The following is a 115343-nucleotide window of genomic DNA, read 5'->3' on the forward strand; positions in this document are numbered from 1 at the left end:
GAAAGAGCTACGCCTGCGCCATCTGGAGCCCAACCGCAATCTGGTTGTCACCGTTGAACGTGATTTGCAGGCGCTGAACAAAGCGACATTTGGTATCGATTACGAAAAAGCCCTGACCACCCGGGATGTTGAACCGACGGTCGGTTTTGCCAGCCGTGGCTCGCTGCTGCCGGGCAAGGTGGTGGAAGGTCTGCCGGTAATGGCGCTCAACGTCAACAATGTTGACGTGAATTTCTACCGCGTGAAGCCTGAATCCCTGGCCTCCTTTGTCAGCCAGTGGGAGTACCGTAACTCCCTGACCAACTGGGAGTCCGATAATCTGCTCAAAATGGCGGACCTGGTGTATACCGGCCGGTTTGACCTCAATCCGGCACGCAACACCCGTGAAAAACTGCTGTTGCCGCTGCGGGATATTAAGCCGCTCCAGCAGTCAGGCGTGTACATTGCGGTCATGAATCAGGCCGGGCACTATAACTACAGCAATGCCGCGACGCTCTTTACCTTAAGTGATATTGGGTTGTCCGCTCACAGTTATCATAACCGTCTGGATATTTTCACCCAGAGCCTGGAAGATGGCGCGGCGCAATCCGGCGTTACCGTCACCCTGTTGAATGATAAAGGGCAGACGCTTGCCGAAGCGAACAGCGATGCTGACGGCCACGCAAAGCTTGAGACTGACAAAGAAGCCGCGCTGATTCTGGCCAGCAAAGACGGACAGACCACGCTGCTTGACCTCAAGCTTCCGGCCCTCGATCTGGCGGAGTTTGATATCGCAGGTAGCCCAGGCTACAGCAAGCAATTCTTTATGTTTGGCCCGCGCGATCTCTATCGCCCTGGCGAAACGGTGATCCTCAATGGTTTGCTGCGTGACAGCGACGGTAAACCGCTTCCTGCCCAGCCGGTTAAACTCGACGTACTGCGCCCGGACGGACAGGTGGCACGCACGGTTGTCGTCCAGCCTGAGAACGGCCTCTATCGCTTCAATTATTCCCTGGACGGCGGGGCGCAGACCGGTATGTGGCATATCCGCGCCAATACCGGTGATAACCAACAGCGCCTGTGGGATTTCCACGTTGAAGATTTTATGCCGGAGCGTATGGCGCTTAATCTGACGGGACAAAAAGCGCCGGTTTCCACCGAGGATAACGTCGACTTTAACATTGCGGGTTATTACCTGTATGGCGCACCTGCCAACGGAAATTCCCTGCAAGGCCAGCTTTTCCTGCGACCGCTGCGCGAAGCCGTCGCTGCACTGCCGGGCTTCCAGTTCGGTGATATCGCCGAAGAGAACCTGAGCCGCAGCCTGGATGAAGTTCAGCTAACCCTTGATGAACAGGGGCGCGGACAGGTCTCGACAGAAAGCCAGTGGAAAGAGGCGCATTCACCGCTGCAGCTGATCCTGCAGGCCAGCCTTCTGGAATCGGGCGGTCGCCCGGTGACGCGCCGTGCTGAGCAGGCCATCTGGCCGGCGGCCGAGCTGCCGGGTATCCGTCCTCAGTTTGCCAGTAAGGCCGTTTATGACTACCGCACTGACACCACCGTCAACCAGCCGATCGTGGATGAAAACGGCAATGCCAGCTTTGATATCGTCTATGCCGATGCCAGCGGGGCAAAAAAGGCGGTTTCCGGGTTACAGGTTCGCCTGATCCGTGAGCGCCGTGACTACTACTGGAACTGGTCAGAGAGCGATGGCTGGCAGTCACAGTTTGATCAGAAAGACCTGGTGGAGGGCGAGCAGGAGCTGACCCTCAAGGCCGATGAAACCGGTAAAGTGACCTTCCCGGTGGAGTGGGGCTCGTACCGTCTGGAGGTCAAAGCGCCGGACGATATGGTCAGCAGCGTGCGCTTCTGGGCCGGCTACAGCTGGCAGGATAATAGCGACGGCACCGGTGCCGCTCGCCCTGACCGTGTGACCATGAAACTGGACAAGCCTTCCTATCAGCCGGGAGATACCATCCAGCTGCATATCGCTGCTCCGGCGGCGGGTAAAGGCTATGCGATGATCGAGTCCAGCGAAGGGCCGCTGTGGTGGAAAGAGATCGACGTACCGGCCAACGGACTCGATCTCTCAATCCCGGTGGATAAGGCCTGGAAACGTCACGATCTCTATCTCAGCACGCTGGTGGTACGCCCTGGCGATAAATCCAAATCAGCGACGCCGAAACGTGCCGTCGGGTTACTGCATCTGCCGATGGGCGATGAGAATCGCCGCCTGAATGTCGCGCTGGAAAATCCGCAGAAAATGCGGCCAAACCAGACGCTGTCCGTGAAGGTGAAGGCCAGCGTCAAAGAAGGCGCCGTTCCGCAGAAAGTGAATGTGCTGATCTCGGCAGTGGACAGCGGCGTGTTGAACATCACCGATTACGTTACCCCGGATCCGTGGGAAGCGTTCTTCGGTCAGAAGCGCTACGGCGCGGATATCTACGATATTTATGGTCAGGTCATTGAAGGGCAGGGCCGCATGGCTGCACTGCGCTTTGGTGGTGACGGCGATGAGCTTAAGCGCGGCGGTAAACCACCGGTGAACCACGTGACTATCATTGCCCAGCAGGCGCAGCCGATCGAGCTCGATGCTAACGGTGAAGGGACCGTGACGCTGCCCATTGGAGACTTCAATGGCGAGCTGCGTCTGATGGCGCAGGCCTGGACGGAAGATGATTTCGGCAGCAGCGAAGGTAAAGTGATTGTCGCCGCCCCAATCATTACCGAACTGAACACGCCGCGCTTCCTGGCAAGTGGCGATACCTCACGCCTGACGCTGGATGTGACCAACCTGACGGACCAGCCGCAAACGCTGAACGTTGCTTTTACCGCTACCGGCAAGCTGTCGCTTGAGGGCGCACAGCCGCAGCCCGTGAAGTTACCGCCGGGCGCGCGCAGCACCCTGTTTATACCGGTACGTGCGCTGGATGGCTACGGTGATGGTGAAGTGACCGCTCAGGTGACCGGCCTGAAGCTGCCGGGCGAGACTTTCGCTGCACAACAGAAGAGCTGGAAAATCGGCGTTCGTCCGGCATTCCCGGCGCAGACCGTTAACACCGGTGCCATGCTGAATCCCGGTGAGTCGTGGAGTGCACCGGCGCAGCACCTTAATGGCTTCTCTCCTGCCACGCTACAGGGACAATTGCTGCTGAGCGGGAAACCGCCTCTGAATCTGGCGCGCTATATTCGTGAGCTGCAGGCATATCCGTATGGCTGTCTGGAGCAAACCACCAGTGGTCTGTTCCCGTCGCTCTACACCAACGCGGCGCAGTTGACCGCGCTTGGCATCAAAGGGGATACGGATGACAAGCGCCGTGCGGCCATTGATATCGGGATCTCCCGTCTGCTGCAGATGCAGCGTGATGACGGAGGTTTCGCGCTTTGGGATAAAAACGGTCCGGAGGAGTACTGGCTCACCGCCTATGTCACTGACTTCCTGGTTCGCGCAGGCGAGCAGGGCTACAGCGTGCCTGCTGAGGCGGTTAACAACGCCAACAGCCGCTTGCTGCGTTACCTGCAGGACCCGGGCATGATGTCCATCCGCTATAGCGATGATACCCAGGCCAGTAAATTTGCGGTGCAGGCCTATGCCGCGCTGGTGCTGGCTCGTCAGCAAAAAGCCCCGCTTGGTGCGTTGCGTGAAATCTGGGAACGTCACGGACAGGCCGCTTCCGGGCTGCCGCTGATGCAGCTGGGGATGGCGCTTAAATTGATGGGTGACGCACCGCGCAGCCAGCAGGCGCTGGGTCTGGCCATCAAAACGCCGCGTAACGACAGCAAAAACTGGATGGCCGATTATGGCAGTGCGCTTCGTGATAATGCGCTGATGCTCTCTCTGCTTGAGGAGTACAAGCTTCTGCCGGATGCGCAAAATACGCTGCTGAACGCCTTGTCGGAACAAGCTTTCAGCCAGCGCTGGCTCTCGACCCAGGAGAGTAACGCCCTGTTCCTGGCCGGACGCTCGCTGCAAACTTTGTCCGGTGCATGGCAGGCGCAAACGTCTCTGGCGGATACCGCATCAGGCGGTGATAAAGCCCTGGTACAGAACGTGAACGGCGACCAGCTTGGCGCGCTGCAGGTGACCAATACCGGTAGCACACCGCTGTGGGTACGACTTGATAGCACCGGTTATCCGGCATCTGCACCTCAGCCATCGTCTAACGTGCTGCAGATTGAGCGCCATATTCTGGCAACCGACGGCAGCACAAAGTCGCTCACGTCACTGAAGAGCGGCGAGCTGGTGCTGGTATGGCTTGAAGTGAAGGCCAGCCAGAACGTGCCGGATGCGCTGGTTGTCGATCTCCTCCCGGCGGGACTGGAACTGGAAAACCAGAACCTGGCGAGCAGCAGCGCCAGCCTGCAGGACAGCGGCAGCGAAGTGCAGAACCTGCTCAGTCAGATGCAGCAGGCGGATATTCAGCATATGGAATTCCGCGACGATCGCTTTGTGGCGGCGGTGCCGGTTAACGAAGGGCAGCCGGTCACGCTGGTTTATCTGGCGCGCGCCGTGACGCCGGGAACCTATGAGGTGCCGGTCCCGATGGTGGAGTCTATGTATGTTCCGCAGTGGCGGGCAACAGGTGCGGCCAGTGGCCCGCTGATTGTTGTACCGTAATATGCGGCTTGTACGTCTGATACGCTCCCGCTGGCTGTGGCTGGCGGGAGCGCTTCTCGTTTTATGGGGGCTGATCCTGGCCGCTGATCGCCTGTGGCCGTTGCCTCTGAAAGAGGTCAACCCCGCACGGGTGGTGGTGGACGAAAAAGGCACACCGCTTTGGCGTTTTGCCGACAGCGAAGGGATCTGGCGCTATCCGGTCACTCTCGAAGAGGTTTCTCCCCGCTATCTTGAAGCCTTGATCCAGTATGAAGATCGCTGGTTCTGGGACCATCCAGGCGTGAATCCGTTCTCTGTGCTGCGCGCCGCCTGGCAGGATCTTACCTCCGGGAGGGTTGTCTCAGGCGGCAGCACGCTCACTATGCAGGTGGCGCGCCTGCTGGATCCGCATCCGCGCACTTTTGGTGGCAAAATTCGTCAGCTCTGGCGAGCCATGCAGCTTGAGTGGCACCTCTCTAAGCGCGACATCCTCACGCTTTATCTTAACCGCGCCCCGTTTGGCGGTACGCTGCAGGGGATTGGTGCGGCAAGCTGGACCTATCTCGGCAAACCGCCTTCGCAACTCAGCTATTCCGAAGCGGCGCTGCTCGCCGTATTGCCGCAGGCGCCAAGCCGGTTGCGTCCTGACCGCTGGCCGGAACGTGCAGAAGCGGCACGCAACAAAGTGCTCGATCGGATGGTGACGCAGGGCGTCTGGTCGGCAAGCCAGGTTAAGGAGTCCCGTGAAGAAGCGGTATGGCTGGCGCCCCGGCAAATGCCGCAGCTGGCACCGCTCTTTTCGCGCATGATGCTCAGCAAAAGTCGCGATACTAAAATTGTGACTACCCTGGATGCGTCCTTGCAGCGGCAGCTTGAAGAACTGGCGATGAACTGGAAATCCCGCCTGCCGGCACGCAGTTCGCTGGCAATGATCGTCGTCGATCACACGGATATGAAAGTGCGTGGCTGGGTGGGATCGGTCGACATTAACGATGACACCCGGTTTAGCCATGTGGATATGGTGAATGCGATCCGATCGCCGGGATCGGTGCTCAAGCCCTTTATCTACGGTATGGCACTGGACGACGGTTTGATCCACCCGGCATCGCTGCTCCAGGATGTTCCAAGAAAAACGGGGGATTATCGCCCGGGTAATTTCGACAGTGGATTCCATGGGCCGGTGAGTATGAGTGAAGCGCTGGTACGTTCCCTTAATCTGCCCGCCGTGCAGGTGCTCGAGGCATACGGACCAAAACGTTTTGCTGCGATGTTGAGTAATGCAGGTTTGCCGCTGATTTTACCTGCTGGCGCACAGCCGAATTTATCGCTGATCCTGGGCGGGGCAGGGGCGCGGTTGGCCGATATCACCGCGGCCTATAGCGCGTTCGCCCGACACGGTAAAGCGGGCCGGCTGCGCTTACAGCCAGGCGATCCCTTGTCAGAGCGGCCGTTGTTATCCCAGGGGGCGGCGTGGATCATTCGCCGTATTCTGGCCAATGAGGCGCAGCCGCTGCCGGACAATGCGCTGCCGCAGGTGGTACCTCTGGCATGGAAAACGGGAACCAGCTATGGCTACCGTGACGCATGGGCGGTAGGGCTGAATGCCCGTTACGTTATTGGGATCTGGACCGGACGACCGGACGGCACGCCTGTGGCGGGTCAGTTTGGGTTTGCGAGCGCGGTACCTCTGCTTAACCAGGTGAATAATGTACTGCAGTCTGGTTCAACGCTCGATCAGGCGCGTCTGCCACGCGACCCGCGCCCTGACGGTGTGGGACGCGGCGTCATCTGTTGGCCGGGCGGCCAGTCGCTGCCGGAAGGGAGCGAAAATTGCCGTCGTCGCCTGGCGACCTGGCTGCTGGACGGCAGCGAGCCGCCGACATTGCTCCTACCGGAACAGGAAGGTATTCGCGGGATCCATTTCCCGGTCTGGCTGGATAAAGAGGGCAAACGCGTGGCGGCAGACTGCCCGGATGCGATCGAGAAAGTTCTGGATGTCTGGCCGCTGCCGCTGGAACCCTGGCTGCCTGCAGCCGAGCGGCGCTCAGCACGGATCCCTTCGCCATCGGCTACCTGTCCGCCCTTGTCGCAGGACTCACCTGCACCGCTGATGTTGACTGGTGTGCGTGAAGGCGCGGTTATCAAGCGCCTGCCGGGGGAATCCCGCGTCTCGTTACCGCTACAGGCTACCGGCAATAGCGGTGAACGCTGGTGGTTTTTGAATGGCGAACCGCTGGCGGTGAAGAGCCGGGTTTACACCTTGCAGCTTGATAAATCAGGCGATTATCAGGTGCTGGTGATGGATGAAGCGGGGCAGGTGGCAACGGTGAATTTCACGCTGCAGTAGCGTTAAACGTCTCTTCTGCTGTGAGCTGTTGCTAATCTTCGTCTCATTTTAAAAAAATGTTACCTGAATCCATAGGCAATGGCGCTATTGCTCATTATAATCCGCGCCACACCATACTCAGGTATGAAAAACAACAGAACATTTACAGAGGTTATCATGGCTATTGAACGTACTTTTTCCATCATCAAACCGAACGCGGTGGCAAAAAACGTTATTGGCAGCATCTTTGCTCGCTTTGAATCAGCAGGGTTCAAAATCGTTGGCACCAAAATGCTGCACCTGACCGTTGAGCAGGCTCGCGGTTTCTACGCTGAGCACGAAGGTCGTCCATTCTTCGACGGCCTGGTTGAGTTCATGACTTCTGGCCCGATCGTTGTATCCGTACTGGAAGGCGAAAACGCAGTACAGCGTCACCGTGACCTGCTGGGTGCGACCAACCCGGATAACGCACTGGCTGGTACCCTGCGCGCTGACTATGCAGACAGCTTCACCGAGAACGGCACCCACGGTTCCGATTCTGTTGAATCTGCCGCTCGTGAAATCGCGTTCTTCTTCGCTGAAGGCGAAGTGTGTCCACGTACCCGTTAATTTAACGGTTTCGTTTACACATTATTTTCGTAAATGCCGCGTGCAGACGTGGCATCCCTGCGCCAGACTTTGTACAATGCAACGCCCCGGACGAGCAGACTGCTTTCCGGGGCGTTTCTTTTCAACCCTCCATGGGCCATAACGTGTAACAACGAGGCCGGAAAAAATTATGTCTGAATTAGTGAATACCTCCGAAGTCGCCATTCCTGCGGTTCCAAATAAAAATGGAAAAATTAACCTGCTGGATCTGAACCGTCAGCAGATGCGCGAGTTCTTTAAAGAGATGGGCGAGAAGCCGTTTCGTGCCGATCAGGTCATGAAATGGATGTACCACTATTGCAGCGACAACTTTGATGACATGACTGACATCAACAAAGTGCTGCGCAATAAGCTCAAAGAAGTGGCTGAAATCCGTGCACCAGAAGTGGTGGAGGAGCAGCGCTCTGCCGATGGCACCATCAAATGGGCGATTGCCGTTGGCGATCAGCGCGTTGAAACCGTCTACATCCCGGAAGAAGACCGCGCCACGCTGTGCGTCTCCTCTCAGGTGGGCTGTGCGCTGGAGTGCAAGTTCTGCTCAACCGCTCAGCAGGGATTCAACCGTAACCTGCGCGTGTCTGAAATTATCGGCCAGGTGTGGCGTGCGGCGAAAATCGTCGGTGCGGCGAAAGTGACCGGGACCCGTCCAATCACCAACGTAGTGATGATGGGCATGGGCGAGCCACTGCTGAACCTGACCAACGTCGTTCCGGCGATGGAAATCATGCTGGATGACTTCGGCTTCGGTCTGTCCAAGCGTCGCGTAACGCTGTCGACGTCAGGCGTAGTGCCTGCACTGGACAAGCTGGGCGACATGATTGACGTTGCGCTGGCGATCTCCCTGCATGCACCGAACGACGAAATCCGTGACGAAATTGTACCCATCAACAAAAAGTACAATATCGAAACTTTCCTCGCCGCCGTGCGTCGCTACCTGGAGAAATCCAACGCGAACCAGGGCCGCGTGACGATCGAGTATGTCATGCTCGATCACGTAAACGACGGTACCGAGCATGCGCATCAGCTGGCTGAACTGTTGAAAGATACGCCGTGCAAAATCAACCTGATTCCATGGAACCCGTTCCCGGGCGCGCCTTATGGCCGTAGCTCGAACAGCCGTATCGACCGTTTCTCCAAGGTGCTGATGGAGTATGGTTTCACCACTATCGTGCGTAAAACCCGTGGTGATGATATCGATGCTGCATGCGGACAGCTGGCAGGTGATGTGATTGACCGTACCAAACGTACCCTGCGTAAACGCATGCAGGGCGAGACGATTGCGGTCAAAGCTGTTTGATTCTTATGCACTCACGGCGCATTATTTGCGCCGTGAAGCATAATCTTACTGAATAATCAGTCAGATTCGTGATGACTGATCAATAATTACGGTGCGTTTCATCCGACTTTCGGGCAGTATGTAACGACGTAACAACAGTTTATCCTGACGGGCAGGGCTGTGCTGTCATCTCCGGGCTGACAGTCTTATACTGTCTGTTCAAGGTTAACTGATCAGAACTTTCGCGGTGCGGGTGGCATTGTGACTTACCGGCACCTGAACCCTTTTTTTTCACGTACCAGTAGTTGTAGCGAATGAATACTGAAGCCACTCACGACCAACATGAAGCACTCTCCACTGGCGTTCGTCTTCGCAACGCCCGTGAACAACTCGGACTCAGCCAGCAAGCCGTTGCAGAACGCTTATGTCTGAAGGTTTCCACGGTTCGCGATATTGAAGAAGATAAGGCTCCGGCCGATCTGGCTTCAACATTTCTGCGTGGTTACATCCGCTCTTATGCAAAACTGGTGCATATCCCTGAAGAAGAATTACTGCCAATGATGGAGAAGCAGGCACCGGTCCGCGCAGCAAAAGTTGCGCCGATGCAGACCTTCTCCCTGGGAAAACGTCGTAAAAAACGTGATGGCTGGCTGATGAGCTTTACCTGGCTGGTGCTGTTTGTGGTGATCGGCCTGACGGGCGCATGGTGGTGGCAAAACCACAAGGCGCAGCAGGAAGAGATCACCACCATGGCCGATCAATCCTCCGCCGAGCTCAATCAGTCCGGAAATGACAACGCTCAGAGCGTGCCGCTGAATACCGACGGTGCTGCCACCTCCAGCGAGCCGCAGACTGCCGCGACCGATGCGCCTGCAACCGATGCCGGGCAGGCACCCGCCGCAACGGCTAATACCCCTGCGCCTCAGGCTCAGGATCCAAACGCGGTGGTTGCCCCTTCTCAGGCAAACGTGGATACCGCGACCAACGCGCCAGCGGCCACTCAGCCTGCGGACAACGGTGCTGCGTCACTGCCAACCAACCCGGCCGGAACGGCTGCGCCGGCGGCGGACCCAAATGCGCTGGTGATGAACTTCTCTGCTGACTGCTGGCTGGAAGTGACCGATGCAACAGGTAAAAAACTGTTCAGCGGTCTGCAGCGTAAAGATGGCACGTTAAACCTAACCGGCCAGGCACCGTATAAACTTAAAATCGGCGCTCCGGCAGCAGTACAGATCCAGTATCAAGGAAAACCTGTCGACCTGAGCCGCTTTATCAGAACTAACCAGGTTGCGCGTCTTACCGTTAATGCCGAACAATCAGCAGCACAGTAACAGACGGGCAACGCGGGAGATTTTTCATGCATAACCAGGCTCCGATTCAACGTAGAAAATCGAAACGGATTTACGTTGGTAATGTGCCAATCGGCGATGGGGCTCCTATCGCCGTCCAGTCGATGACCAACACGCGCACCACAGACGTGGAAGCGACGGTCAATCAGATCAAAGCGTTAGAGCGTGTAGGCGCGGACATTGTTCGCGTCTCCGTGCCGACAATGGATGCCGCTGAGGCGTTCAAACTGATCAAACAGCAGGTCAGCGTTCCGCTGGTTGCTGATATCCACTTCGATTACCGCATTGCGCTGAAAGTTGCTGAATATGGCGTCGACTGCCTGCGTATTAACCCGGGCAACATCGGTAACGAAGAGCGTATCCGCATGGTGGTGGATTGCGCCCGCGATAAAAATATTCCTATCCGTATCGGCGTCAACGCCGGTTCCCTGGAAAAAGATCTGCAGGAAAAATACGGTGAGCCAACGCCGCAGGCGCTGCTTGAATCCGCGATGCGTCACGTTGATCATCTTGATCGTCTGAACTTCGATCAGTTCAAAGTCAGCGTAAAAGCCTCAGATGTGTTCCTGGCAGTAGAGTCTTATCGCCTGCTGGCAAAACAGATCGATCAGCCTTTGCACCTCGGGATTACGGAAGCCGGTGGCCTTCGTAGCGGTTCCGTTAAATCGGCGATCGGTCTGGGACTGCTGCTCTCGGAAGGGATCGGTGACACCCTGCGCGTTTCGCTGGCGGCCGATCCGGTAGAAGAGATCAAAGTCGGTTTCGATATCCTCAAATCACTGCGTATCCGCGCACGTGGGATCAACTTCATTGCCTGCCCAACCTGTTCACGTCAGGAGTTTGACGTGATTGGCACGGTGAATGCGCTTGAGCAACGTCTGGAAGATATCATCACCCCGATGGACGTCTCCATCATCGGGTGCGTGGTGAACGGTCCGGGTGAAGCCCTGGTGTCAACGCTCGGCGTCACCGGCGGTAACAAGAAAAGTGGTCTCTATGAAGATGGCGTGCGTAAAGATCGTCTGGATAATAGTGACATGATCGACCAGCTTGAAGCCCGCATCCGTGCCAAAGCAACAATGATGGATGAAGCGCAGCGCATCAGCATTCAGCAGGTTGAAAAATAACGTGATGGGAAGCGTGGCGCTTCCCATGTATGATTGAACCCATTCTTTGGGTTCTTTTTTGTATATAGAAAGAGAATAAACGTGGCAAAAAACATTCAAGCCATCCGCGGCATGAACGATTATCTGCCTTGCGAAACCGCCATCTGGCAGCGCATTGAAGGCACACTCAAACAGGTGCTCGGCAGCTACGGTTACAGCGAAATCCGTTTGCCGATTGTAGAGCAGACCCCGTTATTCAAACGCGCGATCGGCGAAGTGACCGACGTGGTTGAAAAAGAGATGTACACCTTTGAGGACCGCAACGGCGACAGCCTGACACTGCGTCCGGAAGGTACGGCGGGCTGCGTACGCGCCGGCATCGAACATGGTCTCCTGTACAATCAGGAGCAGCGCCTGTGGTATATCGGCCCGATGTTCCGCCACGAACGTCCACAGAAAGGTCGTTATCGCCAGTTCAACCAGCTGGGTGTGGAAGTCTTTGGCCTGCAGGGCCCGGACATTGACGCCGAACTGATTATGTTGACTGCCCGCTGGTGGCGTGCGCTCGGCATTGCTGAGCATGTCTCACTGGAACTGAACTCCATCGGTTCTCTGGAAGCACGCGCGAACTACCGTGACGCACTGGTTGCGTTCCTGGAGCAGCACAAAGAGAAGCTGGACGAAGACTGCAAACGTCGTATGTACAGCAACCCACTGCGCGTGCTTGATTCCAAAAACCCTGACGTACAGGCGCTGTTGAACGATGCACCTGCATTGGGCGACTACCTGGACGAAGCGTCACGTGAGCACTTTGCGGGTCTGTGCAAACTGCTGGAAGCCGCGGGCATTGCTTATACCGTGAACCAGCGTCTGGTGCGCGGTCTGGACTACTACAACCGCACCGTGTTCGAGTGGGTGACATCCAGCCTCGGTTCCCAGGGCACCGTGTGTGCCGGCGGTCGTTATGACGGTCTGGTTGAGCAGCTTGGTGGTCGTCCAGCCCCTGGCGTTGGCTTCGCCATGGGTCTTGAGCGACTTGTTTTGCTGGTTCAGGCAGTTAATCCGGAATTTAAAGCAGATTCCGTTGTCGATATATACCTGGTAGCCTCAGGCGCGGAAACGCAGCCTGCGGCAATGCAGCTTGCGGAACGTGTGCGTGATGCACTGCCGGACGTGAAGCTGATGACCAACCATGGCGGCGGCAACTTCAAAAAACAGTTTGCTCGTGCCGATAAATGGGGCGCAAGTATTGCACTGGTGCTGGGCGAGTCCGAAGTGGCTAACGGCGAAGTGGTTGTGAAAGACCTGCGCTCTGGTGAGCAGACAACGGTAACGCAGGACGGCGTTGCGGCGCACTTGCGCACTCTATTGGGCTAAGGAGAAGGACTGCGTGGAAATTTACGAGAACGAACACGATCAGGTCGACGCGATTAAACGCTTCTTTGTCGAAAACGACAAGGCGCTGGTTGTTGGGGTTATTTTAGGTGTCGGTGCGCTGGTAGGCTGGCGTTACTGGAACAGTCATCAGGCGGACTCCGCGCGTGACGCGTCGCTGTCGTATGAAAATACCGTTAGCGCAATCCGTGCCGATCAGCCGCAAACGCTGACGGCGGCAGAGAAATTTGCCGCTGACAACAAAAACACCTACGGTGCGCTGGCCGCACTGGAAGTGGCGCAGCAGTACGTTGATAAGAACGAACTGGATAAAGCCGCTAGCCTGCTGTCACAAGGGCTAACCGCCGCCAGTGATGAAAATCTGAAAGCGGTAATCAATCTGCGCCTGGCTCGTATTCAGGTTCAGCAGAAAAAAGCTGACGATGCGCTGAAAACGCTCGATACCATCAAAGGCGAAGGTTTTGCTGCCATTGTTGCCGATCTGCGCGGTGAAGCACTGCTGAGCAAAGGTGACAAAGCGGGCGCGCGTAAAGCGTGGCAAGCTGGCGTAGAGAGCAAAGCTTCACCTGCGCTGAGCGAAATGATGCAGATGAAAATAAATAATTTGTCCGTCTGAGAGGGACCCGATGCAATTGCGTAAATTACTTCTGCCAGGACTGCTTTCTGTTACGTTATTGAGTGGCTGTTCACTGTTCAGTGGCGAAGAAGACGTTGTGAAAATGTCCCCACTGCCGACTGTTGAAAACCAGTTTACCCCGTCCACCGCGTGGAGCACCTCCGTGGGCGATGGTATTGGTGATTTTTATTCCAACCTGCACCCGGCTTTTGCCGACAGCGTTATCTATGCGGCTGACCGCAAAGGTACCGTGAAGGCGGTTAATGCCGATGACGGGAAAGAAGTGTGGTCGGTTAACCTGGCGGAAAAAGACGGCTGGTTCTCTCGTAAACCGGCACTGCTTTCTGGCGGTCTGACCGTTGCCGGTGGGCATGTGTACGTGGGTAGCGAAAAAGCCCAGGTCTATGCTCTCAACACCAGCGATGGTTCTGTTGCATGGCAAACCTCCGTGGCCGGTGAGTCTCTGTCTCGTCCGGTCGTGAGCGACGGCATGGTACTGATCCACACCAGCAACGGCCAGCTGCAGGCGCTGAACGAAGCCGATGGTCTGGTGAAATGGACCGTGAACCTGGATATGCCTTCCTTGTCCCTGCGCGGTGAATCTGCGCCGGCTACCGCCTTTGGTGCTGCCATTGTTGGCGGTGACAACGGTCGTGTAAGCGCGGTACTGATGCAGCAAGGCCAGATGATCTGGCAGCAGCGTATTTCCCAGGCGACAGGCTCAACGGAAATCGATCGTCTGAGCGATGTCGACACGACCCCGGTTATCGTAGACGGTGTGGTTTACGCACTGGCCTATAACGGTAACCTGACCGCGCTGGATCTGCGCAGCGGCCAGGTCATGTGGAAACGTGAACTGGGCTCGGTAAATGATTTCGTGGTTGATGGCAACCGTATCTATATGGTCGATCAGAACGACCGTCTGCTGGCGCTCAGCACCGAAGGTGGTGTTACGCTGTGGACGCAAAGCGATCTGCTGCACCGTCTGCTGACCGCACCAGCACTGTATAACGGTAGCCTGGTGGTGGGTGATAGCGAAGGGTATATGCACTGGATTGACCCGGACAACGGTCGTTTTGTTGCTCAGCAAAAAGTCGACAGCTCAGGTTTCCTGACGGAACCGGTCGTGGCTGACGGCAAACTGCTGATTCAGGCAAAAGACGGCACGCTGTACGCGATCACGCGTTAATTACCCAGCGGTTGTAGTATACTAAACGGCTCCTGTTCACTCAGGAGCCGTTTTGACATTTTTAAAAACGCCGCAAATGCGACGTTTATTTGAATTTTATGAGGCTTCAAACATGGTACCTGTGGTCGCGCTTGTCGGGCGCCCTAACGTTGGAAAATCCACTCTTTTTAACCGTTTAACACGCACCCGTGATGCGCTGGTTGCGGATTTCCCGGGGCTGACGCGTGACCGTAAGTACGGTCGTGCAGAAGTAGAAGGACGCGAGTTCATCTGTATTGATACCGGTGGTATTGACGGGACAGAAGATGGTGTTGAAACCCGTATGGCGGAACAGTCGCTGCTGGCGATTGAAGAAGCTGACGTGGTTCTGTTTATGGTGGACGCTCGCGCAGGCCTGATGCCGGCGGACTCCGCTATTGCGAAACATCTGCGCTCGCGTGAAAAACCCACTTTCCTGGTGGCGAACAAAACTGACGGTATTGATGCAGACCAGGCGGTTGCGGATTTCTGGTCCTTAGGTCTGGGCGAAATCTACCCGATCGCGGCATCTCATGGCCGTGGCGTGACCAGCCTGCTGGAAACCGTTCTGCTGCCGTGGGTTGATGAAGTTAACCCGCCGGAAGAGATCGATGAAGATGCCGAATATTGGGCGCAGTTCGAAGACGGCGAAGCGGGCGAGGAAGAGCCTGAAGACGACTTCAACCCGCAGGATCTGCCGATCAAACTGGCTATCGTGGGCCGTCCAAACGTAGGTAAGTCTACACTTACTAACCGTATCCTCGGCGAAGAGCGTGTGGTCGTTTACGACATGCCGGGCACCACCCGCGACAGTATTTATATCCCGATGCAGCGCGATGAGCGTGAGTATGTGCTCATTGATACCGCAGGCGTACGTAAGCGCGGGAAAATCACCGATGTGGTGGAAAAATTCTCCGTTATCAAAACCCTGCAGGCGATTGAAGATGCCAACGTGGTCATGCTGGTCATCGATGCGCGTGAAGGTATCTCCGATCAGGACCTTTCTCTGCTCGGCTTCATTCTGAATAGTGGGCGCTCACTCGTTATCGTGGTCAACAAATGGGATGGCCTGAGTAATGAGGTGAGAGAGCAGGTGAAAGAGACGCTCGACTTCCGTCTGGGCTTTATCGACTTTGCTCGTGTGCACTTTATCTCTGCGTTACACGGCAGCGGTGTAGGTAATCTGTTTGAGTCCGTGCGTGAAGCGTACGACAGCTCCACCCGTCGTCAGAGCACCGCCATGCTGACCCGTATCATGAACATGGCAGCAGAAGACCATCAGCCGCCGCTGGTGCGTGGTCGTCGCGTGAAGCTGAAATATGCTCACGCCGGTGGTTATAACCCACCAATCGTGGTGATTCACGGCAACCAGGTTAAAGACCTGCCGGATTCCTACAAGCGCTATCTGATGAACTACTTCCGTAAATCACTGGACGTAATGGGCACGCCAATCCGCATCCAGTTCAAGGAAGGGGAGAACCCGTTCGCCAACAAGCGCAATACCCTGACGCCAAACCAGATGCGTAAGCGTAAGCGTTTGATTAAGCACATTAAGAAAAGCAAATAAGCTTTGCCGTTCTTTCTGAAGCCCGCGTTAATCGCGGGCTTTTTTTCGCCCGCTCATACCGCCAGTCCACTCTGTGTGATGTCAATCACTATTCACTTTTAACCAAGTTTAAATCTAAGAAAGTAGACAATCATCGAATTTTCATCTTAAAGTCCAGGGTCCGGTACTAGACAAAACTAGCGACTGGTTATCAAATGGTTAACTAACTTTTCGCCGCATGTAAAAAATCGGTCAGATACGTAACTGGCCGGCGTACATGCTGGTGTTTACAAGCACGACACATACCTTCCTGGGAGAATTATGCAATCCTCTGTTAATCAAAAAGAAAGCCGAACGTTCTTCGGCCACCCTTATCCGCTCGGTTCGCTGTTCTTTACCGAGATGTGGGAACGTTTCTCGTTTTACGGCATTCGCCCATTATTGATCCTGTTTATGGCCGCCACCGTGTATGACGGCGGGATGGGGCTGGCACGTGAAAACGCGTCGGCAATTGTGGGCATCTTTGCCGGCACCATGTACCTGGCCGCACTGCCGGGTGGCTGGCTGGCGGATAACTGGCTCGGCCAGCAGAAAGCCGTCTGGTACGGATCTATCCTGATTGCGCTCGGCCACCTGTCGATTGCGCTTTCGGCCATCATGGGCGATAACCTGTTCTTTATCGGCCTGATGTTCATCGTGCTCGGTTCTGGTCTGTTTAAGACCTGTATCTCGGTCATGGTGGGGACGCTGTACAAAAAAGGCGATGCGCGTCGTGACGGTGGTTTCTCGCTGTTCTACATGGGCATCAACATGGGCTCGTTTATCGCGCCGTTGATTTCCGGCTGGCTGATTAAATCTCACGGCTGGCACTGGGGCTTCGGCATTGGTGGCATCGGGATGCTGGTTGCCCTGATCATCTTCCGCGTGTTTGCCGTTCCGGCAATGAAACGCTATGACAGCGAAGTGGGGCTGGACTCGACCTGGAACAGCCCGGTGGTGAAAAGAAACGGCGTGGGCGCATGGTTGCTGGCGCTGGCTGTGGGTGTGGCGGTTATCGTTACGCTGATCGCGCAGGGTGTGATTGTGATTAACCCGGTTGCGGTAGCCAGCGTGCTGGTTTACGTGATTGCGGCGTCCGTTGCCCTCTACTTTATCTACCTGTTCCTTTTTGCGGGCCTGAATCGTAAAGAGCGTGCCAGACTTCTGGTCTGTTTTATTCTGCTGGTCTCCGCCGCGTTCTTCTGGTCCGCCTTCGAGCAGAAGCCAACGTCATTCAACCTCTTTGCCAACGACTACACTAACCGCATGATCGGTGATTTCGAAATCCCGGCAGTATGGTTCCAGTCGATTAACGCCCTGTTCATCATCCTGCTGGCACCGGTATTCAGCTGGGCCTGGCCGAAACTTGCCAGCATGAACATTCGTCCGAGCAGTATCACCAAGTTTGTTATTGGTATTTTGTGTGCCGCCGCAGGCTTTGGTCTGATGATGCTGGCTGCGCAGAACGTACTGAATAACGGTGGCGCGGGCGTGTCGCCATTCTGGCTGGTGGGGAGCATTTTGATGCTGACGCTGGGGGAACTGTGCCTGAGCCCGATTGGTCTGGCGACCATGACGCTGCTGGCACCGGAAAGAATGCGTGGGCAGATGATGGGCCTGTGGTTCTGCGCAAGTGCGCTGGGCAACCTGGCGGCAGGTCTGATTGGCGGTCACGTGAAGGCCGACCAGCTGGATATGCTGCCGGATCTCTTCGCACGTTGCTCCATCGCGCTGCTGATTTGTGCCGCGGTGCTGATCGTCCTCATTGTTCCGGTACGTCGCATGCTGGAAAATGCGCAGACTAAACCGGCCACTAACGCCTGATAACGCCTTGCTCGTCAATACCGGGGCAGGCGTTTGCCCCGGTAATTTACTCGACGAGGTAGAAGATGCTGTTAGGGTTTGTTGGGCTTGGCGCGGTGGTGGAAACCGCTTATTTACCCGCACTACACAATCTGTATGGCGATTCACTGCACTGCCTGGGTTTTGATGTTCAGCCTGGCAGGTACCCTGAAGGCGTAACGCGCTGCGCCTCTCTCACCGAACTTCTCTCGCATCCTCTTGATACCCTGTTTATTACCACGGTTTCTCTGCAGCATCTTGAGGTGCTGGAGTACGCCCTGGCGTCTCCTGTGGCGCGGATCGTGGTTGAAAAACCCATCGTCGCCACGCTCTCGCAGCTCGAAAAACTGAACAGACTGCTGGCGTTGCCCGGTGCGGCGTCCCGTGTGCTCGCACTTGACCACTGGATGGCGCGCCTCGCAACGGTTCAGCTTGGGCTGATCGGGACTTTTGCTGATATCGCCAGAATTGACGGTTTTTTGCAGGAACCGAGCGGGTTTAACGCAAAAGGAGAACCTGTCGCGCTTAACTTCGCGACGGGTGAAGTGGACACTCGCACGCTTCGCCATCCTGACGGCGTTATCCTGGACATCGGCACGCATGTGCTGGCGATGCTGCGTGAAACGGTGCGTTATCTGGGGGGCGGGGATGATATGACGCTGCAGGTGGTGGCCGCTACTGACCGGCTTGGGCGTGAGATCAAACAGGGCGATCTCACCACGGCAGAGGGCAGCGCTCATCTTCGCGGGCAGCTTAGTGGCATTCCGGTGGAGATTTGGCTCAACAAATATGCGGGACCGTCAGGCGGGCAAAAAGGGTTACGGCTGTATCTGCATGACGGGCGCGTCATAAGCCACGATCGTCTCGGAGCAGAAGATGTGCTCGTGCTGACGGACGGCGATCGGGTTCAGCGCTGGCATATTCCAGGAACGATTTATATGCACTGCCTGGCAGAGCGCATTCTGGGGCAGAAAAGTCTGTTCGAATGTGACCCGGAAGAAGTGAGCCGGACGACACGCCGTCGAATGGCGGAAGTAGAACTGCTGCTGACCTTACACCAACAGCTGCGTGGCCCCCACTGAGTGCTGCGTGTTAATATCAACGTATTACAGAATGCCCAGCAAAGGAGTCATCATGTCGATTACCTGCCCGGATTGCCACGCAGAGCTTGAAGTGCAAAATGGCGTCGCCCACTGTGAGCACTGCGATAAGGATATCGCGCTCGAAGCCCGCTGCCCGGAGTGTCATCAGCCACTCCAGGTCTTAAAAGCCTGCGGTGCGGTGGATTATTTCTGCCAGAACGGCCACGGCCTGATTTCGAAAAAGCGCGTGGAGTTTGTCCCGGCTGAAGCTTAATCACACACGCAGCCTTCGCCTTTCTGCCACAGCTCGACCAGCGACTCAGGGGCTTCCTGCTCAGGCACCAGCACAATCATATCGGTGTACTGGGCCTGATTATGCTGAGTCCAGATTATCTGGATGCGAAAATAACGCTGATCGCCACTCCCCGGCGAGGTGGGTTCACCCGGCGGCTGGCCGCGTGGAAATGCCTGCTCCAGGATGTTTACCACGCGCTGACGCTGGGCCTCATTGAGTGACGAAAGCGTAATGGTGCGTTGGCCGCTTAGCTTAGGGATAAAAGCGACGCCGCCTTCCCGGGCCAGCTCAACGACGGCGTCATCTGTGAGTTCCGGAACCTGCATTTACAGCACTCCCACCTGTTCCCAGGCTTGTTTTATCGCAGCTGCCACGTCACCACCGGACCGTTTCTCGCCGTGGGCAACCGTCAGTTTTGCGAAGGCCTCAAAATCGGCATCTTGCGCCAGGTGACGGTCGCAAACTGTGTCGTACCAGGCATATCCCGCTTTTTCCCAGGCATGACCCCCAATCGCCTTCGCGGCCAGATAAAACGCCCGGTTGGGAATACCTGAATTCAGGTGTACGCCGCCGTTGTCTTCGCGCGTTTTGATAAAGTCTTTCATGTGCCCAGGCTGCGGGTCTTTACCGAGCAGAGGATCGTCATAGGCGGTGCCGGGCGCTGACATGGAGCGCAGCCCTTTGCCGTTAATACCGTCTGCCAGAAGCCCCTCACCAATCAGCCAGTCGGCTTCATCGGCGGTCTGTTTGAGATGGTACTGTTTGACCAGCGAGCCAAACACATCTGACAATGATTCATTCAGTGCGCCAGACTGCTCAAAATAGATAAGCCCGGCTTCGGTCTCGGTGACACCGTGGCTTAGCTCGTGGGCCACGACGTCAATGGCAATGGTAAAGCGGTTAAATATTTCGCCGTCGCCATCACCAAAGACCATCTGCTGACCATTCCAGAAGGCGTTCTGATATTCCCGGCCATAGTGCACGGTACCGGTCAGGATCAGGCCTTTATTATCAAGCGAATCGCGCTGATACATTTTCCAGAAGAAATCATGGGTGACCCCCAAATAATTGTAGGCTTCATCAACGACCACATCGCCATTTGACGGCTGGCCCTCATAACGCACCTGGGTACCCGGCAGCTCCTGCGTCTGTCTGGCGTCGTAAATATCACGCTCCAGTTGACCGGCTTTATTGACGTGCGGCGCGGCGGGTTTGCCCGGCATATGCGCCATGAGCGTTTGCACATGCGTTAACGTCTGACGGGCGCAGCGCTGCTGCGGCTCAGAACCACTTTCGATAATGCGACGAAGAATATAGGGGGGAATGACGCTGTGAAGATAAGACATGCTGCTCTCCTTAGTTCGGGCAAGGCCAGATAAAAGGGAATAGCAGCAGTATAGTTTGTAACCGACGAAGAATTATCCGGTTTTTCGCTGGCGTGTTTTTTTCACCGGTTTAATCTCTTTCACTTCGCTCTCAACCCAGCCGTCTGACAGACGGGTGGTGAGAACATCTCCGGCTTTCACCTGCTTCGTTTGCTTCAGCACTTTACCGTCGGTGGCGGTCGTTACGCTATAGCCTCGTGCCAGCGTCGAGAGCGGGCTGACCGCCTCGAGGTGGGTCACCACGTTGCCAAAGCGTTCACGTGCGGTGCTAAGACGTGCGCGGATAGTGTCTGCCAGTCGATACTCAAGCTGTTGGATACGCGTTTGCGCGCGATAAATCTTCGGCTGTGGGTTCTGCTGGTTCAGGCGCTGAGTAATACGCTGCTGGCGCGAGACCGCGCGCTTGAGCTGAATATCCAGTGCGACGTTCATTCGCTGACGCAGACGCTCCAGCACGGTTTGCTGACGGGCCAGCCGCAATTGCGGGTGCTGCTGTTGCAGGCGATGATGAAGCTGGGTAAACCGGCGCGTCCGATTGGCCAGGAAATAGTCCATCGCCATTTCCAGACGTTGCTGACCATTCTGCAGCTGACGCAGCAGCTCCAGCTGATTGCGGCTCACCACTTCCGCGGCTGCGGAGGGCGTTGGCGCGCGTAAATCCGCCACAAAATCAGCTATCGTTACGTCCGTTTCGTGGCCGACGGCGCTGACGACCGGGATCTGGCTTGCGAAAATGGCCCGTGCCACACGTTCGTCGTTAAAGCTCCACAGGTCTTCCAGCGAACCGCCGCCACGCCCGACAATCAGCACGTCGCATTCCTGACGTGCGTTTGCAAGTTCAATGGCGCGGACAATCTGACCCGGTGCGTCATCACCCTGAACAGCGGTCGGGTAGATGATAACGGGCAGGGACGGGTCGCGGCGTTTGAGGACATGAAGAATATCGTGCAGTGCCGCCCCGGTTTTTGACGTAATCACCCCAACGCAGTGGGCAGGTGAGGGGAGCGGTTTTTTGAACTGCTGATCGAACAGACCCTCTTGCGAGAGTTTGTCTTTTAGCTGCTCGTACTTCTGCTGCAACACACCTTCGCCCGCAGGCTGCATACTTTCGACGATGATTTGGTAATCGCCGCGCGGCTCATACAGGGTGATATTGGCGCGAACCAGAACCTGCTGACCATGCTGAGGGCGAAACGTCACGCGGCGGTTGCTGTTGCGGAACATTGCACAGCGCACCTGAGCGGTGTCGTCTTTTAACGTGAAGTACCAGTGACCAGATGAAGGCTGCGTGAAGTTAGAGATTTCACCGCTGATCCAGACCTGCCCCATTTCCTGCTCAAGCAGCAAACGAACCGTCTGATTAAGGCGGCTGACAGTAAAAATTGAGGGGGATTGAGTGGATAACATGTGAGCGGGATCAAATTCTAAATCAGCAAGTTATTCAGTCGATAGTAACCTGCTGAGAGGGGAGTGCAAGGTTTTTTTATAAAAAAGTGTGGATGCAATCGGTTACGCTCTGTATAATGCCACGGCAATATTTAACCACCCACCAGGTCAGAGATATTGCCCATGCTACGTATCGCTAAAGAAGCACTGACGTTTGACGACGTCCTCCTCGTTCCCGCTCATTCCACCGTTCTGCCGAATACTGCCGATCTCAGCACGCAGTTGACGAAAACGATTCGCCTGAACATTCCTATGCTCTCTGCGGCAATGGACACCGTGACTGAAGCGCGCCTGGCTATCGCCCTGGCACAGGAAGGTGGCATCGGCTTTATTCATAAAAACATGTCTATCGAGCGTCAGGCTGAAGAAGTTCGCCGCGTGAAGAAACATGAATCCGGCATCGTGTCTGACCCACAGACCGTTCTGCCAACCACCACCCTGCACGAAGTGAAAGCCCTGACCGAACGTAACGGTTTCGCCGGTTACCCGGTTGTCACCGAAGATAACGAACTGGTGGGCATCATCACCGGCCGTGACGTGCGTTTCGTGACTGACCTGAACCAGCCTGTCAGCGTATACATGACCCCGAAAGAGCGTCTGGTAACCGTCCGTGAAGGCGAAACCCGTGACGTCGTGCTGGCTAAAATGCACGAGAAGCGCGTTGAGAAAGCACTGGTTGTGGACGCGAACTTCCACCTGCTGGGCATGATCACCGTTAAAGATTTCCAGAAAGCAGAACGTAAACCTAACGCCTGTAAAGACGAGCATGGCCGTCTGCGCGTAGGTGCTGCCGTTGGCGCGGGTGCAGGTAACGAAGAGCGTGTTGACGCGCTGGTGGCTGCGGGTGTTGACGTACTGCTGATTGACTCCTCTCACGGCCACTCCGAAGGCGTTCTGCAACGTATTCGTGAAACCCGTGCGAAATACCCAGACCTGCAGATCATCGGCGGTAACGTTGCAACGGGCGCAGGCGCTCGCGCACTGGCTGAAGCAGGCTGCAGCGCGGTGAAAGTCGGTATCGGTCCTGGCTCTATTTGTACCACCCGTATCGTGACTGGCGTAGGCGTTCCGCAGATCACCGCGGTATCCGACGCGGTTGAAGCGCTGGAAGGCACCGGTATTCCGGTTATCGCTGACGGCGGTATCCGCTTCTCTGGCGACATCGCGAAAGCGATCGCTGCAGGTGCTGCAGCCGTCATGGTTGGCTCCATGCTGGCCGGTACTGAAGAATCCCCGGGCGAAATTGAACTCTACCAGGGCCGTTCTTACAAATCATACCGTGGTATGGGCTCCCTGGGCGCGATGTCCAAAGGCTCTTCCGACCGTTACTTCCAGAGCGATAACGCCGCTGACAAACTGGTACCGGAAGGTATCGAAGGCCGCGTTGCCTATAAAGGCCGCCTGAAAGAGATCATTCACCAGCAGATGGGCGGCCTGCGCTCCTGTATGGGTCTGACCGGCTGTGGTACCATCGACCTGCTGCGTACTAAAGCGGAATTCGTACGCATCAGCGGTGCGGGTATCCAGGAGAGCCACGTTCACGACGTGACGATCACCAAAGAGTCCCCGAACTACCGTCTGGGCTCCTGATAAATTTCCGCGCCCGGCTCATGCCGGGCGCTCTGTATTTGTTTCACTTGCCTCGGAATTAGCGTCAATGACGGAAAACATTCATAAACATCGCATTCTCATCCTGGACTTTGGTTCTCAGTACACTCAACTGGTGGCGCGTCGCGTGCGTGAACTGGGCGTTTACTGTGAACTGTGGGCATGGGATGTCACGGAAGCACAGATTCGCGAATTCAATCCAAGCGGCATCATCCTGTCCGGCGGCCCGGAAAGCACCACCGAAGAGAACAGCCCACGCGCACCGCAGTACGTGTTTGAAGCGGGCGTGCCGGTATTCGGCGTTTGCTACGGTATGCAGACCATGGCCATGCAGTTGGGCGGCCACGTAGAAGGGTCTAACGAGCGTGAGTTTGGCTACGCGCAGGTTGAAGTCGTCACCGACAGCGCGCTGGTTCGCGGTATCGAAGATTCCCTGACCGCAGACGGCAAACCGCTGCTGGACGTGTGGATGAGCCACGGCGACAAAGTCACCGCCATCCCGTCTGACTTTGTGACCGTTGCCAGCACCGATAACTGCCCGTTTGCGATTATGGCGAACGAAGAAAAACGCTTCTACGGTGTGCAGTTCCACCCGGAAGTGACCCACACCCGTCAGGGTATGCGCATGCTGGAACGCTTCGTGCGTGATATCTGCCAGTGTGAAGCACTGTGGACGCCAGCAAAAATAATCGACGACGCCGTTGAGCGTATCCGCCAGCAGGTTGGCAATGACAAAGTGATCCTCGGCCTGTCCGGCGGTGTTGACTCCTCTGTCACCGCGATGCTGCTGCACCGCGCAATCGGCAAAAACCTGACCTGTGTATTCGTGGACAACGGTCTGCTGCGTCTGAACGAAGCGCAGCAGGTTATGGATATGTTCGGCGACCACTTCGGTCTGAACATCATTCACGTGGAAGGCGAGAAGCGCTTCCTCGACGCGCTGGCCGGCGAGAACGATCCGGAAGCGAAACGTAAAATCATCGGTCGCGTCTTCGTTGAAGTGTTCGATGAAGAAGCGCTGAAGCTGGAAGACGTTAAATGGCTGGCGCAGGGCACCATTTACCCTGACGTGATTGAATCTGCGGCTTCCGCAACCGGTAAAGCACACGTCATCAAATCTCACCACAACGTGGGCGGCCTGCCGAAAGAGATGAAGATGGGCCTGGTTGAACCGCTGCGTGAGCTGTTCAAAGATGAAGTACGTAAGATCGGCCTGGAACTGGGTCTGCCGTACGACATGCTCTACCGTCACCCGTTCCCGGGTCCAGGTCTGGGCGTGCGTGTGCTGGGCGAAGTGAAGAAAGAGTACTGCGACCTGCTGCGTCGCGCGGACGCTATCTTCATTGAAGAGCTGCACAAAGCTGACCTGTACAACAAAGTGAGCCAGGCGTTCACCGTGTTCCTGCCGGTGCGCTCTGTCGGCGTGATGGGCGATGGCCGTAAGTACGACTGGGTTGTTTCCCTGCGTGCGGTAGAAACCATCGACTTCATGACCGCGCACTGGGCGCACCTGCCGTACGACTTCCTGGGCCGCGTCTCTAACCGCATTATCAACGAAGTGAACGGTATCTCCCGCGTGGTGTATGACATCAGCGGTAAGCCACCGGCTACGATTGAGTGGGAATGATTTTCCCCTGATATCACCCCAAACCCTCTGCTTGCGCAGGGGGTTTTTTTATTCTCCGTTACTTCCCTTCGCCCAGCCGATATGCCAGCGCTACCACCAGCGACTGTACGAGGCACAGCGTCGCCGACTGCGAGCGAAACGCGTCAACCTGCGCCTCTTTCACCACAAAACAGAGATCGCTGAAGGTGGCCAGCGGGCTTATCTGGCTGTCGGTGATCACAATCTGCCGTGCGCCGACGCTGGCGGCGGTTTCGCTGACCATCACCGTCTCTTCCGCATACGGCGAGAAGCTGATCGATACCACGATGTCCTGCGCCTTGATGCGGTTGATCTGCTCACGCAGCATCCCCCCCATTCCGTCGAGCAGAATAGGGCGGCACTCCAGGTGGCTCAGGGCGTAGGTCAGATAGGCGGCGACGCTAAACGAGCGGCGTAACCCGGCGATATAGATTGTGTCGGCTTCGGCCAGCAACTGCACGGCGCGCTCCAGCATCTCCGGCTCGGCGCGGGCGGCCAGCTGCTGGAGGGCCTGCGCATTTGAACGGGCGAACTCCTGAAGGATATCGAGCGGGGTTTCCGGGACGGCCTGACTTTCCATTTCGCGAAACAGCCGGGCGCGGTCACTGTAGCTGGCGGTCTCTTCCACCAGGTTCATGCGAAACAGCTGTTTCATCTCGTTGAAACCGGTGAAGTCAAAAGCATTGGCAAAACGGATCAGCGTTGACGGCGGCACATCGGCACGCTCGGCAATGACGGCGACCGTATCAAAGGCCACGCTGTTGGTATTATCCAGCACATAGCGGGAGACCTGCTGCAGCCTCTTGCTCAGGCTATCGTAGCGATCGCGGATTTGCTGCTGCAGCTCATTCAGGCTGGTTGCTGTGGTCATTTTACCCCCTATGCATAGTTTTATGATTCTAAACGCAAAACCGCGTCTTTTAAATGCCGGCCGTCCATCTGGCCTCAAAAATGAAACAGAAGCTTCACGCTTTTCAACGCATGAAATGCCTTAATAGCGCAGGCTGCACCGGCGATGGTGGCTGTTAACATAAAAATCCATCCTTGATCACAATAATCATCATTTATTTTATTTCAACTTAAAATGGAATATTTGTTTCATATATAGTGTTCAGGTAACAGTCACGTATCAACAGCGAGAGGTTAAGGATGGAGACGGTAGCGAATTTTATTCACGGCGAGTGTGTCACCGGTTCAGGCCAGCGCGTTCAGGCAATCTTCAACCCGGCCACCGGAGAGCAGATCCGCCAGGTGGTGATGAGTACGGCACAGGAAACCGAACAGGCGATTGCCGCAGCACAGCAGGCTTTTCCTGGCTGGGCGCGTCATTCTCCACTTAAACGCGCACGCGTGATGTTCCGCTTCAAAGCGCTGCTGGAAGAGAACATGGAGCGCCTGGCCCGCATCATCAGCGAAGAGCATGGCAAAGTCTTCTCCGACGCGGTGGGCGAGCTGACCCGCGGCCTGGAAGTGGTGGAGTTTGCCTGCGGCATCCCGCATCTGCAAAAAGGTGAGCACTCCGCTAACGTCGGCACCGGTGTCGACAGCCACTCGTTGATGCAGCCGCTCGGCGTATGTGCCGGGATCACGCCGTTTAATTTCCCGGCAATGGTGCCGATGTGGATGTTCCCGATTGCGCTGGCCACCGGCAACACATTCGTGCTGAAGCCGTCGGAAAAAGATCCCTCTCTGGCGCTCGCGCTGGCAAAACTGCTGAAAGACGCCGGCCTGCCAGACGGCGTGTTTAACGTGGTGCAGGGCGATAAAGAGTCGGTTGACGTGCTGCTGACTGACCCACGCGTGCAGGCTGTGAGCTTTGTCGGTTCAACGCCGATCGCCCAATACATTTACGAGACCGCCTCCGCCCACGGTAAACGCTGTCAGGCGCTGGGCGGGGCAAAAAACCACTGCATCTTAATGCCGGATGCCGATATGGATATGGCGACGAACGCGATTATGGGCGCTGCCTTCGGCGCGGCGGGAGAACGTTGCATGGCACTGTCGGTGGTGCTGGCGGTGGGGGATAACACCGCTGATGAACTCTGTTCCCGGCTGGAAAAACAGATTGCCGCGCTGCGCGTCGGGCCGGGTCTGGACCAGACGCCCGAGAACGAAATGGGGCCGCTTATCTCCTCGGCACACCGTAACAAAGTGCTGGGCTATATCGACAGCGGGGAAACTCAGGGAGCCCGCCTGCGCGTGGATGGCCGTGGGTTCAGCGTGAAAGGCCACGAGCAGGGCTATTTTGTCGGACCAACGCTGTTCGATAACGTCACGCCGGAGATGACCATCTATAAAGAAGAGATTTTCGGGCCGGTACTTTCTGTGGTGCGTGTTGCAGATTACAGCAGCGCGGTGGACCTGATTAACCGGCATGAATATGGTAATGGCTCGGCAATATTTACCCGTGACGGTGGCTGCGCGCGCCGCTTCTGCGAAGAGGTGCAGGCGGGGATGGTTGGGGTGAACGTGCCGATCCCGGTGCCGATGGCGTTCCACAGTTTTGGTGGCTGGAAGCGTTCGATCTTTGGTGCGCTGAATGTCCACGGCAACGACGGCGTGCGTTTCTACACCCGAATGAAAACCATCACCGCACGCTGGCCGGAAATGCAGCAGGAGACTGGCGCTGCGTTCTCCATGCCGACGCTGGGCTGACAGGAGGTTTTATGCAAACCGAACGTATGACCATGGCTCAGGCCCTGGTCAGATTCCTTAATCAACAGTATGTCTCCATTGATGGGCACGAAACGCCCTTCGTGGAGGGCGTGGCGACCATTTTTGGTCACGGTAACGTGCTGGGTATAGGCCAGGCACTGGAGCAGGATCCTGGCCACCTGCAGGTGATGCAGGGGTGTAACGAACAGGGCATCGCCCATATGGCGACCGGATTCGCCAAACAGCATCGCCGTCGGCGCATTTTTGCCGTCACCTCATCCGTCGGGCCCGGCGCGGCGAATATGGTGACGGCCGCGGCGACCGCCACCGCGAACCGCATTCCGCTCCTGCTGTTACCGGGGGATATCTATGCCAGCCGCCAGCCCGATCCGGTTTTGCAGCAAATCGAGCAGTACCACGATCTCAGTATCAGCACCAACGACTGCTTCCGTCCCGTTTCACGCTACTGGGACCGCATTAACCGTCCGGAACAGTTAATGAGCGCGATGTTAAATGCGATGCGAACGCTTACTGACCCCGCAGCGACGGGGGCTGTGACCATTTGCCTGCCGCAGGACGTACAGGGCGAAGCCTGGGATTATCCCCTGAGCTTCTTTGCGCGTCGCGTGCATCACATTGAACGCCGTCCGCCTGATCCCCAGCGTCTGGCCCAGGCACAGGCGTTGATTGCCCGTAAACGCCGTCCGCTGGTGGTGTGTGGCGGGGGCGTGCGTTATTCCGGCGCGCATGAGGCATTTCGGGAATTTGTCGAGACGCTGCAACTGCCGTTTGCCGAAACCCAGGCCGGAAAGGGGGCGCTGGTAAGCGATCACCCCCTTAATCTGGGAGGGATCGGTGTGACGGGCGGAATGGCCGCTAACCAGCTTGCACCCAGGGCGGATTTGGTGATTGGCATCGGCACGCGCCTGACGGACTTTACCACCGGCTCCAAAGCGCTCTTTTCCCATCCGGACGTCGAGTTCCTGCTTTTAAACGTCGCCGAGTTTGATGCCGTGAAACTGGATGCCACGGCGCTGATTGCCGATGCGCAAACCGGGCTACACGCTTTAACGCAGGCGCTCCCGGCGTACCGAAGCCACTGGGGAGAGGAGATCGCTCAGGCGAAATCTGCCTGGCATGCGGAGTGCCAGCGCTTATGGGGCCGTCAGTGGCATCCCGACGATGCGCCTGAAGTGGCAGGGCACCTTGATGCGCAGCTGGCGGAATACGGTGAGGCGCTCAACACCCGCCTGACCCAGACGCGGGTGCTGGGGCTTATCAATCAACATATCGAAGATAACGCCATCGTCGTGGGTGCGGCCGGATCGCTGCCCGGGGATTTACAGCGCCTCTGGCAGGTGAAGACGCCGGACAGTTATCACCTGGAGTACGGCTACTCCTGCATGGGGTATGAGATTGCGGCGGCGATAGGCGCGAAGCTTGCCAGCCCGCATCAGCCAGTTTATGCCATGGTGGGGGATGGCTCCTACATGATGCTGCACTCCGAGTTACAAACCGCGGTGCAGGAGGGGATCAACGTCACCGTCCTGCTGTTTGATAACGCCAGCTTCGGCTGCATTAATAACCTGCAGATGGGGCATGGGATAGGGAGCTTCGGTACGGAAAACCGTCATCGAAATCCAGATTCAGGCCGGCTTGACGGACCGCTGGTGAAAGTCAATTTCGCCCAGAACGCGGAAAGCTACGGCTGTCGCGCGTGGCGGGTCCACGACGAGCAGAGTCTGCTGGCGGCGCTGGCGGCGTCGCGGGCGCATCCTGGCCCAACGCTGCTGGATATCAAAGTGCTGCCGAAAACCATGACCCATGATTACGCGTCATGGTGGCGAACCGGTGATGCGCAGGTCGCGGGATCGTCTGCGGTGCGCAAAGCCGCCGAGCAAACTCAGGCGCAGGTGAAAAAAGCACGCCAGTATTAAGTTTTCCCGCCGTAACGAAATTTTCATTTCATTTTCCCCTCACCCTAACCCTCTCCCCAAAGGGGAGAGGGGATGGTGTGGTGCACTCTTTTCTCCCTCGCCCCTTTGGGGAGAGGGCAGGGGTGAGGGGCTAGTAGCACCTTCTTCCATGTTGTGAGATTGATAACAAAATTTATCTCAATCATCTCAAAAGTGTTAACCCGCACTCAAAAATATAATTTTCACTATTTATAAAAATGAAATAAATGTTTTATTTAAGGGGTCGTTAGTTCACAGCATTCACCAACACCGGGAGCCGTTATGTTTAACATTGCTTTACTGGGCGCTGGCCGAATTGGCCAGGTACATGCAGCTAACATCGCCAGCCACAGTGAGACCACGCTCTGGTCTGTGGTCGACCCGAATCAGGAATTTGCCACCCGCCTCGCCACGCAATATCAGGCTCGTCTGCAGAGCCTGGAGGACGCGATGAGCGACCCAAACGTTCATGCCGTGCTGATCGCGTCTGCGACGGACACCCACGCGGATCTGATTGAGATGGCCGCCCGCCACGGCAAAGCGATCTTCTGTGAAAAGCCGGTACACCTGGATCTTGCCCGCGTGCGCGACTGCCTGAAAGTGGTTAACGAGTACAACGTACCGCTGTTTATCGGTTTTAACCGCCGCTTTGACCCGCAGTTTCGCCGGGTCAAAACCGAGGTGCAGGCCGGGCGGATCGGTAAGCCCGAATCGCTGCTGATTATCTCCCGCGACCCGTCCCCGCCACCGGCGCAATATGTGCGCGTTTCCGGCGGTATGTTCCGCGACATGACCATTCACGATTTTGATATGGCGCGCTTCATCATGGGCGAAGAGCCGGTGTCGGTGTATGCCCAGGGCAGCAATCTGGTGGATCCGGCGATTGGCGAGGCGGGGGATATTGATACCGCGTTTATCGTACTGAAGTATGCCTCCGGCGCGATGGCGACCATCGTCAACAGCCGCCGCTCTTCTTACGGCTACGACCAGCGCCTGGAGCTGCACGGCTCAGAAGGCCTGCTGTGCGCGGGCAATATTCTTGAAAATCAGGTGCAGCACTACGGCAAACAGGGCTGCACCGGCGCGCTGCCGGAACACTTCTTCCTGCAGCGCTACAAATCCGCTTACGCCGCGGAATGGGAACACTTTGTTGCGGTGCTGCGCGGCGAAGCGACGCCTGACTGTAGCGGCGATGATGGTGAACGTGCGCTGTACCTGGCGGATAAAGCGCTGGAATCCCTGCGTAGCCAGCGTGAGATCGTCCTCTAAACACAACAACCCTACACAGAGAGACATAATAATGAAAAAACTGATCTTAGCCGCCCTCATCGCCATGACCGCCGGGGCAGCAATGGCCGAAAACGAGCAAATAGTTTTCAGTACACCAAACCTGGCGATGCCGTTTGAAGTTCACATGCAGCGTACTGCGGTAAAAGCCGCAAAAGAGATGGGCGTAAAGCTTCAGGTACTGGACGGGCAAGGCAGCTCGCCGAAACAGGTCGCTGACCTGGAAAACGCCATCACCCGTGGTGCGCAGGGGTTCATCGTCTCCCCGAATGACGTCAATGCCGTCTCCAGCGCGGTGGATGAAATTCAGGATGCGAATCTGCCCGTTGTGACGCTTGACCGCTCCGTCGACAGCCAGAAGAAGGTGCCGCATTTTGGTGCCAACAACTACAAAGGCGGCCAGGCGATTGGCGACTTCGTTAAAAGCAAATTCCCCAACGGGGCAGACATTATTCTGCTCACCGGCCAGCCAGGTTCCTCCTCCAACATTGAACGTACCAAAGGGATCCGCGACAGCCTGAAGGCGGGCGGGGACAAGTACAAGATCGTTGCCGATCAGACCGGCAACTGGATGCGTTCTGAAGGGATGCGCATTGTGGAAAGCGTTCTGCCGTCACTGCCGAAACGCCCACAGGTGATCCTCTCCGCCAATGACGACATGGCACTGGGCGCAATTGAAGCGCTGCAGGGCCAGGGCGTGAAGCCTGGCGAAATTCTGGTGACCGGATTTGACGCGGTCCCTGAGGCGCTGGCGCGCGTGCGCGACGGCTGGCTGGCGGTCACGGCGGATCAACGCCCGGGCTTCGCGGTACAAACGGCGATGAGCCAGCTGGTGGCCAACGTGCGTGAGAAGAAAGCCATCACCGGCGCGGACTACCCGCCAACGCTTATCACCAAAGAAAATCTGCAGCAGGCTGAGCGCATCAGTGAGGCCGGTAACTGATTTATCCGGAGCCGCCGCGCAGGTGGCGGCTCACTATTAAGGAGGAGCAGACCGATGTCGCAACCCTTACTGAAAGTGGCCGACCTGGCAAAAAGCTTTTCTGGCGTCTGGGCGCTGAGCAGCGCACAGCTCACCGTCGGTGCCGGGGAGATCCACGCGCTGCTGGGTGAAAACGGAGCGGGGAAATCCACGCTGCTGAAAGCCCTGGCGGGCGCACAGCCGCAAACGCGCGGGGATATCTGGTTCAACGGCGACACGCTGCCGGTGGACGATTCACCGGTTGAGCGGCAGAACAAGGGCATTATCACTATCTATCAGGAATTTAACCTGCTGCCCAATATGACCGTCGCGGAAAACATGTTTCTCGGGCGCGAGCCGCGTAAACGTAACCTGATTGTCGACGAAAAAGCGGTGAATCAGGAGGCGCAGGTGATCCTCGATTATCTGCAGCTGAACGTTGCGCCAACCACGCCTGTCGCCCGTCTGAGCGTAGCCCAGCAGCAGATGGTCGAGATTGCCCGGGCGCTAACGCTGAACGCCAGGCTGATCATCATGGATGAACCCTCCGCGGCGCTGAGCGACAGCGAGGTGGAAAGCCTGCACCGCGTGGTGCGCGAGCTGAAAAACCGGGGGGTGAGCATTATTTACGTTACCCACCGACTGCACGAAGTTTTCCAGCTTTGCGATCGCTTTACCGTTTTCCAGGACGGCCGTTTCACCGGCAGTGGCGCCGTGGCGCAAACCAATGTCGAGCAGCTGATCCGTCTGATGGTGGGGCGTGACGTGGCCTTTAATCGTCGTCCCGCCAGCGAAACCCATCATGAAAACAAGCCGGTCCGCCTGGCAGTAAAAGGGCTGAGCCGCGAAAAACCGCCGCTGGATCCGCACGGCATTGCCCTGCATGACATTAGCTTCCATGTCCACGCCGGAGAAGTACTGGGCATTGCCGGCCTGGTGGGGGCAGGGCGTACCGAAGTGGCGCGCTGCCTGTTCGGGGCGGATGCCTTTACCTCGGGCAGCTTTGAACTGGACGGCGTCCCGTATCAACCGCGCGACCCGATGTACGCCCTTGAGCAGGGCATCGCGCTGGTCCCGGAAGATCGCAAGAAAGAGGGGGCGGTGCTGGGGTTATCGATTCGCGACAACCTGTCGCTCTCCAGTCTTTCTTCTCTGATGCAGTGGCGCTGGTTTGTGAATACCCGCAAAGAGGACGATCTGATTGAGTCCTACCGCAAGGCGCTGCAGATCAAAATGGTCAACAGCGCGCAGGAGGTGCGCAAGCTCTCCGGCGGTAACCAGCAGAAAGTTATCCTGGCGCGCTGCATGGCGCTGAACCCTCGGGTGCTGATTGTCGATGAGCCGACGCGCGGTATCGACGTGGGCACCAAGTCGGAAGTGCACCAGGTGCTGTTTGATATGGCCAAACAGGGCGTGGCGGTGATCGTGATCTCCTCCGATCTGCCTGAAGTGATGGCGGTATCCGATCGGATCATCACGCTCAGTGAAGGCCGGGTGACCGGTGAGATCCACGGCGACGACGCTAACGAAGAGCGGCTGATGACGATGATGGCCATCAACCACAACGCCCTCAACGCGGCATAACGGAGTTTTCCATGACGCAGATGATTTCTAAAACGCAGGTTCCGGTGAAACGCAGCGGACGCCTCGATCCCATCGCCTTCTTCGAGCGCTTCGGGGTACTGATTTTCATGATCCTGCTGCTGATTTTCTTTCAGTCGCAGAACAGCAATTTTTTCTCTGAACGCAATATTTTCAACATCCTGACCGAGGTGTCCATCTACGGGATCATGGCCGTGGGGATGACCTTCGTCATTTTGACTGCCGGTATCGATCTTTCTGTCGGCTCCATCCTGGCGGTCTGCGCCATGACCGCCGCATACGTGATTAAGGGCGACAACTTCACCACCGTTGATCCGAACGCCTGGGGCGGCATGAGCTGGCTGATTGGGCTGGGGATTTGTCTGGCGATGGGCACGGCGATTGGCTTCCTGCACGGCCTGGGCGTAACCCGACTGCGCCTGCCGCCGTTTATCGTCACGCTCGGCGGGATGACCATCTGGCGTGGCCTGACGCTGGTGATTAACGACGGCGCGCCCATTGCAGGTTTCGACCCGGGTTACCGCTGGTGGGGACGCGGGGAGCTGCTTGGCATCTCCATTCCAATCTGGATTTTCGCCATCGTGGCGCTTGGCGGGTATCTGGCGCTGCATAAAACCCGCTGGGGACGCTTCGTCTATGCCATCGGCGGTAACCCGGAGGCAGCGCGCCTGGCGGGGGTCAACGTGAAGCGCGTGCTGGTGAGTGTCTATGTGCTGATTGGCTGTCTGGCGGGACTGGCGGGCTTCATTCTCAGCGCTCGTCTTGGCAGTGCGGAAGCGGTCGCCGGGATCTCCTTTGAACTGCGCGTTATCGCCTCGGTGGTCATCGGCGGCACCTCGCTGATGGGCGGCTACGGGCGCATTGGCGGCACCATTATCGGCTCCATCATCATGGGCATTCTGATAAACGGCCTGGTGCTGATGAACGTCTCGGCCTATTACCAGCAAATAATCACCGGATTAATTATCGTTCTGGCGGTGGCATTCGACACCTATGCCAAGAGCCGTCGCGGCGCATTGTGAGGATCAGGATGAAAGAGGTTCGTATTGGATTGATTGGCACCGGGTATATCGGCAAGGCGCATGCCATCGCCTATGCCCAGGCGCCGACGGTATTTACCCTGCGCGGCAAACTGGTGCGCGAGATGGTGGCGGAAGTGACACCCGCGCTGGCGGCAGAGCGGGCGCAGGCCTTTGGCTTCAACCGCTCAACCGGCGACTGGCGGGCACTGGTGGCTGACCCGGCGATTGATGTCGTGGATATATGCTCGCCCAACCATCTGCATAAAGAGATGGCGCTGGAGGCCATTCGCCACGGTAAGCATGTCTACTCGGAAAAGCCGCTGGCGCTGAATGCCCATGACGCACGTGAAATGGTGGACGCCGCGAAGCGGGCAGGGGTGAAAACGCTGGTGGGTTTTAACTACATGAAAAACCCGACGGCACAACTGGCGAAAGAGATCATCGCCCGCGGCGAGATTGGCGAGGTGATCCACTTCTACGGTACCCACAACGAAGATTATATGGCCGACCCGCTTTCTCCCATTCACTGGCACTGTTTTAAAGAGACCGCCGGGCTGGGTGCACTGGGGGACCTGGCGGCGCATATCGTCAACATGGCGCAGTATCTGGTCGGGGACATTCAGCAGGTCTGCGGTGATTTAAAAATTGTTGTGCCTGAGCGCCCGGCGCAGGCCGGTTCGTCGCAAAACGTTGCGGTTGAAAACGAAGATCAGGCGCACGCGATGGTCCGTTTCGCCGGCGGAGCACAAGGGGTGATTGAAACGTCCCGCGTCGCCTGCGGGCGCAAGATGGGACTGTCGTATGTGATAACCGGCACCAAAGGGGCCATCAGTTTTACCCAGGAGCGGATGGCGGAACTGAAGCTCTATCTGCATGACGACCCGGTAAACCGCCAGGGATTCCGCACGCTGCTTGTGGGTCCGTCACATCCGGACTATGGCGCGTTTTGCATGGGGGCGGGCCATGGTATCGGCTTTAACGATCAAAAAACGGTGGAAGTACGCGACCTGGTCGACGGTATTGCCGCTGATGTGCCGATGTGGCCGGACTTTGAAGAGGGCTGGAAGGTTTCGCGGGTGCTGGACGCCATCGCACTCTCGCACCAGGAAGGCCGCTGGCTGAACGTGAACGATATTGTCTGATGAGGTATCAATGTGGAAAAGCAGTTTGATGTGATATGCATGGGCCGCGTGGCGGTAGACCTCTACAGTCAGCAAATTGGTGCCCGTCTTGAAGATGTGTCGAGCTTCGCGAAATATCTCGGCGGCTCGTCCGGCAACGTGGCCTACGGGACGGCGCGTCAGGGGCTGCGCTCATCGATGCTGGCACGCGTCGGTGATGAACATATGGGACGCTTCCTGCGAGAAGAATTACACCAGGTGGGCTGCGATACCAGCCATCTGATCACCGACAAAGAACGCCTGACGGCGCTGGTGCTCCTCGGCATTAAAGACCGGGACACCTTTCCACTGATTTTTTATCGCGATAACTGCGCGGATATGGCCATCACGGCCAGCGATGTGGATGAACGCTATATTGCCTCCGCACGGTGCCTTGCCATCACCGGGACCCATCTCTCGCACCCTCAGACCCGTGACGCGGTGCTGACGGCGCTTAACTATGCCCGCCGTCACGGTGTTCGCACGGTGCTGGATATCGACTACCGGCCGGTACTGTGGGGGCTGACCTCATTAGGGGACGGGGAGACGCGCTTTATTGCCGCGGAAAACGTGACCCGTGAGCTGCAGGAGGTGCTGCACCTTTTCGACGTCATTGTCGGCACCGAAGAAGAGTTCCATATTGCAGGTGGCAGTACCGATACCCTGCAGGCGCTGGGTCGCGTGCGCGCCGTGAGTAACGCTACGCTGGTTTGCAAGCGTGGAGCGCTTGGCTGTTCGGTGTACACCGACGCTATTCCGCCCCGGCTGGATGAGGGTCTGACGGTGACCGGCGTGCGCGTTGAGGTGCTGAACGTGCTCGGTGCGGGCGACGCGTTTATGTCCGGCCTGCTGCGCGGCTACCTTAACGACGAAGGCTGGGAGCAGGCCTGCCGCTATGCCAACGCGTGTGGGGCGCTGGTGGTTTCCCGCCACGGCTGTGCCCCGGCGATGCCGAGCAAGGCTGAGCTGGACGACTACCTGTCGCGTGCGGCGTCGGTGCCGCGTCCCGATCTTGATGCGCGCCTGAACCATCTGCACCGCGTCACCACCCGCCGCCGCGAGTGGCCGGAGCTGTGCGTGATGGCCTTCGATCATCGCAGCCAGCTGGAAGATATGGCGTTGCAGTGCGGGGCATCCCTGAAGCGCATCCCGGCGCTGAAGCAGCTTATTCTGCAGGCCAGCCGTGAGGCGGCCAGCAGCGCAGGGCTTGAGGGCAAAGCCGGCCTGCTGTGTGACGGTACTTTTGGTCAGGACGCCCTGAACGCGATTACCGGTGAAGGGTGGTGGATAGGCCGCCCTATTGAGCTGCCGGGCTCCCGGCCGCTGGAGATGGAGCACGGTAACATCGGCACGCAGCTCATCAGCTGGCCGCAGGAGCATGTGGTGAAATGCCTGGTCTTTTTCCATCCGGAAGATGCGCACGGCCTGCGTCTGGAGCAGGAGCAGAAAATCGCTGAGGTCTACCACGCCTGCTGCCAGTCCGGTCAAGAACTGCTGCTGGAGGTGATCCTGCCTGCCAGCATGCCGCGCAGCGATGAGCTTTACCTGCGCGCCATTTCGCGTTTTTACAACCTGGGGATTTATCCCGACTGGTGGAAACTGCCGCCGCTCTCTGCCGATGGCTGGACGGCGCTGAGCGAGATGATTGAACGTCGGGATCCGCACTGCCGTGGCGTGGTGATCCTCGGGCTGGACGCCCCGGCTGAGCAGCTTCGCGCTGATTTTAAAGCCGCCTCGGGACACGCGCTGGTGAAGGGCTTTGCCGTAGGACGCACGCTGTTTGGCGATGCGTCCCGTGCATGGCTGAAACACGATATTGACGATGCGCAGCTGGTGGCACGCATCCGGGACAATTACCTGCAGCTTATCGCCTGGTGGCGCGAGCGCGGACACGCATAATTCAGGAGACGACAATGAGTGTGCAATTAGGCATTAACCCGCTGACATGGACGAACGACGATCTGCCTTCACTCGGCGCGGAGACGCCGCTGGATACCTGTCTGAGCGAAGGGAAAGAGGCCGGTTTTGCCGGTTTCGAACTGGGCAATAAATTCCCGCGTGAGGCGCGCCTGCTTGGCCCCATTTTGCAGCGCCACGATCTGCAGCTGGTCTCCGGCTGGTATTCAGGGCGTCTGCTGGAGCGTAGCGTGGAGGAGGAGATTGCCGCCGTGCAGTCACACCTGACGCTGCTGCGCGAACTGGGGGCTAAGGTGCTGGTATTCGCCGAAGTGAGCGGCTGTATTCACGGCGAGCAACAGACGCCGGTTCATCTTCGCCCGCGCTTCCCGCACGGGCGCTGGAAAGAGTACGGTGAGAAGCTGACCGCTTTTGCCCGCTACACGCAGCAGCAGGGGGTGCAGATTGCCTACCATCACCATATGGGAACGGTCATTGAGTCCGCTGAAGATGTCGATAACCTGATGACCCATACCGGTGAAGAGGTGGGCCTGCTGCTGGACACGGGCCATCTGACCTTTGCCGGGGCTGATCCGCTGGCGGTGGCCCAGCGCTGGGCATCGCGCATTAACCATGTTCACTGCAAAGACGTGCGCGCCGACGTGCTGGCGGACGTCAAAAACCGCAAAACCAGCTTCCTTGATGCGGTGCTGAGTGGGGTCTTCACCGTACCGGGTGACGGCTGCGTGGGCTATCCGCCCATCATGCGGCTGCTGAAGGCGCAGGATTATCACGGCTGGCTGGTGGTGGAGGCGGAGCAGGATCCTGCTATCGCTCACCCGCTGACCTACGCCCGTCTGGGGTATAACAACCTGAGCCGTCTGGCGCGCGACGCCGGGCTTATCTGAGGAGGTGACATGTCACGTCTGTTATCACGCTGGCAACCGCCGAGTGCGGAGGGCCGTACCCAGTCCGTCACGCCGGAACGCGCGGGCTGGGGATACGTTGGCTTTGAAGCGTATGAACTGCAGGAAGGGCAGACGCTGACGCTGCCCGCCGTCAGCGAAGAGCGCTGTCTGGTGCTGGTGGCCGGACGGGCCTCTGTCAGCACACCTACCGCGCAGTTTACTGACATCGGCGAGCGGATGAGCCCGTTTGAGCGCATAAAGCCCTGGGCGGTCTACGTCACGCCGCAGGAGACGGTGCAGATTAAGGCGCTGACGACGCTGGAGCTGGCGGTCTGTGCCGCACCCGGCAAAGGATCCTTCCCGACACGGCTTATCGCTCCGCAGGATATCGACGCGCAGGCGCGCGGCAAAGGCCATAACCAGCGCTACGTGCACAACATTCTGCCGGAAGATCAACCCGCCGACAGCCTGCTGGTGGTTGAGGTCTGGACCCACGAAGGCTGCACCAGTTCATACCCGAGCCATAAGCACGATACGGATAATCCACCGCAGGAAACCTACCTGGAGGAGACCTACTATCATCGCCTCAATCCCGGGCAGGGGTTCTGCATGCAGCGGGTCTATACCGACGACAGGTCGCTGGATGAGTGTATGGCCGTTTATAACCGCGACGTGGTGATGGTGCCGAAGGGGTACCATCCGGTGGCGACGCTGGCTGGTTATGACAGCTACTATCTCAACGTGATGGCCGGTCCGGTGCGAAAATGGATGTTCACCTGGGAAGACGATCACGCGTGGATCAACCGCGACTATCCACGTTGACGTTGCAGAAGCCCGCACCCCGCGGGCTTTTTTTATCAACATTATCCTGTCTTGCGCGTTACCCACCAGAACACCAGCGCCACCAGGCTCACCGCTGCGCCAGTCAGGCAGACGCCCTGCCAGCCCGCGATGGCATACGTCATCGTGGTGCTCAGCGCGCCCAGACCGCTGCCGACAGCATAAAACAGCATATAAAGCCCGACCAGCCGGCTATGCGCCTCGGGGCGGGCACGAAAGATCAGGCTCTGGTTGGTGACATGCAGCGCCTGCCCGCCCAAATCGAGCAGCACGATGCCAATGAGCAAAATGCCGAGCGAACGGTCCATCAGTGAAATCGGCCACCACGCCAGGAGTAACATGACCAGTGCAGCCGCGCTGGTGCGCCGGGCATATCCTCGATCGGCCCACTCTCCGGCCCGGGTTGCCGCTAACGCGCCTGCCATTCCGGCCAGGCCAAAAGCACCAATGGCGGTATGCGATAAGTTATAGGGTGGGGCACTTAACGGCAGCACCAGGGCGCTCCAGAAAATATTGAACGCAGCGAACATCAGTAAAGCCAGTACGCCGCGCACCTGCAGGACTTTTTCTTCCCGCAGCAGGATCAGCATTGAGTGAATCAGGCGCGGGTAACTCATCGTTTCAGGCACCGCAGGCAAGCGGGGCAGCCTCCACCACAGCGGAAACGCAATAATGACCATCAGCCCGGCGGCAGAGAGATACACGCCACGCCAGCCCGCGATATCACTGATGCCTCCGGAGACGACGCGGGCCACTAACAGGCCCATAAATACCCCGCCTTGTGCCGCACCAATAACGCGGCCTTGCTCATGCGGCGACGCGGCGTTGGCGGCATAGGCGATTAGCCCTTGCGTCATGGCCGTTCCTGCCATGCCGGTGGCGAGCATACCCACCAGCAGCATCGTTGACGTCTGCGCCATGCCGACCGTGACCAGTGCGGCGACCAGTACGACAAGTTGTAGCGCCATCAGGCGCCGGCGATCCACTTTATCCCCCAGAGGAACCACGAACAGCAGAGCCAGAGCACAGCCAATCTGCGTGGCGGTGACCACGCCGCCAATGGCACCATGGCTGATGCCAAAGTCTCTGGACAACGCGTCAAGCAACGGCTGTGCGTAATAGACGTTGGCCACGCTTAAGCCGCTGGCGAGGGCGAACAGCCACACCAGGCTACGCGGCATGTCGCCTGAGCGGACGTGCCCGGTTTTTCGATCTGACGGTAGTGGTGACGCGTGTGACATGTTCAAATCCTCGCCCTGGGTAATGTGGTTTTAAAAAGAAACCAGTTGAAGGCTAGGCTATGCAGTTTTAAAATGCAACCAGTTATTATTGACTGACCTGCCGGGGTAACGCTGTGCCGTCTCGTAAACCGATTGAACAGGAATTTTGTCCCGTTGCCCGCAGCGTCGATCTGATTGGCGATCGCTGGTCGCTTCTGATTGTGCGTAATGCTATTGACGGCATGCGCCGTTTCGGGGATTTTCAGCGGGATCTCGGGGTTGCGCGTAACATTCTGGCTGACCGACTGCGCAAGCTGGTCGACGCGGGCATTCTCGCGATGCAGGGGGCGTCAGACGGTACGTCGTATCAGGAATATGTCCTGACGGACAAAGGCGAAAGCCTGTTTCCCATCGTCGTTGCGCTTCGCCAGTGGGGAGAGCAGCATCTGTTTGAGCGCGGGGAGCGCCACTCGCTGTTGATCGACAGGCGTACCGGCAAGCCGGTTCCCCTGATGGCGCCAGCAGCGCAGGATGGAACGGCGCTGAAGGCGCAAGATACTGAGGTGCAGAAAGTGACGTAACCCGACGCTCTGCAAGCCCGCGCTACGCGGGCTTTTGTTGCATTCTTAATGGTTTATTATTGCCTGCTCAATCGTGCGGGCAATATCATCCGGTTGACTCACCATCGACACGTGGCTTGCTGCCACTTCCGTGGTTTTCGCGTGGATCGTTTTCGCCATCGCACGTTCAAGCTCCGGGTTAATCATCCGGTCATTTTTGCTGACCACAAACCAGCTTGGCTTTTCATGCCAGGCCGCATGGCTCACTTTTTCCGCAAATGCGTCGGCCTTGATCGGCCCCTGAGTGGCTGCAATGGTCTGCTGTTCAACGGCGCCTGCATCCGGTGCGAAGTCTTTCATCACGGCTTCTGGCGGGAGATACAAATACCCGTCTGCCGTTTTTGCGATATCCGCACTCCCCGCAGGCGGTGGGTAACTTCCCGCCAGGTCCGCCGTCGACTGGCCGGAATCAGGCGCAAAGGCCGCTACGTACACCAGGGATTTTACCCGTGCATCGTTGCCCGCTTCGCTGATCACCGTTCCGCCCCAGGAATGACCTACCAGCACCACATCGCCCTGCGCCCGTGCAATGGCGCGCCGGGTGGCGGCAACGTCATCTTTAAGCGACGTGAGCGGCAGCTGGACGGCGATCACCTCGGTATGCTGTTTTTGCAGCCGGGTAATGACCTTGTTCCAGCTGCTGCCATCGGCAAACGCGCCATGGACCAGCACCACGCTAGTTTTGCTCTCAGCAAAGGCGCTGGCTGAAAGCGCCAGCAGACCCGCCGTCAGTACAGTGCGTGCTTTCATTGTCTGGCTCCTTAAAAATGATGGACCGTTGCGTGAGGCGGTACGGTGAATTCAATGGTTTTATGGTCGATGGGTTTATGCGTGGGGTCGGCCAGAATTATGGTCACTTTATGCTTCCCGGCGGGTAACCCAACCAGAATGATTGGCTCTCCGCTGGTATCGGCCCAGTGCCAGGGGGCGTCATCCACCACGACATGGATATGGCCGATACGTGGTGTGACCTTCAGCGCATCGGGCCCGAATACCGGCTCGATGCGCAGGTTTTCAGCCCGGTATTGAATAAAGACCGCCCCCTTGCTCAGCGGGCCGGCAAGCGGTGGATCGACAATCAGCTTAGCGGCCGGCTGTGGACGTTCCAGCGGGGCAACAGCGGCAGGGCCGTTGACGTCGGCAGCGCTGAGGTTATCCAGCGGTGCGGCCCAGGAGCAGGTTGCTGACGCCAGAACAAGTGCAGGGAGCAGTAAATAACGACGGATCATCTGAGTCTCTCCTCAATCGGTTTCAAATTCGGTTTCAAACAATGACAGACACAGAAAACCATTTTTATGTATCCGGGATGTTTGCGGGGAACGGCGTTTTGTACCGGCTTGTCAGCGTGGCGCTCCGGATACAGTGGGATACATTTCATCATTCCGCGCGGGGTCGGCACTGCGCACAATCGCTATCGCCAGCCCGGCAATCACCAACGTCAGCGCGGTGGAAACCCACATTGCGCCGGCGATCCCCAGCGTTTTATTTAGCCATGCATAGGCAAACGGCGATGCCGCGGCCATAAGCTGTGCGGGAATGAGCAGCATGCCGGTGCGGCGGGCATAGCTTTCGGCGCTGAAAAGCGTCAGCGGCAGGGTGGCTTTTACTATCGTCATCAGCCCGTTGATGGCGCCGTAGCCCAGCACAAAACCGGCGGCACACCCGACAAACAGCGAGCTGCTTAACCCGATCACAAAGCAGAGCGGCATGGCGAGGGCGGTCAGGAGCGTCAGGTTGAGCGGGGTTAAGCGTGCACCCGCCAGCACCTCCGTGGCGCGTGCGCCCGTCTGGCCAACTCCCCACAGCATGCCGATGGCGACCGGCAGGCCAAAACTGGCAATAAACTCTGGCAGATGGGTGGACGTGCCGTTAGAGACAAAGGTCATGAGGGCAATAAACGTGGCATACCGCCAGCCGTTACGCCGTTCCTGGCGCACGGGCGGCGCGGTAACGTGCGGGGGGGCCGCCAGCCGCTGGTGGGGAAGCGTGCGAATCAGCACCGCACTCAGCAGGCCAAAGAGGGCGTAGATCTGCAATGCGTGTTGCCAGCTCATCACTTTCAGCAGCCCATCACCCAGCGGCCAAAAAACCGCTGAGGCCAGCCCGCCTGCGAGCGTGATGCGCGAGATCGTTCTGCGTGCCTGCTGGCCGTACAGGTTCACCAGCGCGGCGAACAGCGCATCATACAGCGACAGCCGCATCCCGATACCGGCAACCAGCCAGGCACCGTACCAGCCGAACAGCGTCTGCGTATATGCCATGCCCGCGCAGCTTGCGGCAATCAGTAACGTTCCGCTCATCACCACGTTCTGCCCGCCAGCGTACGCCAACAGTCGGGCGACAAAAGGGGAGACCATCGCCATTACCAGCATCGCCAGCGTCAGGCCGAGGTAGAGCTGCGGTGATGACCACCCCCGGTCGGCCACAATCGCCTGGGCAAAGGTCCCGGGCATATAAAACGAGATCCCCCAGTTGATAAGCTGATGACAACCTGCCCGGAGGGCGAGGTGACGGGGAAGGACAGGTGTTTTCATTGTTTTTCATTACGTTATGCAGTTGTCCTGAGCATAGCGAGCGCGCTATTGTGCTGGCAGGTCAGCCACCTTATGCGCTGTATAAGAGAAACTTTGAATGACAACGCTCAACCTAGGCTATCTCGCGACGTTCCGTCTGGTTATCCAGCGCGGCAGTTTTTCCGCGGCGGCGGACCTGCTGGGCATTTCCCAGCCGGCCGTCAGCCTGCAAATCCGCCAGCTGGAGCAGTTTCTGCAAACCCGGCTGGTAGAGCGTACCGGGCGGGGTATCAAACCCACGGCTGCCGGGCAGGCGTTGCTGGTGCACGGGGAGCGTATTCAGCAGGCGGTGGATGAAGCCATTCGGTCCGTGAGTGAGTTCAGCCACGACGTGAGTGGCACCATTACGCTAGGCACGGGCGCAACGGCCTGCATTCATCTTCTGCCGCCGCTGTTGCAGCAGCTCGGGCGTGACTATCCGCTTCTCAGAGTGGGCGTGACGATCGGCAATACGCTCGACATCGTCCGGGCAATTGAAGAAAACCGACTTGATATGGGGCTGGTGACGTTACCGGTGAGCGGAAGAGCGCTCGACGTTACGCCGGTGATGGACGAAGAGTTTGTTTTTATCGCGTCGCTGGACCAGCAGGACGGTTTTCAGTCGTTGACGCCGGCTGCGTTGCACGCGCAGCCATTCATTGCTTTTGAATCAGGCAGCGGAACCCGGGCGCTGATCGACGACTGGTTTGCGGCCGAGGGGCGAATCCTCACGCCGGTGATGCAGCTGGGCAGCATCGAGGCGATCAAGCGGATGGTACGTGCGGGGCTTGGCTACAGTATCGTGCCGCGTATGGCCGTAGACCTGGCGGCTGACCGCGAAGGGCTATGCATGATGTCGCTCACGCCCGTGCTGCAGCGACAACTGGCTGTGGTGATGCGCCAGGATAAAATCCTGAGCAAAGGAATAGCAGGGATAATTCGGATATTACAAAATCCTTCGACGCGTTAGCGATCGGCTGAATCAACGGTCAGGCTGGATTGCTGTGACTGGGCTTTGTCCTGATGGTGATACCAGGCGCCAATAGAGGAGTAAACGAAGCGGCCGAAGAAAAACAGGAAGCTGATAAGCAGTATGATGCGGGTCATCCGGGTGTTGAACTGATGTCGTTTTCGCATACGCGTGACCTGACTCACTGTGTTTTTCCTGGGCATGCCCTTTTGGGCGACAGGGATATTAAGGCACAGCGGGAAGAGAGGGTCAATTCGCAAATGTGTAAATAACCGTCAATAGTTACATTAATTAATGTTATTGAAATTAATAATTGCATTTACCATATTGATAATATGAAGAAAACTATTTCAAAAAAATGTAAGAAAGGATCGTTTGAGTAAATTAGTTTGATTTAAGTCAACGGTTTCCCTGGCCTGGTATTTAAAATCCCACCTCCATACTGTTCGCCCCGCACGTTGTCGGGCGGCAGGTACGTCAGGTTGGATGCCTGTCTTCATTTCCCTCTGGAGCGAAAGGGGTTTAAACGGGCATCTATGAACTTTATTTCTTTCCTGAAAAACAATAAAGACCGCTGGTGGGCTTTACCGCTTATTTTACCGGTGGGTTTACTGCCTGTATTAAGCGTTGCCAATACCTTTACCCGATTGGGCGATGGTCTGGTGGCACTCTATTATTTACCTCTCTCCTTTCTGCTTTCGGTGATGATGTTTTTTGGTCTGGAAGCGCTTCCCGGCATCGTATTGTCATTGTTCATCCGCTACTACCCGTCGGTTGGGTTGTTCGAAACCATCGCCGGCATTTTTCATTTTATTGTCCCCGTTGTGCTCAGCTGGGGAGGGTATCGGGTGTTTGCGCCCAGACGCAGCATGACGGCTTACGGGGATGTCAGACTGATGGCGCAGCGTATCTTCTGGCAGGCCTTTTGCCCCGCGACGCTGTTTCTGGTGCTGTTTCAGTTTGCCCTCTATCTGGGGGTGTATGAGAGCCGTCAGAGCCTGGAGGGGTTGACCCCGCTTAATATTCGCACGCTGATTAACTATCAGGCGCTGCTGGTCAGTGGGCTGACGGGCGTGCCGTTAAGCTATTTATTGATCCGTCTGATTCGCCATCCGCGGTATATCAGAAGTCTTGTCTCGCAGGTGCGAATGCAGATAGACAAAAAGGTGACGGTCATTGAATTTCTGCTGTGGGCCATTGCGCTTGGCGGGCTGCTTACCCTCCTGCTGCTCCCGATGAATGAAAACAGCTCGATTTTCACCACCAACTACACCCTGTCGTTGCTGATGCCGGTGATGTTGTGGGGAGCGATGCGGTTTGGCTATAAGCTGATGTCGCTTATCTGGACCCCGGTGCTGCTGGTGTCCATCCACTATTTTTATCGTTATATCCCTCAACAGTCCGGGTATGACATTCAGCTGGCAATTACCTCTTCCAGCTATCTGGTCTTTTCGTTTGTGGTGATTTACATGTCGATGTTGGCCACCTGCCAGCGCACCGCGAATAAACGTTCCCGCAGGCTGGCGCTACTCGACCCGGTTGTCCATATGCCGAATCTGCGGGCCTTGTCGCGCGATCTTGCCAAAAACCCGTGGTCGGCGCTCTGTTTGCTGCGCATTCCGGAGCTGGAGGTGCTGGGCCGAAATTACGGGGTGTTGTTGCGGATCCTGTATAAACAGCAGCTGGCGCAGTGGGTCAATGGCACCTTGCAGCCCAGTGAGCGGGTCTATCACCTCACCGGCTGTGACCTGGCGGTTCGCCTTAACGCGGAATCGCACCAGCAACGCATTGAGGCGCTGGACGAGCATATTAAACAGTTCCGCTTTGTCTGGGATGGGATGCCGCTACAGCCTCAGGTGGGCGTGAGCTACTGCTATGTGCGCTCACCGGTGACCCATCTCTATCTGGTCCTCGGTGAACTGGGGGTAATTGCCGATCTGTCGATTTCGACCAACCATCCGGAAAATCTGCAGCAGCGCGGTGCTGTCCATCTCCAGCGTAGCCTGAAGGACAAGGTTGCGATGATGAGCCGTCTGCAAAGTGCGCTCGACAGTAACGCGTTTACTCTGCTGGTCCAGCCGGTTTGCGGCGTGCGGGGCGATTGCTACCACGAAGTGTTGCTGCGGATGGCGGATGCAAACGGGGCGTTGCTCTCTCCCTTGCAATTTCTGCCCGTCGCTCAGGAGTTTGGTCTGTCGTCGCGGGTTGATTTGTGGGTACTGGAGAACACGCTACGCTTCCTGGCAGAGCATCGGGTACATCTGCCCGGCCAGCGTTTTGCCATTAATCTGGGCCCTTCCACCGTGTGCCGTGCGCAGTTCCCGGCTGAGGTGAGTCGTCTGCTGGCGAAATACGCCGTCGAACCCTGGCAGCTGATATTTGAAGTGACCGAGTGCAGCACCTTCGGCAGTGGTGAGCAGGCGTTACATACCCTCAGGCAGTTGCAAAAAATGGGGGTACGCATTGCGATTGATGATTTCGGTACCGGCTATGCGAGCTACGCGCGGCTGAAAAGCGTGGACGCCGATATCCTTAAGATAGACGGAAGCTTTATCCGCAATATCGTCAACAACAGTCTGGACTATCAGATAGTGGCCTCGATTTGCCATCTGGCGCGAATGAAGAAAATGCTGGTGGTCGCGGAGTATGTCGAAACAGAAGAGATACGTAGCGCGGTCCACGCGCTAGGTATCGATTATGTGCAGGGTTATCTGATTGGCAGACCGGTGGCGCTTGAGTCACTGCTGGAAGCAGAGGCGTCGCCGGTCAAGACCTGAGCCGTTACGCCGCGACGTCTGAGCTCTCTTCTTCGATTTTGAGTAGCCAGCCGGTGACCGCTTCCCAGTACTGCTGCTCTTTTTCCAGATCCAGCAGCACCAGCGCATTCTGGCTAAACCAGTCTGGCGGGAAGCTCAGGGTCCAGTGGTTGTCATCCGTTTTGAGCTTCAGCGTGGGCGGGGTAGTCGTGGCCTGACGCTGGTTATTGAGCAGGACGCCGAGACGCAGCAGCTGGATAAGCGGCAGGAATTGCTTCTTCTTAAACAGCGTGAAGCGCGGCAGATCGTCAAGCTTGATGGCTTTACGATGGTAGCGCACCAGGGTCGCCATCATGGTTTGCTGCTCCTGGTTGAAGCCAGGCAGATCGCTGTTTTGCAGGATATAGGCTGAGTGGCGGTGCATTCCGCTGTGGTTAATATTCAGTCCCACTTCGTGCAGCATCGCTGCCCATTTCAGCAGGGCGGCAAGCTGCGGATGCGCCAGCTTAGGGTTCTGCTCCTGCCACTGGTCGTATATCTGAACGGTTGTTTCCAGCACGCGCTTCGCCTGTTCACGGTCGATATTGTACTGGTTTGCCAGGCTTTGTGCGGTGCGGCTACGAATATCCTGATGGCGGAAACGGCCTTCCATTTCATACAGCACACCTTCACGCAGCGCGCCGTCGGAAAGACGCAGCTCTTTAATTGCCAGCGCATCAAATACGCCGCACAGGATAGCCAGCCCCGGTACGAATACCGCTTTGCGCTCGTCGGAAAGACCCGGCAGGCTTAAGGCGTCAAAGCTTTTATGTTTCAGCACCTCTTCGGTCAGCAAGGTCAGGCGCTCTGGGGTGATAAACCCATCTTTTTCACCCATCGCCAGCAGCACTTCATGTGCCGCTTTGATGGTGCCCGATGCGCCCAGCGCTACGTTCCAGCCCTGAATACGGTACTGCCAGGCCAGGTTCTCCAGTTTCTGGATAGCGGCCATGCGCGCGCGCTGGAAGTTTTCGCGGCTGATTGCGCCACCCGGGAAATACATCTGCGCAAAGCTGACGCAGCCCATACGACGGCTTTCGACCAGACGCGGCTCAAAATCTTCGCCGATCACCAGTTCTGTAGAGCCGCCGCCGATGTCGATGACCAGCTTGCGTCCTTTTTCCGGCTGAGTGTGTTCAACACCCATGAAAATCAGACGGGCTTCCTCGTTACCGGAGATGATCTCAATGGGGTAGGGGATCACTTTTTCGGCCCGCTTGAGGAATTCAGGCGCGTTCAGCGCCTGGCGCAACGTGTGGGTGCCTACAATGCATACGCTGGAGGGCGAGAAGCCCTGCAGGCGTTCAGCAAATAGCGACAGGCAGTTTAAGCCTCGCTCCATTGCCTCTTCGCTGAGCATGCTGCGCTCATCAAGACCATCCGCCAGGTGTACACGCTGCTTCAGACGACCGATGATCTGCAACGCGCCATCCACCTCACGGGCGATGACCATGTGGAAACTGTTAGAACCAAGATCGACCGCGGCGAATTCCTGCGGGCGTGGGGTCTTATCATTTATCGGCATAGGTTAATCGGGTTGCTCGAGTGATTTGATATAGTCGTAAATCGCCAGTTGCGACCGCACTTTACGGCGATTGCCGCGCGGTACATAGCGGTTACTGAGTTCTTTGTCGATATAGCGTGCTTTCACCGTATCGCTGAACAGAATCTCGATGATATCGAGGATCTGCTGTTTCAGCCGCGGATCCAGGAGCGGTGTCGCGACTTCAATTCGGTAGTCAATATTGCGCGTCATCCAGTCTGCAGAGGAGAGATAGACCTGTTTATCACCCGCATTATCGAAAATATAGACCCGATCGTGTTCCAGGTAGCGGTCAACAATGCTGATCACGCGAATATTGTCGCTGATGCCTTCGAGTTCAGGGATCAGCGAGCACATACCGCGTATCAACAGATTGACCGGAACGCCGGAGCTGGACGCCGCATACAGACGATCCACCAGCCCTTTGTCGACCAGGTTGTTGAGTTTCAGCGTAATGCCCGACGACAGCCCTTTCTGGGCATTGGCGATCTCTTTATCGATCATGTCGTACAGCAGGCGGCGTGAGTTCTGCGGCGAGACCAGCAGATAATCGAAGCTGACCGGGCGGTACGGGTTCTCAATAAAGTTGAACACCCGGCGAACCTCGTTAGTGATGCGCGCATCGGCAGTCAGCAGCGAGTAGTCGGTATAAATTCGCGCGGTTTTTTCGTTAAAGTTCCCGGTCCCGATGTGGGCATAACGCACCACGTCCTCCCCCTCTTTACGGGAGATAAGGAACAGCTTGGCGTGAATTTTCAGCCCAGGTGCTGAGAAGATAACGTGGACACCGGCTTCCGTCAGACGGCGCGCCCAGTGAATGTTTGCCTCTTCGTCGAAGCGTGCCTGCAGCTCAACCACCACGGTCACTTTTTTGCCGTTGTGCGCCGCATGGATCATCGCATCGATGATGCGGGAATCTTTTGCCACACGGTAGATGTTGATTTTGATCGCCAGTACGTTCGGGTCGAACGAAGCCTGACGCAGCAGTTCCAGCACGTGTTCAAACGTATGATACGGATAGTAGAGCAGGACATCGCGCTCGCGAATGGCGTCGAAACCGTTGCGGAATTTATCGAACCAGAGATGGCGCAGACGCGGCAGCGGTTTGTTCACCAGATTGGCCTTGCCGACGTTCGGGAAGCCAATAAAGTCTTTAAAGTTATGGTAACGACCGCCCGGCACGATGGAGTCATAGCGAGAAATGGTCAGCTTGTCGCGCAGCATTTCCACCATGGCATCTGGCATATCGCGCTGATAAACAAAGCGCACCGGCTCCGCCGTCAGGCGCTGTTTCAGGCTGGATGACATCAGCTCCATCAGGCTGGCTTCCATCTCGTGCACCAGATCGTATTCGGCGTCACGGGTCATCTTCATGGAGTAGGCGTTTAACGCGTCGTAATCGAAGAAGCCCTTGAAGATGTCGTCCAGGCAGTAACGCAGGATGTTATCGAGCAGGATCATTGGCTTGCGTCTGCGCGGGGTTTCCGGCGGCAGGTTCACAAAGCGCGGCACCTTATCGGACGGGATCTCAAGCAATGCGTAACGAATCGTGTCGCCACGAATAATTTCCACCGCGAGGTAGGTGTAGTCATCTTTCAGGAACTGCACCAGATCGGTTTCGCGGTTGATCAGAATAGGGGTAATGTGCTGGCGCAGGTAATGTTTGAAATAGTGACGCAGCCAGGTTTGTTGGTTAACAGAAAGCTGACGCTCGTTAATCAGGAAGATTTGATTGCGTGCCATTTCCAGCAGCAGTTCGTTATACAGGCCGTCAAACTCCTGATCGGCTTTCAATACGCGCGACTGAATTTTGCCCAGCAGATGGCGCGAGTGAGAGTTTAAGCCCTGTTCTTCGCTGATGATGATTCGCCGTTTCAGTTCGGCAAAGCGAACCTTGTAGAACTCATCCAGGTTGTTGGAATAAATCCCCAGAAAACGCATACGCTCGATAAGCGGGTTACTTTTGTCTGCCGCTTCCTGGAGTACACGTTCGTTGAATGCTAACCAGCTTAGCTCTTTCTCGATATATAACTTTTCCTGACCCATTACAGCTCACACTCCAGTTCAATCACAGGACGTGGTAAATCCGTCTCGTCCTTATTATGGCGAGCATTTCCACGATATGTCCAACAGTGCCAGAAAAGTATGACAGTTATTTTTTTTCTGGGGGATTTTAGAGGGTTGGGGGAAGGGCATGTCGGGAAGCGCGGTGCTCACCCGACAGTGAAGACCACAGGCCCGTGCAGGCGTCGCGCCGCCGGGCACATCAAACAAACTACTCGTCAGCGGCATAACCCTGTGCAGGGAGCCTGACGCCGTCCAGCCAGGCGGCACCGTCGCGCATCTGAAGACGCCCGTCAACAAACCAGCTTACCACCAGAGGATAAATGGCGTGTTCCTGCGTCTGCACGCGTTCGGTAACGTCGTCTTCGCTGTCACCTTCAAAGACCGGCACCTTTGCCTGCAGGATCACCGGCCCGCCGTCCAGCTCGTCGGTAACGAAATGCACGGAGGTACCGTGCTCTTCATCGCCGTTTTCCAGAACCTGACGATGGGTGTGCAGGCCGGGATACTTCGGCAGGAGAGAAGGGTGGATATTCAGCAGACGACCAGCGTAGTGCCCGACAAAGGCCGGGCTCAGGATACGCATATACCCCGCCAGCACGACAACGTCAGGCGCGTAGGCATCAATCTCCTGAACCAGTTCCCGGTCAAACGCTTCACGTCCGGAGAACTGGCTGGCTTCCAGCGCGTGCGCGGGAATGTTCTCTTCCCGGGCGCGTTCAAGGCCGAACGCGTCGGCCTTATTGCTGAATACTGCCCGAATGGTGCCGTTGATTTTCTTCTGTTTGCAGGCGTCAATTATCGCCTGCAAATTGCTTCCGTTACCGGAAATGAGCACCACAATGTTTTTCATTCAATGACCACACGCTGTTCGGAATCGGATGCTTTGATGATACCGATTTTCCACGCGTTTTCACCTTTGTCAGTCAGCAGCGTAATCGCCTTATCCGCTTCGCTTGCTGGCAGCGCGATAACCATGCCCACGCCACAGTTAAAGGTGCGGTACATCTCGTGTGAGCTCACGTTGCCCGCAGTCTGCAGCCAGTTAAAGACGGACGGCCACTGCCAGGACGATTCGTCAATCACCGCCTGAGTGTTGTCCGGCAGTACGCGCGGAATGTTTTCCCAGAAGCCGCCACCGGTCAGGTGGGCAATGGCGTGAACGTCAACCTTCTCGATCAGCTCCAGCACGTTTTTCACGTAGATGCGGGTCGGCGCCAGCAGATGGTCAGCCAGTGGCTTGCCATCAAGCTCGGTGGTCAGTGGATCGCTGCCGCTCACGTCGAGGATTTTACGCACCAGAGAGTAGCCGTTCGAGTGCGGGCCGCTGGAGGCCAACGCGATCAGCACATCACCATCAGCCACTTTACTGCCGTCGATAATTTCTGATTTTTCTACTACGCCAACGCAGAAGCCTGCGACGTCATAATCTTCGCCGTGATACATACCGGGCATTTCGGCGGTTTCACCACCGACCAGCGCACAGCCAGACTGCAGACACCCTTCGGCAATGCCATTAATGACGCTTGCTGCGGTATCCACGTCCAGTTTTCCGGTCGCGTAGTAATCCAGGAAGAACAGCGGCTCTGCGCCCTGAACCACCAGGTCGTTAACACACATCGCGACCAGATCGATACCGATCGTGTCGTGACGTTTTAAATCCATCGCCAGGCGCAGTTTCGTCCCTACACCATCAGTACCCGAGACCAGAACAGGTTCACGATATTTTTGCGGCAGCGCGCACAGTGCGCCGAATCCACCCAGACCACCCATCACTTCCGGGCGGCGGGTTTTTTTCACCACACCTTTGATTCGGTCAACCAGCGCATTACCTGCGTCAATATCAACACCGGCATCTTTGTAGCTGAGAGAAGTTTTGTTGGTCACGGCTCAAGTCCCCACGCGATTGCATAGCTAGTAAGAAAAATCGGCGCAATTCTAACAGTCCAGGCAAACGTTTGCGAGCCTATTCTCGGCGAGAGGATTTTTTTTTCAGCAGGCCCTGCGAATGCGCCTAAAGTTGAGTCTGTTCACGAAAATGAAACCGGTTTCGGTTTTCTCCTTGCAACAGAAAGCCCCTTTGCACATCATCAGAATGAAACCGGTTTCTGTAATTGTTTTTGCAGAAAATAACGCAGAATGAGGGAAAGTGTATGTCTGGATTCAAAGCAGATTTTCTGTGGGGCGGTGCGGTCGCAGCGCATCAGCTGGAAGGGGGCTGGAACGAGGGCGGTAAGGGGATCAGCGTTGCCGATGTGATGACGGCCGGCGCGCACGGCGTGCCGCGTGAAATCACCAACGGCGTGCTGCCAGGGAAAAATTACCCTAACCATGAAGCCATCGATTTCTACCATCGCTATAAAGAGGACATCAAACTCTTTGCCGAGATGGGCTTCAAATGCTTCCGTACCTCCATCGCCTGGACGCGTATCTTCCCGAAAGGGGACGAGCTGGAGCCTAACGAAGCTGGCCTGAAATTCTATGACGACCTGTTTGACGAGTGCCTGAAGTATGGCATCGAGCCGGTTATTACCCTTTCCCATTTCGAGATGCCGTTCCACCTTGTCACCGAATACGGTGGCTGGCGTAACCGTAAGCTGATCGACTTCTTTGTTCGCTTTGCGGAGGTTGTGTTCAGACGTTACCAGCATAAAGTGAAGTACTGGATGACCTTTAACGAGATCAATAACCAGGCTAACTTCCACGAAGACTTTGCACCGTTTACCAACTCCGGCCTGAAGTACGAGCCGGGCGAAGACCGCGAACCGGTAATGTTCCAGGCGGCACACTATGAGCTGGTGGCCAGTGCCCTGGCGGTGAAGGCCGGGCGCGACATTAACCCGTCGCTGCGGATCGGCTGCATGATTGCCATGTGTCCAATCTATCCGCTGACCTGTGCCCCGGACGATATGATGATGGCGATGAACGCCATGCACCGTCGCTACTGGTTCACCGATGTCCACGTGCGCGGCAAGTACCCACAGCATCTGCTTAACTACTTTGCTCGTCGCGGTTTCACGCTGGATATCACAGAAGAAGATAACGCGGCGCTGACGCAGGGGTGTGTCGATTACATCGGCTTTAGCTATTACATGTCTTTCGCCACCAAAGCGACGGCGGATAACCCGGAGCTGGATTACGACGAAAGTAAGAGCCTGGTCTCCAACCCGTACGTGCAGAAATCTGACTGGGGCTGGCAGATTGATCCGGTGGGCCTGCGTTACTCCCTGAACTGGTTCTGGGATCACTATCAGTTGCCCCTGTTCATCGTGGAGAACGGCTTTGGCGCCATCGACGTGCAGGAGAGCGACGGTTCGGTGAATGACCAGTACCGTATTGATTACCTTGCCGCGCACATCCGCGAAATGAAAAAAGCGGTGGTCGAAGATGGCGTTGATCTGATGGGGTATACCCCGTGGGGCTGTATCGACCTGGTGTCTGCCGGAACGGGTGAAATGAAAAAACGCTACGGCTTTATCTTTGTCGACAAAGACAATGAAGGTAACGGCACCCTGAACCGCAGTAAGAAGAAGTCGTTTGACTGGTATAAGCAGGTGATAGCCAGCAACGGCGACACTCTTTAATTCCAGCAGAGTAAAAACGCAAAAAGCCGGAGCTTGCCCTCCGGCTTTTTTGCCTCTAAAACACTTTGCTTGATGTACGTCAAGCAAGTTGGGTATGGTGCAATCCGAAAAAAGCGGTATAATCCCGCGATTTTTTTGCGGTTGCCCCCTCAGAGGAGAAAGAGAATGAAGATTGTGGAAGTGAAGCACCCACTCGTTAAACACAAGCTGGGCCTGATGCGTGAGCATGACATCAGCACGAAGCGTTTTCGCGAACTGGCTTCTGAAGTCGGCAGCCTGCTGACCTATGAAGCGACCTCTGACCTGGAAACGGAAAAAGTGACCATCGAGGGCTGGAACGGCCCGGTTCAGGTTGAGCAGATCAAAGGTAAGAAAATTACCGTTGTGCCCATCCTGCGTGCCGGCCTCGGCATGATGGAAGGCGTGCTGGAGCACGTGCCAAGCGCGCGCATCAGCGTGGTCGGGGTTTACCGCGACGAAGAGACCCTGGAGCCGGTACCGTACTTCCAGAAGCTGGTGTCTAACATCGACGAGCGTATGGCCCTGGTGGTTGACCCGATGCTGGCGACCGGCGGTTCAATGATTGCCACCATCGACCTGCTGAAAAAAGCCGGTTGCAGCAGCATCAAAGTGCTGGTGCTGGTTGCCGCACCAGAAGGTATCGCGGCGCTGGAAAAAGCGCACCCGGACATCGAACTCTATACCGCGTCTATCGACCAGGGGCTGAATGAGCACGGGTACATCATCCCGGGGCTTGGCGATGCCGGCGATAAGATTTTTGGTACTAAATAATCGAATAACGATAATGAAGCCGACTTTGATAGTCGGCTTTTTTTTGAATAAAACGCCAACAACAATACTACTCAGAGGAAAACACTATGACGCGCCGTGCTATCGGGGTGAGTGAAAGACCGCCGCTTTTACAGACAATCCCGCTTAGTCTGCAGCACCTGTTCGCCATGTTTGGCGCAACCGTGCTGGTGCCAATCCTGTTTCACATTAACCCGGCTACCGTGCTGTTGTTCAACGGTGTGGGTACGCTGCTCTACCTCTTTATCTGTAAAGGCAAAATCCCTGCCTATCTCGGCTCAAGCTTCGCCTTTATTTCACCGGTTCTGCTGTTGCTGCCGCTGGGGTATGAAGTGGCGCTGGGCGGCTTCATTATGTGTGGCGTCCTCTTCTGCCTGGTCTCTTTCATTGTGAAGAAGGCCGGTACCGGCTGGCTGGACGTTATGTTCCCGCCTGCCGCAATGGGGGCCATTGTCGCCGTCATCGGTCTGGAGCTGGCGGGCGTAGCGGCCAATATGGCTGGCCTGCTGCCTGCTGACGGGCAGTCACCGGATTCCAAAACCATCATCATCTCGATGGTGACACTGGGCGTAACGGTGTTTGGTTCCGTGCTGTTCCGCGGTTTTATGGCGATTATCCCGCTCCTGATCGGTGTGCTGGCGGGGTACGCGCTCTCCTTCGTGATGGGTGTTGTTGATACCACGCCCATTGCTGAAGCGCACTGGTTCGCACTGCCAACCTTCTATACGCCACGCTTTGAATGGTTTGCCATTTTCACGATCTTGCCCGCGGCGCTGGTGGTTATTGCTGAGCACGTAGGTCACCTGGTGGTGACGGCAAACATCGTTAAACGTGACCTGATCCGCGACCCGGGTCTGCACCGCTCGATGTTTGCCAACGGCCTCTCTACCATTATCTCCGGTTTCTTTGGTTCTACGCCTAACACCACCTACGGTGAGAACATCGGCGTGATGGCGATTACCCGTGTCTACAGTACCTGGGTCATTGGCGGCGCGGCAATCATCGCCATCCTGCTCTCCTGCGTGGGCAAACTGGCGGCGGCTATCCAGATCATTCCGGTACCGGTAATGGGAGGCGTCTCTCTGCTGCTGTACGGTGTGATCGGCGCGTCCGGTATTCGCGTGCTGATTGAATCTAAAGTGGACTACAGCAAAGCGCAAAACCTGATCCTCACCTCCGTGATCCTGATCATCGGCGTGAGCGGCGCGAAGGTGCACATCGGTGCGGCTGAACTGAAAGGCATGGCGCTGGCGACCATCGTGGGTGTGGGCCTGAGCCTGATCTTCAAACTGATCTCCGTCCTGCGCCCGGAAGAAGTGGTGCTGGATGCTGAAGACAGCGAAAAAGCGTCACATTGATCGTAAAACCGGGCGGACGATCCGCCCGGTTCTCTCCTTGCACGTTCCGTGCTAAACTCACCGCCGATTTTATGTAAGATCTGGTTGAGGTACTTCTGAACGGACCGGCACAGCTCTCTCTGCCACTCTATCTCCCTGACGACGAAACTTTTGCGAGTTTCTGGCCGGGTGATAACCCCTCTTTACTGGCTGCACTGCAAAACGTGCTGCGTCAGGAACACAGCGGATACATCTATATCTGGTCACGCGAAGGCGCGGGGCGCAGCCACCTGTTGCATGCCGCCTGTGCGGAGCTTTCCGCGCGGGGTGATGCGGTAGGCTATGTGCCGCTGGATAAACGTACCTGGTTTGTGCCTGAAGTCATGGAGGGAATGGAACATCTCTCACTGGTCTGCATCGATAATATCGAATGTGTGGCGGGGGATGAGCCATGGGAAATGGCGATCTTTAACCTCTATAACCGCATTCTGGAGTCGGGGAAAACCCGGCTGCTGATCACCGGCGATCGTCCGCCGCGCCAGTTGAATCTGGGGCTGCCGGATCTGGCTTCCCGTCTGGACTGGGGGCAAATCTACAAGCTGCAGCCGCTGTCGGATGAAGACAAACTTCAGGCGTTACAGCTGCGCGCAAGATTGCGCGGCTTTGAACTCCCGGAAGACGTGGGGCGTTTCCTGCTCAAGCGCCTGGACCGGGAAATGCGCACGCTCTTTGATACGCTCGATCAGCTCGATCGCGCTTCGATTACCGCGCAGCGCAAGCTGACCATTCCTTTTGTGAAAGATATTCTGAAGCTGTGATGCGATTTTCTCCCTCTGCCTGGCGCAGAGGGAGAACCAGTGCCACTGGCTAAAACTCACCTGTCTTCCAGCAAATGCTCAACCAGAAGTGGAATGGGTCTGCCCGAGGCCACGCTTTTTCCGTTCTCACGCCACAGCGCCGTGCCGCTAATATCCAGATGGGCCCATGGAATGGTCGGCGGGCAAAAATGGTGTAACAGCCAGGCCGCCGATGCGCTGATCGCCGCATTATTGGGTGGGGTATTGCACAGGTCGGCGATGGCGCTGTCGGTCTGTTTTTTTAACCGTGCATCCAGCGGCAGGGACCACACCTCATCACCGCTCCGTTTCCCCGCGTGGGTGAGCGCCTGACGCAGCGCTTCGTCCTGCGTCATTAACCCACTCAGCTCGTACCCCAGCGCTTTCACGACGGCACCGGTTAAGGTCGCCATATCAATAATATAGCGAGCCTGCGGATGACGCTGGCTGGCCCAGGCGATCGCATCCGCCAGTACCAGCCGGCCTTCGGCATCGGTATTGTTGATTTCAACCGTGATACCGTTGCAGGCGCTGGCCACCATGCCCGGCTGCATTGCATCCGGTCCTATGGCGTTTTCCGCCAGCGCCAGTACGCCCATAATACGAACCGGCAGGCCGAGTTCTGCCACGCTCAGCATCAACCCGAGCACGTTCGCTGCCCCGCACATGTCATATTTCATGGTGTACATGCCCGCGCCTTCCTTCAGCCACAGGCCACCGGTATCAAACGTTATGCCTTTGCCCACGTAACAGCGTACCGGGCCATCAGCGATGCCGTTATAGTGAATGGCCAGCAGCCGCGGTGGACAGGTCGCGCCTTTACCGACGGCATGCAGAAGCCCCAGTCCCTGTTCAATAATTTGCTTTTCATCAAGCACTTCACACCGCAGGGCGGGGAAGGCGGCGCACAGCTTTTGCGCTTCGTCGACGACATACTGCGGCGTACAGCGATCGGACGGCATATCCGCCAGACGTCGCGCGGCGACCATTCCTCGGGCAATGGCCTGCTGTCGCTGGAAGAGAGCGTCCAGCCTTTCACGCTGTTGCGGATGACACAGGGCGGTGACATGGCGAAGGCGAACGCTTTTGCCATCGGTTTTCTTAAGCTGCAGATCGCGAAGGTCATGCGCCTGGTTAAAGAGAAAACGCAGAACCTGCGTCAGCACCACCTCGTCAATATCCGTGACATCCAGTACCACATCGGCGCTGACCGGGGCTGCCAGCAGTGGACGGAGGGCGGCGAGTAACCCTTCTGTCAGACTGTCCTGCCAGAGCGCATCCGGCAGCAGCGTGATTCTGGCAAACGGGGCACAGCCAAAGCGGGTATCCGCGACGGCGTTTTGTTCACGCATTTCAGCGATGAGTGCGGTGTCCGGCAGTAACGCGCAGGCGGCCCGGGCAATAAGATGACTCTGGGGCTTTGCGTCTGCAAGGGCGGTGATAAGCTTAAAGGTAATCATTGTGACTCCTCAACTGGCGCGCGGATCCGCGCGGCATAGGCCTGCATCCATTCCTCATCCACGGGCTGATAGTGCGTTTTTTCCCGCAGGCGCTCGGCGCGAAATACGGTGAGAGGCTGGCGGGCCGTTGCCACCACAAATGAGAAGGTTTTGATGTTGGTTGCGGCGCCGAATTCGCCTTTATTATTCATGCACACCACCGAGAGATCGCCCGCGCGGCCAAAGCGTGACATCAGTTTGTCTTCCAGTTCGAAGACCACCGAGTCCGCCGCCTGCTGCGGTGACATGCCCTGTGCCATGCGGCGAACAATCTCGTAGCTGGTGCAGCCTTTCATCAGGTCTTCCCCCACGCCGGTGGCGGTGGCGGCACCGGTTTCACTGTCGCAGTAAAAGCCGGAGCCGATAATCGGCGAGTCGCCAATACGGCCGCGCTTTTTCATAAACAGACCGCTGGTGGAGGTCGCCACGCTCATCGACCCCCTTTTGTCGAGGCCAATAATCCCGACGGTGTCATGCCCATCGTACGGGCTTAAGCCTTTGTCCAGCGTCTCCCGGCAGCGCTTACGGTAATGCTGCATCGCGCGGTCGGTAAGCATGGTTTTGTTGGCAAACCCCTGACTCAGCGCCCATTCGCGCGCGCCCTGGCCGACCAGCAGGCTGTTATAGCGCTGGCGGCTTAGCGCATGGGCGACACGCACCGGGTTCGCAATATCAACCAGATCTCCCACGGCCCCAAACGCAAGCGTATCGCCATCCATATACGCCGCGTCCAGTTCGACTTCGCCATTTTCGGTTGGCAGCCCGCCGTAGCCGACGGATTTATACAACGGGAAGTCCTCGACGGCAGCAACGGCATCGACCACCGCTTCTGCTACCGGTTTCCCCGCAGCCAGCGCAGACGCAGACTCCGTGACCCCTTCAAGCGCCATTCGCCAGGTTGCGATAATTCCCCACATGCTTTACTCCTGTTTTGCAAGGGTTGGGTCGGTTTGCGTCACGGTGGCAATCTCCGCGGCGCGGTATTGTTTATCCACGATACGCATGAAAGGCAGATACAGCATGGCGCCAATCAGCAGGTTGATAAGCTGCATCACGCTGCCGCTGAGATGCCCCGTGACGATAAACCCGCTGATCACCGGCGGTAACGTCCAGGGGATAAACACCCCGGTGGTCACAGCGACGGCACCCATTTTCATCGCAGCATATTGCACGGTAACCAGGACCAGCGGCACCAGATTGAACGGGATCAGCATGATGGGGTTCATGATAACCGGCAGACCAAACAGAATCGGCTCGTTGATGTTAAACACCGAGGCCCCCGCGCCGAGACGCGCCACCTCGCGCATGTTTTTGCTGCGGGCAAAAATCAGCATCGCAATCACCAGCGAGAGCGTTGCCCCTGCGCCACCCATCCAGATCATGTCAAAAAACTGTTCGGTGATAATGTGCGGCGGCGTCGTACCCGCCTGGATGGCGGCGATGTTATCGGTCTGGTTCTCCATCCACAGCGGGCGAATGATGCCGTTGATCATTGAGCCTGAGTTAATGCCCACAGACCACAGAATGGTGATGCTGAACACCGTCATCAGCGCGCCGAAATAGGAGGTCCCGTAGTGGCGAACCGGCGTGGCGACCACCTCGTAAATAAACTGGTGAATGGTGTTGTAGTGGGTGTTTTCGAAAATGATGCGGATAATAAGCACCAGAATCATTACCAGCAGGGCCGGGATCAGCGCGGCGAACGATTCCTGCACCGCCGGCGGCACGCCATCAGGCATTCTGATGACCAGCTTTTTGCGCTTCAGCCAGCAGAACAGCTCCGTCCACAGCAGAGAGCCAATCATCGCCACGAACAGCCCTTTGCTGCCAATCCACTCCACCGGCATGACCGTGATACCGCCGTTTTCGGCCACTTTGATAAAAGGTGTCAGGATTAAAAAGGCGACCAGAGCCAGAATGCCGCAGGAGATGCGATCTTCGCCGTAGTGTTCAGCCAGGCGAAACGCCACCAGGAAGCTGATAAACAGCGACATGGTTGAGAACACCGCGTTGAACGGAATTTCAATGATGGCACTCCAGCTTTCACCAAATGCCTGAGACATAAACTGCTGATAGGTTTGGTTCGGAAAAGAGGAGATGACCAGCAGAATCGAGCCGACGATGATAAACGGCATGAAGGAAACATAGGCCCCGCGTATGGCGCCCAGATGCCGCTGTTGCGCGGTTTTGGCCGCCAGCGGCATCAGTTTTGCTTCAAGAAATCCCAGAACATTGTTCATTGTGAACTCCGTACAAGATTGAGGGGTGTTGTTATGTTATGTCTGTGGATTATCAGTGAAGCGCGGTGGCTGAAAGGTGAAACAGGTCACAAAGCACTCGCTAAGATATTATAAATCTCATGATATTGGTTATGGAGTTACAGCGATGGAAATCAAATTGCACGCCAATGCCACCACCACGCCGCGGATCCGTCGCTATCTGCAACAATCCGACAAAAGCGACAGAGAACTGGCTATAGAGCTGGGTATTTCCGTGACGACCGTGCGGCGATGGCGCAATCGCGATCGGGTTTCTGACAACCATACGACCCCAAAAGTGATACACAAAGCGATGAGACAAGAGCAGGTTGACCTCGTTAATGCGCTGCGTGATATCACGGGCGCACCGCTGGATGAACTGCTGCTGCTGGTTAACGAGGTGCTGGGGATTTCCGTTTCGCGGGCGACACTGAACCGTTATCTCCGTCCCGCTTCTGCGAAACGCAAGGGCGTTGAACTTCAGGGGAAAAAAGCGCTAAAGGCAGGCGTTTTACCCACAAAACTGCTGGTGCATCACCAGCCTTTATCGCTGCATATGGATGATGGCGGGGAGCAGCATTTGCTGTGGGGGTGCGAACCGGTGAGCGGCTGGTGTTATGCCCGGCTCTATGCGGGAATTTCATCACAGCTGCTGAACAACTGGATGTGTGAGTTGCTGAACGCCTGTCCGGCTGATATCCAATCTGTTGAGACTTTCGGTTTTGAACCCGACTTACCCGCGAGTGAACCTGTCGTAAAAGTACAGTCGACCAGGCACAAGGCCGTGCAGGTTGCGGTACCGCTCGGCGACATCATTCCACGAGTGAATGCTGTTCCGTTAGGGCAGGTGTTGATCGAGATGTGCGAGTTTTACAATCGGGGCAAAGCGCAGAAAAAGCTGGGAGAGAGCACGCCGCAGGCCTTTCTGGAAGCGCTGCGGCGTAAGGATTAGAGAATCTCGAGCACATCTTCCGGCGGGCGTCCAATACGCGCCTGACCGTTTGCGACCACAATGGGGCGCTCAATCAGTTTCGGATTTTCAACCATCGCCTGAATCAGCTCAGCCTCGGTTAGACGACTGTCATTCAGATTGAGCGACGTATACAGGTCCTCTTTCTGGCGCATTAGCTCTCTGGCACTGCCCATTCCCAGCATGTGCAGCAGCTGACGAAGCGTCTGTGCATCTGGCGGTGTCTCCAGATACAGCACCACTTCCGGGTCAATGCCGTTCGACTTCAGCAGGCTAAGGGTGTCGCGGCTCTTCGAGCAGCGTGGGTTGTGGTAGATTTTTACCGCGTCTGTCATGACCTGAATTCTCCTTTATTACATCTTCTCGTACGGCTTAAAGCGCTGCTGCAGACCGCGAAGCTGATCGATACGTGCATCGTAGCGGGCCTGTTGCAGACTGCCGAGCTTAACCTGGGAACTGGCACTGCTCAGGAGGGAAATCGCCTGGTCAAGTCGTCCCACTAGGGCAAAGCCTTCGGCGCGTGCCGCAAGCTCCTGATCGCGGTTGCCCAGCTGCGCTTCTGCCTGGGCAAGCAGATCCCAGCCGTTCTGATCGTCTTTATTGTTAAAGGTGTAGCGGTTCAGAATGTTCGCCGCTTCAGCAGGCTGACCACCCTGTAAGTAAGCATTCGCCAGGTTAAGCTGCAGCACCGGGTTAGTCCGCACCTCTTTTGCCCCTTTCAGGCGATTAATCGCATCGGTGGCTTTTTTCTGCCCCAGATCGATATCCGTGGCGAGATCGAGATACCACGGGTTATTCGGATCGGCGGCGAGAAGTGGCTGCAGCGTTTTACGCGCTTCGTCATATTTGCTGGCTTCCATCGCCTGTAACGCCTGGCCATACTGAGCCGCGTTTTTCTCACGCACGTTGCCTTTCGCCAGCGCATCCAGCAGGTCGCTGGTCAGCTGGTTACGCCCGGAATTGTACATTCCAAGCGTTCGCACTTTTGCCATGTAGAAATCCTGCGACGACTGTACCACGACCGGGCGCATCTGGTTCGCACGGTTACGCGCATCCGACAGACGGCTTTCCGGTAAGGGGTGCGTCAGCAAAATTTCCGGTGGACGGGAGGAGTAGCGCGCCTGGTCGAGCAGCTTTTCGAGGAAGCTCGGCATGGCCTGCGGGTCAAAGCCCGAACGTTGCAGCACCTGAATGCCAATACGATCCGCTTCCTGTTCGTTTTGCTGGGTGAAACTGATCATCCCCTGACGTGTTCCCGCCAGCGTACCGGTTAACGCCGCCATCCCGGCCTGCGGGCTGGCCATTGCCAGCAGAATGGAACCCAATGCGCCAACCCAGGTCAGCGGAGCGTTACGCTTCTGGTCTTCCATTGCACGGGCAAGGTGGCGCTGGGTGACGTGAGAGATTTCGTGCGCCATGACCGAGGCCAGCTGACTTTCGTTATCAGAGTAGCGGAATAACGCCGAATGCAGCACCACGTTGCCGCCAAAGAAGGCGAAGGCGTTGATTTCGTCATTATTGATTAAATAGAAGTGGAAGGGGGTTTTTACCGAGTTGGCGTGCGCGACCAGGCGCATGCCCAGCCCGTTAATGTACTGAACCAGCAACGGGTCGTTAATCAGCGGCGCGCTGCCACGCAGCTGACGAACGTAATAATCCCCCATCTGCATTTCCTGCCCAATGGAGAGCGTGCTTCCTGCTGTAGTGCCCATGTCCGGCAATGAATCGGACGAGTCAGCGAAAGCTGGCAACACCTGACCGACCGTCAGTGCGGCAATCAGTGTCGCAACCAGTGTTTTTCTCAACTGCCTGAACATAACCACTGTCCTGTATTTGGGATGTGCTAATTTGACCGATGAACCGGCATATCGTTCATCTCCACTGCCCTGCGAGTGTAGCCGTGTTGAGGCATGAAGAAAATCCCATTCATCAGGGTTTTGCGGATCGTGGCAGGGAGACAAAAAGCGAAAGTCTTTTTTGTGACAGTTAGATACAATTCACGTTCTCACTCCCGCCATCCGATTCAGGGAAGGGTTGTATGCTCGAAATGTTAATGCAGTGGTACCGCCGTCGGTTTAGCGACCCGGAAGCCATTGCTTTGTTGGTTATTCTGGTCGCCGGGTTCGGCATTCTGTTCTTCTTCAGCGGTCTTCTCGCCCCCCTGCTGGTCGCGATTGTGCTGGCGTACCTGCTGGAGTGGCCAACGGCACGTCTGGAAAATATAGGCTGTTCCCGTCGCTGGGCGACCAGTATCGTCCTGGTGCTGTTTGTCGGCATTCTGCTGTTAATGTCGTTTGTCGTTATGCCTGTGGCCTGGCAACAGGGGATTTACCTTATCCGCGATATGCCCGGCATGCTGAATAAGCTTTCTGATTTTGCCGCCACGCTGCCGCGCCGATATCCCGCCCTGATGGATGCCGGGATCATTGATGCGATGGCCGAAAACATGCGCGCCCGCATCATGACAATGGGCGATTCCGTGGTGAAATATTCCCTGGCGTCGCTGGTAGGGTTGCTCACGCTGGCCGTCTACCTTGTCCTCGTTCCGTTAATGGTTTTCTTCCTCGTCAAAGATAAAGAGCAGATGCTGAACGCGGTGCGGCGCATTCTGCCGCGTAATCGCGGGCTGGCCGGGCAGGTGTGGGAAGAGATGAACCAGCAGATCACCAACTACATTCGAGGCAAAGTGCTGGAGATGATTGTGGTGGGTGTGGCTACCTGGATTGGTTTTTTAATTTTCGGGCTTAACTACTCGCTGCTGCTGGCGGTGCTGGTGGGGCTGTCGGTGCTCATTCCCTACATCGGTGCCTTTGTGGTGACCATTCCGGTTGTCGGCGTTGCGCTGTTCCAGTTTGGTCTGGGGACCGAGTTCTGGAGCTGCTTTGCGGTGTACCTGATCATTCAGGGACTGGATGGCAACCTGCTGGTGCCGGTGCTGTTCTCCGAAGCGGTGAACCTGCATCCGCTGGTGATTATCTTATCCGTGGTGATTTTCGGCGGGCTGTGGGGATTCTGGGGCGTGTTCTTTGCCATTCCGCTGGCAACGCTGATCAAAGCAGTGGTTCACGCGTGGCCGGATGTGCCTGCGGTTGAGGATAAGTAGATAGTTGTGCGGCCTGATACCCTCTCCCGTGGGGAGAGGGGCAAATATCAAAAACGGTAACCTGCGTTACCGTATTGCATTTACCGCGTAGGTCGGGTCAGGCGAAGCCGCGGCCCAACGATCAGGCGCTTTGTTTGAGCCAGTTCAGCACCACGTCGTGGTGGTTGCTGGTTTTGAAGTCATCAAACACATGTTCAACTTTACCGTCAGCGTCAATCAGGAAGCTGATACGGTGAATGCCGTCGTAGGTTTTGCCCATAAAGGTCTTCTCGCCCCAGACGCCAAACTGCTCGCATACCTGGTGGTCTTCGTCAGAAAGCAGCGTGAAGTTAAGCAGCTCCTTTTCAGCAAATCGTGACAGCTTTTCTGGCTTATCGGTGCTGATACCCAGCACTTCCACGCCGACTTTTTTCAACTCGTCCATGTTGTCGCGTAAGCCGCAGGCCTGTACGGTGCAGCCCGGGGTCATGGCTTTCGGGTAAAAATAGACCAGAACACGCTGTCCCTGGAAGTCGGTCAAATTTACTTGCTCACCATCCTGGTCAGGTAAGCTAAATTTCGGTGCGATGTCACCGGCTTTCAGTGGGTTCATTACTCAACTCCATCCTGTTCATGCTGCGAATAATTGACGACGCTTATACTGCCTTGCGCGTTTAATTCTGTACAGAGGGCTTTGAACGCTTGCTCGATATTTGACGCATCCTGCGAGGCAGGGCTGTGCGCGGTAATCTGAATAAAAAGGGTGGGAATGGCGCTGCCGTCACCCGGCTGCGTTCGGGAAACGAGTTCGGCAATATTCATCTGATGGCTGTCAAATAACGCGGTGAAGCGCTCAATCAGATGGGGGGAATCGGGGACTTCAACCTGCACCCAGACGGTCGCGGGCAGGGCCGGACGTGGGCGAGCAGTGGTGCGTTTCATCACGATCAGCAAATCCAGCTCCGCACCTTTGAGCGGCAGGGTCGATTCGATAAGGGTAATGGCATTCCATGTCCCGGACAGCAGCATAATAAACGTGAACTCTTCGCCCAGCATAGCCAGACGACTGTCCTCGATATTACAGCCGCAGCTGCTCACATGGCGGGTGATGGTGTTCACGATACCCGGCCTGTCAGCACCCAGCGCAGTGATAACCAGGTAATGTTGTGATGAGGTTGTCAAACCTGTTCTTCCTTTGCATGGTTAAGTCTTCCTAAGGAAAGCATAAAAATAACATGCATACAACCGCCTGAGGGCCTCACGTCGCTTGCTTTTATTACAGTTCCAAACGTACCATTGAGGCTCTTGTTCGCACAGAGGATGGCTCATGTTCACGGGAAGTATTGTCGCGCTTGTTACACCGATGGATGAAAAAGGTAATGTCTGCCGGTCAAGCATGAAGAAGCTGATTGATTACCATGTCGCCAATGGAACCTCGGCGATCGTTTCGGTAGGGACTACCGGTGAATCTGCAACGCTAAGCCACGAAGAGCACGGCGATGTGGTGATGCTGACCCTGGAACTGGCTGACGGGCGTATCCCGGTCATCGCAGGGACAGGCGCTAACGCCACGGCAGAAGCTATCAGTTTGACCAAACGTTTTAACGACAGCGGCATCGTGGGCTGTCTGACGGTGACCCCTTATTACAACCGTCCTACTCAGGAAGGTCTGTTCCAGCATTTCAAAGCCATCGCAGAACATACTGACTTGCCACAAATTCTGTATAATGTGCCGTCCCGTACTGGCTGCGATATGCTGCCGGAAACCGTTGGTCGTCTCTCGAAAGTAAAAAATATTATCGGGATTAAAGAGGCGACAGGGAACTTAAGCCGCGTTCATCAGATCAAAGAGCTGGTTTCAGACGACTTTATCTTGTTGAGCGGCGATGATGCGACCGCACTGGACTTTATGCAGCTCGGTGGCCATGGCGTGATCTCCGTAACGGCGAACGTTGCGGCCCGCGATATGGCTGAAATGTGCAAACTGGCGGCTGCCGGTCACTTTGATGAAGCTCGCGTGATTAATCAGCGTCTGATGCCGTTGCATAATAAATTATTTGTCGAACCCAATCCGATCCCCGTGAAATGGGCGTGTAAGGAGTTGGGACTTGTAGCAACCGATACGCTGCGTCTGCCAATGACACCGATTACCGACCACGGTCGTGAAATTGTCACAGCAGCGCTGAAGCATGCCGGTTTGCTGTAGAGTTTAGGGAGATTTGATGGCTTATTCAGTACAGAAGTCGCGCCTGGCGAAGGTTGCGAGTGTTTCGCTTGTTATGCTGCTCGCTGCCTGTAGTTCAGACTCGCGCTACAAGCGCCAGGTGAGCGGTGATGAATCCTATCTGGATGCGACCCCGCTTGCTGAACTTCACGCACCGGCTGGTATGATCCTGCCGATTCAGAACGGCGATTACAATATTCCCGTGACCAACGGCAGCGGCCTGGTCGGTAAAGCGCTCGATATTCGTCCGCCAGCACAGCCTCTGGCGCTGGTGAGCGGGGCGCGTACCCAGTTCACCGGTGATACGGCGTCGCTGCTGGTTGAAAGCGCCCGCGGTACCACCCTGTGGCCGCAGGTTGTGAGCGTCATTCAGGCGAAGAACTACACCATCGATAAACGCGATGATGCCAGCCAGACCTTAACCACCGACTGGATCGAGTGGAACCGTCTGGACGAAGATCAGCAGTACCGTGGGCGTTATCAAGTCTCCGTTAAACCTCAGGGGTATCAGCAGGCAGTTACCGTTAAGCTGTTGAACCTGGAGCAGGCGGGTAAACCGGTTGCGGATGCCGCATCAATGCAGCGTTACAGCACTGAAATGCTGAACGTTATTGCCGCGGGTCTGGATAAGAACGCCAGCGACGCCGCTAACGCAGCGCAGAGCCGCAACGGCGCGACATTTGACGTTCAGAGCGGTGCGGATGACACCGGTCTGCCAATGCTGGTTGTGCGTGCACCGTTTAACCAGACCTGGCAGCGCCTGCCAGCGACGCTGGAAAAAGTGGGCATGAAAGTGACCGACAGCACCCGTTCAACCGGTAGCATGACGGCAACCTATAAGCCGCTGTCTGACAGTGCATGGCAGGAACTGGGCGCCACCGATCCACAGCTGGCTTCCGGCGACTACAAGATTCAGGTCGGTGACCTCGATAACCGCAGCAGTCTGCAGTTTATCGATCCGAAAGGCCACACGCTGACCCAGTCGCAGAACGATGCGCTGGTGGCCGTCTTCCAGGCGGCATTCAGCAAATAAATACGAGGGCTGGTTAATCCAGCCCTTTTTATTTTCGTGCTACGCAAACGTGTGCGTGGCATAATATCCCCAGTTTTGAACACCAATCATCACACCAGGAGTAATGAAGATGCAGAAGCAAGCTGAGTTGTATCGTGGCAAAGCGAAGACCGTATACAGCACGGAAAACCCGGATCTGTTGGTGCTCGAGTTCCGCAATGATACGTCAGCAGGGGATGGCGCACGCATTGAGCAGTTCGATCGTAAAGGCATGGTGAACAACAAGTTCAACCACTTCATTATGACCAAACTGGCCGAAGCGGGTATCCCGACCCAGATGGAAGCACTGTTGTCCGATACGGAATGTCTGGTGAAAAAACTGGATATGGTTCCGGTTGAGTGCGTCATTCGTAACCGCGCAGCAGGCTCCCTGGTGAAGCGTCTTGGTATTGAAGAAGGTATTGAGCTGAATCCACCGCTTTTTGACCTGTTCCTGAAAAACGATGCCATGCACGATCCGATGGTCAATGACTCTTACTGCGAAACCTTCGGCTGGGTGAATAAAGAGAACCTGGCGCGCATGAAAGAACTGACCTACAAAGCCAACGACGTGCTGAAAAAACTGTTTGATGACGCGGGTCTGATCCTCGTCGACTTCAAACTGGAGTTCGGCCTGTTCAAAGGCGAAGTGGTTCTGGGTGATGAGTTCTCTCCGGACGGCAGCCGTCTGTGGGATAAAGAAACGCTGGATAAAATGGACAAAGACCGTTTCCGTCAGAGCCTGGGTGGCCTGATTGAAGCGTACGAAGCGGTTGCTCACCGTTTAGGCGTTAAGCTCGACTAACTCCCTCATCGCCAAAGGATATGTATATCCTTTGGCGTCTTACCCTTGTTTCCTATGGTAATCTTGCCGTTAACCGCCTACGATCATAGCTATTATTAATGGAATAGTTCGAGGTGGTTATGCGCTGGCAAGGGCGTCGTGAAAGTGACAATGTAGAAGACAGGCGCAGCGATAGCGGCGGCGGTCCTTCAATGGGTGGGCCTGGCTTCCGGTTACCCAGCGGAAAGGGCGGGATTATTCTGCTGATTGTGGTGCTGGTCGCGGGGTACTACGGTGTCGATCTGACCGGTTTAATGACCGGCCAGCCTCTGCAGCAACAGCAGCATTCTGAGCGCTCAATCAGCCCGAACGAGGATGAAGCGGCCAAATTTACCTCCGTTATTCTCGCCACCACAGAAGAAACCTGGGGTCAGCTGTTCGAGAAAATGGGGCGTACCTATCAGCAACCCAAGCTGGTGATGTACCGTGGCGCCACCCGTACCGGATGCGGCACCGGACAGTCGGTTATGGGGCCGTTCTACTGTCCGGCAGACAGCACCGTCTATATCGATCTCTCTTTCTATGATGACATGAAACGCAAGCTTGGCGCTGACGGCGATTTTGCCCAGGGCTACGTCATTGCGCATGAAGTCGGGCACCATGTGCAAAAACTGCTGGGGATAGAACCCAAAGTACGCCAGCTTCAGCAAAACGCCTCTCAGGCTGAGGTAAACCGTCTTTCCGTACGCATGGAACTGCAGGCGGACTGCTTCGCGGGCGTCTGGGGGCACAACATGCAGCAGCAGGGCGTGCTGGAATCCGGTGACCTGGAAGAGGCGCTCAATGCCGCGCAGGCTATCGGTGACGATCGTCTTCAGCAGCAGAGCCAGGGCCGCGTCGTGCCGGACAGCTTTACTCACGGCACGTCACAACAACGATACAGTTGGTTCAAACGCGGTTTCGACAGCGGTGACCCGGCGCAGTGTAATACCTTCGGCAAAGCCATGTAATGGTGGCGTTTGAACATCTGATTCGCGGGCTTGAGCACAAAGGTCATCGTCGGCTGGTGGTGCTCAGCGGCGATGAGCAGTGGACATTCACGCAGGCATCAGCCCTGCGTGATGCCTTGCCGGGAGACTGGCTGTGGCTGGCGGATAACGCGTCCAGAGCCATCAGCGGGCTGCTGGGACGCGAGTTCCGGCACGCAATTTTTGATGCCCGCGCCGGGTTTGACGTCTCAGCCTTTGCGGCCCTGAGCGGGACGCTGCGTGCCGGTAGCCTTCTGGTGCTGCTGGTACCGCCCCCTGACGTGTGGGCGGTACAACCTGACAGCGATTCACTGCGCTGGAGTGACAGCGCCGAACCCATCGCCACGCCAAATTTTATTCACCACTTTTGCCGGACGATTGCCGAGGATCCCGAGGCGATAGTCTGGCTTCAGCACCAGCCTTTATCGCTTCCTGCACGATCCGACGCCCCTGACTGGCAGCCTGCCAGCGGTGCGCCGCAGCGCGAGCAGGCTGAGATCCTGGCAGCACTCCTGGCCATGAAACGCGGCGTTGTGGCCGTTACGGCCCCGCGCGGACGCGGGAAGTCTGCGCTGGCGGGCATGCTGTTGAGCCGCACGCAGGGCAGTGCCATTGTCACCGCGCCATCAAAAGGTGCGACGGAGGTTATCGCCCGTTTTGCCGGCGAACGTTTTCACTTTATGGCCCCGGACGCGCTGCTGGCCTCTGAAGAGCAGGCCGACTGGCTGATTGTCGACGAAGCCGCCGCCATCCCCGGACCGCTGCTTGAAAAGCTGGTTGACCGTTTCCCGCGCGTCCTGCTGACCACAACGGTGCAGGGTTACGAAGGAACTGGAAGAGGCTTTCTGCTTAAGTTCTGTAGCCGGTTCAGCGGGTTGCAGCGGTATACCTTATCAACCCCGGTACGCTGGGCTGCAGGATGTCCTCTTGAGCGGGTCGTCGCCAGCGCACTGCTGTTTGACGATACGCTTATCGATCGCAGCCCAACAGGCGCCATACAGTTGACCTCTCTGGCCCCGGAAGCCTGGACGAGCAACCCGGCGCTGGCGGCGAGTGTGTATGAGCTGCTTTGTGCGGCACATTACCGCACCTCACCGCTTGATTTACGCCGCATGATGGACGCGCCCGGCCAGCACTTCGCCGTCGCCCAAACGGACTCTGTCATTGCCGGGGCGCTCTGGCTGGTGGAAGAGGGGGGATTAACGGCACAGCTCAGCCGTGCCGTCTGGGCGGGGTTCCGCCGTCCTCGCGGGAACCTGGTGGCGCAGTCCCTTGCCGCGCATGGCGGCTCCCCGCTGGCGGCGACGCTCAAAGGCCGACGGGTGACCCGAATAGCGGTACATCCTCGTCGTCAACGGGAAGGCATCGGACAGGCACTGATCCGCAACGCAAGCGGCGAGGATTACCTGTCGGTGAGCTTTGGCTATACCGATGAACTGTGGCGTTTCTGGCAGCGATGCGGCTTTGTGCTGGTGCGCATGGGCAGCCATCGCGAAGCCAGCAGCGGCTGTTATACCGCAATGGCCTTGCTGCCCCTCAGCGACGCGGGGCGACAGCTGTGTGAGCAGGCGCATCAGCGACTGCGCCGCGATGCGCGCGTGTTATCGGCCCTGAACGGTGAAAAGATCCCGGTGGACGATGGCTGGGAGGCTACCCTTAATAGTGACGACTGGCTGGAGCTGGCGGGCTTTGCTTTTGCCCACCGCGCGTTTTCTACCTCCGTCGCGGCGTTAACACGGTTGCTGCTAAGCGTGGACATGCCGCTGCCCGCCCTGCGCGGGAAAGTGGAGGCGAGAAGTGATGACGCCCGGCTCAGCGCTGAACTGCTTCTTTCGGGGCGAAAAGCGTTACTGGCCAGGCTTCGCAGTGAAACGGCGCAAGCGCTTGAAAGCCTTGAACCTGCACGCTGTCAGCAGCTGAAAGACGACATTTTGCAATGGCAATTTTTTCAATGACTTCTTCAGTAAAGTGGCATGGTCATTCCTCCTGAGAGGCGTAGAATCCAGGCCATCAAATAAGGAGACCGCCATGAAACACGATCATTTTGTTGTTCAAAGCCCTGATAAACCGGCTAAACAGTTACTGCTTCTGTTTCATGGTGTTGGCGATAACGCCGTCAATATGGGCCAGATTGGCAGCTGGTTTGCCCCGGTATTTCCGCAGGCGCTGATTGTCAGTATTGGCGGAGTGGAGCCGTGTGGTCCGAACGGACGGCAGTGGTTCTCCGTTCAGGGCGTAACGGAAGAGAACCGTCAGGCACGTATTGACGCCGTCATGCCTGTCTTTATCGACACCGTGCGTTACTGGCAGCAGCAGAGCGGCGTTGGTGCCGATGCGACCGCGCTGATTGGCTTTTCGCAGGGGTCTATCATGTCCCTGGAGAGCGTAAAAGCGCAGCCAGGCCTGGTGTCGCGTGTGATTGCTTTTAACGGTCGCTTTGCGACGTTACCGCAACGCGCGACGACGCAGACCACGATCCATCTGATCCACGGTGGTGAAGACCGCGTGATTGAACTTTCGCATGCGGTTGCCGCGCAGGAAGCGCTTATCCGCGAAGGCGGGGATGTGACGCTGGATATTGTAGACGATCTGGGGCACGCGATTGATGACCGCAGCATGCAGTTTGCGCTTGATCATCTGCGTTATACCGTACCGAAGCACTACTTTGATGAAGCGCTCAGCGGCGGCAAGCCAAATGACGATGATATCGTCGAGTTTATGTGATGTAGCCCCCTCTCCCACAGGAGAGGGGACAGAGAATCACTTCTTCTGGTCTTTCTTCGGCCAGTCGTCATCATCGTCCCACTTATCGTTAAAATCACGATGCGGTGGAAGATCCGGTTTGTTGGCGAGAAACTTTTTGTGATCAACACGCTTAAGATCTTTAATGACGTTAAGTAACACGCCGACCAGAAACACTAACACCAGAATCCACCAGTACTTTGAAAGCCAGTCCATTCGCTATTCCTCTCAGAGCGTTCGTCAGGCGACGAGTTGCTCCATAATTCGTTGATACATACGGGCCAGCAGCTGCAAATCAGCAGCATTCACACATTCATTGATTTTATGAATGGTTGCGTTCACCGGCCCCAGTTCGACAACCTGGGCCCCCATCCGGGCAATAAAGCGTCCGTCTGAGGTGCCACCTGTCGTCAGCAGTTGTGGCTTAATTTCATTATAGTGCTCGATGGCGTTCACTACCGCATCCACCAGTTTGCCGCGCTGGGTCAGGAACGGCTGGCCGGAAAGCCACCAGTCCACGGTGTAACGCAGATTATATTTTTCCAGCAGCGCGATAACGCGCGCTTTGATCATCTCATCGGTCAGTTCAGTGCTGAAGCGGAAGTTAAACTGGACAAAGAAATCACCCGGGATCACGTTGTTGCTGCCGGTACCGGCCTTCAGGTTTGCAATCTGCATGCTGGTCGGCGGGAAGAACTCATTGCCTTTGTCCCACTCAATGGTCACCAGTTCGTTCAGCATCGGTGCCGCGCGATGGACCGGGTTATCGGCCAGGTGTGGATAGGCAACGTGCCCCTGAACGCCATGAAGGGTCAAATTGCAGGTCAGCGAACCACGGCGACCATTTTTGACGACGTCTCCCACCACTTCCGTACTGGACGGCTCGCCGACCAGGCAGTAGTCGAGACGCTCATTACGGGCCATCAGCGCCTCAACGACCTTCACGGTGCCGTTATGGGCGCTGGCTTCTTCGTCAGAGGTGATCAGAAACGCGAGGCGGTTTCTGTGGTTCGGATGTTGGGCAACGAAGCGCTCTGCCGCCACGACCATCGCCGCCAGCGAGCCTTTCATGTCTGCCGCACCGCGCCCGAACAACATGCCATCGCGGATGGTCGGTTCAAACGGCGGGTTGATCCAGCGATCCGCATCACCTGCGGGAACGACGTCGGTATGTCCGGCAAAGGCCAGCGTTTCGCCCTGACCGCGCCACGCCCAGAAGTTCTGGGTGTCGCCAACGTCCATGCGTTCAACGGTGAAACCGATGGCACGCAGGCGCTCAATCATTAATGCCTGACAACCTGCGTCGTCCGGGCTAAGGGAGGGACGGCGAATAAGCTGCTGAGTCAGCTCAATGACCGGGCATGACATAAACTACACCTCAACGAAAAAAGTCGGAATAAAGGGTTTCACTGAAACCCAGCAGCATAGGCTGCCCGGGCGCGCAGAGCAATGGGCGTTTGATGATTGCCGGCATTTCGAGCATCAGTTTGGCGGCACTGTCGGCGTCGTTGATGCCAGCCCGGACGGCTTCATCCAGTTTACGCCAGGTGGTACCACGGGTATTCAGCAGCGCCTCCCAACCCAGTTCCTTGATAGCGGTATGCAGAAATTCTGCATCAAGCCCGTCAACGCGATAGTCATGGAAACGGTACTCCACGTTGTTCGCTTCCAGCCACCGGCGTGCTTTTTTGATGGTGTCGCAATTTTTAATGCCGTACATCACAACCATGGTGAATCCTTTTGTTCTTATGATGATTAAATGTTCAGTAATTTCGAAGATATATCCTTAAGTGGAATATAACACATTCAGGAATTGTCTTGATTTACACTTCTTCTTAATTCAACTCACAACTGTACGCTGAATATTCTTTCATCATTTAAGCATAGATGTCCATAAGACCGAAAATGCTAATGAACTCAGGCGGTAATTTAAATCTCACCTGCCTGTATGGTTATTTCAAAATATTGCTGAGCGTCACACAAAATTTAAGGCCCTGCGTTCATATTTATCACAAATCCCTGACAGTAGCGGGGTACAATCACAGCGATAGGTTAGACGGTCTTCACAATGATGATACGTTTTCGTAGAATGCGCATAATAATAAGAGAGGTAGTTATGATTGAACGTGAACTGGGGAACTGGAAAGATTTTATCGAAGGCATGCTTCGTAAATGACATTCAGTAAGAATTGCAAGAGCACTTAAATAAGTAAAATAACCATAGTGTGAATTAATCACACACCCTAAAAGGCGGCCCTGAGAGCCGCCTTTTTTATTACGTACTGTTATTCAGGACGTTCCTTTAGCGGGAAGCGGCGACGCACCAGCACAAAGAACAGCGGTACAAAATAAATGGCCAGGACGGTTGCCGAAATCATGCCTCCCATCACCCCTGTACCTACCGCATGCTGGCTGCTGGAGCCCGCACCGGTGCTGGTTGCCATAGGTAATACCCCAAAGACAAATGCCAGCGACGTCATCAGGATCGGACGCAAGCGCTGACGGCAGGCATGCAGTGTGGCCGCCATCAGCTCGTGACCTTTGGCATTCATCTCGTTGGCAAACTCAACAATCAGGATCGCGTTTTTCGCCGACAGGCCGATCACGGTGAGCAGCCCTACCTGGAAGTACACATCATTCTCCAGACCGCGCATCCAGGTCGCCAGCAGCGCACCGATGACGCCAAGCGGCACCACCAGCATGACCGAGAACGGAACGGACCAGCTTTCATACAGCGCGGCAAGACAGAGGAAGACCACCAGCAGGGAAAGCGCGTAAAGCGCAGGCGCCTGTGCCCCGGAGAGCCGCTCCTGATAAGACATCGCCGTCCACTCCAGCCCAAACCCGGCAGGCAGCTGTTGCACCAGTTTCTCCATGGTGTCCATGGCGGTACCGGTACTGACGCCCGGCGCGGCTTCACCGACGATTTCTACCGCCGAATAGCCGTTATAGCGTTCCAGACGCGGCGAACCACTCTCCCAGTGCGACGAGGCGAACGCCGAGAACGGCACCATCCCGCCTGCGTTATTACGAACAAACCAGCGGTTAATATCATTCGGCAACATACGGAACGGCGCGGCGGACTGGACATACACTTTTTTCACACGCCCACGATCCATAAAGTCATTCACATAGCTTGAGCCCCAGGCCGTCTGCAGGGTGTCGTTAATGTCGTCGATGGAAACACCCAGAGCCTGCGCCTTACGCTGATCAATATCCACCTGCAGCTGCGGGCTGTCATCCAGGCCGTTATGACGAACGCGGGTCAGGTCAGCGTCTTTGCCCGCCAGCGCTAACAGCTTATCGCGCGCCGCCATCAGCGCCGTGTGGCCTGCACCGGCGTGATCCTGCAGTTCCATGTCAAACCCGGCAGAACTGCCCAGCCCGCTAATGGCCGGTGGGCTGCTGGCAAAGACGCGCGCTTCGTTGATCTTCGTAAACGCGTGGGTTGCGCGTTCAATGATGGCCGACGCGGTCCCCGTTTTTGTGTCGCGCTCGTCCCAGTCCTTCAGGCGTACAAACATACGGGCAACGTTCTGCCCGTTACCGCCCGGGCCAGAGCCCACGGTGGAGAAGACCGACACCACATTATCTTTCTCCTGGGTGAAGAAGTACTGTTCGACTTTTTCGACCACTTTTAGCGTCTGCTGCTGCGTCGCGCCGCTCGGAAGTTGCACGGAGGTGGTGAACATTCCCCGGTCCTCCATTGGCAGGAACGAGGTAGGCAGATGCAGGAATAGCCAGACCATTCCGCCCAGCAGCACTACGTAAATCAGCATCCAGCGCAGGCTGCGGTGCAGCACTTTACCGACGGCGGATTCATAACGCGCGGCATTGCGGTTAAACATGCGGTTAAACCAGCCGAAGAACCCTTTCTGACCATGCTGCTCGCCTTTGTGCAAAGGCTTAAGAAGGGTAGAGCAGAGCGCAGGGGTCAGGATCAGCGCCACCAGTACAGAAAGCACCATTGCCGAGACGATGGTTATCGAGAACTGGCGGTAAATGGCGCCGGTTGTGCCGCCAAAGAAGGCCATCGGGATAAAGACCGCCGAAAGCACCATGGCGATGCCGACTAACGCGCCCTGTATTTGCCCCATCGATTTACGCGTGGCCTGGCGCGGGGAAAGGCCTTCCTCGCTCATGATGCGCTCGACGTTTTCAACCACCACGATGGCATCATCCACCAGAAGGCCAATTGCCAGCACCATTGCAAACATCGTCAGCGTGTTGATGCTATAACCAAACGCGTAAAGCACCGCGAAGGTGCCCAGCAGGACCACGGGGACGGCTATGGTCGGGATCAGCGTCGCCCGGAAGTTTTGCAGGAACAGGTACATGACCAGGAAGACCAGCGCGATGGCTTCCAGCAGGGTCTTCACCACATCCTCAATCGACGCTTTAACGAAGGAGGTGGTTTCGTAGGCGACTTTGTATTCAAGGCCGTGAGGGAAATAGTTCGACAGCTCGTCCAGGCGGTCTAACACCAGTTTCGCCGTCGCCATTTCATTTGCGCCGGAGGCCAGTTTAATCCCCAGGCCGGAGGCGGGATTACCGTTAAAGCGGCTCAGGTAGTCGTACTTTTCCGCGCCCATTTCCACCGTGGCGACATCGCCCAGCCGCACTTCTGAACCGTCCTGATTCACGCGCAGGGTGATGTTGCGGAACTGGTCCGGAGTCTGAAGCAGCGATTGCGAGTTAATGGTGGCATTCAGGGCTTGTTTTTCGACGGAAGGCGTTCCTCCCAGCTGCCCTACGGCAATCTGGGCGTTCTGCGATTTGATGGCGTCCGTGACGTCAGTCGCCGTCATCTGGAAGCTGTTCAGCTTGTCAGGATCGAGCCAGATGCGCATTGAATATTGTGACCCGTAGGCGTCGATATCCCCTACGCCGTTAATACGGCTGAGCGGGTCCTGAATGTTACTGGCAACGTAGTCCGCAATGTCCTGCTTATCCATGGAACCATCGGTGGAGACAAACGCGATGGTCAAAATATTGGTATCCCCCGTTTTACGTACGGTAACGCCCTGATTTTGCACTGCCTGCGGCAGTTTTCGCATGGCTGACTGCAGCTGGTTTTGTACCTGCTGCACCGCTTCATCCGGGTCAGTCCCGGCCGTAAAGCTCAGGGTCACCGTCGCCTGGCCCGTGGCACTGCTTTGCGAGGACATGTACATCAGGTTATCCAGACCCGTCATGTTCTGCTCGATAACCTGCGTCACGGTATTTTCCAGCGTCTGTGCCGAGGCGCCGGGATAGTTTGCTGTGACACGCACGTTAGGGGGTGCCAGATCGGGGTATTGCTCAACGGGAAGTGAAGTAATGGCCAGGACACCTGTCAGACACAACAGAATGGCAAGTACCCAGGCAAAAATGGGGCGATCGATGAAAAAATTCGCCATGAAAAATTGACCTCGTTTTGCTGCACGTCATTATTGTTTATTGCCCGCACCACTTTAGCGGCAAGACGAAGACCAAACGTGGAGAAATAAAGGAGATAATGTAAATTATCATGCGCGTTTCTCTGCGCTGCCCCCTTTACGGTTATTTACCTGTTAACGCCAGCGACGAAGGGAATGTCACGCTCACCTGTGTTCCCCCATTTTGTGGCTGCGAAAAGTGCAGGGTACCGCCGAGCCGTTCCGCGCGTTCACGCATAATATTCAGCCCGTAATGTCCCGGCGGCTCGCTGGCTTCGCCAATCCCGATGCCATTGTCGCGAATGCTCACGCTGTGCGTGCCGTCCACGGCGGTGATACAGCTTACGGTGATCTCGCTGGCCTGCGCGTGCTTGATTGCGTTCAACACCGCTTCACGCACGATCTGCAGCAGATGCACCTGCTTTTGTGCGTCAAGGGCCAGCGAGGAGAGGCGACAGTCAAGATGCAGCTTTGCCTGTGTCTGGCTCTGCAGACCGTCGAGTGACTCCTGAAGGGCCGCCGGCAGGTTAGCGTGGTTGAGCGTCAGGCGGAAGGTGGTGAGCAGCTCGCGAAGCTGATGCCAGGCATTGTTAAGCTCGCGGGAGAAGTCGGTGATGATGGTCTGCGCCGGGGCATTCTCTTGCGGTACGGCACGCTTAAGCAGCGCAAGCTGGATCCGCAGATACGACAACACCTGCGCGAGGGAATCATGCAGTTCGCGGGCAATCGTCGCGCGCTCCTCCATCAGCAGCAACTGCTGGTAATGCTTTTGTGCCTGGTTGAAGTAAAGCCCGCGCCCGAGCATTGTCGCCACGCTTCTCATCAGCGGAAGCGGGACGCTGTCCGTCTCGCTCTGCCAGCGTAGCTCGCCGTAGAGCGTGTCCTGCATCAGCACCGGCAGGTTTTGCAGCGGCATGTCGACTGCCTCACTCCCTTCACACAGACGCCAGTCGTCGCTGGTCCGTAACTCCAGATAATTCATCCGGGTGTATTCATGGACGATTTGCAATATATGCCGGAAACAGTGGCTGTCTATCTGTCCGGTGTTGAGCGCCTGCGAACATTTGAACAGCATTTCGAGCTGCTGATGCGCCTCGTTCAGGTGCCGGGTCTTTTCCGCAACCGAATCTTCAAGCGAGCGATAGAGGGTGTGTAACTCCGCCGACATATGGTTAAAGGCCCGGGACAGCTGACCGAGTTCATTCGGCAAAGCGGTATCCGGTGCCGGGGTATCAAATTGTCCCCGTTCAACGCGTTCGCTTGCGGCGACCAGATTGTTGAGTGGCAAGACCACCTGACGACGGATGCGTCGCAGGGTAAACACCGTCAGCAGCAGGATCCCCAGCGCGCCAGCCAGCGAGAGCAGGGTCACTGTCTGAATTTTATGTTCGGTATAGTGCTGAAGGGCGAGCACAAAGGCATCAATACGGCCAACAAAATCTTCGATATGGGTTTGATACCACGCGAGATCGCCGCGGGCGATGTGCGTATCCATCTCCTGCCAGGCCAGATGCAGCTGCTGGTAGCGCTGTTTGACATCGTCCGGCACGTACCAGCGGTTCAGCTTTTGTAGTGCAGGTGCGCTCAGGGTGTGTTGCCAGTGTTGGCGATGCTGTGTCAGGGAAGGGCTATTGCGCTGCATCTCATAGCCCAGCCGGTAACTCTGCATACGCAGTGAACCCGCAATATTGATGGCTTCGGCGTCACGCTGGCTGCTGGCAAGCGTCAGCAGCGCGACGGTGCTGGTCAGAACGGATAACACAATCATCGAAAAGAAAGCCCAGGCCAGGCTTGCGGAAACAGGGCGTTTAACGGTCACAGAACGGCTTCCTGAATAAAATTGATCTGCCACAGGTTCACTGGAAATAGTTTGGCATTCCGGGCAATTGAACATTGCCTGACGACGCTGTGATGAGTAAATACCATATTCATACAAAGAATAAGGTTATTGAACCAAAAACAGGTGTCGTTATGAATCGTTTTATTATGGCTAACAGCCAGCAATGTATTGGGTGCCATGCCTGCGAAGTTGCCTGCGTAATGGCGCATAATGATGAGCAACATGTCCTGAGCGAACGCCATTTCCATCCCCGTATTACGGTCCTTAACTCTGGCGCGCAGAACAGCCCCGTCACCTGTCACCACTGTGAAAATGCCCCGTGTGCACTCAGTTGCCCGAACGGCGCCATCAGCAAACGCGATGACAGCGTACAGGTGAATCAACAAAAATGCATCGGTTGTAAAGCCTGCGTGGTTGCCTGTCCCTTCGGCACAATGGAGATTATCGTTACGCCGCTCGACAACGGCAGTGCAAAAGCCGCGGCGTATAAATGCGATCTCTGCCTGACCCGCCCGCAGGGCCCGGCCTGTATTGAAAATTGCCCGGCAGATGTGCTGACGCTGGCGACGCCTGACGTGCTGGATAACCTGGCAAAATCGCGCCGTCAGCGCACCGCCAGGCTGGAGGCGCAACCCTGGCACAGTGAGGCAGTCAGCGAGGAGACGGCACCCACCAAACTGCAGCAGATGCACAACACACCGCCACGCGGCGAGCCCGACAAACTGGCTGCCGAAGAGCGGGTTGGCCATTTCAATGAAATATACCTGCCGTTTCGGACCGAACAGGCCAGACGCGAGGCATCGCGCTGCCTGAAATGCGGGGAGCACAGCATATGTGAATGGACCTGCCCGCTGCACAACCACATTCCGCAGTGGATTGAACGGATTAACGCCGGTGACATCCTCGGCGCGGTTGAACTTTCTCATCAGACCAACTGTTTACCTGAAATTACTGGCCGGGTCTGCCCGCAGGACAGGCTATGTGAAGGTGCCTGCACCGTGCGCGATGCATCAGGGTCGGTGACCATTGGCAACCTCGAGCGCTACATCTCTGACCAGGCGCTGGCGCTGGGCTGGCGACCGGATATGTCTGACGTTTCTTCGGTGGGAAAACGCGTCGCGATTATCGGCGCGGGGCCTGCCGGACTGGCATGCGCGGATGTGCTGGTGCGCAGCGGGGTGAGCGTAACGGTCTATGACAGGCATCCCGAAATCGGCGGCTTGCTGACCTTCGGCATTCCGGCCTTTAAGCTGGATAAATCCCTGCTCGCACGACGCAGAGAGATTTTTACTGCGATGGGGGTTCACTTCGAGCTGAACTGCGACGTGGGCAGCGATGTATCGTTGTCTCAGTTGCAAACAGATTACGACGCCCTGTTCATTGGCGTGGGAACCTATCGTTCGATGAAAGCGGGCATCCCCCATGAAGATGCGCCGGGCGTCTACGATGCACTGCCGTTCCTAGTGGGGAACACGCGCCACGTCATGGGGCTGGACGCGACGGCCAACGAACCGTTTATCGACACCCGTGGGCTCAACGTGGTGGTGCTGGGCGGGGGCGATACCGCAATGGACTGCGTGCGCACCGCGTTACGTCACGGCGCGGCAAAAGTCACCTGCGCCTATCGCCGGGATGAAGCCAATATGCCGGGCTCGAAAAAAGAGGTGAAGAATGCGAAAGAAGAGGGAGCCGCATTTGAATTTAACGTCCAGCCCGTTGAATTGACCCTTGCTGCTGACGGCAAGGTTAACGGCATCCGGATGCTGCGCACCCGGATGGGAGAGCCGGATGCGCAGGGGCGTCGTCGACCCGTCCCGGTGGAGGGCAGCGAGTTTGTCATGCCGGCCGATGCGGTGATTATGGCTTTTGGCTTTAACCCACATGCCATGCCCTGGCTGGAAAGTCAGGGCGTCAACACCGATGACTGGGGGCGAATCATTGCCTCGGTGGAAAGCCGCTATCGTTACCAGACGTCTAACCCGCAAATTTTCGCCGGCGGTGATGCGGTGCGCGGCGCTGATCTGGTGGTGACGGCGATGGCGGAAGGGCGTCATGCGGCGCGGGGGATCCTCGACTGGCTTGAGGTCAGTGTGCCGAAAATGCACTAAACCAGGCGGGCGACAAAGCGGGTTTCACGGCGTACTATAGGAAGACTCATTGTGTCGTGGAGCCCGTATGACCCTGAAAATTGACGTTATCAAAGACAAAATCCTTTCTGAAAACTACTTTGTCCTGCGTAACATCACTTACGATTTAACCCGTAATAACGGTGAAGTGATCCGCCATAAACGCGAGGTCTATGACCGCGGCAATGGCGCCACCATTTTGCTCTATAACCGTGAAAAGCAGAGTGTGGTGCTGATCCGTCAGTTCAGGGTAGCAACATGGGTCAATGGCAACCCTGACGGAAGGTTGATTGAAACCTGTGCGGGCCTGCTTGATGACGACGAGCCGGAAGTGTGCATCCGCAAAGAGGCCGTCGAAGAGACTGGCTTTGAAGTGGGAGAGGTCAAAAAAGTCTTCGAGCTGTTTATGTCTCCTGGCGGCGTGACGGAAATCGTCCACTTCTTCATCGCGGAATACAGCGATGCGCAGCGTACTCACCGCGGCGGTGGCGTGGAAGATGAAGATATTGAAGTGCTGGAGTTGCCGTTTTCCCGGGCGCTGGAGATGATGCATGCCGGGGAAATCAGGGATGGTAAAGCTGTGATATTACTACAGTATCTTCAAACGACCGGGCTGATGAACGCCTCTTTCGAACGGTGATAGAATGTATTTCGGATAAATCTATCCGATAAATCCGATTGAGCAACCCGGGCGGGAACACGAAGATACAGCCCAGTTAAGCGTTTTCGTTCCGGGATTGTGCCATTCATGCGCTATTGCGTCTCTCTTCTCTGCCTGTTTTGCGTGCTCACCTCCTCGCAGGTGTGGGCTGCGCCTGCCCAGCAATTATTTTCTGACTGGCAGGTGACCTGCAATAACCAGAATTTTTGCCTCGCACGCAATACCGGTGAACACCGGGGGCTGGTCATGACGCTCAGCCGCAGTGCCGGCGCGAAAACCGACGCTACGCTGCGTATCGATCTCGGCGGCCTTGCTGACCCTGCCGTGAAAGAAGCGGATATTGCGCCGCGGTTGTTGCTGGATAAGGTTCCTCTCAAGCTGGATCGACAGCACTGGCAGTTAACCCCGTGGCATCTGAAAAGTGATGATGCCGCCACCATCACGGCGTTTCTGAAAAATATCCAGGAAGGAAAAGCCCTGACCTTGCGTGGCGGTGACCAGGTTATCTCTCTGAACGGCCTGAAAGCCGCGCTGTTGTTTATTGACGCGCAGCAGAAACGTGTCGGGAGTGAAACGGCCTGGATTAAAAAAGGTGACGATCCGCCGTTAAGCGTGCCGCCTGCACCCGCCTTAAAAAAGGTGGCGGTAGTCAATCCGACGCCGACGCCGCTCTCCCATGCCGAACTGAATGACCTGCTGGATTATGGCACCTGGCGGATGAACAACAGCCAGTGCTCGCTCGATCCTAACCGCCGGGAAGTGCGCGTCACCGCGTTAACCGATGAAAAAGCATTGCTGATTATTAGCTGTGAGGCAGGGGCGTATAACACGGTCGATCTGGCCTGGCTGGTATCGCGCAAAAAGCCGTTTTCTTCCCGCAGCGTAAGGCTGCGTCTGCCTTTCACCCCTGCAGACGATAGCAGTGAAATCGAATTGATGAATGCCCGCTTTGATGAGAAAACGCGCGAGCTGACGACGCTCGCGCTGGGTCGCGGTATTGGCGATTGTGGGGTCCAGACGCGCTGGCGTTTTGACGGCCAGCGTTTCCGCCTGGTGCGTTATGCAGAAGAGCCCAGCTGCGATAACTGGAATGGGCCAGATGCCTGGCCCACGTTGTGGATCACGCGCTAAATTACGCTCAGCGCCTTCTCAACCACATTCTCAACGGTAAAGCCAAAATACGGGAACAGCTTGTCGGCAGGCGCCGACTCTCCGTACCCACGCATCCCGACGATAGCGCCTTTCAGCCCGACATATTTGTACCAGTAGTCGGCGATACCCGCCTCGACGGCCACACGGGCTGCGACGTTAGAGGGCAGGACCGATTCACGGTAGGCCTCATCCTGAGCATCAAAAATGTCGGTGGACGGCATGGAGACCACGCGTACCGCATGACCTTCGGCGGTCAGTTTTTCCGCGGCCTTCACGGTAATTTCCACCTCAGAACCGGTAGCAATCAGGATGACATCCGGTTTGCCGCCGCTGTCTTTGAGGATGTACCCGCCGCGGGCGATATTTTTTACCTGCTCCGGCGTGCGTTCAATCTGGGCCAGGTTTTGCCGCGACAGAATTAATGCCGTTGGCCCCGTGTGGCGCTCAACCGCCAGCTTCCAGCCAACCGCCGCTTCGACCTGATCGCAAGGACGCCAGGTGCTGAAGTTTGGCGTCAAACGCAGGCTCGCCAGCTGCTCAACGGCCTGGTGCGTGGGACCGTCTTCACCCAGACCAATCGAATCGTGGGTGTAGACCATGATCTGCCGCGCTTTCATTAATGCCGCCATACGCGCCGCGTTACGGGCGTACTCAACGAACATCAGGAAGGTAGCAGTGTAGGGCACAAACCCGCCGTGATGGGCGATGCCATTGGCAATGGCGGTCATCCCGAACTCACGCACCCCGTAGTGGATATAGTTCCCGGCAATATCCTCTTTCAGCGATTTTGAGCCAGACCAGATGGTCAGGTTACTTGGAGCCAGATCCGCGGAGCCGCCCAGCAGTTCAGGCAGGAGGGGGCCGATGGCGTTCAGGGTGTTTTGCGAGGCCTTACGGGTGGCAATTTTCGCCGGGTTAGACTGCAGATTTTCAATCAGCGCCTGGGTTTTCGCATCCCAGTCCTCCGGCAGGCCACCGCTCATGCGGCGCGAGAATTCAGCGGCCAGTTCCGGGTGGGCTTTTTGATAGGCGGCAAATTTTTCATTCCACGCGTGCTGGGCTTTTTCACCCTCTTCGCGGGCGTCCCACTCGCGGTAGATCTCTTTCGGGATCTCAAACGGCGGGTATTTCCAGCCCAGTTTCTGCCGGGTCAGCGCCACTTCTTCTTCACCCAGCGCCGCGCCGTGGGCTTCCTCTTTACCCGCTTTGTTCGGTGAGCCGAAACCGATGGTGGTGCGACAGATGATCAGGGACGGTTTGTCATTCACGCTTTGCGCTTCCTGAATCGCTTTTTTCACCGCTTCTGGGTCGTGGCCGTCAATTTCATGCACTACGTGCCAGTGGTAGGCCTCAAACCGTTTTGCCGTGTCGTCGGTAAACCAGCCTTTGGTCTCCCCGTCGATGGAGATACCGTTGTGATCGTAAAATCCGATCAGCTTGCCCAGCCCCAGCGTGCCCGCCAGCGAACAGACTTCGTGAGAAATCCCCTCCATCAGACAGCCGTCACCCATAAACACATAAGTGTAGTGATCGACAATCTCGTGGTCTGGCTGGTTAAACTGCGCCGCCAGCGTGCGTTCGGCAATCGCCAGCCCGACCGCGTTGGCTAACCCCTGGCCGAGCGGCCCGGTGGTGGTCTCCACACCCGGCGTATAGCCTATCTCCGGGTGGCCCGGCGTTTTTGAGTGCAGCTGGCGGAAGTTTTTTAACTCGGATAGCGGCAGGTCGTAGCCGGAAAGGTGCAGCAGGCTGTAGAGCAGCATGGAGGCGTGGCCGTTAGAGAGAATAAAACGGTCGCGATCGTACCAGCTGGGGTCGTTCGGGTTGTGCTTCAGGAAATCATTCCACAGCACTTCGGCAATGTCAGCCATGCCCATGGGGGCGCCAGGGTGGCCGGAATTGGCCTTCTGCACGGCATCCATGCTGAGGGCGCGAATGGCATTGGCTAGCTCTTTACGGGACATAATTCACTCCGTGGCAAGGTTAAAGTTTGGCGGCAAGAAGATCTTCAAGTTTGCGCTGGTCGACGGCGAACAGGCGGATGCCTTCCGCCAGTTTTTCGACGGCCATTGCGTCCTGATTGTGCTCCCAGCGGAATTCCGCTTCGGTCATGGCTTTAGGTTTGGGGAGGACGGTTGATGTGGGCACCAGTTTGCGGATAACCGTCTCCTCTTTGTCCTGCAGCTCTTTAAGCAGGTTAGGGGAGATGGTCAGGCGGTCACAGCCTGCCAGGGCGAGGATCTGCTCGGTACGGCGGAAGCTGGCACCCATCACGATGGTTTCGTAGCGGTGCTGTTTGTAATAGTCGTAGATATTACGTACCGATTTCACGCCCGGGTCCTCATCCACCACGTACGGATCCATCGGCTGTTTAGCCTGATACCAGTCATAGATTCGCCCGACGAACGGAGACACCAGGAAGACGCCAGCTTCGGCACAGGCGCGCGCCTGCGCAAAGGAGAACAGCAACGTCAGGTTGCAATGGATCCCCTCTTTTTCCAGAACTTCCGCCGCGCGGATCCCTTCCCAGGTTGAGGCCAGCTTAATCAGAATGCGCGATTTATCGATGCCCTGCTCCTGGTAGAGCTCAACCAGGCGGCGGGCTTTCGTGATGCTCTTCTCCTGGTCGAAGGAGAGGCGGGCGTCCACTTCGGTAGAGACGCGTCCCGGGATGCTTTTCAGAATTTCCGCACCGAAATTAACGGCCAGCTTGTCGCTCGCTTCGGCGACCTGCTGCTCCTGTGTTTTACCGCGCTGTTTACCGTAGTCGATAGCGTCATCAATCAGATGACTAAAATGAGCAAGACCGGCCGCTTTGAGCAGCAGCGAAGGGTTAGTGGTCGCATCTTCGGGCTGATAGTGGCGAATCGACTCGATATCACCGCTGTCGGCGACCACGGTAGTGAATTGTTTGATGCCGTCTAGTTGGTTCATAAATAATTACTCCTTGGAAATAAAAGAGTTACTCGAGTGCGTTAGTTCACACTTCTGCGAAAATCATGATGGACTTAACAAAAAAGCATAGCAGACGGGGGAGGCATTGCTTTCTGAGACGGGTAACATGGCTGTTATAAATTGATAACAATTTTTATTCTGCAATGGTGAGAGTTTGGCAGCCTTCAAAGTTTATGTGGCTGCCTGCGGCGATACTAGGCGGCACACCAGGGTGTGCTTCAGGATCGCAAACGTCACCCTTTTGACCGATACGTGAAAGGAAAAATAAGATGGATGATCAGTTAAAACAGAGTGCTCTCGATTTCCACGAGTTCCCTGTCCCAGGTAAAATTCAGGTCTCCCCGACAAAACCGCTGGCGACTCAGCGCGATCTGGCGCTGGCCTACTCGCCCGGCGTCGCGGCGCCGTGCCTCGAAATCGAAAAAGATCCGCTGGCAGCCTATAAATACACCGCGCGTGGCAACCTAGTCGCCGTGATCTCTAACGGGACGGCGGTGCTGGGATTAGGCAATATTGGTGCGCTGGCCGGTAAGCCAGTGATGGAAGGCAAGGGCGTTCTGTTCAAGAAATTTGCCGGTATTGACGTGTTTGATATCGAAGTGGATGAGCTCGATCCTGATAAATTCATCAATGTGGTTGCCGCGCTGGAACCAACCTTCGGTGGGATCAACCTCGAAGACATCAAAGCGCCGGAATGTTTCTATATCGAGCAGAAACTGCGCGAGCGTATGAACATTCCCGTGTTCCATGATGACCAGCACGGTACCGCGATTATCAGCACCGCGGCCATTCTGAACGGTCTGCGTGTGGTTGAGAAAAACCTCTCTGACGTCCGTATGGTGGTCTCCGGCGCAGGCGCGGCGGCAATCGCCTGTATGAACCTGCTGGTGGCGCTGGGTATGCAGAAGCACAACATTGTGGTCTGCGACTCCAAAGGCGTTATTTACAAGGACCGTGAGCCGAACATGGCGGAAACCAAAGCGGCCTACGCGGTAGAAGACGACGGTAAACGCACGCTGGAGGACGTAATTGACGGCGCGGATATCTTCCTTGGCTGTTCAGGCCCGAAAGTGCTGACCCAGGAGATGGTGAAGAAAATGGCGCGTGCGCCAATGATTCTGGCGCTGGCAAACCCGGAACCGGAAATTCTGCCGCCGCTGGCAAAAGCCGTGCGTGAAGATGCCATTATCTGTACCGGTCGTTCCGATTACCCGAACCAGGTAAACAACGTTCTCTGCTTCCCGTTCATCTTCCGCGGGGCGCTGGACGTGGGTGCGACGGCGATCAACGAAGAGATGAAGCTCGCGGCCGTTCATGCCATTGCGGAACTGGCGCACGCCGAGCAGAGCGAGGTGGTCGCCTCGGCGTATGGTGACCAGGATCTGAGCTTTGGCCCGGACTACATCATTCCAAAACCATTCGACCCGCGTCTGATTGTCAAAATCGCCCCGGCGGTTGCTAAGGCGGCAATGGACTCCGGCGTGGCGACGCGCCCCATCAAAGATTTCGATGCTTACGTCGATAAGCTCACCGAGTTTGTCTACAAAACCAACCTGTTTATGAAGCCCATTTTCTCCCAGGCGCGTGCCGACGCGAAACGCGTGGTGCTGGCGGAAGGGGAAGAGGCGCGCGTTCTGCATGCCACGCAGGAGCTGATCACCTTAGGTCTGGCGAAGCCAATCCTGATCGGTCGTCCGAGCGTTATCGAGATGCGTATTCAGAAACTGGGTCTGCAGATCAAAGCGGATGTGGATTTTGAGATCGTTAATAACGAATCCGATCCGCGCTTTAAAGAGTACTGGAACGAATACTACGCGATCATGAAACGTCGCGGGATCACCCAGGAGCAGGCGCAAAAGGCCGTGATCAGCAACACGACGGTGATCGGGGCGATCATGGTCCATCGCGGTGAAGCGGATGCGTTGATCTGCGGCACGATCGGTGATTACCACGAGCACTTCAGCGTGGTGCAGGAGATCTTCGGCTATCGCGAAGGGGTCCACACCGCCGGGGCGATGAACGCGCTGCTGCTGCCAAGCGGCAACACCTTTATTGCCGACACCTACGTTAACGACGATCCGAGCCCGGAAGAGCTGGCGGAGATCACCGTGATGGCGGCAGAAACCGTGCGTCGCTTTGGGATTGAACCGAAGGTAGCGCTGCTGTCGCACTCCAACTTCGGTTCGTCAAAATCAGCGGCGGCGTGCAAAATGCGCCAGACGCTGGAGCTGGTTCGTCAGCGTGCGCCGGAACTGATGATTGACGGCGAGATGCACGGTGATGCTGCGCTGGTAGAGAGCATTCGTAACGAACGCATGCCGGACAGCCCGCTGAAAGGTTCTGCAAACGTGCTGATTATGCCGAACGTGGAAGCGGCCCGCATCAGCTACAACCTGCTGCGTGTCTCCAGCTCTGAAGGGGTCACCGTAGGACCGGTGCTGATGGGCGTGGCGAAGCCAGTGCACGTGTTGACGCCGATTGCTTCGGTGCGTCGTATCGTGAATATGGTGGCACTGGCGGTGGTTGAAGCGCAGACGCAGCCGCTGTAAGCGCTGCGCCTGCCGGTATTACACCCAGTCCCGAATCGTAATAAAGTCTTTCAGGGCAGCCTCCGGGCTGCCTTCTTTTGGTTCGTAGCTGTACTCCCAGCGAACCAGCGGCGGCATTGACATCAAAATGGACTCCGTGCGCCCGCCGGTCTGCAGGCCAAACAGCGTGCCGCGATCCCATACCAGGTTGAACTCTACGTAGCGCCCACGGCGGTAAAGCTGGAACTCGCGCTCGCGCACGCCGTAGTCGGTATCTTTACGCCGCGCCACGATCGGCAGATAGGCCCCGGTATACCCTTCACCTACCGCCCGCATAAAGCTGAACGCGGTATCAAAATCTGGCGTGTTGAGATCGTCAAAGAACAGCCCGCCAATGCCGCGCTGCTCATCGCGGTGCTTCAGATAAAAATAGTCATCGCACCATTTTTTAAATTTCGGGTAGATGTCGTCCCCAAACGGCTGACAGAGATCGCGTGCGGTGGTGTGCCAGTGCACGGCATCTTCTTCAAACCCGTAGTAGGGCGTTAAGTCAAAACCGCCGCCAAACCACCAGACCGGATCGGCCCCGGGTTTTTCAGCAATGAAAAAGCGCACGTTGGCATGGCTGGTCGGCACATACGGGTTGTGCGGATGAACCACCAGCGATACGCCCATTGCTTCGAAGCTGCGGCCTGCCAGTTCTGGTCGATGAGCCGTGGCGGAAGCGGGCATCGCGTCTCCGTGGACGTGGGAAAAATTGACGCCAGCCTGCTCAAAGATGCCACCGTTACGCAGCACGCGGCTGCGTCCGCCGCCACCGGCTTCGCGCTGCCAGCTATCTTCCTGAAATTCACCGCCATCTGCGGCGGCCAGTTTCTGGCAAATCTCATCCTGCAGCTGCAGCAGGAATGTTTTTACCAGCTGTGCATTGGGTTTCATCAACGTTTCCTGGAGTGCGCTTTCTGGTTATCGAACCAGTTGAAGTAACTGATTATGCCTGAGGCGATGGCGTTGGCGATCTTCTGGCGAAACGCGGTGGTGCCGAGCAGGCGCTCTTCCTCCGGGTTGGTGATGAACGACGTCTCCACCAGTACGGACGGAATTGATGGCGACTTAAGCACCACGAACGCCGCCTGTTCGGTGCTCCTGCTGTGCAGGCGATGCACCGGTTTAATCTTCTTCAGAATATGCGAGCCGAGCGTCAGGCTGTTTTTAATGGTGTCCGTCTGAACGAGGTCAAACAGCACCTGCTGTAACAGATGATCTTTGTCGGTGGCTTTTTTCCCCGCAACCTCATCCGCCCGGTTTTCACGATCGGAGAGATATTTCGCCATGGCGCTACTCGCCCCACGGTTGGAGAGGGCGAACACCGAAGCCCCCGCCGCCGACGGGTTGGTAAAACCGTCCGCGTGAATCGACATAAACAGATCGGCACCGTGCTGGTGGGCGATCTCTACGCGGTCGTACAGCGGAATAAACGTGTCGCCAGAACGCGTCAGGCGGGCGTCAATGCCATTGCTGCGTAAAATTGCGCGCACATTTTTTGCAATCGCTAACACGACATGCTTTTCTTTCGCACCGTTTTTACCAATAGCGCCGGTATCAATTCCGCCGTGACCGGGGTCCAGCATGACCAGGCGCTTCGCGCCCGGCTTTTTCGATTTCGGTTTACTGTGTCCGTTACTGGTTTTGAGCGTGCTCTCTTCTTTAGCCTGAGCCTGCTGTGCGATGCCCGTTAACGTTAAGGCCGCCAGCCCCGCTTTGAGAACCTGACGACGCGATGTGAGTGCTTTTAATGGTTTGAATGTGCTCATGCGGCCTGAATTGTAAAAATTGGGGTCCTGGTGTTATATCGTATCGTGATTAGCGTTACGACAGTCCTTATTGAGAATTGTTTTACTTTTCATTTCAATACGTGACAAAGTGACATTATGCCAAATTTTGGCGAGTTTTTCCCCGGTTATTGGCTAAACGCGATGTTCACGCCATAATCACTGTTTTTAAACCCGAAAAGGCGGTTAATACCATGGAGATACGCGTTTTTCGCCAGGAAGATTTCGAAGAGGTGATCACCCTTTGGGAGCGCTGCGATCTGCTGCGTCCGTGGAACGATCCGGAAATGGATATTGAACGTAAGCTGAATCACGACGTCAGTCTGTTTCTGGTGGCAGAAGTCAACGGCGAGGTGGTGGGAACAGTGATGGGCGGGTACGACGGCCATCGCGGCTCGGCCTATTATCTGGGCGTGCACCCGGAATTTCGTGCGCGCGGCATCGCCAATGCGCTGCTCAATCGGCTGGAAAAGAAACTCATTGCCCGCGGCTGCCCGAAGATTCAGATCATGGTGCGGGAAGATAACGACGTGGTGCTGGGCATGTATGAACGCCTGGGTTATGAACACGCGGACGTACTGAGCTTAGGTAAGCGCCTGATAGAAGATGAAGAGTACTGAGATCCATCCGGCAGATTATGATGCGCAAGGGCGTGTCAGGCTGCCCTTTTTGTTCTGGTGCGTTCTGCTGCTGCAGGCCCGTACCTGGGTGCTGTTTGTGATGGCCGCCGCGTCGCGCGGGCAGGGCGATACGCTTCTGACGCTCTTCTATCCCGATCACGATGCCTTCTGGCTCGGCTTGCTGCCGGGCGTGCCGGCGGTGGTGGCGTTTTTATGCAGCGGGCGACGGCATACGATCCCGTGCCTGTGGGGTGAGCTTCGCTGGCTGCTGATCCTTGCTCAGCTTGCGCTGCTCGTCTGGCAACCGGTGCTCTGGTGGAGCGGTGAACCGCTTACGGGGATCGGTATTGCGCTGGTCGTGGCGGATATCGTGGCGCTGCTGTGGCTGCTGACGAATCCCCGCCTTCGCGCCTGTTTTACGCATCAGGAAGATTAACCTGGCACTTTTTGCCGATACCGCACTCCAACAAGCGTTGATTTAACATGTAAGGACGTTTCAATGAAATCGCTGCGTTTACTTTTATGCGCTCTCCCGCTGGCGTTAACCGGCTGTTCAACGCTCTCATCAATTAACTGGTCTGCGGCCTATCCGTGGAACTGGTTTGGCTCTTCAACGGAAGTGACCGAGCAGGGCGTGGGTAAAATTACCGCCGCGACGGCGCTGGATCAGGACGCCCTTCAGGATGCACTGGGTGGCGGTTATCGCCTGCGCAGCGGCATGAAAACAGAAAACGGCAATATCGTGCGTTATTTCGAAGCGCTGAAGGGTGACACGCTGGCGCTGGTGATTAATGGTGATAAAGGCACGGTAAACCGCATTGCTGTGATGGACGACGACATCCCAACCGAAAGCGGTGTGAAAGTGGGAACCCCGTTTAGCGAACTCTATAAACAGGCCTTCGGCAACTGCACCAGTGCCCCGTCTGACGACGGCGTGGCGGTGGAATGTAAAGCGCAGGGCAGCCAGCACATCAGCTATCTCTTCACCGGTACCTGGAGTGGTCCGGAAGGTTTAATGCCGTCTGACGACACGCTGAAAAGCTGGAAAGTGAGCAAAATTATCTGGAAGCAGTAATTTGCGCCTGGACAAACCGTCTCGCTGAAATACGGGTATAATAGCCGCCATCAAATGCCACGCTGACGTGGCATCTTTATTTCAGGAGGAGCGATGTCTCAGGTTCAGAGTGGCATTTTGCCAGAACATTGCCGCGCGGCGATTTGGATTGAAGCCAATGTTAAAGGGGATGTGGATGCCCTGCGTGCGGCCAGTAAAGCGTTCGTTGATAAGCTGGCCATCTTCCAGGCCAAATTCCCGGACGCCCATCTGGGCGCGGTCGTTGCCTTTGGTCATAACGTCTGGCGTCAACTGAGCGGTGGCGAAGGCGCCGAAGAGCTGAAGGATTTTATCCCTTACGGTAAAGGCCTGGCACCCGCAACGCAGTTCGACGTGCTGATCCACATTCTCTCGCTGCGTCATGATGTGAACTTCTCCGTTGCCCAGGCGGCGGTTGCGGCTTTTGGTGACAGCATTGACGTTCAGGAAGAGATCCACGGTTTCCGTTGGGTGGAAGAACGCGACCTGAGCGGCTTCGTTGACGGAACTGAAAACCCGGCGGGTGAAGAGACGCGTCGTGAAGTGGCAGTGATCAAAGACGGCGTCGACGCGGGCGGCAGCTATGTGTTCGTCCAGCGCTGGGAGCACAACCTCAAGCAGCTGAACCGCATGAGCGTGCATGACCAGGAGATGATGATTGGCCGTACGAAAGAGGCCAACGAAGAGATCGACGGCGATGCCCGTCCTGTCACCTCTCACCTGAGCCGCGTTGACCTCAAGGAAGACGGGAAAGGTCTGAAGATTGTTCGCCAGAGCCTGCCATACGGCACAGCAAGCGGTACCCACGGTCTTTACTTCTGTGCGTACTGCGCGCGTCTGCATAACATCGAACAGCAGCTGTTGAGCATGTTTGGCGATACCGACGGCAAGCGTGACGCCATGCTGCGCTTCACCAAACCGGTGACCGGCGGCTACTACTTCGCCCCGTCCGTCGAGCGTCTGCTGGCGCTGTAAGTGCTGTCCACCCTCTCCCGCACGGAGAGGGCTGGGGTGCGGACCACGACGGGCTGCACCCTTATTCTCTTTTCTGCTTGTAAATCACCAAACGGTATATAAAACCGTTACTCCTTTCGTCCTCGTTATAAATATTATGACTATAAGATAGTCATCACATTTATAAGGGTGCGCAATGGCCGTTACTGTACTGAAAAAAGGATCGCTGGCACTGGCAGGTTTGCTGCTGGTGGCACAGGCGCAGGCTACTGAGCTGCTGAACAGTTCGTATGATGTTTCCCGCGAGCTGTTTGCCGCCCTTAACCCACCGTTTGAACAGCAGTGGGCGAAAGACAACAACGGCGACAAGCTGACCATTAAACAGTCACACGCAGGGTCGTCCAAGCAGGCGCTGGCCATTCTCCAGGGGCTGAAAGCGGATGTGGTGACCTATAACCAGGTCACTGACGTGCAGATCCTGCACGACAAAGGCAAGCTGATCGCCGCTGACTGGCAGAGTCGTTTGCCGAACAACAGCTCACCGTTCTACTCCACCATGGGTTTCCTGGTGCGTAAGGGCAACCCGAAAAATATCCACGACTGGAATGACCTGGTGCGTTCCGACGTGAAGCTGATTTTCCCGAATCCAAAAACCTCCGGTAACGCGCGCTATACCTATCTGGCAGCGTGGGGCGCGGCGGACAAAGCTGACGGTAACGATAAAGCGAAAACCGAGCAGTTCATGACCCAGTTCCTGAAAAACGTCGAGGTGTTTGATACCGGCGGTCGCGGCGCGACCACGACCTTTGCAGAGCGCGGCCTGGGTGATGTGCTGATCAGCTTTGAGTCGGAAGTGAATAATATCCGCAAACAGTACGATGCGCAGGGCTTCGAGGTCGTTATCCCGAAAACCAATATCCTCGCCGAGTTCCCGGTAGCGTGGGTAGATAAAAACGTGCAGTCCAACGGCACAGAGAAAGCGGCAAAAGCTTACCTTAACTACCTGTACAGCCCACAGGCGCAGACGATCATTACCGATTACTACTACCGCGTGAATAACCCGGATGTGATGAACAAACTGAAGGATAAATTCCCGCAGACCGAGCTGTTCCGCGTGGAAGACCATTTCGGCTCCTGGCCTGATGTCATGAAAACGCATTTTGCCAGCGGCGGTGAGTTAGACAAATTGCTGGCGGCGGGGCGTAAGTAATGTTTGCAGTCTCTACCAGACGCGTGCTGCCGGGCTTTACCTTAAGCCTCGGGACCAGCCTGCTGTTCGTCTGCCTGATCTTATTGTTGCCGCTCAGCGCGCTGGTAATGCAGCTTGCGCAAATGAGCTGGGCGCAGTACTGGGAAGTGATAACCAACCCGCAGGTCGTCGCAGCCTATAAGGTGACGCTGCTGTCGGCGTTCGTGGCGTCCATTTTTAACGGGGCCTTTGGCCTGCTGATGGCGTGGATCTTAACCCGATACCGTTTCCCGGGCCGTACGCTGCTCGACGCGTTAATGGACCTGCCGTTTGCGCTGCCGACGGCGGTGGCGGGCTTAACCCTTGCCTCGCTCTTTTCCGTGAACGGGTTTTACGGTGAGTGGCTGGCGAAGCTTGATATCAAAGTGACCTATACCTGGCTCGGTATCGCGGTCGCGATGGCCTTTACCAGCATTCCTTTTGTTGTACGCACCGTGCAGCCAGTGCTCGAAGAGTTAGGCCCTGAATACGAAGAAGCAGCGGAAACGCTGGGTGCCACGCGCTGGCAGAGCTTCCGCAAGGTCGTCCTGCCTGAGCTTTCTCCGGCGCTGCTGGCCGGTATCGCGCTGTCGTTTACCCGTAGCCTCGGTGAGTTCGGCGCGGTTATTTTCATTGCCGGGAACATTGCGTGGAAAACCGAAGTCACCTCGCTGATGATTTTTATCCGCTTACAGGAGTTTGATTACCCGGCGGCGAGCGCAATTGCCTCGGTCATTCTTGCCGCATCGCTGCTGCTGCTCTACTCAATTAACACTCTGCAAAGTCGCTTTGGTCGACGCGTGGTAGGTCACTGATGGCGGAAGTTACTCAATTGAAGCGATACGATGCTCCCCGTATCAACTGGGGAAAATGGTTTCTGATTGGTACGGGCGTGCTGGTGTCCGCCTTCATTCTCGTCGTGCCGACGATTTATATTTTTGTTCAGGCGTTCAGCAAGGGGTTGATGCCCGCGCTGGAAAACCTGGCGAACCCGGATATGCTGCACGCCATCTGGCTAACCGTACTGATTGCGCTTATCACGGTGCCGGTCAACCTGGTGTTCGGTACGCTGCTGGCCTGGCTGGTAACGCGCTTTAACTTCCCGGGACGTCAGCTGCTGCTGACCCTGCTGGATATCCCGTTTGCCGTGTCGCCGGTAGTGGCCGGTCTGGTTTATCTGCTCTTCTACGGCTCTAACGGCCCGCTGGGCGGCTGGCTGGATGAGCATAACCTGCAGGTCATGTTTGCCTGGCCGGGCATGGTGCTGGTCACGGTGTTTGTAACCTGTCCATTTGTGGTGCGCGAACTGGTCCCGGTGATGTTAAGCCAGGGCAGCAACGAAGACGAAGCGGCAATTCTGCTGGGCGCATCCGGCTGGCAGATGTTCCGCCGCGTGACGCTGCCGAATATTCGCTGGGCGCTGCTCTACGGCGTCGTGCTGACCAATGCCCGCGCCATTGGCGAGTTCGGTGCAGTTTCGGTCGTCTCGGGCTCTATTCGCGGCGAAACGCTGTCGTTACCGTTACAGATTGAATTACTGGAACAGGACTACAACACCGTCGGTTCCTTTACTGCCGCAGCGTTACTGACGCTGATGGCGATTTTGACCCTGTTTTTGAAGAGTGTGGTGCAGTGGCGTTTAGAGAACCAGGAAAAACGTCAGCACCAGGAGGGAAATCATGAGCATTGAGATTGCCAATATTAAGAAGTCTTTTGGTCGCACCCAGGTGCTGAATGATATCTCGCTGGATATCCCTTCCGGACAAATGGTGGCACTGCTCGGGCCGTCTGGCTCGGGTAAAACCACGCTGCTGCGCATTATCGCCGGGCTTGAGCATCAGACCAGCGGACATATTCGTTTTCACGGTACCGACGTAAGCCGTTTGCACGCCCGCGACCGTAAAGTGGGCTTTGTGTTCCAGCATTACGCGCTGTTCCGCCATATGACCGTGTTCGATAACATCGCTTTCGGTCTGACCGTCCTGCCTCGCCGCGAGCGTCCGGATGCGGCCACCATCAAAGCGAAAGTGACCAAACTGCTGGAGATGGTACAGCTTGCGCATCTGGCTGACCGCTTCCCGGCGCAGCTTTCCGGCGGCCAGAAGCAGCGCGTCGCGCTGGCGCGGGCCCTGGCCGTTGAGCCGCAAATTCTGCTGCTGGATGAGCCGTTTGGCGCGCTGGATGCGCAGGTGCGTAAAGAGTTACGCCGCTGGCTGCGTCAGCTGCATGAAGAGCTGAAGTTTACCAGCGTCTTCGTCACCCACGATCAGGAAGAGGCGATGGAAGTCGCGGACCGCGTGGTGGTGATGAGCCAGGGGAACATCGAGCAGGTTGATGAGCCAGAGCAGCTCTGGCGTGAACCGGCGACCCGATTTGTCCTCGAGTTTATGGGCGAAGTTAACCGGCTGCAGGGCACCATCCGCGGTGGGCAATTCCACGTGGGCGCACACCGCTGGCCGCTGGGATACACCTCCGCACATCAGGGGCCGGTCGATCTGTTCCTGCGTCCCTGGGAAGTGGACGTGAGCCGCCGGACGAGTCTGGATTCACCGCTGCCGGTGCAGGTGCTGGAAGCTAGCCCTAAAGGGCACTACACCCAATTGGTGGTACAACCGCTGGGCTGGTATACCGAGCCGCTGACGGTGGTGATGCGTGATGACGAGCCGCCGTACCGGGGCGAACGCCTGTTTGTTGGGCTGCAGCATGCCCGTATTTATCATGGCAATGAGCGCATAGAGACGCGCGAGGATATTGCTCTGGCGGAGTCAGCCTGATAGGTTAATGACACGTAGTTTGACCGGAGGCGCTGCGCTTAGCCGGTCTGGAATATGATCTCCGTATGCCCGGAGCGCTGCGCGCCACCGGGCTTTTTATTGGACAGCGATCTTGAACACATTAGAACACACCATCGGCAACACCCCTCTGGTCAAACTTCAGCGCATGGGGCCGGACAACGGCAGCGAAATCTGGGTCAAACTCGAAGGCAATAACCCTGCCGGTTCGGTGAAGGACCGGGCTGCGTTGTCCATGATTGTGCAGGCCGAAAAACGCGGTGAAATTCAGCCCGGCGACGTGCTGATTGAAGCCACCAGCGGTAACACCGGTATTGCGCTGGCAATGATTGCCGCGCTGAAAGGCTATCGCATGACGTTGCTGATGCCCGATAACATGAGCCAGGAGCGCCGTGCGGCGATGCGCGCCTATGGTGCCGAACTGATTCTGGTCTCTAAAGAAGAGGGGATGGAAGGGGCGCGCGACCTGGCGCTAGCCATGGCCGAACGCGGTGAAGGCAAACTGCTCGATCAGTTTAATAACCCGGATAACCCGTACGCTCACTACACCACTACCGGTCCGGAAATCTGGCAGCAGACCAACGGGCGCATCACTCACTTCGTCTCCAGCATGGGCACGACAGGGACCATTACCGGCGTATCCCGTTTTCTGCGCGAGCAGGAAAAGGCGGTAACGATTGTGGGTCTGCAGCCGGAAGAGGGGAGCAGCATACCGGGTATTCGCCGCTGGCCGGCGGAATACATGCCGGGCATTTTTAACGCCCAGTTGGTGGATCAGGTGCTGGATATTCATCAACGCGAGGCGGAGAATACGATGCGTGAACTGGCCGTGCGTGAAGGTATCTTCTGCGGGGTCAGCTCGGGTGGCGCGGTAGCGGGAGCATTGCGTGTTGCGCAGGCACATCCCGGGGCTGTCGTGGTGGCGATTATCTGCGACCGCGGCGATCGCTATCTTTCTACCGGCGTCTTTGGTGAAGAGAGTTATACGCAGGGGGCGGGGATTTAAGCGTCATGGAGATGATTTTATTCCGGGATAACACCCGGGCGCAGCAAACCGATATTGTCGCGGTACAGTCGCAGGTGGTTTACGGCAGCGTGGGGAACAGCATTGCGGTGCCGAATATTCGTACCCACCGGCTGACCGTCACCGCCGTGCCGACCGTGCTGTTCAGCAACACGCCGCACTACGATACCTTTTACGGCGGCGTGATCCCCGATGAATGGTTCAGCGGGTATCTTAAGGCGCTGGAAGAGCGCGAGATCCTGCGCGAGCTTAAAGCCGTTACCACGGGCTACATGGGCAGCGCCAGCCAGATAAAATGCCTGGCGCAGTGGCTCACCGCGATCAAAGCGCAGCATCCTGACCTGCTGGTGTTGGTTGACCCCGTTATTGGCGATATTGACAGTGGGATGTATGTGAAACCTGATATCCCTGAAGCGTATCGGGAGTACCTGCTGCCACTGGCGCAGGGGATCACGCCTAACGTCTTTGAGCTGGAAGTGCTAAGCGGCAAACCGTGTCGTACGCCTGAAAGTGCTATAGCGGCAGCGCAGGGGTTACTTTCCGACACGCTGAAATGGGTGGCCATCACCAGTGCGCCGGTGGCGGACGATCCGGAGAATATTCACGTGGTGCTGGTTACCCGAGACGGTGTGACCGTCAGTGCGCATCCGCGTGTTGAAACGGACCTGAAAGGCACGGGCGACCTCTTCTGTTCAGAGCTGGTGAGCGGGATCGTTGAGGGCAAAACCGTTGCCGATGCGATTCGCATGGCAGGAGACCGCGTCACAGACGTGATGATTTATACGCAGTCGAAAGGCTACGACGAGCTTATCCTGCCCGCATAAACAAAAATGGCGCCCGAAGGCGCCATTTTTCTGTGCGGCAAGAATTACTTCTTGATGCGGATAACCGGGGTTTCACCCACGGTGACGCTGCCAGACAGTTTGATCAGTTCTTTGATTTCGTCCATGTTGGAGATAACAACCGGCGTCAGGGTAGACTTGGCTTTTTCTTCCAGCAGTGGCAGATCGAATTCAATGACCGGGTCGCCAACTTTAACACGCTGGCCTTCTTCCGCGATACGTTTGAAGCCTTCGCCTTTCAGTTCAACGGTGTCGATACCGAAGTGAACGAACAGTTCGATACCGCTATCAGATTCGATAGAGAACGCATGGTTGGTTTCAAAAATTTTACCGATGGTGCCGTCAACTGGAGCAACCATTTTGTTGCCAGTTGGTTTGATAGCAATGCCATCACCAACGATTTTCTCAGCAAACACTACATCCGGCACGTCTTCGATGTTGACGATCTCGCCGGAGAGCGGAGCAACAATCTCAATAGTTCCGGAGTCTTTCTTATCATCAGAAACCAGAGATTTCAGTTTATCGAACAAACCCATGATCTTCTCCTAAGCAGTAATTTGGGCCGCATCTCGTGGATTAGCAGATTGTTTTTTCTTCAATGAACTTGTTAACCAGCGTCATTAACTCGTCCGTTGTCGGTTGAGCAAGAGCCTGCTCTGCTAACACCTTCGCATCTTCGAAGTTCGTGTTACGGATAATCTTCTTAATGCGCGGGATGGAAATGGCGCTCATAGAGAATTCGTCCAGACCCATACCCAGCAACAGAAGTGTAGCACGTTCGTCGCCTGCAAGCTCACCACACATGCCAGTCCATTTACCTTCTGCATGAGAAGCATCAATAACTTGCTTGATCAAGTTCAGTACGGACGGTGACATTGGCTGGTAGAGATGTGAAATCATATCATTACCACGGTCAACTGCCAGGGTGTACTGCGTTAAATCATTGGTACCGATACTAAAGAAATCAACTTCTTTGGCTAAATGACGCGCAATGGTCGCCGCCGCAGGTGTTTCCACCATCACGCCGATCTCAATTGACTCGTCAAATGCTTTACCTTCGTCGCGCAGTTCCTGTTTGTAGATTTCGATCTCTTTCTTCAGTGCACGCACTTCTTCAACAGAGATGATCATCGGGAACATGATGCGCAGTTTACCGAAAGCAGACGCACGCAGGATAGCGCGAACCTGATCGCGCAGGATCTCTTTACGATCCATCGCGATACGAATCGCACGCCAGCCCAGGAACGGGTTCTCTTCTTTCGGGAAGTTCATGTACGGCAGCTCTTTGTCGCCACCGATATCCATGGTACGGACGATAACCGCCTGAGAGCCACACGCTTCAGCCACAGCTTTGTACGCAGCAAACTGTTCTTCTTCAGTTGGCAGCGCGTCACGGTCCATGAACAGGAATTCAGTACGATAGAGACCCACACCTTCCGCGCCGTTGCGCTCAGCGCCATCGACGTCACGTACGGTACCGATGTTTGCGCACACTTCAACCTGATGACCGTCCAGAGTGATGGCAGGCAGGTCTTTCAGCTTAGCGAGTTCCGCTTTTTCAGTCGCAACCTGCTCCTGAACCGCGCGCAGTTTTTCGATCTCTTCGTTAGTTGGGTTGACGTAAACCACGTTGTTTACGGCATCCAGAATCAGATAATCGTCGTTTTTGACCTGAGAGGTGACGCTACCGGTACCCACAATGGCAGGCAGTTCCAGAGAACGCGCCATGATAGAGGTGTGGGAGGTACGCCCGCCCGCGTCAGTGATGAAACCGAGGACCTTTTTCAGGTTCAACTGTGCGGTTTCAGACGGGGTCAGATCGGCGGCAACCAGGATGACTTCATCCTGAATAGCGCTCAGGTCGATAATGGCCAGACCCAGGATGTTGCGCAGCAGGCGCTTACCGATGTCACGTACGTCAGCCGCACGCTCTTTCAGGTATTCATCATCCAGTTCTTCCAGGGCAGTTGCCTGACCTTCGATAACTTCATGCGCAGCAGCGTCTGCCGTCATGCTTTTATCTTTAATCAGGGCTATGATTTCCTGCTCCAGCTCCTCATCTTCGAGCAGCATGATGTGCCCTTCGAAGATGGCTTCTTTTTCTTCACCGAAAGTTTCGCCAGCTTTAGTCTTGATTGCTTCCAGTTGCGCAGATGCCTTGGCACGACCGCTCAGAAAACGTTCAACTTCCTGATCAACCTTGTCGGCAGAAATTTTTTTCCGGTCGATGACGATCTCGTCTTCTTTCAGCAGCAGTGCTTTGCCGAAAGCGATACCCGGGGATGCTAAAATGCCTGAAATCATAACCCTACCTTACTTGTGACTGATATTTAAAAGAACCCGGAAACTTACTCGAGCTCAGCCATCAGTTTTACCAGATGCTCAACTGCTTTCTGCTCGTCTTCACCTTCAGCAGAGATGGTGACAACGGTACCCTGAGTCAGACCCAGAGTCTGCAGTTTGAACAGGCTTTTTGCGCTGGCGCTTTTGCCGTTGGAAGTCACAGTGATTTCAGAAGTGAAGCCTTTCGCTTCTTTAACAAACTGAGCAGCAGGGCGGGTGTGCAGACCGTTCGGAGCGGTAATGGTAACTTCTTGCTGGAACATTGTATTTCCCCAACTTATAGGTTTAGTGTTGTGGAACTAAAGTCTAGCCTGGCGACTTAACTTTAGCCTGTATTGTTAGCGCTGACGTTTCGATCGTCATTAAACATTATGCAGCGAAAGCAAGACTTGAACCAAATCATAAAATCGATTCAGCAAGGCTATTTCGTTCACTGATTAATTTCACGCATCAAAATAATTGCTGGTTTAAATACCAGACCCAACGGGGTGAATCAATGCCAGGAGGGGTAAAACTTTGAAGCAGGCCACAAAAAAGCACCCAAAAAGGTGCTTTTTTACGCGTTATTAACATGCTGGCATTACTGTTGCAGTTCTTTTTCAGTGAACAGATCGGCAAACAGTGCGGTGCTCAAGTAACGCTCACCCGATGAAGGCAGGATAACCACAATATTCTTGTTGGTAAAGGCCTCATCTTCCTGAAGTTTGAGCGCTGCCGCAACAGCAGCACCGGAAGAGATGCCCGCCAGAATACCTTCCTCGTCCATCAGGCGACGTGCGGTAGAGATAGCTTCTTCGTTGGTGATGGTCACCACTTTATCAATAAGCTTCAGATCCAGGTTGCCCGGAATGAAGCCGGCACCGATCCCCTGAATTTTATGTGGGCCGGGTTTGATCTCTTCGCCCGACAGCGCCTGGGTGATCACCGGCGAGTCGGTTGGTTCCACGGCAACGGTAATCAGGTCTTTTTTACCTTTTGTGCCTTTTATATAGCGCGACACGCCAGTCAGGGTTCCGCCGGTGCCTACACCGGAGATAAATACATCAACCTGACCGTCGGTATCTTCCCAAATCTCCGGGCCGGTGGTTTTTTCGTGAATTTCCGGGTTCGCTGGGTTGCTGAACTGCTGCAGCAGCAGATATTTCGCCGGATCGCTGGCAACAATCTCTTCTGCTTTCTGAATCGCACCCTTCATGCCTTTGGCACCTTCGGTCAGCACCAGGTTCGCGCCCAGCGCTTTCAGCAGTTTGCGACGTTCGATGCTCATGGTTTCAGGCATGGTCAGCGTCAGTTTATAACCGCGCGCCGCCGCAACATAGGCCAGTGCGATACCGGTGTTACCGCTGGTCGGTTCAACCAGCTCAACGCCTGGCTTCAGCACGCCACGTTTTTCAGCATCCCAAATCATATTTGCACCGATACGGCACTTCACGCTGAAGCTCGGGTTACGTGATTCGACCTTCGCCAGAATGCGTCCATTACCGATACGGTTCAGTCGAACCAGGGGCGTATGACCGATAGTCAGCGAGTTGTCTTCATAAATCTTACTCATGGCCTGTCCTTAACTGTATGAAATTGGGATACCGTCCCAGCATACCTGTTGAACAGGTAGGGGGAAGTAAGGAATTCGCATATCTATATACTGCAAGGAAATAATGGGGATCAGTATGGAATAAGGGGCGGCATAAGCCACCCCCTTTTTACACATTTTTGCATTACTTCCATAACGCGTGCTTAGCACGGTAGCAGTCAACCCACATCGCCGTTGCGCCGCAAACGGCGACCGGCATGATGAACAGGTTGAGCACCGGGATCATGGTGAACAGACTGGTCAGCGCCCCGAACTGCATATTCGCGACTTTTTGCGTACGCAGGGCGCTGCGCATCGTTTTGAACGGCACCTTGTGGTTATCGAACGGATAATCGCAGTACTGGATTGCCAGCATCCAGGCGCTGAACAGGAACCACAGCACCGGGGCCACCGTCTGACCGACGCCAGGGACAAAATAAAGGATAAGCAGCACAATGGCGCGGGGAAGATACCAGGCAAACTTCTGCCATTCGCGCTTCATGATGCGTGGGATATCTTTCATGATCCCCAGCATGCCCGTATCCGGCGGCGTTGCACCGGTAAGACGTGCTTCCAGCTGTTCTGCCAGGAGGCCGTTAAACGGCGCAGCTATCCAGTTTGCAATCGTCGAGAAGAAGTAGCCGAACACCAGCAGCACGGAGATGACCGCAACCGGCCAGAGCAGGTAGTTCAGCCACTGCAGCCAGTCCGGCACATGGCTCATCAGCGAAGGGATCCAGCTCTCCAGTCTGATGAACAGCCACCAGAACGCGCCGCCCATCAGGATAATGTTAATCAGCAACGGCAGAATGACGTAGCGACGAATCCCCGGCAGTGAGACCAGTTTCCAGCCCTGAGAAAAATACCAGACGCCGCTGCGCGGGGGAGAAGATGATGTTGAAACCATAACCAGGCTGTACTCCTTTTTTCACAACCAGTGGAATTGCCCGCCTATATTATCCACTTACGGACCAATGACCAGTTCGGAAATGTTCGAAAAAACAGCAAAAAGCACGATTTAGTTCATCTTTATGCTGTGAATGCTCTGCACACACTTGCACTTGACGTAAACGGCAAATACTCTTAGTGAGTAAATGTTTGCCGTGGTGGCAAGGTGTTAGAACAACAGAGAATATAATGATGCAGGATTTGCGTCTGATATTAATCATTGTTGGCGCGATCGCCATAATCGCTTTACTGGTACATGGTTTCTGGACCAGCCGTAAAGAGCGTTCCTCTATGTTTCGCGATCGCCCACTGAAGCGCATGAAGTCCAGTCGTGATGACGATGACAGTGAAAATGACATCGACGGAAGCGACGACGACGGCGTGGGTGAAGTTCGTGTTCATCGGGTCAATACTGCGCCCGGCGCGGCTCATGGGGAGCATGAAGCCCCTCGTCAGCCTCCGCAGCACCAGTATCAACCGCCGTATGCTTCTGCACAGCCGCGCCAGCAGGCGCCGCAGCCTGGAGAAGAGCCGGTGCGTCAGCCGCCGCAACAGCCTGTCCATCAGCAGCCTGCTGCGCCACAGCCGGTTCAGCAACAGCCTGTGCAGCAACCCGCGCCACAACAGCCTGCGCAGCCGGTACACCAACCGCAGCAGCCTGTTCACGTGCAGCCTGCACCTCAGCCTGCGCCGGCCCCGCTCGTTGAACCAGAGCCCGTGGTTGAGCCAGAACCGGTTGTTGAAAAACCGCAGCGTAAAGAAGCGGTCATCATCATGAACGTGGCTGCGCATCATGGCACCCACCTGAATGGCGATGTCCTGCTTAACAGCATTCAACAGGCAGGTTTCAAGTTTGGCGACATGAATATTTTCCATCGTCACCTGAGTCCTGACGGTAGCGGTCCGGCGCTGTTTAGCCTGGCCAATATGGTTAACCCTGGCACCTTTGACCCGGAAATGACCGGTGATTTCGTGACGCCGGGTGTCACTATCTTCATGCAGGTGCCGTCCTACGGTGATGAACTGCAAAACTTTAAGCTGATGCTGCAGTCCGCGCAGCACATTGCTGACGAAGTCGGTGGTGTGGTGCTCGACGATCAGCGTCGTATGATGACGCCGCAGAAACTGCGCGAGTATCAGGACCGCATCCGCGAAGTTAAGGAAGCCAACGCGTAATCATCGCGTTTACATCGACTCCTCCTCAACCCCCGCATGTCGGGGGTTTTTTCTCATTGATGGTGTGATATGGACTCAATCGAACAACAACTCACTGAACTGCGAACCACGCTTCGCCATCATGAATACCTCTATCATGTTATGGACGCGCCGGAAGTGCCGGATGCGGAGTATGACCGTCTGATGCGCGAGCTGCGCGAGCTAGAGGCGCAGCACCCGGAATTGATTACGCCCGACTCACCCACGCAGCGCGTGGGTGCGGAGCCGCTGGGTGCTTTCAGTCAGGTACGTCATGAAGTGCCAATGTTGTCTCTGGACAACGTCTTTGATGAAGAGAGCTTCCTCGCGTTTAACAAGCGCGTGCAGGATCGCCTCAAAAGCAGCGACTCCCTGACCTGGTGCTGCGAGTTGAAGCTGGATGGTCTGGCGGTCAGCCTTCTCTATGAAAACGGTGTGCTGGTGCGTGCCGCGACGCGGGGTGATGGTACGACGGGTGAAGACATTACCACCAACGTACGCACCATCCGTGCGATCCCGCTGAAGCTGCAAGGGGATAATATTCCAGCCCGTCTGGAAGTGCGCGGTGAAGTATTCCTCCCGCAGACGGGCTTTGAGAAAATCAACGAAGAGGCGCGCCGTACCGGCGGGAAAGTGTTTGCTAACCCGCGTAATGCGGCGGCAGGCTCCTTGCGCCAGCTTGATCCCCGTATCACCGCGAAGCGACCGCTTACTTTCTTCTGCTATGGCGTCGGGATTCTGGAAGGCGGTGAACTGCCGGATACCCATCTTGGACGTTTATTGCAGTTTAAAGCGTGGGGCCTGCCGGTGAGTAACCGTGTTCAGCTGTGCGACTCCCCGGAAGCCGTGCTGGCGTTCTACCACAAAGTGGAAGAAGACCGCCCGACGCTTGGTTTTGATATTGATGGCGTGGTTATCAAGGTTAACTCACTTGCGCTGCAGGAGCAGTTAGGCTTTGTGGCGCGCGCGCCACGCTGGGCAGTGGCGTTTAAATTCCCGGCGCAGGAGCAGATGACCTTTGTCCGTGACGTGGAGTTCCAGGTGGGCCGTACGGGCGCGATTACCCCGGTTGCCCGTCTGGAGCCGGTGCAGGTTGCCGGCGTGCTGGTGAGTAACGCCACGCTGCATAACGCCGATGAAATTGAACGTCTCGGCCTGCGCATTGGTGACAAAGTGGTGATTCGTCGCGCGGGCGATGTTATCCCGCAGGTGGTGAACGTGGTTGAGTCAGAGCGTCCTGACGATACGCGCGCCATCGTGTTCCCGACGCATTGCCCGGTATGCGGATCTGACGTTGAGCGCGTTGAAGGTGAAGCGGTGGCTCGCTGTACGGGTGGCTTAATCTGCGGGGCACAACGTAAAGAGTCACTGAAGCACTTCGTTTCCCGTCGGGCGATGGACGTCGACGGAATGGGCGACAAAATTATCGATCAGCTGGTAGAGAAAGAATATGTTCATACGCCTGCAGATCTCTTTAAACTGACCGCGGGTAAACTCACGGGTCTTGATCGCATGGGACCGAAGTCGGCCCAGAATGTGGTTAATGCCCTGGATGCTGCCAAAGAGACGACTTTTGCCCGATTCCTTTATGCGCTCGGTATTCGCGAAGTGGGCGAAGCCACGGCGGCGGGGCTGGCGGCGTATTTCGGTACGCTGGAAGCTCTGGAAAAAGCGAGTATTGACGAGCTGCAGAGAGTCCCGGACGTGGGAATTGTCGTCGCGACGCATGTCTTTAACTTCTTTGCCGAAGAGAGCAACCGCGAGGTGATCGGCAAGCTGCTGGAAGAGGGCATCAGATGGCCGGCTCCGGTCGTGGTCAACGCTGACGAGATCGACAGCCCGTTTGCCGGCAAAACGGTCGTGCTGACCGGCAGCCTGAGCCAGCTTTCCCGTGATGATGCTAAAGCGCGACTGGTTGCGCTGGGCGCAAAAGTGGCAGGCAGCGTGTCGAAGAAAACCGACCTGGTTATTGCCGGGGAAGCCGCCGGTTCGAAGCTTGCTAAAGCTCAGGAGCTGGGCATTGAGGTTATCGACGAAGCGGAAATGATGCGCCTGTTAGGAGAGTAACGTGGAGAAAGAGCAGCTCGTTGAGATCGCCAACACGGAGATGCCATTCGGTAAATATAAAGGCCGCAGGCTGATTGATTTACCGGAAGATTATTTGCTGTGGTTTGCCCGCAAAGATGGGTTCCCGGCTGGACGACTGGGTGAGCTGATGGCTATCACGTTACTGATTAAAACCGAGGGGCTGACGCAGTTGGTTCAGCCCCTGAAACGTCCTTAAGCTTTCGCGGCGCGGGTCTCTTCCTGCGCCTGTTTTTCCGTCTGGCGTTTGTAACGACGCGCCAGCACCGCGCAGACCATCAGCTGGATCTGATGGAAAATCATCAGTGGCAGTACCATCATCCCTATCATTGAGGTCGGGAAGAGAATGTTTGCCATAGGAATGCCGTTCGCCAGGCTCTTCTTCGAGCCACAGAAGACAATGGTAATTTCATCGGCTTTGTTGAAGCCGCACTTGCGGGCCACAAAGACGTTTACGCCAATCACAATCGCCAGCAGAACAAGGCTGACCACCACGATAAACAGCAGCGAGCCTGCGCCCACCTTATGCCAGATGCCATTCACAACCGCTTCGCTGAAGGCCGAATAGACCACCAGCAGAATCGACGACTGGTCGGTTTTTGAGATCCATTTTTTGTGCTTTGCAACAAACGCGCCCGTCCACGGACGAGAGAGATGACCCAGCACAAACGGCAACAGCAGCTGCAGACAGATTTTACCTACCTGTTCCAGGTTACCTTCCGCGCCGTGCATGTTCATCAGCAGACCCACCAGCAGCGGCGAAACGAAAATCCCTAACAGGCTGGATGCCGACGCTGAACAGACTGCGGCTGCGACGTTACCGCCCGCCAGAGAGGTAAACGCGATAGCGGACTGCACGGTGGCCGGCAAAATGCACAGATACAGGAAGCCGGTATAAAGGGCCGGGTCGACATTCACCGGCGCCCACCATGCGAACAGCACGCCGAGTACAGGGAAGAGGATGAACGTGCTGCACATCACCCACAGGTGCAGTCGCCAGTGGCTCCCCCCCGCAATAATGGCTTCGCGCGAGAGCTTTGCGCCGTGCATAAAGAACAACAGCGCGATGGCCGCGGTCGTCAGTCCTTCAAAAAAAGGAACGAACCCGCCCCGCGCAGGGAAGAAGGAGGCCAGTAATACCGTGACAACCAGAGTAAGCGTAAACGGATCAAGAATACGAAATAGTTTCATAATGACTCCTGAAAACAGATATCGCTATTGTGCTTTTTTCTGTTTGAGAAATAAAATTGATTTATTGCATCCATTCATGAATTAAACAGATGAATTATTCCTTACGCCAGCTTCGCATCTTCGTCACCGTAGCCCATGCCCGCAGCTTCAGTCGGGCAGGGGAGATCATCGGCCTGAGCCAGTCCGCGGTAAGCCACAGCGTGAAAGAGCTGGAGAGCCAGACGGGTGTCCGGCTGCTTGATCGCACCACGCGTGAAGTCGTGCTCACGGAAGCCGGACAGCAGCTGGCTCAGCGCCTTGAACGGCTGCTGGACGAACTCAACAGTACGCTCAGAGATGTAGGTCGACTGGGGCAGCAGCTGTCGGGTACCGTGCGGGTTGCGGCCAGCCAGACGATATCCGCGCACCTTATCCCGCAGTGTATTGCAGAGGGTAATCATCGCTATCCGGATATCGATTTTGTTTTGCATGACAGGCCGCAGCAGTGGGTGCTGGAGAGCATCCGTCAGGGTGATGTGGATTTTGGTATTGTTATCGATCCCGGTCAGGTGAGTGACCTGGAATGTGAAATTGTGCTTTCTGAGCCGTTTCTGTTGCTTTGCCGGGACGACGATCCGCTAGCCGCGCAGCCGTCTGTTCACTGGCAGGCGCTGCAGGGAGCGAACCTGGTATTACAGGATTATGCCTCGGGCAGCCGTCCGCTGATTGATTCTGCGCTGGTGACGCAGGGCGTTGAGGCGACCATTGTGCAGGAGATTGGACACCCGGCAACGCTGTTTCCCATGGTGGAGGCCGGCATAGGGATCAGTGTATTACCCGCCCTGGCGCTCCCTTTGCCGCAGGGAAGCCGTCTGGTCGTGAAGCGACTGACGCCTGCTATTGAGCGAAAACTGATGCTGGTACGGCGAAAAAACCGTTCGCTCTCCGGGGCTGCGCAGGCTATCTGGGAAGTGGTGCGTATCCAGGCGCAACGATTAACCGAGGCCCGTATACGCGATCCACTGTTTAACTCAACAGAGCGTTAGACGTAAATGTCTATTTGATGATTGTCTGATGCGTTCTTCGGACCTTCCACGTTGACCAGACTTTGCTCTTGTTTCTTCTGGGTTTCTTCCGCCTGCTGGCGCTGCAGCTGTGCGAGCTGTGCCTGCAGCACTTTGATTTGCACCTGGATAAGCTCCTGCTGCTTCTTCTTCTCTTCCGCACTGCCGGAACCGTTCGCAACCTCTTTTAGCTGTTGAGTCAGCTTGGTTATCTTGTCAGTGATGCGGCTGATTTGGGCAGCGATATCGTTGCCGCCGGAAGAACGACTCCCGCCACCGCTGGTTTGAATGGGCTGGGTTGTAGCCTGAATGGTCGTCATACTTTTTCCTCTCGCTGTAAAACAGAGGTATCGGCGCCAACGCAATTAGCTTGAGCAAAACTGCCATATCTGGCAGGGAAAGGTATTGATACCAAATCAGTATTGATGGTGCAGAGAAAGTGTATTGGAGGTAACCCGCAGGCTCCAGATATAAGACTAAGGTCATGCGATCGGTGATATCGCGATCTTAATTCTCAAGGAGCTTTTATGACCCTCTCGAATAATCCCTGGTTCTCTGCCGACATCATTCGTGCCGCTAAACCTGATTTCACTCCGCGGGTTGCGTTTATTCTCGGCTCAGGTCTTGGCGCGCTCGCCGAGCAGATTGTTGACGCTGTGGTACTGAGCTATGAAAAACTGCCGGGCTTCCCGGTGAGCACCGTTCACGGTCACGCCGGTGAGCTGGTGTTGGGGCATCTTGCCGGTGTTCCGGTCGCCTGTATGAAAGGGCGCGGTCACTTCTATGAGGGCCGCGGCATCGCCGTCATGACCGATGCAATCCGCACCTTCAAACTGCTGGGCTGCGAACTGCTGTTCAGTACCAATGCCGCCGGTTCATTACGTCCGGAGGTTGAACCGGGAAGCCTGGTTGCCCTCAGCGACCACATCAACACCCTGCCGGGTACCCCGATGGTCGGGCTGAACGATGACCGTTTTGGCGACCGTTTTTTCTCGCTGGCCAATGCTTATGACGCAGATTGCCGTGCCCTGCTGCAGACCGTGGCGAGCGAGAAGGGCTTTCCATTGCATGAGGGGGTGTTTGTCTCTTATCCAGGCCCTAACTTCGAAACCGCGGCTGAGATCCGCATGATGCAGATCATCGGCGGAGATGTGGTGGGAATGTCAGTGGTGCCGGAAGTGATCTCGGCGCGCCACTGTGGCCTGAAGGTGGTCGCCGTTTCGGCCATAACCAACCTTGCTGAAGGTCTGAGCGATGTAAAACTGTCGCATGAACAAACGCTTGCCGCAGCCGAACTCTCTCGCCAGAACTTCATCGATCTTATCTGCGGTTTTCTGCGCCAGCTTGCCTGAGCGAAACAACACCGTGGCCCGTGAGGGCCACTCTGCTATAAGGAATCGGGTATGAACATCACGACGCGCTTAAAGATGATGTCCTTTATGCAATATTTTATCTGGGGAAGCTGGCTCGTTACTCTCGGCGCTTACATGATTAACACCCTGGGTTTTTCCGGCTCTGACGTGGGTATGGTCTACAGCTCGAAGGGGCTTGCCGCGATCGTGATGCCCTCGCTGGTGGGCATTATTGCCGATAAGTGGCTGCGGGCAGATCATGCATACGTGATTTGCCATCTCGTCTGTGCCGTTGCGCTTTGCTATGCCGCGCAGGTCAATGAACCGGGGCTGATGTTCTGGGTCATGCTGGTTAATGCCATGGCCTTTATGCCAACCATTGCGCTTTCGAATACCCTTTCCTACTCCTGTCTTGAGCAGGCAGGGCTGGACACGGTGACCCATTTTCCAACGGTGCGGGTCTATGGCACGGTAGGCTTCATTGTGGCGATGTGGGCCATAAGCCTGATGGGGGCAGAGTTAACTAACATTCAGCTCTACATTGCTGCTGCCGCGTCGCTGGTACTGGCGCTCTATTCACTGACGTTACCGGCCATTCCGGTGGCGAAGAATAAAACCTCATCGACGCTGGCAAGCAAACTTGGCCTGAATGCGTTCGTCCTGTTTAAACAGCCCCGAATGGCGGTGTTCTTTTTGTTTGCGATGCTGCTGGGCGCCGTGCTGCAAATCACCAATACTTTCGGTAGCCCCTTTCTGCATGATTTTGCGCGTAATCCGGCGTATGTGGAAAGCTTTATCGTTAAATACCCTTCTATTTTGCTCTCCGTCTCGCAGATGTCAGAGGTGCTGTTCATCCTGACCATTCCTTTCTTCCTCCGACGTTTTGGCATAAAAACCGTGATGCTGATGAGCATGGTGGCCTGGATGCTGCGGTTTGGACTCTTTGCGTATGGCGATCCTTCCGCGACAGGCGTCGGCCTGTTGATGCTGTCAATGCTGGTCTATGGTTGCGCGTTCGACTTCTTCAACATCTCCGGCTCGGTGTTTGTCGAACAGGAGGTAAGCGCTGATATCCGCGCCAGCGCGCAAGGGCTGTTTATGACGACCGTTAACGGTATCGGTGCTTATTTCGGATCGGTATTGAGCGGCGCGGCGGTAGATTATTTCTCCGTGGACGGGGTGAAAGACTGGCAGACCATCTGGCTGGTATTTGCGGCGTATGCGTTGGTGCTCGCCGTGGTGTTTTATTTCAGCTTTAACTATCGCCACATCAGTAAAAACAGCGAGTTGCGCACAGTTGCGCATTAAAGTTTTCCCGGCAGGCGGTGAAAGGCTTTAAGGTGGGAGCATAAGTGTTATCGCCAGGATATGTGTTGATGGAACGCGTCTACCGAACCGACCTTAAGCTGCTGCGCTATTTTCTGGCCGTCGCTGAGGAACTTCATTTTGGACGGGCTGCGGCCCGTCTCAATATGTCGCAGCCGCCGTTGAGCCTGCATATAAAAGAGCTGGAGAGTCAGCTCGGTACCTTACTGTTTATTCGCCACTCACGAAGTGTCGCCTTGACCCATGCGGGTAAAGTATTGATGGAAGAGTCCCGTCGACTGCTTGCCAGCGCAAACCAGGCACTGGCGCGGGTCGAACAAATTGGACGGGGTGAGGCGGGGCGGATTGCGCTGGGCATTGTCGGTACCGCCATGTGGAGCGAAGTGCGCACGGTCATGCGCACATTTTTGAAAGAGCATCCGAACGTTGATGTTGTCTTTCGCGAAAAGTCGCCGGTAATGCAAATGGCGCTGCTGGAGCGTCGGGAGCTGGATGTCGGGATCTGGCGAATGGCAACCGAGCCCACTGCAGGATTTACCAGTATCCGCTTACGGGATGCGGCATTTCTGGTTGCGCTGCCGGAGGATCACCGGCTGGTGGGGGAAAGCGCAATTGCGCTCACCGAACTGCAGAATGAGTACTTTGTTACTATGCCGTCTGCGCATTCTGACTGGTCGTTCTTACAGCGAGTGTGTCAGCAGGCCGGTTTTTCACCGATGATAGTGCGTGAAGCCGATGAACCGCAGACGGTGCTGGCAATGATCAGCATGGGAATGGGGATTACGTTAGCTGCTGACAGCTATGCGCAAATGCAGTGGCCCGGTGTGGTATTTCGTCCATTACAGGTACGTATACCGGCAGATTTGTATGTGGTGTATGACGAGAAGCAGGCGACACCGGCGATTAAGTCGTTGATAGCAACGTTGACGGAAGAGTGATGTTATACCGCAGATAGCAAAAAAGCGCCTTTAGGGCGCTTTTTTACATTGGTGGGTCGTGCAGGATTCGAACCTGCGACCAATTGATTAAAAGTCAACTGCTCTACCAACTGAGCTAACGACCCGAAATGGTGGGCGATGACGGGCTCGAACCGCCGACCCCCTCCGTGTAAAGGAGATGCTCTACCAACTGAGCTAATCGCCCATTTCGGAACTGCTGCGATAAGATGAGAATGGTGGGCGATGACGGGCTCGAACCGCCGACCCCCTCCGTGTAAAGGAGATGCTCTACCAACTGAGCTAATCGCCCAATCTCAATACTTATCTACACTGCGAGTCTACTTAAGTAGATGGTGGGTGATGACGGGCTCGAACCGCCGACCCCCTCCGTGTAAAGGAGATGCTCTACCAACTGAGCTAATCACCCCCGCTGTGTGGAGTCGCATTATAGGGAGAGTTGAAAATGAGTCAACGCATTTTCTAAAGTTTTTATTCGTTCGTCGTAAAATTAAACAAAACGATCGCGAAACGGGCGATGGCGCATGATTTCTAAACAAAAATCGCAAACTCCCTCACGATAAAGGGATCAACATTGAGGAATCCCCCCACAGTGATAGAATATTGCCCATTGTTTTTTTCCCAGGATT

Annotated in this window: 98 protein-coding genes and 4 tRNA genes (1 of these 102 only partly in view); 62 read left to right on the forward strand and 40 right to left on the reverse strand. The window is 56.3% G+C overall.

Annotated elements, in window-relative coordinates:
• The 13 genes from HV157_RS20670 to HV157_RS20730 form a co-directional block, all read left to right on the forward strand.
• Positions 1-4597 carry the 3' portion of an alpha-2-macroglobulin gene (locus tag HV157_RS20670; protein ID WP_182268891.1) on the forward strand. 365 nt of this gene lie to the left of the window's left edge, so 4597 of the gene's 4962 nt are visible here — the last part of the coding sequence; its start codon lies beyond the left edge, outside the window; its stop codon occupies positions 4595-4597.
• Position 4598: 1 nt separating this feature from the next.
• Entirely contained in the window at positions 4599-6923 is a 2325-nt protein-coding gene (pbpC, locus tag HV157_RS20675; protein WP_182268892.1) for a peptidoglycan glycosyltransferase PbpC, read from the forward strand.
• Positions 6924-7079: 156 nt separating this feature from the next.
• Positions 7080-7511, forward strand: a complete 432-nt coding sequence (gene ndk, locus HV157_RS20680; protein WP_003860625.1) for a nucleoside-diphosphate kinase — start codon at positions 7080-7082, stop codon at positions 7509-7511.
• 169 nt (positions 7512-7680) lie between these two features.
• The gene (locus HV157_RS20685) at positions 7681-8847 is read left to right on the forward strand and encodes a bifunctional tRNA (adenosine(37)-C2)-methyltransferase TrmG/ribosomal RNA large subunit methyltransferase RlmN (protein WP_014171168.1); all 1167 of its coding nucleotides are present in this window, start codon (positions 7681-7683) and stop codon (positions 8845-8847) included.
• 293 nt (positions 8848-9140) lie between these two features.
• Positions 9141-10157 (forward strand): cytoskeleton protein RodZ, encoded by a 1017-nt coding sequence (rodZ, locus tag HV157_RS20690; RefSeq protein ID WP_138278305.1) that lies wholly within the window; start codon positions 9141-9143, stop codon positions 10155-10157.
• A gap of 26 nt (positions 10158-10183) precedes the next feature.
• Positions 10184-11302 (forward strand): flavodoxin-dependent (E)-4-hydroxy-3-methylbut-2-enyl-diphosphate synthase, encoded by a 1119-nt coding sequence (gene ispG / locus HV157_RS20695; protein WP_014171166.1) that lies wholly within the window; start codon positions 10184-10186, stop codon positions 11300-11302.
• An 81-nt stretch (positions 11303-11383) separates the two neighbouring features.
• The gene (hisS, locus tag HV157_RS20700) at positions 11384-12658 is read left to right on the forward strand and encodes a histidine--tRNA ligase (RefSeq protein WP_182268893.1); all 1275 of its coding nucleotides are present in this window, start codon (positions 11384-11386) and stop codon (positions 12656-12658) included.
• A 13-nt stretch (positions 12659-12671) separates the two neighbouring features.
• On the forward strand, positions 12672-13292 hold the full coding sequence (locus HV157_RS20705; protein ID WP_182268894.1) for a YfgM family protein: 621 nt from the start codon (positions 12672-12674) through the stop codon (positions 13290-13292).
• Positions 13293-13302: 10 nt separating this feature from the next.
• Positions 13303-14481, forward strand: coding sequence for an outer membrane protein assembly factor BamB (gene bamB / locus HV157_RS20710; protein ID WP_014171163.1), 1179 nt, complete (start codon positions 13303-13305; stop codon positions 14479-14481).
• Positions 14482-14593: 112 nt separating this feature from the next.
• On the forward strand, positions 14594-16066 hold the full coding sequence (gene der, locus HV157_RS20715; protein WP_020883033.1) for a ribosome biogenesis GTPase Der: 1473 nt from the start codon (positions 14594-14596) through the stop codon (positions 16064-16066).
• Between the two features lie 300 nt (positions 16067-16366).
• Positions 16367-17908, forward strand: coding sequence for a peptide MFS transporter (locus HV157_RS20720; RefSeq protein WP_047356613.1), 1542 nt, complete (start codon positions 16367-16369; stop codon positions 17906-17908).
• A 65-nt stretch (positions 17909-17973) separates the two neighbouring features.
• Positions 17974-19008: an oxidoreductase gene (locus HV157_RS20725; protein ID WP_182268895.1), complete on the forward strand. Its 1035-nt coding sequence runs from the start codon at positions 17974-17976 to the stop codon at positions 19006-19008.
• A gap of 52 nt (positions 19009-19060) precedes the next feature.
• Positions 19061-19282, forward strand: coding sequence for a zinc ribbon domain-containing protein (locus HV157_RS20730; RefSeq protein WP_025203470.1), 222 nt, complete (start codon positions 19061-19063; stop codon positions 19280-19282).
• Here the strand turns inward: HV157_RS20730 and HV157_RS20735 are convergent.
• The 3 genes from HV157_RS20735 to xseA all read right to left on the reverse strand — a co-directional run bounded on the left by HV157_RS20735 (position 19279) and on the right by xseA (position 22095).
• The gene (locus HV157_RS20735) at positions 19279-19629 is read right to left on the reverse strand and encodes a protealysin inhibitor emfourin (protein ID WP_032678683.1); all 351 of its coding nucleotides are present in this window, start codon (positions 19627-19629) and stop codon (positions 19279-19281) included. The two genes, HV157_RS20730 and HV157_RS20735, sit on opposite strands and share 4 nt — an antisense overlap.
• The gene (locus HV157_RS20740; protein ID WP_134180124.1) at positions 19630-20649 is read right to left on the reverse strand and encodes a M4 family metallopeptidase; all 1020 of its coding nucleotides are present in this window, start codon (positions 20647-20649) and stop codon (positions 19630-19632) included.
• A 72-nt stretch (positions 20650-20721) separates the two neighbouring features.
• The gene (gene xseA, locus HV157_RS20745; RefSeq protein ID WP_182268896.1) at positions 20722-22095 is read right to left on the reverse strand and encodes an exodeoxyribonuclease VII large subunit; all 1374 of its coding nucleotides are present in this window, start codon (positions 22093-22095) and stop codon (positions 20722-20724) included.
• A 162-nt stretch (positions 22096-22257) separates the two neighbouring features.
• Between xseA and guaB the strand changes: the two genes are divergently transcribed.
• On the forward strand, positions 22258-23724 hold the full coding sequence (guaB, locus tag HV157_RS20750; protein WP_020883040.1) for an IMP dehydrogenase: 1467 nt from the start codon (positions 22258-22260) through the stop codon (positions 23722-23724).
• A 67-nt stretch (positions 23725-23791) separates the two neighbouring features.
• A complete protein-coding gene (guaA, locus tag HV157_RS20755) occupies positions 23792-25369 on the forward strand; it encodes a glutamine-hydrolyzing GMP synthase (protein WP_014171154.1) in 1578 nt (525 codons plus the stop codon).
• Positions 25370-25427: 58 nt separating this feature from the next.
• On the opposite strand, the gene HV157_RS20760 is transcribed toward guaA, so the two are convergent.
• Positions 25428-26258, reverse strand: a complete 831-nt coding sequence (locus HV157_RS20760; protein WP_160890409.1) for a MurR/RpiR family transcriptional regulator — start codon at positions 26256-26258, stop codon at positions 25428-25430.
• A gap of 278 nt (positions 26259-26536) precedes the next feature.
• Between HV157_RS20760 and HV157_RS20765 the strand changes: the two genes are divergently transcribed.
• From HV157_RS20765 to iolB, 10 genes are all read left to right on the forward strand, one after another.
• Positions 26537-28042 carry a CoA-acylating methylmalonate-semialdehyde dehydrogenase gene (locus HV157_RS20765; RefSeq protein ID WP_014171152.1) on the forward strand — a complete coding sequence of 502 codons (1506 nt, stop codon included), beginning with the start codon at positions 26537-26539 and terminating at the stop codon, positions 28040-28042.
• Positions 28043-28053: 11 nt separating this feature from the next.
• Positions 28054-29979, forward strand: a complete 1926-nt coding sequence (gene iolD, locus HV157_RS20770; RefSeq protein WP_182268897.1) for a 3D-(3,5/4)-trihydroxycyclohexane-1,2-dione acylhydrolase (decyclizing) — start codon at positions 28054-28056, stop codon at positions 29977-29979.
• A 300-nt stretch (positions 29980-30279) separates the two neighbouring features.
• Entirely contained in the window at positions 30280-31266 is a 987-nt protein-coding gene (iolG, locus tag HV157_RS20775; protein WP_025203474.1) for an inositol 2-dehydrogenase, read from the forward strand.
• 31 nt (positions 31267-31297) lie between these two features.
• Positions 31298-32227 carry a sugar ABC transporter substrate-binding protein gene (locus tag HV157_RS20780; RefSeq protein WP_020883045.1) on the forward strand — a complete coding sequence of 310 codons (930 nt, stop codon included), beginning with the start codon at positions 31298-31300 and terminating at the stop codon, positions 32225-32227.
• A 54-nt stretch (positions 32228-32281) separates the two neighbouring features.
• Positions 32282-33829 (forward strand): sugar ABC transporter ATP-binding protein, encoded by a 1548-nt coding sequence (locus tag HV157_RS20785; RefSeq protein ID WP_182268898.1) that lies wholly within the window; start codon positions 32282-32284, stop codon positions 33827-33829.
• An 11-nt stretch (positions 33830-33840) separates the two neighbouring features.
• Positions 33841-34869, forward strand: a complete 1029-nt coding sequence (locus HV157_RS20790; protein ID WP_014171147.1) for an ABC transporter permease — start codon at positions 33841-33843, stop codon at positions 34867-34869.
• 8 nt (positions 34870-34877) lie between these two features.
• Positions 34878-36011, forward strand: coding sequence for a Gfo/Idh/MocA family oxidoreductase (locus HV157_RS20795; RefSeq protein WP_020883047.1), 1134 nt, complete (start codon positions 34878-34880; stop codon positions 36009-36011).
• A 12-nt stretch (positions 36012-36023) separates the two neighbouring features.
• Entirely contained in the window at positions 36024-37928 is a 1905-nt protein-coding gene (iolC, locus tag HV157_RS20800) for a 5-dehydro-2-deoxygluconokinase (protein WP_182268899.1), read from the forward strand.
• A gap of 14 nt (positions 37929-37942) precedes the next feature.
• Positions 37943-38833, forward strand: a complete 891-nt coding sequence (gene iolE / locus HV157_RS20805) for a myo-inosose-2 dehydratase (protein ID WP_182268900.1) — start codon at positions 37943-37945, stop codon at positions 38831-38833.
• Between the two features lie 9 nt (positions 38834-38842).
• Positions 38843-39655, forward strand: a complete 813-nt coding sequence (iolB, locus tag HV157_RS20810; protein WP_138614454.1) for a 5-deoxy-glucuronate isomerase — start codon at positions 38843-38845, stop codon at positions 39653-39655.
• 41 nt (positions 39656-39696) lie between these two features.
• Here iolB and HV157_RS20815 read toward each other — a convergent pair whose 3' ends face one another.
• Positions 39697-40914 carry an MFS transporter gene (locus tag HV157_RS20815; RefSeq protein WP_182268901.1) on the reverse strand — a complete coding sequence of 406 codons (1218 nt, stop codon included), beginning with the start codon at positions 40912-40914 and terminating at the stop codon, positions 39697-39699.
• Between the two features lie 113 nt (positions 40915-41027).
• On the opposite strand from HV157_RS20815, the gene HV157_RS20820 reads away from it, so the two are divergent.
• Positions 41028-41474 (forward strand): helix-turn-helix domain-containing protein, encoded by a 447-nt coding sequence (locus HV157_RS20820; protein ID WP_182268902.1) that lies wholly within the window; start codon positions 41028-41030, stop codon positions 41472-41474.
• Between the two features lie 45 nt (positions 41475-41519).
• Here HV157_RS20820 and HV157_RS20825 read toward each other — a convergent pair whose 3' ends face one another.
• The 3 genes from HV157_RS20825 to HV157_RS20835 form a co-directional block, all read right to left on the reverse strand.
• Positions 41520-42263, reverse strand: a complete 744-nt coding sequence (locus tag HV157_RS20825; RefSeq protein WP_182268903.1) for an alpha/beta hydrolase — start codon at positions 42261-42263, stop codon at positions 41520-41522.
• Between the two features lie 11 nt (positions 42264-42274).
• Positions 42275-42742, reverse strand: a complete 468-nt coding sequence (locus tag HV157_RS20830) for a DUF6130 family protein (protein ID WP_020883054.1) — start codon at positions 42740-42742, stop codon at positions 42275-42277.
• A 111-nt stretch (positions 42743-42853) separates the two neighbouring features.
• A complete protein-coding gene (locus tag HV157_RS20835) occupies positions 42854-44047 on the reverse strand; it encodes an MFS transporter (protein ID WP_182268904.1) in 1194 nt (397 codons plus the stop codon).
• 97 nt (positions 44048-44144) lie between these two features.
• Here HV157_RS20835 and HV157_RS20840 point away from each other — a divergent pair, with 97 nt between their 5' ends.
• Positions 44145-45035 carry a LysR family transcriptional regulator gene (locus tag HV157_RS20840; protein WP_182268905.1) on the forward strand — a complete coding sequence of 297 codons (891 nt, stop codon included), beginning with the start codon at positions 44145-44147 and terminating at the stop codon, positions 45033-45035.
• On the opposite strand, the gene HV157_RS20845 is transcribed toward HV157_RS20840, so the two are convergent.
• The gene (locus HV157_RS20845; protein ID WP_050737163.1) at positions 45032-45220 is read right to left on the reverse strand and encodes a YfgG family protein; all 189 of its coding nucleotides are present in this window, start codon (positions 45218-45220) and stop codon (positions 45032-45034) included. The genes HV157_RS20840 and HV157_RS20845 overlap by 4 nt on opposite strands.
• A 351-nt stretch (positions 45221-45571) precedes the next feature.
• Here HV157_RS20845 and HV157_RS20850 point away from each other — a divergent pair, with 351 nt between their 5' ends.
• Positions 45572-47812: an EAL domain-containing protein gene (locus HV157_RS20850; protein ID WP_182268906.1), complete on the forward strand. Its 2241-nt coding sequence runs from the start codon at positions 45572-45574 to the stop codon at positions 47810-47812.
• Between the two features lie 4 nt (positions 47813-47816).
• Here HV157_RS20850 and ppx read toward each other — a convergent pair whose 3' ends face one another.
• The 4 genes from ppx to purM form a co-directional block, all read right to left on the reverse strand.
• Positions 47817-49355 carry an exopolyphosphatase gene (gene ppx, locus HV157_RS20855; RefSeq protein ID WP_020883058.1) on the reverse strand — a complete coding sequence of 513 codons (1539 nt, stop codon included), beginning with the start codon at positions 49353-49355 and terminating at the stop codon, positions 47817-47819.
• Positions 49356-49358: 3 nt separating this feature from the next.
• The gene (ppk1, locus tag HV157_RS20860) at positions 49359-51419 is read right to left on the reverse strand and encodes a polyphosphate kinase 1 (protein WP_014171133.1); all 2061 of its coding nucleotides are present in this window, start codon (positions 51417-51419) and stop codon (positions 49359-49361) included.
• A 229-nt stretch (positions 51420-51648) separates the two neighbouring features.
• Positions 51649-52290 carry a phosphoribosylglycinamide formyltransferase gene (purN, locus tag HV157_RS20865; protein WP_014171132.1) on the reverse strand — a complete coding sequence of 214 codons (642 nt, stop codon included), beginning with the start codon at positions 52288-52290 and terminating at the stop codon, positions 51649-51651.
• Positions 52287-53324: a phosphoribosylformylglycinamidine cyclo-ligase gene (purM, locus tag HV157_RS20870; protein WP_014171131.1), complete on the reverse strand. Its 1038-nt coding sequence runs from the start codon at positions 53322-53324 to the stop codon at positions 52287-52289. Before purM ends, purN begins: the two co-directional genes overlap by 4 nt.
• Before the next feature lie 266 nt (positions 53325-53590).
• On the opposite strand from purM, the gene HV157_RS20875 reads away from it, so the two are divergent.
• The 4 genes from HV157_RS20875 (at position 53591) to HV157_RS20890 (ending at position 57986) form a co-directional block, all read left to right on the forward strand.
• Positions 53591-55021 (forward strand): 6-phospho-beta-glucosidase, encoded by a 1431-nt coding sequence (locus tag HV157_RS20875; RefSeq protein ID WP_020883060.1) that lies wholly within the window; start codon positions 53591-53593, stop codon positions 55019-55021.
• Positions 55022-55186: 165 nt separating this feature from the next.
• A complete protein-coding gene (gene upp / locus HV157_RS20880; RefSeq protein WP_020883061.1) occupies positions 55187-55813 on the forward strand; it encodes a uracil phosphoribosyltransferase in 627 nt (208 codons plus the stop codon).
• An 86-nt stretch (positions 55814-55899) separates the two neighbouring features.
• Positions 55900-57189, forward strand: coding sequence for a uracil permease (gene uraA / locus HV157_RS20885; protein WP_182268907.1), 1290 nt, complete (start codon positions 55900-55902; stop codon positions 57187-57189).
• Positions 57190-57284: 95 nt separating this feature from the next.
• Complete coding sequence (locus HV157_RS20890) at positions 57285-57986, forward strand: DnaA inactivator Hda (RefSeq protein WP_212479862.1); 702 nt, start codon at positions 57285-57287, stop codon at positions 57984-57986.
• Between the two features lie 56 nt (positions 57987-58042).
• Here the strand turns inward: HV157_RS20890 and HV157_RS20895 are convergent, their stop codons facing one another.
• The 3 genes from HV157_RS20895 to celB are packed head-to-tail and all read right to left on the reverse strand — an operon-like array spanning position 58043 to position 61743.
• Positions 58043-59464, reverse strand: coding sequence for a leucyl aminopeptidase family protein (locus HV157_RS20895; RefSeq protein WP_182268908.1), 1422 nt, complete (start codon positions 59462-59464; stop codon positions 58043-58045).
• Positions 59461-60420: a N(4)-(beta-N-acetylglucosaminyl)-L-asparaginase gene (locus HV157_RS20900; RefSeq protein ID WP_025203486.1), complete on the reverse strand. Its 960-nt coding sequence runs from the start codon at positions 60418-60420 to the stop codon at positions 59461-59463. Before HV157_RS20900 ends, HV157_RS20895 begins: the two co-directional genes overlap by 4 nt.
• A 3-nt stretch (positions 60421-60423) precedes the next feature.
• Entirely contained in the window at positions 60424-61743 is a 1320-nt protein-coding gene (gene celB, locus HV157_RS20905) for a PTS cellobiose transporter subunit IIC (protein WP_014171124.1), read from the reverse strand.
• A 145-nt stretch (positions 61744-61888) separates the two neighbouring features.
• Between celB and HV157_RS20910 the strand changes: the two genes are divergently transcribed.
• Positions 61889-62713, forward strand: a complete 825-nt coding sequence (locus HV157_RS20910; protein WP_182268909.1) for an XRE family transcriptional regulator — start codon at positions 61889-61891, stop codon at positions 62711-62713.
• Here HV157_RS20910 and arsC read toward each other — a convergent pair.
• Entirely contained in the window at positions 62710-63066 is a 357-nt protein-coding gene (gene arsC, locus HV157_RS20915; RefSeq protein ID WP_047356597.1) for an arsenate reductase (glutaredoxin), read from the reverse strand. The two genes, HV157_RS20910 and arsC, sit on opposite strands and share 4 nt — an antisense overlap.
• 18 nt (positions 63067-63084) lie before the next feature.
• Complete coding sequence (gene bepA / locus HV157_RS20920) at positions 63085-64548, reverse strand: beta-barrel assembly-enhancing protease (RefSeq protein ID WP_020883065.1); 1464 nt, start codon at positions 64546-64548, stop codon at positions 63085-63087.
• A 221-nt stretch (positions 64549-64769) separates the two neighbouring features.
• Between bepA and HV157_RS20925 the strand changes: the two genes are divergently transcribed.
• Entirely contained in the window at positions 64770-65834 is a 1065-nt protein-coding gene (locus HV157_RS20925) for an AI-2E family transporter (RefSeq protein ID WP_014171120.1), read from the forward strand.
• Positions 65835-65955: 121 nt separating this feature from the next.
• Here the strand turns inward: HV157_RS20925 and bcp are convergent, their stop codons facing one another.
• A complete protein-coding gene (gene bcp / locus HV157_RS20930) occupies positions 65956-66426 on the reverse strand; it encodes a thioredoxin-dependent thiol peroxidase (protein WP_014171119.1) in 471 nt (156 codons plus the stop codon).
• On the reverse strand, positions 66426-66995 hold the full coding sequence (locus HV157_RS20935) for a glycine cleavage system transcriptional repressor (RefSeq protein WP_014171118.1): 570 nt from the start codon (positions 66993-66995) through the stop codon (positions 66426-66428). The genes bcp and HV157_RS20935 overlap by 1 nt, the downstream gene beginning before the upstream one ends.
• Before the next feature lie 145 nt (positions 66996-67140).
• Between HV157_RS20935 and dapA the strand changes: the two genes are divergently transcribed.
• From dapA to ypfH, 6 genes are all read left to right on the forward strand, one after another.
• Entirely contained in the window at positions 67141-68019 is an 879-nt protein-coding gene (dapA, locus tag HV157_RS20940; RefSeq protein ID WP_014171117.1) for a 4-hydroxy-tetrahydrodipicolinate synthase, read from the forward strand.
• 16 nt (positions 68020-68035) lie between these two features.
• Entirely contained in the window at positions 68036-69070 is a 1035-nt protein-coding gene (gene bamC / locus HV157_RS20945; protein ID WP_020883067.1) for an outer membrane protein assembly factor BamC, read from the forward strand.
• A 109-nt stretch (positions 69071-69179) separates the two neighbouring features.
• Complete coding sequence (gene purC / locus HV157_RS20950) at positions 69180-69893, forward strand: phosphoribosylaminoimidazolesuccinocarboxamide synthase (protein ID WP_008501631.1); 714 nt, start codon at positions 69180-69182, stop codon at positions 69891-69893.
• Positions 69894-70012: 119 nt separating this feature from the next.
• The gene (locus tag HV157_RS20955; RefSeq protein WP_020883068.1) at positions 70013-70882 is read left to right on the forward strand and encodes a neutral zinc metallopeptidase; all 870 of its coding nucleotides are present in this window, start codon (positions 70013-70015) and stop codon (positions 70880-70882) included.
• The gene (locus tag HV157_RS20960) at positions 70882-72855 is read left to right on the forward strand and encodes a GNAT family N-acetyltransferase (RefSeq protein ID WP_182268910.1); all 1974 of its coding nucleotides are present in this window, start codon (positions 70882-70884) and stop codon (positions 72853-72855) included. The genes HV157_RS20955 and HV157_RS20960 overlap by 1 nt, the downstream gene beginning before the upstream one ends.
• Before the next feature lie 73 nt (positions 72856-72928).
• Complete coding sequence (ypfH, locus tag HV157_RS20965) at positions 72929-73624, forward strand: esterase (protein WP_032680517.1); 696 nt, start codon at positions 72929-72931, stop codon at positions 73622-73624.
• Positions 73625-73660: 36 nt separating this feature from the next.
• Here the strand turns inward: ypfH and HV157_RS20970 are convergent, their stop codons facing one another.
• Genes HV157_RS20970 through HV157_RS20980 form a run of 3 tightly spaced genes read right to left on the reverse strand, consistent with a single transcriptional unit; the run spans position 73661 to position 75371 of the window.
• On the reverse strand, positions 73661-73858 hold the full coding sequence (locus tag HV157_RS20970) for a YpfN family protein (protein ID WP_014171111.1): 198 nt from the start codon (positions 73856-73858) through the stop codon (positions 73661-73663).
• Positions 73859-73882: 24 nt separating this feature from the next.
• Positions 73883-75010 (reverse strand): succinyl-diaminopimelate desuccinylase, encoded by a 1128-nt coding sequence (dapE, locus tag HV157_RS20975; protein WP_014171110.1) that lies wholly within the window; start codon positions 75008-75010, stop codon positions 73883-73885.
• A 10-nt stretch (positions 75011-75020) separates the two neighbouring features.
• Positions 75021-75371, reverse strand: coding sequence for an ArsC family reductase (locus tag HV157_RS20980; protein WP_014171109.1), 351 nt, complete (start codon positions 75369-75371; stop codon positions 75021-75023).
• Between the two features lie 387 nt (positions 75372-75758).
• Between HV157_RS20980 and ypfM the strand changes: the two genes are divergently transcribed.
• The gene (gene ypfM / locus HV157_RS20985; RefSeq protein ID WP_015572204.1) at positions 75759-75818 is read left to right on the forward strand and encodes a protein YpfM; all 60 of its coding nucleotides are present in this window, start codon (positions 75759-75761) and stop codon (positions 75816-75818) included.
• A gap of 109 nt (positions 75819-75927) precedes the next feature.
• Here the strand turns inward: ypfM and acrD are convergent, their stop codons facing one another.
• Positions 75928-79041: a multidrug efflux RND transporter permease AcrD gene (acrD, locus tag HV157_RS20990; RefSeq protein WP_020883072.1), complete on the reverse strand. Its 3114-nt coding sequence runs from the start codon at positions 79039-79041 to the stop codon at positions 75928-75930.
• Between the two features lie 142 nt (positions 79042-79183).
• Positions 79184-80878, reverse strand: coding sequence for a nitrate/nitrite two-component system sensor histidine kinase NarQ (gene narQ / locus HV157_RS20995; protein ID WP_150343731.1), 1695 nt, complete (start codon positions 80876-80878; stop codon positions 79184-79186).
• Positions 80879-81030: 152 nt separating this feature from the next.
• Here narQ and aegA point away from each other — a divergent pair, with 152 nt between their 5' ends.
• The 3 genes from aegA (at position 81031) to HV157_RS21010 (ending at position 84817) form a co-directional block, all read left to right on the forward strand.
• Positions 81031-83007, forward strand: a complete 1977-nt coding sequence (aegA, locus tag HV157_RS21000; RefSeq protein ID WP_104440171.1) for a formate-dependent uric acid utilization protein AegA — start codon at positions 81031-81033, stop codon at positions 83005-83007.
• Positions 83008-83074: 67 nt separating this feature from the next.
• A complete protein-coding gene (gene nudK, locus HV157_RS21005; protein ID WP_020883075.1) occupies positions 83075-83665 on the forward strand; it encodes a GDP-mannose pyrophosphatase NudK in 591 nt (196 codons plus the stop codon).
• Between the two features lie 108 nt (positions 83666-83773).
• Positions 83774-84817, forward strand: a complete 1044-nt coding sequence (locus HV157_RS21010; RefSeq protein WP_020883076.1) for a DUF1176 domain-containing protein — start codon at positions 83774-83776, stop codon at positions 84815-84817.
• Here HV157_RS21010 and tkt read toward each other — a convergent pair.
• Positions 84814-86802, reverse strand: coding sequence for a transketolase (tkt, locus tag HV157_RS21015; protein ID WP_182268911.1), 1989 nt, complete (start codon positions 86800-86802; stop codon positions 84814-84816). The two genes, HV157_RS21010 and tkt, sit on opposite strands and share 4 nt — an antisense overlap.
• Before the next feature lie 19 nt (positions 86803-86821).
• Positions 86822-87772 carry a transaldolase gene (tal, locus tag HV157_RS21020; RefSeq protein WP_014171101.1) on the reverse strand — a complete coding sequence of 317 codons (951 nt, stop codon included), beginning with the start codon at positions 87770-87772 and terminating at the stop codon, positions 86822-86824.
• A 290-nt stretch (positions 87773-88062) separates the two neighbouring features.
• Here tal and maeB point away from each other — a divergent pair, with 290 nt between their 5' ends.
• The gene (gene maeB / locus HV157_RS21025) at positions 88063-90342 is read left to right on the forward strand and encodes an NADP-dependent oxaloacetate-decarboxylating malate dehydrogenase (protein WP_182268912.1); all 2280 of its coding nucleotides are present in this window, start codon (positions 88063-88065) and stop codon (positions 90340-90342) included.
• 18 nt (positions 90343-90360) lie between these two features.
• On the opposite strand, the gene hemF is transcribed toward maeB, so the two are convergent.
• On the reverse strand, positions 90361-91260 hold the full coding sequence (gene hemF, locus HV157_RS21030) for an oxygen-dependent coproporphyrinogen oxidase (RefSeq protein WP_025203494.1): 900 nt from the start codon (positions 91258-91260) through the stop codon (positions 90361-90363).
• Positions 91260-92135 carry an N-acetylmuramoyl-L-alanine amidase AmiA gene (gene amiA, locus HV157_RS21035; RefSeq protein ID WP_014171098.1) on the reverse strand — a complete coding sequence of 292 codons (876 nt, stop codon included), beginning with the start codon at positions 92133-92135 and terminating at the stop codon, positions 91260-91262. The genes hemF and amiA overlap by 1 nt, the downstream gene beginning before the upstream one ends.
• Positions 92136-92347: 212 nt before the next feature.
• Between amiA and HV157_RS21040 the strand changes: the two genes are divergently transcribed.
• The 10 genes from HV157_RS21040 (at position 92348) to pdxK (ending at position 100688) form a co-directional block, all read left to right on the forward strand.
• Entirely contained in the window at positions 92348-92773 is a 426-nt protein-coding gene (locus HV157_RS21040; RefSeq protein WP_020883079.1) for a GNAT family acetyltransferase, read from the forward strand.
• On the forward strand, positions 92760-93209 hold the full coding sequence (locus tag HV157_RS21045) for a DUF2919 domain-containing protein (RefSeq protein WP_044858159.1): 450 nt from the start codon (positions 92760-92762) through the stop codon (positions 93207-93209). The genes HV157_RS21040 and HV157_RS21045 overlap by 14 nt, the downstream gene beginning before the upstream one ends.
• Positions 93210-93272: 63 nt before the next feature.
• Positions 93273-93848, forward strand: a complete 576-nt coding sequence (locus HV157_RS21050) for an RpoE-regulated lipoprotein (RefSeq protein WP_020883081.1) — start codon at positions 93273-93275, stop codon at positions 93846-93848.
• A gap of 93 nt (positions 93849-93941) precedes the next feature.
• Positions 93942-94841: a Dyp-type peroxidase gene (locus tag HV157_RS21055; RefSeq protein ID WP_182268913.1), complete on the forward strand. Its 900-nt coding sequence runs from the start codon at positions 93942-93944 to the stop codon at positions 94839-94841.
• A 175-nt stretch (positions 94842-95016) separates the two neighbouring features.
• The gene (locus tag HV157_RS21060) at positions 95017-96030 is read left to right on the forward strand and encodes a sulfate ABC transporter substrate-binding protein (RefSeq protein WP_047743027.1); all 1014 of its coding nucleotides are present in this window, start codon (positions 95017-95019) and stop codon (positions 96028-96030) included.
• Positions 96030-96863, forward strand: coding sequence for a sulfate/thiosulfate ABC transporter permease CysT (gene cysT / locus HV157_RS21065; protein ID WP_020883084.1), 834 nt, complete (start codon positions 96030-96032; stop codon positions 96861-96863). Before HV157_RS21060 ends, cysT begins: the two co-directional genes overlap by 1 nt.
• Positions 96863-97738: a sulfate/thiosulfate ABC transporter permease CysW gene (gene cysW, locus HV157_RS21070; protein ID WP_020883085.1), complete on the forward strand. Its 876-nt coding sequence runs from the start codon at positions 96863-96865 to the stop codon at positions 97736-97738. The genes cysT and cysW overlap by 1 nt, the downstream gene beginning before the upstream one ends.
• A complete protein-coding gene (gene cysA / locus HV157_RS21075) occupies positions 97728-98822 on the forward strand; it encodes a sulfate/thiosulfate ABC transporter ATP-binding protein CysA (RefSeq protein WP_014171090.1) in 1095 nt (364 codons plus the stop codon). Before cysW ends, cysA begins: the two co-directional genes overlap by 11 nt.
• A 112-nt stretch (positions 98823-98934) precedes the next feature.
• Positions 98935-99846: a cysteine synthase CysM gene (gene cysM, locus HV157_RS21080; RefSeq protein WP_049023278.1), complete on the forward strand. Its 912-nt coding sequence runs from the start codon at positions 98935-98937 to the stop codon at positions 99844-99846.
• Between the two features lie 5 nt (positions 99847-99851).
• Positions 99852-100688: a pyridoxine/pyridoxal/pyridoxamine kinase gene (gene pdxK, locus HV157_RS21085; RefSeq protein WP_014171088.1), complete on the forward strand. Its 837-nt coding sequence runs from the start codon at positions 99852-99854 to the stop codon at positions 100686-100688.
• A gap of 44 nt (positions 100689-100732) precedes the next feature.
• Here pdxK and crr read toward each other — a convergent pair whose 3' ends face one another.
• The 5 genes from crr to cysZ form a co-directional block, all read right to left on the reverse strand.
• Positions 100733-101242, reverse strand: a complete 510-nt coding sequence (crr, locus tag HV157_RS21090) for a PTS glucose transporter subunit IIA (RefSeq protein WP_003861316.1) — start codon at positions 101240-101242, stop codon at positions 100733-100735.
• A gap of 40 nt (positions 101243-101282) precedes the next feature.
• The gene (ptsI, locus tag HV157_RS21095; RefSeq protein ID WP_014171087.1) at positions 101283-103010 is read right to left on the reverse strand and encodes a phosphoenolpyruvate-protein phosphotransferase PtsI; all 1728 of its coding nucleotides are present in this window, start codon (positions 103008-103010) and stop codon (positions 101283-101285) included.
• A gap of 44 nt (positions 103011-103054) precedes the next feature.
• Entirely contained in the window at positions 103055-103312 is a 258-nt protein-coding gene (ptsH, locus tag HV157_RS21100; protein WP_000487600.1) for a phosphocarrier protein Hpr, read from the reverse strand.
• Between the two features lie 317 nt (positions 103313-103629).
• Complete coding sequence (cysK, locus tag HV157_RS21105; RefSeq protein WP_049023280.1) at positions 103630-104601, reverse strand: cysteine synthase A; 972 nt, start codon at positions 104599-104601, stop codon at positions 103630-103632.
• A gap of 163 nt (positions 104602-104764) precedes the next feature.
• A complete protein-coding gene (gene cysZ / locus HV157_RS21110; RefSeq protein ID WP_182268914.1) occupies positions 104765-105526 on the reverse strand; it encodes a sulfate transporter CysZ in 762 nt (253 codons plus the stop codon).
• A gap of 230 nt (positions 105527-105756) precedes the next feature.
• Here cysZ and zipA point away from each other — a divergent pair, with 230 nt between their 5' ends.
• The 3 genes from zipA (at position 105757) to HV157_RS21125 (ending at position 109045) form a co-directional block, all read left to right on the forward strand.
• Complete coding sequence (gene zipA, locus HV157_RS21115) at positions 105757-106743, forward strand: cell division protein ZipA (protein WP_020883089.1); 987 nt, start codon at positions 105757-105759, stop codon at positions 106741-106743.
• A gap of 69 nt (positions 106744-106812) precedes the next feature.
• Positions 106813-108828 carry an NAD-dependent DNA ligase LigA gene (gene ligA, locus HV157_RS21120; protein WP_182268915.1) on the forward strand — a complete coding sequence of 672 codons (2016 nt, stop codon included), beginning with the start codon at positions 106813-106815 and terminating at the stop codon, positions 108826-108828.
• A gap of 1 nt (position 108829) precedes the next feature.
• Positions 108830-109045, forward strand: a complete 216-nt coding sequence (locus HV157_RS21125) for a DUF3820 family protein (RefSeq protein WP_014171082.1) — start codon at positions 108830-108832, stop codon at positions 109043-109045.
• Here the strand turns inward: HV157_RS21125 and HV157_RS21130 are convergent.
• On the reverse strand, positions 109042-110037 hold the full coding sequence (locus tag HV157_RS21130) for a bile acid:sodium symporter family protein (protein WP_014171081.1): 996 nt from the start codon (positions 110035-110037) through the stop codon (positions 109042-109044). The genes HV157_RS21125 and HV157_RS21130 overlap by 4 nt on opposite strands.
• An 89-nt stretch (positions 110038-110126) precedes the next feature.
• Between HV157_RS21130 and HV157_RS21135 the strand changes: the two genes are divergently transcribed.
• Entirely contained in the window at positions 110127-111062 is a 936-nt protein-coding gene (locus tag HV157_RS21135) for a LysR family transcriptional regulator (protein ID WP_044868007.1), read from the forward strand.
• On the opposite strand, the gene HV157_RS21140 is transcribed toward HV157_RS21135, so the two are convergent.
• Positions 111059-111400: a FlxA-like family protein gene (locus tag HV157_RS21140; RefSeq protein WP_113656105.1), complete on the reverse strand. Its 342-nt coding sequence runs from the start codon at positions 111398-111400 to the stop codon at positions 111059-111061. The two genes, HV157_RS21135 and HV157_RS21140, sit on opposite strands and share 4 nt — an antisense overlap.
• A gap of 207 nt (positions 111401-111607) precedes the next feature.
• Between HV157_RS21140 and xapA the strand changes: the two genes are divergently transcribed.
• The 3 genes from xapA (at position 111608) to HV157_RS21155 (ending at position 114696) form a co-directional block, all read left to right on the forward strand.
• Complete coding sequence (xapA, locus tag HV157_RS21145; protein ID WP_014171078.1) at positions 111608-112432, forward strand: xanthosine phosphorylase; 825 nt, start codon at positions 111608-111610, stop codon at positions 112430-112432.
• Positions 112433-112483: 51 nt separating this feature from the next.
• Positions 112484-113740 carry a nucleoside permease gene (locus tag HV157_RS21150; RefSeq protein WP_182268916.1) on the forward strand — a complete coding sequence of 419 codons (1257 nt, stop codon included), beginning with the start codon at positions 112484-112486 and terminating at the stop codon, positions 113738-113740.
• Positions 113741-113808: 68 nt separating this feature from the next.
• Positions 113809-114696, forward strand: a complete 888-nt coding sequence (locus tag HV157_RS21155; protein WP_020883096.1) for a LysR family transcriptional regulator — start codon at positions 113809-113811, stop codon at positions 114694-114696.
• Positions 114697-114745: 49 nt separating this feature from the next.
• On the opposite strand, the gene HV157_RS21160 is transcribed toward HV157_RS21155, so the two are convergent.
• The 4 genes from HV157_RS21160 to HV157_RS21175 form a co-directional block, all read right to left on the reverse strand.
• A tRNA-Lys gene (locus tag HV157_RS21160) sits at positions 114746-114821 on the reverse strand.
• Positions 114822-114825: 4 nt separating this feature from the next.
• Positions 114826-114901 (reverse strand) — tRNA-Val (locus tag HV157_RS21165).
• Between the two features lie 29 nt (positions 114902-114930).
• Positions 114931-115006 (reverse strand) — tRNA-Val (locus tag HV157_RS21170).
• A gap of 41 nt (positions 115007-115047) precedes the next feature.
• Positions 115048-115123 (reverse strand) — tRNA-Val (locus HV157_RS21175).
• Between the last annotated feature and the right edge of the window lie 220 nt (positions 115124-115343).

Source organism: Enterobacter sp. RHBSTW-00318 (assembly GCF_014101375.1).
GTDB lineage: Bacteria > Pseudomonadota > Gammaproteobacteria > Enterobacterales > Enterobacteriaceae > Enterobacter > Enterobacter ludwigii.

Excerpts from the sequence above, each read along its gene's own strand:
- ispG (WP_014171166.1), top strand. The coding sequence starts at position 10,184 with ATGCATAACCAGGCTCCGATTCAACGTAGAAAATCGAAACGGATTTAC.
- HV157_RS20895 (WP_182268908.1), bottom strand. The coding sequence starts at position 59,464 with ATGATTACCTTTAAGCTTATCACCGCCCTTGCAGACGCAAAGCCCCAG.
- HV157_RS20960 (WP_182268910.1), top strand. The coding sequence starts at position 70,882 with ATGGTGGCGTTTGAACATCTGATTCGCGGGCTTGAGCACAAAGGTCAT.
- HV157_RS21150 (WP_182268916.1), top strand. The coding sequence starts at position 112,484 with ATGAACATCACGACGCGCTTAAAGATGATGTCCTTTATGCAATATTTT.
- HV157_RS20900 (WP_025203486.1), bottom strand. The coding sequence starts at position 60,420 with ATGTGGGGAATTATCGCAACCTGGCGAATGGCGCTTGAAGGGGTCACG.
- HV157_RS20955 (WP_020883068.1), top strand. The coding sequence starts at position 70,013 with ATGCGCTGGCAAGGGCGTCGTGAAAGTGACAATGTAGAAGACAGGCGC.
- hemF (WP_025203494.1), bottom strand. The coding sequence starts at position 91,260 with ATGAAACCCAATGCACAGCTGGTAAAAACATTCCTGCTGCAGCTGCAG.
- guaB (WP_020883040.1), top strand. The coding sequence starts at position 22,258 with ATGCTACGTATCGCTAAAGAAGCACTGACGTTTGACGACGTCCTCCTC.
- HV157_RS21045 (WP_044858159.1), top strand. The coding sequence starts at position 92,760 with ATGAAGAGTACTGAGATCCATCCGGCAGATTATGATGCGCAAGGGCGT.
- HV157_RS20835 (WP_182268904.1), bottom strand. The coding sequence starts at position 44,047 with ATGAAAACACCTGTCCTTCCCCGTCACCTCGCCCTCCGGGCAGGTTGT.
- HV157_RS20850 (WP_182268906.1), top strand. The coding sequence starts at position 45,572 with ATGAACTTTATTTCTTTCCTGAAAAACAATAAAGACCGCTGGTGGGCT.
- HV157_RS20910 (WP_182268909.1), top strand. The coding sequence starts at position 61,889 with ATGGAAATCAAATTGCACGCCAATGCCACCACCACGCCGCGGATCCGT.
- HV157_RS20980 (WP_014171109.1), bottom strand. The coding sequence starts at position 75,371 with ATGGTTGTGATGTACGGCATTAAAAATTGCGACACCATCAAAAAAGCA.
- ligA (WP_182268915.1), top strand. The coding sequence starts at position 106,813 with ATGGACTCAATCGAACAACAACTCACTGAACTGCGAACCACGCTTCGC.
- aegA (WP_104440171.1), top strand. The coding sequence starts at position 81,031 with ATGAATCGTTTTATTATGGCTAACAGCCAGCAATGTATTGGGTGCCAT.
- iolG (WP_025203474.1), top strand. The coding sequence starts at position 30,280 with ATGTTTAACATTGCTTTACTGGGCGCTGGCCGAATTGGCCAGGTACAT.
- cysA (WP_014171090.1), top strand. The coding sequence starts at position 97,728 with ATGAGCATTGAGATTGCCAATATTAAGAAGTCTTTTGGTCGCACCCAG.
- HV157_RS20785 (WP_182268898.1), top strand. The coding sequence starts at position 32,282 with ATGTCGCAACCCTTACTGAAAGTGGCCGACCTGGCAAAAAGCTTTTCT.
- acrD (WP_020883072.1), bottom strand. The coding sequence starts at position 79,041 with ATGGCGAATTTTTTCATCGATCGCCCCATTTTTGCCTGGGTACTTGCC.
- pbpC (WP_182268892.1), top strand. The coding sequence starts at position 4,599 with ATGCGGCTTGTACGTCTGATACGCTCCCGCTGGCTGTGGCTGGCGGGA.
- bamC (WP_020883067.1), top strand. The coding sequence starts at position 68,036 with ATGGCTTATTCAGTACAGAAGTCGCGCCTGGCGAAGGTTGCGAGTGTT.
- HV157_RS20725 (WP_182268895.1), top strand. The coding sequence starts at position 17,974 with ATGCTGTTAGGGTTTGTTGGGCTTGGCGCGGTGGTGGAAACCGCTTAT.
- cysT (WP_020883084.1), top strand. The coding sequence starts at position 96,030 with ATGTTTGCAGTCTCTACCAGACGCGTGCTGCCGGGCTTTACCTTAAGC.
- uraA (WP_182268907.1), top strand. The coding sequence starts at position 55,900 with ATGACGCGCCGTGCTATCGGGGTGAGTGAAAGACCGCCGCTTTTACAG.
- HV157_RS21060 (WP_047743027.1), top strand. The coding sequence starts at position 95,017 with ATGGCCGTTACTGTACTGAAAAAAGGATCGCTGGCACTGGCAGGTTTG.
- HV157_RS20815 (WP_182268901.1), bottom strand. The coding sequence starts at position 40,914 with ATGTCACACGCGTCACCACTACCGTCAGATCGAAAAACCGGGCACGTC.
- nudK (WP_020883075.1), top strand. The coding sequence starts at position 83,075 with ATGACCCTGAAAATTGACGTTATCAAAGACAAAATCCTTTCTGAAAAC.
- rodZ (WP_138278305.1), top strand. The coding sequence starts at position 9,141 with ATGAATACTGAAGCCACTCACGACCAACATGAAGCACTCTCCACTGGC.
- HV157_RS20840 (WP_182268905.1), top strand. The coding sequence starts at position 44,145 with ATGACAACGCTCAACCTAGGCTATCTCGCGACGTTCCGTCTGGTTATC.
- HV157_RS20720 (WP_047356613.1), top strand. The coding sequence starts at position 16,367 with ATGCAATCCTCTGTTAATCAAAAAGAAAGCCGAACGTTCTTCGGCCAC.
- arsC (WP_047356597.1), bottom strand. The coding sequence starts at position 63,066 with ATGACAGACGCGGTAAAAATCTACCACAACCCACGCTGCTCGAAGAGC.
- HV157_RS20970 (WP_014171111.1), bottom strand. The coding sequence starts at position 73,858 with ATGGACTGGCTTTCAAAGTACTGGTGGATTCTGGTGTTAGTGTTTCTG.
- HV157_RS20730 (WP_025203470.1), top strand. The coding sequence starts at position 19,061 with ATGTCGATTACCTGCCCGGATTGCCACGCAGAGCTTGAAGTGCAAAAT.
- ppk1 (WP_014171133.1), bottom strand. The coding sequence starts at position 51,419 with ATGGGTCAGGAAAAGTTATATATCGAGAAAGAGCTAAGCTGGTTAGCA.
- ppx (WP_020883058.1), bottom strand. The coding sequence starts at position 49,355 with ATGCCGATAAATGATAAGACCCCACGCCCGCAGGAATTCGCCGCGGTC.
- ptsI (WP_014171087.1), bottom strand. The coding sequence starts at position 103,010 with ATGATTTCAGGCATTTTAGCATCCCCGGGTATCGCTTTCGGCAAAGCA.
- zipA (WP_020883089.1), top strand. The coding sequence starts at position 105,757 with ATGATGCAGGATTTGCGTCTGATATTAATCATTGTTGGCGCGATCGCC.
- pdxK (WP_014171088.1), top strand. The coding sequence starts at position 99,852 with ATGGAGATGATTTTATTCCGGGATAACACCCGGGCGCAGCAAACCGAT.
- tal (WP_014171101.1), bottom strand. The coding sequence starts at position 87,772 with ATGAACCAACTAGACGGCATCAAACAATTCACTACCGTGGTCGCCGAC.
- guaA (WP_014171154.1), top strand. The coding sequence starts at position 23,792 with ATGACGGAAAACATTCATAAACATCGCATTCTCATCCTGGACTTTGGT.
- bcp (WP_014171119.1), bottom strand. The coding sequence starts at position 66,426 with ATGAACCCACTGAAAGCCGGTGACATCGCACCGAAATTTAGCTTACCT.
- HV157_RS21055 (WP_182268913.1), top strand. The coding sequence starts at position 93,942 with ATGTCTCAGGTTCAGAGTGGCATTTTGCCAGAACATTGCCGCGCGGCG.
- ypfH (WP_032680517.1), top strand. The coding sequence starts at position 72,929 with ATGAAACACGATCATTTTGTTGTTCAAAGCCCTGATAAACCGGCTAAA.
- HV157_RS21135 (WP_044868007.1), top strand. The coding sequence starts at position 110,127 with ATGAATTATTCCTTACGCCAGCTTCGCATCTTCGTCACCGTAGCCCAT.
- HV157_RS20765 (WP_014171152.1), top strand. The coding sequence starts at position 26,537 with ATGGAGACGGTAGCGAATTTTATTCACGGCGAGTGTGTCACCGGTTCA.
- cysW (WP_020883085.1), top strand. The coding sequence starts at position 96,863 with ATGGCGGAAGTTACTCAATTGAAGCGATACGATGCTCCCCGTATCAAC.
- cysK (WP_049023280.1), bottom strand. The coding sequence starts at position 104,601 with ATGAGTAAGATTTATGAAGACAACTCGCTGACTATCGGTCATACGCCC.
- HV157_RS20790 (WP_014171147.1), top strand. The coding sequence starts at position 33,841 with ATGACGCAGATGATTTCTAAAACGCAGGTTCCGGTGAAACGCAGCGGA.
- iolE (WP_182268900.1), top strand. The coding sequence starts at position 37,943 with ATGAGTGTGCAATTAGGCATTAACCCGCTGACATGGACGAACGACGAT.
- iolD (WP_182268897.1), top strand. The coding sequence starts at position 28,054 with ATGCAAACCGAACGTATGACCATGGCTCAGGCCCTGGTCAGATTCCTT.
- HV157_RS20795 (WP_020883047.1), top strand. The coding sequence starts at position 34,878 with ATGAAAGAGGTTCGTATTGGATTGATTGGCACCGGGTATATCGGCAAG.
- HV157_RS20685 (WP_014171168.1), top strand. The coding sequence starts at position 7,681 with ATGTCTGAATTAGTGAATACCTCCGAAGTCGCCATTCCTGCGGTTCCA.
- HV157_RS20780 (WP_020883045.1), top strand. The coding sequence starts at position 31,298 with ATGAAAAAACTGATCTTAGCCGCCCTCATCGCCATGACCGCCGGGGCA.
- HV157_RS20925 (WP_014171120.1), top strand. The coding sequence starts at position 64,770 with ATGCTCGAAATGTTAATGCAGTGGTACCGCCGTCGGTTTAGCGACCCG.
- maeB (WP_182268912.1), top strand. The coding sequence starts at position 88,063 with ATGGATGATCAGTTAAAACAGAGTGCTCTCGATTTCCACGAGTTCCCT.
- HV157_RS21130 (WP_014171081.1), bottom strand. The coding sequence starts at position 110,037 with ATGAAACTATTTCGTATTCTTGATCCGTTTACGCTTACTCTGGTTGTC.
- HV157_RS20735 (WP_032678683.1), bottom strand. The coding sequence starts at position 19,629 with ATGCAGGTTCCGGAACTCACAGATGACGCCGTCGTTGAGCTGGCCCGG.
- purC (WP_008501631.1), top strand. The coding sequence starts at position 69,180 with ATGCAGAAGCAAGCTGAGTTGTATCGTGGCAAAGCGAAGACCGTATAC.
- ptsH (WP_000487600.1), bottom strand. The coding sequence starts at position 103,312 with ATGTTCCAGCAAGAAGTTACCATTACCGCTCCGAACGGTCTGCACACC.
- HV157_RS21140 (WP_113656105.1), bottom strand. The coding sequence starts at position 111,400 with ATGACGACCATTCAGGCTACAACCCAGCCCATTCAAACCAGCGGTGGC.
- HV157_RS21050 (WP_020883081.1), top strand. The coding sequence starts at position 93,273 with ATGAAATCGCTGCGTTTACTTTTATGCGCTCTCCCGCTGGCGTTAACC.
- der (WP_020883033.1), top strand. The coding sequence starts at position 14,594 with ATGGTACCTGTGGTCGCGCTTGTCGGGCGCCCTAACGTTGGAAAATCC.
- tkt (WP_182268911.1), bottom strand. The coding sequence starts at position 86,802 with ATGTCCCGTAAAGAGCTAGCCAATGCCATTCGCGCCCTCAGCATGGAT.
- HV157_RS20830 (WP_020883054.1), bottom strand. The coding sequence starts at position 42,742 with ATGATCCGTCGTTATTTACTGCTCCCTGCACTTGTTCTGGCGTCAGCA.
- purN (WP_014171132.1), bottom strand. The coding sequence starts at position 52,290 with ATGAAAAACATTGTGGTGCTCATTTCCGGTAACGGAAGCAATTTGCAG.
- HV157_RS20825 (WP_182268903.1), bottom strand. The coding sequence starts at position 42,263 with ATGAAAGCACGCACTGTACTGACGGCGGGTCTGCTGGCGCTTTCAGCC.
- bamB (WP_014171163.1), top strand. The coding sequence starts at position 13,303 with ATGCAATTGCGTAAATTACTTCTGCCAGGACTGCTTTCTGTTACGTTA.
- HV157_RS20760 (WP_160890409.1), bottom strand. The coding sequence starts at position 26,258 with ATGACCACAGCAACCAGCCTGAATGAGCTGCAGCAGCAAATCCGCGAT.
- HV157_RS20875 (WP_020883060.1), top strand. The coding sequence starts at position 53,591 with ATGTCTGGATTCAAAGCAGATTTTCTGTGGGGCGGTGCGGTCGCAGCG.
- xapA (WP_014171078.1), top strand. The coding sequence starts at position 111,608 with ATGACCCTCTCGAATAATCCCTGGTTCTCTGCCGACATCATTCGTGCC.
- upp (WP_020883061.1), top strand. The coding sequence starts at position 55,187 with ATGAAGATTGTGGAAGTGAAGCACCCACTCGTTAAACACAAGCTGGGC.
- HV157_RS21010 (WP_020883076.1), top strand. The coding sequence starts at position 83,774 with ATGCGCTATTGCGTCTCTCTTCTCTGCCTGTTTTGCGTGCTCACCTCC.
- dapA (WP_014171117.1), top strand. The coding sequence starts at position 67,141 with ATGTTCACGGGAAGTATTGTCGCGCTTGTTACACCGATGGATGAAAAA.
- celB (WP_014171124.1), bottom strand. The coding sequence starts at position 61,743 with ATGAACAATGTTCTGGGATTTCTTGAAGCAAAACTGATGCCGCTGGCG.
- amiA (WP_014171098.1), bottom strand. The coding sequence starts at position 92,135 with ATGAGCACATTCAAACCATTAAAAGCACTCACATCGCGTCGTCAGGTT.
- dapE (WP_014171110.1), bottom strand. The coding sequence starts at position 75,010 with ATGTCATGCCCGGTCATTGAGCTGACTCAGCAGCTTATTCGCCGTCCC.
- crr (WP_003861316.1), bottom strand. The coding sequence starts at position 101,242 with ATGGGTTTGTTCGATAAACTGAAATCTCTGGTTTCTGATGATAAGAAA.
- HV157_RS20740 (WP_134180124.1), bottom strand. The coding sequence starts at position 20,649 with ATGTCTTATCTTCACAGCGTCATTCCCCCCTATATTCTTCGTCGCATT.
- HV157_RS21040 (WP_020883079.1), top strand. The coding sequence starts at position 92,348 with ATGGAGATACGCGTTTTTCGCCAGGAAGATTTCGAAGAGGTGATCACC.
- xseA (WP_182268896.1), bottom strand. The coding sequence starts at position 22,095 with ATGTTATCCACTCAATCCCCCTCAATTTTTACTGTCAGCCGCCTTAAT.
- iolB (WP_138614454.1), top strand. The coding sequence starts at position 38,843 with ATGTCACGTCTGTTATCACGCTGGCAACCGCCGAGTGCGGAGGGCCGT.
- cysZ (WP_182268914.1), bottom strand. The coding sequence starts at position 105,526 with ATGGTTTCAACATCATCTTCTCCCCCGCGCAGCGGCGTCTGGTATTTT.
- bepA (WP_020883065.1), bottom strand. The coding sequence starts at position 64,548 with ATGTTCAGGCAGTTGAGAAAAACACTGGTTGCGACACTGATTGCCGCA.
- HV157_RS21155 (WP_020883096.1), top strand. The coding sequence starts at position 113,809 with ATGGAACGCGTCTACCGAACCGACCTTAAGCTGCTGCGCTATTTTCTG.
- ndk (WP_003860625.1), top strand. The coding sequence starts at position 7,080 with ATGGCTATTGAACGTACTTTTTCCATCATCAAACCGAACGCGGTGGCA.